Genomic DNA, 115,343 nt, shown 5'->3' on the forward strand with positions numbered 1-115,343 from the left:
TTGCTCATGTTGCTCTTGCCACTCACTACCTGAACTGCTTCCTCCGGGACCGTCCGTCCCAGTATCAGGCTGTCCAGTTCAGCGGGGGAACTTCAGCCAGCGTGGCAGCAACAACCGAAAGAAAGCCAAGGCCAAGGTCGCCCGCGCCCACCGCAAGGTCCGCAACGCCCGCAACGACTTCCTCCACCGCGCCAGCACCAACCTGGTCCGCAACGCGGACCTGATCGCCATCGAGGACCTCAACGTGTCCGGCATGGTGAAGAACCCCACGCTGGCCCGGTCGATAAGCGACGCGGGCTGGGGCGAGTTCCGCCGCCAACTTGAGTACAAGTGCGAACGCTACGGCCGCCAGCTCGTCGTAATCGACCGCTGGCACCCATCGTCCAAGACCTGCTCCTCGTGCGGACACGTCCTCGCCGAGCTGTCCTTGAACACCCGGCACTGGACGTGCCCCACCTGTCGCACCCGGCACGACCGGGACATCAACGCGGCGAAGAACATCCTTGCGGCTGGTCGAGCCGTAGCCGGGGGCGACTCCGGCGATGCCTGCGGAGCTGGTGTAAGTCGGCAAGGGGCCTCCCTTCCGCCGTCGGCCGGGAAACAGGAACGATCCCAACCGGTGTGCTCACGCGCAGCGGCTCAGCCGCAAGACTGAGGGGAATCCCCCTTCCGAAGGAGGGGGAGAGAGTCAAGGACACCTCGTACGCGTCAGGCTTGGAAGCCTCGCTGCGACTGCTGATCGAGGCCGGCTTCAGCCCGGCGGCCGCCGCCCGGGCCTGGTACACGGCCTACAGCTACACCGTCGGCTTCGTCATCGAGGAGCAGTCCATGGGCCCCAACCCCTTCGACGGCGAGGAGGGTTACGACCTGGAGGCGCGCGCCGAGCGGCTGGCCGCCCACCCGCTGGCCGCCGAAGCGGGCCGGGAGATGTTCCAGGACTTCGACCGAGGCTTCGAGCAGGGCCTGGCCGCGGTGCTGGCGGGAGTGGAGGCGACGCTACTGGCCTGAAACCGTCGGGCGGGTATCCCGCAATCGCCCCATTCGACAGGCATTCGACGTACTTGTCTGCCGAATAGCAGTCCTGACGCATCGTTCCGGACCACTGCGGTTAACCTCGGGTTTACATGCACCTGTTGACCGCGTTCACCTCCTGTGTCTAGTTTCGAGCCGCTGATGTCGCGCTACGCGCGTCACGGCCCCAACTTCTGACACAGATGACGATGACGTCGAGGAACCAACCATGCACGCAGTTCCCACCCGCAAGCGGTGGCTCCGGTACGGTGCCGGCCTGATCGGTGCGGCCTCGCTGACCGCGTTCGGCGGCACCCCCGCCGCCTTCGCGGCCGACGGCCCGCAGACCGCCACGCCGATCAAGCACCTGGTGGTCATATTCCAGGAGAACGTCTCCTTCGACCACTACTTCGGCACCTACCCGAACGCGGCCAACACCGCCGACGACAAGGTGAAGTTCACCGCCAAGCCCGGCACCCCCAAGGTCGACGGCCTCAGCGACGACCTGCTCCACAAGAACCCGAACCGGAACAACCCGCAGCGGCTGAGCCCGGCCCAGGCCGTCACCTGCGACCAGGACCACACCTACAAGGACGAGCAGCTCGCCTTCGACGGCGGCAAGATGGACAAGTTCGTCGAGCACACCGACATCGAGAGCTGCAAGGCCCCGATGTACACCGCGCCCGGCCTGGTGATGGACTACTACGACGGCAACACCGTCACCGGCTACTGGAACTACGCCCAGCGCTTCGCGATGAGCGACAACTCCTTCGGCACCAACTACGGCCCCTCCACCCCGGGCGCGATCAACCTGGTCACCGGCCAGACGCACGGCGGCTACCCGGTGGACCCGAAGACCGGTCAGCAGACCACCGACGCCTACGTGGTCGCCTCCCCGGACGCCAAGGGCATCGGCACCGTCATCAACGACCCCGACCCGGGCTTCGACGAGTGCTCCAACCCCGCGCACAATCAGCTGGTGATGACCGGCAAGAACGTCGGTGACCTGCTCAACGACAAGGGTGTCAGCTGGGGTTGGTTCCAGGGCGGCTTCAAGCCGACCGACACCAAGGACGGCAAGGCCGTCTGCGCCGCCGCGCACAACAACATCGTCGGCGCCTCGCAGACCGACTACAACCCGCACCACGAGCCGTTCCAGTACTACAAGTCCACGGCGAACCCGAAGCACCTGGCGCCGAAGGACGTGGACGAGATCGGCCACGACGGCCAGGCGAACCACCAGTACGACCTGACCGACTTCGACGCCGCCCTCCAGCACGGCAACCTGCCGGCCGTCAGCTACCTGAAGGCCGCCAACTACCAGGACGGCCACGCGGGTTACTCCGACCCGCTGGACGAGCAGCACTTCGTCGTCGACACCCTGAACAAGCTGCAGAAGTCCAAGGACTGGGCCTCCACCGCCGTCGTCATCGCCTACGACGACTCGGACGGCTGGTACGACCACAAGTTCGCCGAGCCGGCCAACGGCTCGCGCGACGCCGCCAACGACAGCCTGAGCGGCGCCGGCCAGTGCGGCAAGGACGCCGGCTGGGGCGGCTACGCCGACCGCTGCGGCTTCGGCCCGCGCCTGCCGCTGCTGGTCGCGTCCCCGTACGCCAAGTCCAACTTCGTCGACCACACCCAGACCGACCAGACCTCGATCCTGCGCTTCGTCGAGGACAACTGGAAGACCGGCCGGATCGGCGACTCCTCCTTCGACGAGCACGCCGGCTCCATCGAGGGCATGTTCGACTTCAAGAACGCGCAGTCGTCCACCCTGATCCTGGACCCGACCACCGGCCAGCCGGCCGGCGGCGACTCGACCCCGTCCGGCCAGCCCACCGGCGGCTCCTCGGCCACCACCCCGGCGGGCACCCCGGCCGGTACGGCGACCTCGACCGACGGCACCGGCAACACCGCCGTCGCCGGCGCCACCAGCACCGTCTCCGGCCCGCCGCTGGCCGAGACCGGCGCCGACTCCAACACCGGGCCGATCGCGGCCGCGGCCGTCGCCCTGCTCGCGGTCGGTGGCGGCGCGATCTTCCTCGCCCGCCGCAAGCGCGGTCGCCGCGCCTGACGCACGGCCGTACCCGCAACACCCCGGCACCGCCGGGTCCTCTTCGCCGAGGGCCCGGCGGTGTCGCCGTCTCCGGGGTCGGGCGTTCACGGACTCACCGGCCCCAGCGCCCTGACCGGAGTCGGGCCACCCTTCCCGCCATGACCGCGACGACCCCGCGCCGCCGCACCGTCCTCGGCGCGGCGCCGGCGGCGGCGGCCGGCCTACTACCGCTCGGCGTACGGGTAGTTCAGAGCCTCGGCGACACAGGACCCGGCCCGACGCCCGCCGGTCAGTTCGCGGTGCGGGCCGGATCGTCGACGATCGGCATCCGGCCCTCGCGGTTCGCGGCGCGCAGGTCGTCCAGGTACTCGCGGGAGAGCATCGCGGAGACGATCGCGACGCCGCCGCGGTGGATCCGGATCTCGCCGTCGGAGACGGTGCCGGTCAGCCGCACCCGGCGGGCGCCGGCCCCGGCCGGGGCCTGGTGGTCCTTGACCTTGCCGCGGGCGCTCCAGCGCAGGTCCCAGTGGTCCAGCCCGGCGTCCTCGGGGAGCAGCAACTTGACCATGGCGCGCTGCAGTTCGAGGTGGATCTCGACCTCGTCGGGGATGTTCGGCGAGCGCAGGTCGAGGACCACGGCGCCGCGGCGGGCCCGTACCTCGATCCGCCGGGCCTCGGTCCAGTGGCCCATCCGCTTGACGGCGGCGTGGTCGGCCTGGATGCGCTCGACGGCCGCAACGTCGGTCAGGGCGGTGGTGATGCTCATCTCGGTTTCCTCCCAGGCGGGTTGAGGTGCCGGTCGGTCGCCCGGCGTGGTTCCATCATGCACCCGGACTAGTTTCAGTGCAACTAGTTCTTCTGGGGATAGAATCGAGGCATGGCCACCACCCCGCTGCGCAGCTCCCCGCTCGCCCTCACCGTCCTCGCCCTGCTGCACTACAAGCCGCTGCACCCGTACGGCGTGCAGCGGCTGATCAAGCAGTGGGGCAAGGACCAGGTCGTCAACGTCGGTCAACGCGCGAGCCTGTACCGCACCATCGAGCGCCTGCTCGCGGCCGGGCTGATCACGGTCCGCGAGACCGAGCGCGACCAGCTCTACCCGGAGCGGACCGTCTACGAGATCACCGGTACCGGCCGGGAGACCGCCCGCGCCTGGCTGCTGGAGATGCTCTCCGCGCCCAAGCAGGAGTTCCCGGAGTTCCCGGCGGCGCTCTCCCACGTGCTGCTGCTGACGCCGGAGGAGATCGTCCGGGCGCTGGAGGACCGGCTGGCGCGGGTGCGGGCGACGCTGGCCCAGCTGGAGGCCGACCTCGCCCAGGGCGCCCGGATCGGCCTGCCCCGGATCACCCTGCTGGAGACGGAGTACCTGCGCGCCACCACCCGGGCGGAGGCCGACTGGCTGGACGCGGTGCTGGACGACCTGCGCGCCGGCCGGCTGGCCTGGTCGACCGAGCAGCTGATCGCCTTCGCCCAGGGGCAGGAGCCGACCACCGAGGGGTGAGAAAGCCCGGGGGCGCCGGTCAGCGGCTCAGCACGGTCTCCCGGGTCATCCGGGACAGCTTCTGGGGGTTGCGCACCGCGTACAGGCCGGTGACCAGACCCTCGTCCAGCCGCAGCGCCAGCACGGTGTCGACCTCACCGTCCAGCCGGACCACCAGCGCCGGGCGGCCGTTGACCTGCTCCGCCCGCAGCGAGACCGCCCGCCGGGTGATCCCGCACAGCAGCCCGGCCACCAGCTCGGCGCCCACCACGGGGGCCGGAGTCGCCTGGACCACTCCCCCGCCGTCGCCCACCAGGACCACGTCGGGGGCGAGCAGGTCGAGCAGGGCCCGCAGATCGCCCGTCTCGACGGCCCGTTGGAAGGCCTCGACCGCCCGCCGGGCCTCGACGGCCGACACCGCCCCGCGCGGGCGGCGCGCGGCGACATGGGCGCGGGCCCGGTGGGCGATCTGCCGGACGGCGGCCTGGGACTTGTCCACGGCCTCGGCGATCTCCCCGTACTCCAGCCCGAACACCTCGCGCAGCACGAACACCGCGCGCTCGGTCGGCGCGAGGGTCTCCAGCACCAGCAGCATCGCCATCGAGACGCTCTCCGCCAGTTCGACGTCCTCCGCCACGTCGGGCGCGGTCAGCAGCGGCTCGGGCAGCCACGGGCCGACGTACGACTCGCGGCGGCGGGCCAGCGTCCGCAGCCGGCCGAGCGCCTGGCGGGTGCCGATCCGCACCAGGTAGGCGCGGTGGTCCCGGACGGTGGAGAGGTCGACGCCCACCCACCGCAGCCAGGTCTCCTGCAGCACGTCCTCGGCGTCGGCGGCCGAGCCGAGGATCTCGTAGGCGACGGTGAACAGCAGGTTGCGGTGGGCGAGGAAGGCCTCGGTCGCCGCGTCCGTGGGGTGCCCGGCCGCCGTGGGGTGCTCGCTCATGCCCGGCTCCTGCCTCTCGGTGTCGGTTGCGCTTGGTCGCGCTCGGTTCCGCCTTGTCACGCTGCACACGGGACACCGCCGGCCGCCGCCCTGTGACACCCCCGGGCGGTGGCGTGCGTCACAACCGCCCGCCGTCACAGACGCGGTGCCGTCCGCATCTTGTGGTCGTCCGGCGCGGATGCGCACGACGAGAACGAGTGAGGACGACACCGTGGAAAACCGCTTCAACCTGCTCGCCGGCCCGACCGCCGCCAAGGTCGCCAAGCGTTTCTTCAGCACCTCGCAGGCGATCCAGGAGTCGACGCTCCCCGAGGCCGTGCAGGACCTGGTCATGCTGCGCGCCAGTCAGATCAACGGCTGCGGCTTCTGCATCGACATCCACAGCAAGGAGGCCGCGGGCCACGGGGAGACCCCGCTGCGGCTCAACCTGGTCGCCGGCTGGCGGCACAGCACCGTGTTCACCGAGGCCGAGCGCGCGGCGCTGGCACTCACCGAGGAGGGCACCCGGCTCGCGGACGCCTCCCCGGGCGTCTCCGACGCGACCTGGGCCGAGGTGCGCAAGCACTACGACGACGACCAGGTCGGCACGCTGGTCTGCCTGGTCGCGATGATCAACGCGGCCAACCGGATGAGCGTGATCGTGCACAACCTGGGCGGCTCCTTCGAGCCCGGCGCCTTCGCCGCGCTCGACTGAACACCGCCCTGCCGGTTCGCCCCGCCCGAAGCCGGCACACCGGCCCGGGCGGGGCGTCGGGCTGTCGGTTTCTCCTTCGAGGCGGGGTACGAGGAGCCGGTCAGCTACGACTGGAACGGCTGGACGGTGTGCAAGCCCGGCCTGTGGAGCCAGGGCCCGGTCTTCCTGCAGCAACTCGCGCTGCTACCCGAGACCTTGACGCACAGTACGCCGGAGTACGGCGACGCGGACTTCCTCCATCGGCTGATCGAGGGCACCAAGCTGGCGATGGCCGACCGCGAGGCCTGGTACGGCGACGGTACCGCGGTCGCACCGGCCGAGCTGCTCGCGCCCGGCTACACCGAGCAGCGCCGCGCGCTGATCACCGGGCGGGCCTCGGCCGAGCTGCGCCCGGGCCGGCCGGGCGGTCGGGTGCCGAAGCTGGGAGCGCACGTACGGCGGCGAACTCCCGTGGACCCGGCGACGGATGCGGGCTCGGGCGAACCGACGATCGCCGAGAACGGCGCGCCGCGCGGTGACACCTGCCATCTGGACGTGGTCGACCGCTGGGGCAATCTGGTCTCGGCCACGCCCAGCGGCGGTTGGCTGCAGTCCAACCCGGTGGTGCCGGGCCTCGGTTTCCCGCTCGGGACCCGGCTCCAGATGGCCCTGTTGACGCCTGGACTGCCCAACTCCCTCGCCCCCGGCCGTCGTCCGCGCACCACCCTCTCCCCGTCCCTGGCCCTGCGGGACGGGCAGCCGGTGCTGGCGTTCGGCACTCCGGGCGGGGACAACCAGGACCAGTGGAGCCTGCACTTCTTCCTCGCCGTGGTCCTGCGGGACCGGCAGCGCGGCGGACTCGACCTCCAGGGTGCGATCGACGCTCCGAACTGGCGGACCGAAAGCTTCCCCTCCTCCTTCTACCCGCGCGCGATGAACCCGGCGAGCGTCGTGGTGGAGTCCCGCGTCGGGGAGTCGACGACCGCCGAACTGCGCCGCCGTGGGCACCTGGTGAAGGTCAGCGGCCCCTGGTCGCAGGGGCAGCTCTGCGCGGTGGCTCGCGACCCGGAGACCGGTGTCCTGTCCGCGGGGGCCGACCCGCGCTACCGGCAGGCGTACGCGGTCGGCCGGTAGACCAGGACGTACGGGACGGGAAAGCACTGCGTGCCCGGCCGGCTGTCGGCGGGAGGGGCCGGTCGGCTGTCACGGTCCGGTGGTGGGCAGCCCGAGCCGGGCGCCGGTGTCCTCGTCGACATCGTTCAGGAACTCGTGGAGGGCATCGGCCAGGTGGTCGAGCGAGCGGACACCGAACAGCACGGGCTGGTATCCGAACGTCCGGTACGACGTCCGAGCGATGTCGGCGATGTCCCAGCCCCGGATCCCGGCCAGCCGCAGGCGACGGAGTTCGCCGTAGGAGGTGAGCAGCGCGGCGCCGTACGCCCGCACCCCACTCCGGTCGGCCACGACGCCGTACTCCAGGCTGAACCAGTACACCCGGCTGATGAGGTCCAGCGTGTCCTCGCTCACGGCCCGTGCAGCGGCCGCGCCGACCAGGCGGTACAGGTCGGCGAACCACGGCGATGCGAGATGTGCCCCGTGGCCGAACACGTCGTGGATGATGTCCGGCTCGGGGGTGTAGAGCGGCATCGCCGGGTGCCGGACGTACTGCGCCGCGTGGAAGTAGCCCTCCGCCAGCGCCCCCAGGAACCGCCTGTTCCGCACCGGCCCCCCGGCGGGCGTGAAGTCGAAGCCGGTCAGCGACCTCAGCCGGGCACCAACCTCGGAGAGCTGCGGGACGTGGTCCGGCGGGAGCCGGGCCTCCTCACGGGCTGCCAGCACCTCGGGACACACCCGGCCCTCGTACGCGGCGACGAGGGCGGCATGCACGGCGCGCCAGGTCGCGTGCTCCGACTCCGTGTAACTGACCAACGGTGCCGGATCTCCCAGCTGGTGGCCGCGCGCCGGCGCTGTCACGGCGTGGCGCCGTCGCCGGTATTCCCGGTCCCGAATGCCCGGGTGCTGGTCCGCCGGTCCGAGGTGCCCGTCCGGCGTGATCGGGGTCAGGTCCGCCAAGTCCTCGCCCATACAGGCCATCATGGCCCAAGCGCGCGTCGCGGCAACAGGATGCCCTGGGGGGCGCCGTCCGCCCCGAACGTCGCCGGGCGGTGGTCGAGTTCCGGGCTACCGGCCGGGCAGGTCCCGGCAGTCAGTGCTCCTCCAGCCGTCGGCGGCAGGCGGCGACGATGGCCGGGGTGACCTCGCGCATCGGTTCGCGCCATCCGACGTTGACGTTGACCTCGCAGAGCACGAATCCGCCGTCCGCCCCGAACAGCAGGTCCACCCCGCACACGCCCAGACCCAGCGTCTTCGCGGCCTGCACCGCCAGCGCCTCGCCCGCCCGGTACCGGCCCAGGCACAGCTCGGCGGTGCCGCCCTGGGCCAGGTTCGACTGCAGCCCGCCGTCGCGGGCGGTCCTCACCTGTGCCGCCACGGCCTGACCGTCGATCACGACCACCCGCAGGTCACGCCCGTGTGAGCTGGCCACGTAGTGCTGGAACAGGTACGGGACGTCCTGGCGCAGGCTGCCGTGCACCGCGGACAGCATGGCCGCGTCCGGCGCGAGGAACACCTGCTGACCGCGCTGGCCCCGGACCGCCTTGACCACGCACGGCTCCGGCACTCCGGCCCGGATCACGGCGCCCATGGGCGCGTCCGTGTAGCTGAGGGTGTCGGGCACAGGCAGCCCCGCCAGGGCGAACTGTTGCAGCTGCCAGAACTTGTTGACGCAGGCCAGCACCGTCTCGGGCGGGTTGAGCAGGGTGGCACCCATCTCCTGCAACTGCCGCAGCAGGGTGATCTCCCGGTCGGTGCTCACTCGGGGGCTGGACAGCCGCGCATACACGACCTTCGGCGTCCGCACCGCTCGCCCGGTCAGGTCGTGCAGGGTCAGCCGGCCGCCCTTCACTCCCAGCAGCAGGTCCTCGGTGCTCACCACCGCGTACCGCTGCCCGAACTCCCTTTCCAGGGCGGTGTTCAGCTCCCCGAAGATCCGCGGCATGCACAGCCCGGTCCCGATGAGCAGCCACACCTCGGCCTCGTTGTTCCAGCCGTCCGTCACACCAGCAGCCGTCACCATGCGACTCCCTTTTCATCACTCAAAGTGACAGTGTGGCGGTCACTCTACAGCGCGGCGATAACGGACCCTGCCGGCCAAGGCGGTGGGTACGAGATGAAGCGCCTGGCGCGCAACGCCACCGAGCAGCCCGCGTTGGCCTGCAGGATCGCGCGAATCATCGAGTGCCCTGCTGCGGTGCACGGGGCGGGCGATGCCCGACCAGGCGGACAGATTATCGACCCACGCCTTCCGGACCCGGTGGTGGCTCCTGGGATCCCGCGCACCCGATCGCGAACGGACCAGCGCGAACAGACCAGGGCACAGTCGGACCGATTCGGGCGGGATGGGACGATACCTGCCATGTCTAGCAAGTCTCCATCGGTCCGGGACCCCGAGGCCCCACCGGACCCGCTCCGCCGCCTGCTGCTCGAACTGGGCGACGCCCTCCTGGGCGGCGGCATTCCCGTCCACGACGTCGAGGAGGAGCTCCACGCGTTGGGAGCGGCGATGGGGGCTCCGAACGTACGGGTCGCCGCCCTGACCAACGGCCTGTTCGTGGCCCTGGACGCGGACGGGGCCACCCGGTTCCAGCCGGTCGGCGCCGCGCTCCGGTTCGAGCAGACGGCGGACGTCCTCGACCTGGTGCACCGGCTGCGCGCGGGCGAGGTCGACGGGCACCAGGCGCTCGCCGAGTTGGAGCGGATCCACCGGGCGCCGGCCCGCTGGCCCGCCTGGGTGGCGGACCTCGGGGCGCTGCCGGTCGGGGTGGGCGTCTGCATCTTCCTCCAGCCGGTGACGGCGAACGTGCTGGCGGCCGGGGCCGGCTCGCTGATCGTGGCCGGGCTGACCATGCTGGCCCGCCGCCTGCCCCGGCTGCGGCCGCTGCTGCCCGTCACGGCCGGGTTCCTGGTCGCGCTGCTGGTCCTCTCGCTCGCCCGGGCCTCGCTGCTGGACGGTCCGCTGCGCACCATCGTGGCCACCCTGGCGATCCTGCTGCCGGGCGGACTGCTGGTCACCGGGCTGTCGGAGATCGCGGCGGGCGCCGCCAGTGCCGGGACGGCCCGGCTGGTGTCCGGCGCGGTGCAGCTGGCGCTCTTCCTCGCCGGGGTGGCCGCCGCCACGACGGCGATCGGCATGCCCGCCTCCGCCCTCGCCAACATCCAGGTGGCCAAGCCGAGTTGGTGGGTGATCGGGCTGGGGCTGGCGCTCGCGGTGGCCGGCGTGGTGGTCAATGTGAACACCCCGCCGTCGGCCATCCCGTGGATCGTCGCGGTGATCGCGGTCAGCGTCACCGTCCAGGTGGCGGTGAGCTCGGTCCACGGCGCGGCGATCGGAGGTCTGGCCGGCGCGGTCAGCGCCGCCGTCGCCGCGACCGTCGTGCACTGGCTGCCCGGCGGCCCGCTGTGGCAGGTGCTCTACCTGCCCGCGTTCTGGATCGTGGTGCCGGGCTCCTTCGGTCTGCTGAACACCGCGCAGATCGAGGTCGGCAACGGGGCGCAGTCGGTGCTGGCCGCCGTGTCGGCGGTGTTCGGGGTGTCGATCGGCACCCTGATCGGCTCGGTGATCAGCCGGATCCCGCGACCCTCCCTCGCCGCGGCGCAGCTGCGGGCCTGAGGATCACCGGGCGGGTCCCGCCTCGGCGGGCCCCGCCTTCGGCTGGGGGTGGCGCTGGAACCAGCGGGCGATCGGTTCCGGGGTGATGCCGTGCAGGATGACGCTGAGCAGCACGGTCGTGCACATCACGTTCAGGACGAAGGTTCCGTCGTGCTCCGGGATCTGGGCGTACGCGAGCAGCGCGAAGACGATCGACGTGACGCCGCGCGGACCGAGCCAGCCGATCGCGTGGCGTTCGGGCGGACTGAACGGCCAGGGCGACGGAGGCGGGCAGTGCCAGGCTCAGCAGTCGGCCCTGCCCGATCGACCTGCCCATCGGCTCGTAGCCCCGGGCCTCGGTCGCGTCCGTGAACAGGACGACGGCCAGGACGAGTTCGACGGCCCGCTCGAAGGCGTGGGTCTCCAGGTCGAGCGGGACGACGGGGTCGGCGCCCCGGGTCAGGATGACGCCCGCCAGCGCGAAGGCGATCGGGCCGGTGATGCTCCATCGGGCCATCCGGTCCGACACCAGGGTCCACGCGAACAGCAAGGACACCAGGACGAGCAGAGCGACCACGGGGACTCTCAGGGGTGGCGGGGGGAAGGGCGTCCGACCATTCTCCGGAGTTCCCCGGGCCGGGGCGGAAGCCGCGCCGATGGTCGTCCGGCCGCGCTACCGCAGTCGGTCCATCGGCGCCCCGGTGGACCGCCGGACGGCGATCAGCGCGGTGTCGTCGGTCCGGCGGCCGCCGGTGTGCCGTACGACGGCGGAGGCGACGTCGTCCACCAGGCGTTCGGGCTCGGCGGCCCCGGGCAGGCCGGCCAGGCGTTCCAGGTGCGCGCGGAGGCCGAAGAACGCGCCCTGTCGGTCGCGGGCCTCGGTGACCCCGTCGGAGACGATCAGTACGGTCTCGTCCGCCCCCAGGCGCAGGCGCCGGACCTCCGGGAGCCCGCCGGCCAGTTGGGCGAGGCCGATCGGCGCGCCGCCTCCCGACGGCAGCTGCCGTACGCCGGCCGGGCCCAGGACGTGGGGGCCGTCGTGACCGAAGTTGACCATCCGGATGTCGCCCGGCTCGTCATCGGGGAACCAGACGATGACCGCCGTGACGAACCGTTCCTCCTTCTCGCCCAGTCGGGCCGACAGCCGGTTCTGCCGCAGCAGCCGCTCTTCGAGCCGGACGGCGACGGTCGCCAGGTCCTCCTCCTGGAAGGCGGCCTCCCGGAAGCAGCCGACCAGGGCCGCCGCCGTGGAGACGGCCGGCAGTCCCTTGCCCTGGACATCGCCGAGGATGACCCTGGCGCCGTAGGGGGTGGCCACGACGTCGTAGAAGTCTCCGCCCACCCGGGCCTCGATGTCCGCCGCCAGGTAGCGGGCCGCCGAGTCCACTCCGCCCCAGCCCGGCGGCACCGGGCGCAGCACCACCTGCCGGGTGGTCTCGGCGGCGCCCTGCAGATGCCGGACGTATGCGGCCCCCTGGGCACGGAAGACGCTGACCGGCACCGCGAGGACGGCCCCGGCGATCACCAGCAGGAAGTCCTCCATGCCCTGGGACTTGGCCCAGATGCTGTCCAGCGCCGGGTAGGCGGCGATCGAGAGGCAGGAGAAGACCGCGGTGAGCAGCGGGCCGCAGAGCCCGGCGGCGACCACGGGGACCAGCACCAGCCAGCTGACGGAGGCGAAGGTGTGCGGCGTGAGCCCGTCCACGACAACGACCATCACCAGCAGCGCCGCGGGCACCAGCCAGGAATGGTGGCCGTACTGGACCACCAGCGGCAGCTGCTGCGTCTCCGCGGACCGCTCCCGCAACCGGCCCCTCCACTCATCCGCTGATCCGACGTTCCGTTTGTTGCGACGGACCGTTGTCGTGACGGTCCGTGCGGCCTCCCGCGATCCGCCCCGGTCCGGGCCGGGCGCGCGGCTCCGGGGCGGGGAGGTCGCGCCCAACGTTAGGGGGCGAAGCCCGTCGGAGGGTGCGCAACGGCCTCGCGCCCTCGGCCGTCGCACGTTCGGCCCAGTCACGGGGCCCGGTCGTGGGGCCCGGACCGCCGAGCCGGACAACCGGAGCACCGAGCGCCGATCACCGGGCGGACGTCAGTGGTCGACCAGCGAGGTGGCCAGCTCCCGTAGCCCGTCGGCGAGCCGCTGCCCCTCGCCCTGTTCCATCAGCCGCAGGACCGGGTCGCTCTGCAGGGAGCCGAGCAGGAGGTGGGCGAGCAGCTCGGCGTCCAGGTCCGGGCGCTGTTCGGCGATCAGCGCGCTCAGGTGGCCGTGCCAGGAGCGGTAGACCGGGTGGTCGCCGGGCGGGCCCTGGTCGGGCGCCTTCGGCGTGGTGGCGGCGGCGTGGCCGAGCGCGGCGAGCAGGCTCTTGTTGCGGGTGACCACCGCGACCACGGCGTCCAGGAAGGCGAGCATGCGCTCGCGGGGCGGGGCACCGGGGCCCAGCGGCGGCGGCCCGTCGCGCAGGGCCTCGTCCAGGTCGAGCGCCCGCTCCTTCATCAGCGCGAGCATCAGGCCCATCCGGCTGCCGAAGCGGTGGAAGACCGTCCCCTTGCCGACCCCGGCGGCGGCCGCGACCTGCTCCATCGAGATCTGCTCGGGCCGGTGGCCGGCGAGGAGTTCCTCGGTGGCGCGCAGGATCGCGCGCCGGTTCCGGATCGCGTCGGCGCGTTCGCGTCGGCCCTCGGCCATGGGCTGCCCGTCCCTGTTCGTCTCGTACCCGTGGACAACTGGACCGGCGGTCCAGTACGGTCACGAGTGAAAGCTGACCGCTGGTCCAGTTTATCCCGGGCCGGCCCCATCGAGGGAGGGCACCATGCAACGAGTCCGGTACCACCAGTACGGCGGCCCCGAGGTCCTGACGGCCGAGGAGGCCGACGTCCCGACCCCGGGGCAGGGCCAGGTCCTGCTGCGCACGGAGGCGATCGGGGCGAACTTCGTGGACACCAGGTTCCGGCGCGGGGCGCCCGCCGGATCGATCTTCCACCGGCCGCTGCCGGGCATCCTGACCGGCGATGTCGTCGGGACCGTCGAGGCGGTCGGCCCAGGCGTGGTCGAGGACCTGCTCGGGCGACGGGTCGGGGCGCTCGCCGAGGACGCCTTCGCCGAGTTCGTGCTCGCCGACGCCGCCTGGCTGGCCCCGGTGCCGGACGGGCTCGACCTCGGCGCGGCCAGCATGCTGCCGATGGGCGCGCCGGTGGCGCTCGGGGCGCTGCGTACCGGTCGGCTCGCCGCCGGCGAGACCGTGCTGGTGCACGCCGGCGCAGGCGGGATCGGTCACCTGGCCGTCCAGTCGGCCAAGCTGCTCGGCGCCGCAACGGTGATCGCCACCGCCGGTTCGAAGGCCAAGCTCGACTTCGTCCGGGAGCTCGGCGCGGACGTCGCCGTCGACTACACCGACGCCGACTGGCCGGAGCAGGTGCGCGCGGCCGCGCCGCAGGGCGTGGACCTCGTCCTCGACTCGGTCGGCGGCGCGGTCCTGCACCGCAGCCTGGAGGTGCTCGCCCCGCTCGGCCGGGTGGTCGTGTACGGCGCCGCCGACGGCGAACCGGGCAGCGTGCCGGTCATGCCGCTGTTCGGCCTCCGCGCGGTGGTGGGCTTCTCCCTGATCGCCTGGCGCACGGCCCGACCGGACCTCGCCCGCCGGGACATCGAGGAGTCCGCCGAGCACTTCGCGTCCGGACGGCTGCGCACCGCCGTGCACGCCCGCCTCCCGCTCGCCGAGGCGGCCACCGCCCACCGGCTGCTGGAGGAGCGCTCCCACCTCGGGCGCATCCTCCTGCTGCCCTGAACCGGGCGACGCCGGGCCTGCCGTGAACCGGGCGACGCCCGCACCGCCCTGACCCGGGCGGGGCGAGGGCTACCCTGGCCCCGCACCGAAAGCCCGTACGGGCCCCGCGAGCGAAAGGCCTTCACCGTGAGCACTCCCAGCACTCCCGTCGTCCAACGGGCGGACGACCGGCACCGCTACGAGATCCTGGTCGACGGCGAGCTCGCCGGGTTCACCGAGTACCTGGACCGCGACGCGCAGCGGGTCTTCCACCACACCGTGGTCGACGAGGCCTTCGCCGGACGGGGCCTGGCCGGGCAGCTCGTCCAGGAGGCGCTGACCGACGTCCGCGCCGCCGGGAAGCGGATCGTGCCGGTCTGCCCGTACGTGGCCAAGTTCCTCACCAAGCACGACGAGTTCGCCGACCTCACCGACCCGGTCACCCCGGAGGTCACGGACTGGCTGCGCACCCGGCTGCACTGACGGACGGCACCGCGGTCGGCGGCCACCAGGGCCCGGCGGTCACCGGCCGACGGGTTCCGCCGTGAGCGCGCCGAGGAGGCTGAGCGCCTCCTCGGCGCGGCTCCCGGGCGCAGCCGTGTAGACCACCAGCAGGTGGTGGGCGGCGCCGGGGGCGCGGAAGCTCTCGTAGTCGAGGGCGATCTCCCCGACGGCCGGGTGGTGGAAGCGCTTGGCGCCGTGGCTCTTCTCGTGCACCTCGCGGCCGGCCCACAGGGAGCGGAACTCCGCGCTGCCGAGCGAGAGTTCGCCGATCAGGCGGACGAGTTCGGGGTCGTGCGGCCGCCGACCGGCGGCCATCCGCAGGATGCCGACGGTGGTGCGGGCGGCCTCCGCCCAGTCGAGGTGGACCTCGGGAGCGTTCGGGTCGAGGAAGATCCTGCGGGCCATGTTCCGCTCGCGCGGCGGGAGTCGGGGGAAGTCCGCGATCAGCGCGGCCGCCAGCCGGTTCCAGGCCAACACGTCGTTACGGTCGTTCATGACCAGGGCGGGGGTGGCCGCCATCGCCTCGACCACCCGCCGCAGCGCCGGGCGCAGCTCCTGCGGCCGCCCCGGCGCCGGTCGCCCCGCGGCCGAGCGGCGCGGCGGGCGGGCCAGGTCGTACAGGTGGGCGCGCTCGGCGGGGCCGAGCCGCAGCGCCCGGCCGATCGCGTCCAGCACCTCGTCAGAGGGCCGGTCGGCGCGGCCCTGCTCCAGGCGCACGTAGTAGTCGGTGCTGAGGCCGACCAGTTCCGCGACCTCCTCGCGCCGCAGCCCCGGCACCCGGCGGCGCCCGGTCGGCGGCAGCCCGGCCTCCTCGGGGGTGAGCAGGGCCCGGCGGGTGCGCAGGTACTCGCCGAGGCTGCCGGCGAGCGGGTTCGGGTCGGCCATGCGCTCCAGTATGGCGGCGCGGAACGGGGCTGCGGGGGCCTGAAGGTGGCCCTGTCGGACCCAGGGAACGGGACTCCCTTCATCCGCCGTCACCGTCCGCGAACCATCGGCGCATGACCACTTCCCCACCCCTCCCGACCACCGCGGACCTCGGCCGGGGCCACTACTGGGCCACTGTCGGCGCGGTCGGCTGCGCCAGCGCGATGCTGCCGTTCTCGGTGACCGGCGCCGCCGTCGCACTGCCCGGCATGGCCGCGCGGCTCGGCGCCTCGACCGACGCCGCCCAGTGGATGCTGAACGCCTTCAACATCACCTTCGCCGCCCTGCCGCTGGCCGCCGGCGGCCTCGCCGACCGCCTCGGCCGACGCCGGGTGCTGCTGGCCGGGATCGCGCTGGTCGGGGCGCTGTCCCTGCTGGTCGCGCTCGCGCCGTCGATGGCGGTGGTCGACGTGGCCCGCGCGGTGCAGGGCTGCGGGGCCGCGGCCGTCCTGGCGGCGGGCGCGGCGGTGCTGGCCGACTCGACGTCAGGGCGGCGCCGGCAGCTGGCCTTCGGGGTGCTGGGCACCTCCTTCGGCACCGGCCTGGCGGTGGGGCCCCCGGTGGCCGGCGCGCTGGTGCAGGCGGGCGGCTGGCGGGCGGTGTTCCTGCTGGTCGCGGCGCTGGCCCTGCCCGCGTACCTGTGCGCCACCCGGGCGCCGGAGTCCCGCCGCCCGGACCGCCCGCCGCTCGACCTGGCCGGGCTGGGCTGCTTCACCGCCGGGCTCGTCGCGCTGTCCCTCGCGCTGGTGCGGGCCACCGGCTCCGGTTGGACGGCGCCGGGCACACTGCTGCCGCTGGTCGGCGCGGCACTGCTGATGGCCGCCTTCGCGGTGGTGGAGCTGCGCCGACCGGAGCGGGCGATGTTCGACCTCCGGCTCTTCCGGCGGCCCGAGTTCCTCGCCGTGGTGTGCCAGCCGTTCACCGTGACCCTCGGCTTCGTGGTGCTGCTGGTCTACCTGCCCGCCTACCTCCAGGGGGTGGGCGGCCGCAGCGTGCTGACCAGCGGTCTGCTCCTGCTGCCACTGACCGCACCCGTCCTGCTGCTACCGCTGCCGGCGGGCCGGCTGGCCTCGGCGCTGTCCGTCCGTACGGTGCTGACCGCCGCCTCGGCGCTGATCGCGCTGGGCGCCCTGCTGCTGGTCACGGTGCGCGACGACGCGTCCTGGGCGGCACTGGCGGTGCCGCTGCTGCCCTTCGGCGCCGGGGTGGGGCTGGCGTTCGGGGTGATGGACGACGCGGCGGTGAGCACCGTCCCGGTCGAGCGCGCCGGGGCCGCGGCGGGCGTCTTCAACACGATGCGGATCACCGGCGAGTCGGTCGCGGTCTCCGGCGCGGCCGCGCTGCTCACCGCGCTGACCGCCGCCCACCTGCCGGGCCTCCCCGGCGCCGAGGCGGCCCGGCTCGCCGCCCACGCCGTCCAGGGCCAGGTGGACCCGGCCCGGCGGGAGGCGCTCGCGGCGGGCTTCACGGGGGCCCTGCACGCCCTCGGGGTGGTCCTCGCCGTGCTGTCCACGGTGGGGGCGGTGCTCACCCACCGGGCGCTGCGGGAGCCGGCCGGTGGGTGAGACACGCCCGTGCCCCGCCGGGGTCCCGGCGGGGCACGGTGTCGGATCTGGGGTCCGTCACATGTTGATCATGTGGCCGGCCAGGCCGTGGATGGCCTCCTTGACCGCCTCGCCCAGGGTCGGGTGGGCGTGCACGTTGCGGGCGACCTCGTGGACGGTGAGGTCCCACTGCTGGGCCAGGGTCAGCTCGGGCAGCAGTTCGGTGACCTCGGGGCCGATCAGGTGGGCGCCGAGCAGCTCACCGTGCTTGTTGTCGCTGATGACCTTGACGAAGCCGATCGGGTGGCCGAGGCCGTGCGCCTTGCCGTTCGCGGTGAACGGGAACTTGGCGACCTTGACGTCGTGGCCCAGCTCGCGGGCCTGCGCCTCGGTGTAGCCGAAGGAGGCGATCTGCGGCTGGCAGTAGGTGGCGCGCGGGATCATGACGAAGTCGACCTCCATCGTCTCCGCCCCGCCGATGGTCTCGGCGGCGATCACGGCCATCGTCTCGGCGGCGTGCGCGAGCATCAGCTTGGCGGTGACGTCGCCGATCGCGAAGATGTGGTCGACGCTGGTGCGGCCGCGGCCGTCCACCGCGATGGCGTTGCGGTCGGTGAGCTTGACCCCGGTGTTCTCCAGGCCGTAGCCGTTGACCCGCGGCGCGAAGCCGATCGCCTGGAGCACCTTGTCGGCCTCCAGCACCTGCTGCTGGCCGTCCTTGGTGACGGTGACGCGGACCTTGGCGTTCGGGTCGCTGTCGTCGATCGACTCGACCCGGGTGGAGGTGAGCACCTCGATGCCCAGCTTGCGGTACTGCTTGGCGAGTTCGGTGGAGACCTCGACGTCCTCCAGCGGGACCACGCGGTCCAGGAACTCGACGATGGTGACCTTCACGCCGTAGTTGTGCAGCACGTAGGCGAACTCGACGCCGATCGCGCCGGCGCCCGCGATGATGATGCTCTCCGGCAGCTGCTCGGTGAGGATCTGCTCCTCGTAGGTGACCACGCGGTCGCTCAGACTGGTGCCGGGCAGCAGACGGGTGGTGGCGCCGGCCGCGATGATGCAGTGGTCGAAGGTGACGACGTCGAAGCCGCCGCCGCTGAGCGCGACCTGGAGGGTGTGGTCGTCGACGAAGGTGCCCCAGCCGTCGTACTCGGTGATGCCGTTCTTCTTCATCAGGTAGTGGACGCCCTTGACCCGGCCGTCGGCCACCGAGCGGCTGCGGCGGAAGGCCTCGCCGAAGTCGAAGGTCACCTGGCCCTCGACCTTGATGCCGAAGGTCTTGGCCTCCTTGGTGAAGATGTGGGCGAGCTCGGCGTTGCGCAGCAGGGCCTTGGAGGGAATGCAGCCGACGTTGAGGCAGACGCCGCCCCAGTACTTGGCCTCGATGACCGCGACCTTCAGACCCAGCTGGGCCGAGCGGACGGCGGCGGTGTAGCCGCCGGGGCCCGCGCCGAGGACGACGACGTCGTAGTGCGTGCTCATGTTGCTGACTCCTCCGAGGGTGTCACGGTGTCGTGATCTCGGTCCCATGGTGTCAGGACCGGGTTCGGCGCACCCACCGGGTCTCGGCGGATGCGCTCCGCGCGGCACCGTACAGGGCCCGGGCCGGATTATCAGTGGTGCCCGCTACGGTGACTCGCGCCCGGCCCCATCAGGGGCGATGTCGGAGGGGAGGCTCCGGATGGACGGTATGCGCACGGCGGGCGGGTGGGCCCGCCGCCCGAGGACGGCAGCGGGCCCACCCGGGCGTCAGGCGGTCACCTCGTGGGCGTCGGTCGCTCCGCCGGAGGCACTGCCCGGATCGCTCATACCCGCGCCGGCGGTGGTCTGAGCGGCCGGACGCCGGACCGGTCCGGGCTGCTGTGCCGGTACCGGCCGCTGGAGCGAGGAGAGGTCCCAGGCGTAGGTGCCGACGGCGTGCGCGATCACGTCGATGTTGACGTCGAAGGCGTCCATGTCGATGTTGTCCAGGTCGTCGCAGGCCTTGTGGTAGCAGGAGTCGAAGGCGGTGCCCGCTTTGCCGCCGTAACGGGCCTGCTGCTCGGGGGACTTGATCACCTCGGCGCCGGTGTCGGTGCCGCCGGCCGGGATGCCCGCGTCGATGAACGGTCCGTAGTCGGAGCGGCCGTTGAAGGCGGAGGGGTCGTGCGGGAGGTCGCGGCCGTCCAGGTACTCGGTCAGGTCCCGCTCGATCTGCGCCGAGCCCTCGGGGCCCGCGCCGCCGCCCGCGCTGCCGGAGCCGTTGTAGACGTACTGCGCGTAGTTGGGGGAGGCGATCATGTCGAAGTTGAGGTAGAGCCGGATCTTCTTCCGGTCCGCCTCGGAGAGTGACTTCACGTAGGCCTCGGAGCCCTTGAGGCCGAACTCCTCGGCGGACCACCAGGCGAACCTGACCTTGTTCTTCACCGGGCGGACACTGAGGTTCCTGGCGACCTCCAGGATGCCGGCCGAGCCGGAGCCGTTGTCGTTGACGCCGGGCCCGGCGGGGACGGAGTCCAGGTGGGCACCGATCATCACGGTGTTCTCCGGGTCGCCGCCGCGGGTCTCGGCGATGACGTTCCAGGTCTTGCGCGGCTCCATGGAGGTCCGGATGTCGAGCCTGAGCCGTACCGGCCCGGCGGCGGCCTTCGCGGCCAGCGCCTCCCCGGCGGCCTTGGTGATCCCGCCGGTCGGCACCTTCCCGGCGGTCGGCTCGCCCAGGGTCCCGTTCAGGTCGCCGTCGGCGTTGTTGTAGACGACCGCCCCGACGGCACCGGCCGCCGCCGCGGCGGCCTGCTTCGCGCCGAAGCCGCACCCGCCGCGCCTGATCAGCGCGATCCGGCCGGTGAAGGCGCCCGCCGGGTAGTCCGCCGGCGCGCAGCCGGTGGTGGCGCTGACCGGCGCCACGGCCAGGTCGGCGGTCAGGCCTGCCTCCGGGCCGCTCACCGAGTAGGTCATGGCGATCACCGGCACCGACTCGGCCTGCGGGGACACCACGTCCAGGTGCTCCGAACGCGCCTGGAAGAAGGTGTACTCGAACTCCCGCTCGGACACCTTGAGCCCGGCCCGGCGCGCCTGCTCGTAGATGTATCGAGCGGACTCCTCGTGCCCCTTCGAACCGGCGGCTCTGGTACCGCCGTTGCGGTCCGCGAAGCGTTGCAGCGCGGCCAGCGTCTCGTGCGCGCCCTCGGCGCTGCTGGCCTCGACCAGCCGCTCGGCGAGCTTCGCGCCCCGGCGGGCCGGGTCCGGGTCGGCGTTCGCGGTGCCGGCACCGACCAGCAGCAGCGGGGTGACCAGCGCGGCGGCGGTCAGCGCGGCGCCCGCGCGGCTCCGGTGACGGACGGTGCGCGGGCGCAGTATCCGGGCGGTGCGGTCCAACGGGGTGGAACGGTCGAACGGCGAGGTCTGACGACGACTGCGCAGCTTCAAGGCGACTCCTTCCGACGGTCCGTGAACTCCCGATTTGACATGACCGGAATCACCTTGCCAAGCCCGCCGCGCGGCCGCGAAGTGCGCAGGACGGTCTGCGCTGTGATCCTGGAGGGGTGGGGGCGTCTCATCCAGGAGGGTGACCACATGTCCATGCTGGATAAGCTCAAGAGCCTGCTGAAGGGCCACGAGGACCAGGCGGAGAAGGGCATCGACAAGGCGGGTGACGCCTTCGACGAACGCACCGAGGGCAAGTACAGCAGCCAGACCGACGCAGCTCAGGACAAACTGAAGCAACAGTTCCGCGACGAGCCGCCGCAGTAACACGCGAGGCCAGGAGCGCTCGCCGGGCCGGGGGCGGCGGCACTCAGCCGTCGCCCCGGTCCAACGGCTCCAACGGCTCGCTCTCATCGCCCGCGCCGCAGTTCTCGCACGACCCGGGGCCGAGCCGATCGCGCAGCCGCCCGCACTCCGGGCACACCCGGTCCAGCCAACAGGCCGACTCGCCGCCTTCGTCCATGCCCCCGATTCTTTCCCGGGCATCCGCAGGAGCGCGAGTAGACACTGTCTACTACCGGCTGGTAGACAGTGTCCATGAATGATCAGGACAGGGACCTGCGCGGCCGGCTGGTGGCCGCCGGCGTCGAGCTGGTGGCGCGGGAGGGCGTGCACGCGCTCGGCCTGCGCGAGATCGCCCGCCACGCCGGGGTCTCGCACGGAGCGCCGCGCCGCTACTTCGCCACCCACCGCGAACTGCTCGCCGCCATCGCCCGGCACGGCTTCGGGAAGCTCACGGACTCCCTCGCGGGCGCCGACGCCCTCGTCGCCACCAGCGGAGCCGACGCGCGCACCCGCATCGACACCCTCGCCCGCGCCTACCTCGGCTTCGCGGCGGCGAACCCCGGCATGTTCGAGCTGATGTTCCGTCACGACCTGCTGGAGGGCAGCGGCACCGAACTCCGCCGTACCACCCTGCCGCTGTTCCTGACCTTCGCCGGCCTGGTCGCCGAGGTCCACCCGCAGCGCGACGACCCGACCGCCGCCACCGCCGCCCTCTGGGCCAACCTGCACGGCCTCGCCCAACTGCGCGCCTGGGGCAGCCTGCGGCTCGTCACCGGCGGTACGGACATCGACCCGCTGCTGCGCGCCACCCTGGACGCCCACCTCGGCCCGGCCACCCGGTGACGCGGTCGCCGTCCGCCCGCAGCGGGTCGTCCAGCCCGGCGGCCCTCCGACCCGGCCACGGCAGTCGGGCCCGTGGCGCCGCAACCCCGCTTCCGGCGCCGGTGCAACCATCTGATCGGTGCGCGAGGTCATGTCAGGTGTGAACTCCGACGCGACGCAGCACGAGCCCCGGCAGAACGACCCCCGCCAGTACCGGATCAACCGCAGGAGACTGCTGTTGAGCGCCGCAGGCGGCCTGGGCGCCCTCACGGTCTCGGCGGGAGCCGGGTGGTGGGCGCGCCGGGACCCCGCGCACGGCCCCCGGATCTGGAGCACGACGGCCCCCGGCCGCCAAATAGTCCTGCCCGCGGAGCCGCAGGCAAGCCTCTACGTCTCCGGGTACGACGGCCGGGTGAGCGCTCTCGACCCGCGCACCGGTGCCGTCCGCTGGAGCAAGGCGGTCAGCACGCCCGAGATCGCCGACACACCCTCCGGACTGCCGCTGGCAGTGGGGGACGGAGTGGTCTGCGTGACCACCCCGACCCGGGTGCACGTCCTCGCCGCGGAATCGGGCGAGGCGCGTTGGGAGGTGCCCGTTCCCGATTGGCGCGACGTCCCGTGGGAGCAGGGTCCCGCCGTCGGCAGTGGCGGGGTGCTCGCGCCCTACGGGACCACGCTCCGCTCCTACGACGTGGCCGACGGCAGCCTGCGCTGGAGCGGCCCACCGAACAGCTCCGGCGTACCGGTCGTCGCCGGAGACACCGTGTACACCCCCGGCCGGCCCACGGGACTCCGCGCGTTCGACATCCACAGCGGCGAGCAGCGCTGGGAGCAGAACGCCGTCCGCGCGGTCCAGGTCAAGGGCGGTCCCGCCGTCCGGCAGGGCGTCGCCTATCTCGCGGACTGTGACGGCCCGGAGATGAGGAACCCGGCTGTCCTCGCGCTGGACGCGACGACCGGCCGGGTGCGCTGGCGGCGCGCGCAGCCGAGGATGCTGACAAGCTGCCCGCCGGTGGTCACCGACGGGACGGTCTGTCTGCTCAGCGGGAACGCGCTCACGGTGCTCGACGCGGACACCGGCGACACCCGTTGGACGGCCACCACGCCCGTCGGCCTCGGCCGCGGGGAGAGCTCCATGACCGCCGCCGACGGCACCGCGTACGTCGGGACGAACGACGACCGCCTGTACGCGTACGACCTCGCGACGGGCCGGCTCCGCTGGCAGGACGAGCCGGAGCACCTCCGCTCCGACACCGAGTTCACCCGGATCTCCCTCGCCGCCACCGGAACAGCGGTCTACCGCGCCAGCCGCACCGGTGTCCACGCCCTCGGCGCCGTGCCCTCGGCCTGAACGGTCGCCGTCCGGCCCCCGGCGCGGTCGAACGCGCCGGGGGCCGGACCACGCCTCGGGCCGACCGGATCACCTCACGTCGGCCGTGGAGATGACCACCACCTTCGCCACCGAGCCGTCCTCGTCGACCGAGTCGCGCAGGTGCCGGAAGCCCAGCCGCTCGCACATCGTCAGGCTCGGGGTGTTCTCCGCGCCCACCAGGCCGTAGACCTCCTTGAGGCCGAGCTCGTCGGCGGCGTAGCGGATCAGGCCGCGGACCACCTCGGAGCCCAGGCCCCGGCCCCAGAACTCCGGGGCGAGGGCGGCGATCAGCTCATGGCCGTCGACGTTGCCGGTCCGCTTCACCTCCGCGTGGCCCGCGTAAGCGCCGTCCAGCCACAGGCCCCACACGTCGAACATCTCCTTGGGGTACACCTCGGTCAGGATCGCCTTGAACAGCGCGCGGATCTGCGGCTCGGGCACGAGGTCCTGGCCCATCCAGCGGCACACCTCCGCGTTGCGCAGGAGCGAGACGAAGGCGTCCTCGTGCTCGGGCCGGTAGGGGATGAACTCCAGGTGTTCGGTGCGCAGCACGGGGGTCACGATGAGCTCCTCGGGGGGTGTCGTGGGACCGTCACGTCAGGCTTCGGCGTTCTCCATGCGCTCGCGCAGGCTCCGCGGCCGCATGTCGGTCCACACCTCGTCGACGTAGGCGGAGCACTCCGCCTCTGTGCCCTCCTTGCCGACGGGCTGCCAGCCGGCGGGCACCTCGATGTCGACGGGCCAGAGGGAGTACTGCTCCTCGTCGTTGCGCAGCACCTGGTAGCGGGTGTTCTCGTCCATGTCTTGCTCCTTCGTCATCGTCGGTTCTTCATCGGCGGTGTGTTTCAGGCGGTCCGACCGGGGTGGGCGGTGGTCACCGTCCTCCCCGGGCGTGCCGGGCAATGTGGCGCAGCGCGGCGGCGAACTCCTCGGCCGCCCGCCGCACGGTCGCGGTGTCGTGGACGGCGGGGCGGTGGTGCCAGGTGAAGGCGAGACGGCCGTGCTGCGCCGCGCCCACCACCTCGACCGGGTGCGAGCCGCCGTCGCGGGGGTCGTGGTCCTGGCCGAAGGAGCCGAGTTCGGCCCGGACCAGGCCGTCCCCGGCGGCCTCGGGGCGTGCGTCCCACTGGCCGAGGTAGTTGAAGACGACCTGGCCGTGCGCGCCGGCGGCCAGGCGCTCGCGGACCTCGGGCGGGCCGAAGGTGCGCAGGGCGCCGAAGCCCAGTCCGTTCCCCGGCACCTCGCGCAGCTGGCGGCGGACCGACTTCACCAGGGCGCGCCAGTCCCGGTCCGGGTCGAGGTCCTCGGGGGCGGGGACCTGGAAGGTGACCGGGTAGACGGTGGTGAACCAGCCGACCGTGCGGGACAGGTCCACGCCGTCCACCACGTCCTCGCGGCCGTGGCCCTCCAGGTCCAGCCGGATCCGCTGGTGCCCGGTCCAACGGGCCAGCGCCAGGGCGAGGGCGGCGAGCAGCACGTCGTTGACGCGGGTGCGGTAGGCCGCCGGGGCGGCGCGCAGCAGCGCCTCGGTGTCCGCCTCGTCCAGTTCCACGGTGACCGCCGCGGTCTCGACGGCCTCGGGCTCGACGGCTGCGAGCTCGACGGCTACGGGCTCGGCGACGGTCCCGGCCGGTGAACTCGGAGCCGGGTGGGCGGTCACCGCTTGCTCCCAGTACGGCAGTTCGTGGTCCAGACCGCCCTCGGCGACATGAGCGGCGAGCCGCTGCGCCCACTCCCGGAAGGAGGTGCCGCGCTCCCCCAGGGTGATCGTGGCACCCTGGACGGCCTGCCGGTAGGCGCTCTCCAGGTCGTCCCGCAGCACCCGCCAGGAGACGGCGTCGATCACCAGGTGGTGGGCGACCAGGAGCAGCAGGGCCGGGCGGCCCGGGGCGCCGGTGAACAGGGCCGCCCGCAGCAACGGGCCCCGGGCCAGGTCGAATCCGCCGTGCAGCTCGTCGGCGGCCTTGGCCATGGCCGCCTCGGCGTCCTCGGCGGACCGGCCGGTCAGGTCGTGGCGGACGAGGAGGTCGTCGATGCGGGCCGGCGGCGGGTTGAACTGGTGCCAGCCCGTCTCCTCGCGGGTGAAGCGCATCCGCAGGGCGTCGTGGTGCTCCAGCAGGGCGTCCAGCGCGGCCCGCAGCGCCCGCGGGTCCGGATCGGCGCCGAGTTCGAGCAGCGTCGACTGGTTGAAGTGGTGGTGGGCGGCGCGCGGGGTGGTGAGGAACCACTCCTGGATGGAGGTGAGCGGTACGTCGCCGGTCACCGGGCCGTCGTCGCCGGGTTCGGGGGCGTCGCGCACGACGGTGGCCAGTTCGGCCACGGTCTGGTGGGTGAACAGGTCCCGGGTGGCCAGGTGCAGGCCGTCCCGGCGCAGCCGCGACACCACCTGCATGCTGAGGATGGAGTCGCCGCCGAGCAGGAAGAAGTTGTCGTCGGCGCCGACCTCCTCGATGCCCAGGACGTCGGCCCAGATCCGGGCGATCCGGCGTTCGGTGTCGGTCTCCGGCGCGCGGTACGGACCGGCCGCGCCCTGGGCCGGCCCAGGGTCGGGCAGGGCCCGCCGGTCGGTCTTGCCGTTCGGGGTGAGCGGCAGCCGTGCCAGCGGCACGAACACCGACGGGACCAGGTGTGGTGGCAGCGACTCGGCCAGGTGGGCGCGCAGTTCCAGGGCGGAGGGGGGTTCCTGCGCCGGGTCGGCGGGGACGACGTAGGCGACCAGCCGGCCGCCGCCGGGGGCGTCGGCGCGGACGGTGACGACCGCGTCGCGCACCAGGGGGCTGCGGCGCAGCGCGCTCTCGATCTCCCCCGGCTCGATCCGGAAGCCGCGCAGCTTGATCTGGTCGTCGGCGCGGCCGGCGAACCGCAGCTGGCCGTCGGCGCCGCGGCGGGCGAGGTCGCCGGTGCGGTACATGCGTTCGCCCGGCGCGCCGTACGGGTCGGCGAGGAAGCGCCCGGCGGTCAGCCCCGGGCGGCCGAGGTAGCCGCGGGCGAGGCCTGGTCCGGCCAGATAGAGCTCCCCGGTCACGCCGGGCGGTACGGGCCGCAGGGCGGTGTCCAGGACGTAGGCGCGGGTGGCGCCGCTGGGGCGGCCGATCGCGGGGGTACCGGTGTCCGGTGTCAGCGGGCCGGTCCAGGTGGCGACCACCGTCGCCTCGGTCGGGCCGTAGGAGTTGACCATCCGGCGGCCGGGGGCCCAGGTGTCGACCAGGTCGGCCGGACAGGCCTCGGCGCCGACGATCAGGGTGCGCAGGGCGGGTAGCGCGTCGGCCGTCTCCGGGTCCACGGTGGCCAGAGCCGCCGGTGGGATCAGGGTGTGGCTGATCCGCCGCCCGGCCAGGACCTCGGCCAGTCGCTCGCCGACCAGCGGCCCCTCCTCCCCGGTGACCAGCGCGGCCCCGCTGAGCAAGGAGACGCACAGTTCCAGCACGGAGGCGTCGAAGCTGGGTGAGGCGAACTGGAGCACCCGGTCGCCCGGGCCGACGGCGTACTGCTCGGCGGCGGCCGCGGCGAAGGCGGTGAGTCCGCGGTGGGTCACCAGCACGCCCTTGGGCGTCCCGGTCGACCCGGAGGTGTAGATGACGTACGCCGGGTGTCCGGGGCTGAGCGGGCGGGTGCGGTCGGCGTCGGTGGGCGGGGTCCGCGGCCCGTCCGCGGTCCACACCCCGGCCGGGTCGTCGAGCAGCACGGTGGCACCGGCGTCGCGCGTCATGAACTCCCGCCGCGGCGCCGGGTAGTCCGGGTCCACCGGGAGGAAGGCGCCGCCGGCCTTGGCGACGGCGAGCTGCGCGACCACCGCGGCCGCGCCGCGGGGCAGGGCGAGGGCGACCAGCCTCTCCGGTCCGACGCCGCGCCGGATGAGCTGGTGGGCGAGCCGGTTGGCCGCCCGGTCCACCTCGGCGTAGCTCAGTTCCCGTTCGCCGTCGAGCAGCGCCGGGGCGTCGGGGGTGCGGGCGGCCTGACGCTCGAACAGCTCGGCGAGGGTCGCCTCGGGCACCGGACGGAAGGTGCCGCGCGCCCGGTCGAGCTCGGCGGCGAGTTCGTCCGCACCGGCCAGCGGCAGCGCGCCGACGGGAAGCGCCGGGTCCTGGGCGAGGGCGGTCAGCAGGGTGCCGAGTTGGCCGACCATCCGCTCGGCCGTGGCGGGGTCGAACAGGTCGGTGTTGTAGGTGAGCAGGCCGTGCAGCGCGCCGGAGTCCGTCTCGGCGAACTCGAGCACGAGGTCGAAGGCCGCCTGGGTGGACTCGCTCTCCACGTCCGTCACGGCGAGGCCCGGCAGGTCGAGGTCGACCGAGGGGGTGTTCTGCAGGACGACCAGGACCTGGAAGAGCGGGCTGCGGCTGGTGTCGCGCACCGGCTGCAGCTCGTCCACCACGCGCTCGAACGGCACGTCCTGGTGGGCGAAGGCGTCCAGGACGGTCCGCCGCACCTCGCCGAGGAGGTCGGTGAAGGGCTGCCGGGGTTCGACCCGGGAGCGCAGCACCAGGGTGTTGACGAAGAAGCCGACGAGGTCCTGGGTCTCGGGCCGGTCGCGCCCGGAGGTGACGGTGCCGACGGCGATGTCCTGGTCGCCGCTGAGCCGGGCGAGGTAGGCCTGGGCGGCGGCGACCAGCGTGGTGAACAGGGTGGCACCCCGGTCCCGGCCGACCCGGGCCAGCCGGCGGGCCGTGTCGGCGGGCAGGTCCATCCGGGCGGTGGCCCCGTTGCTGGTGCGCACCGCGGGCCGGGGCCGGTCGACGGGCAGGCGCAGCGGCTCGACGCCGGCCAGCTGCCCGGCCCAATAGGCGAGTTGGCCGTCGTCGGGGTCGACGACGACGCGCTGCCAGTGTGCGTAGTCGGCGTACTGCACCGGCAGCGGCGCCGGCCCGGGCTCCCCCGGGTCGAGTTCGGCTCGGTAGAGGTGGGCCAGGTCGGTGAGCAGGACGGCGGTCGACCAGCCGTCGGTGACGATGTGGTGCAGGGTCAGGGCCAGCACATGGTCGTCGTCGGCCAGCCTGACCAGGCCGGTGCGCAGCAGCGGTCCGCGGCGCAGGTCGAAGGGGCGGGCGCGTTCGGCGGCGAGCAGCCCGCGCAGCGCCGAATCCCGCTCCTGTTCCGGAAGTTCGGACAGGTCGTGCGGGTCCAGCGGCACCTCGCGCGGCGGGTGGACCAGTTGGACGCCATGGCCGTCGACGCTGTCGAAGGTGGTGCGCAGCGACTCGTGGCGGGCCGTCAGGGCGGTCAGGGCCGCGCCGAGGGCGCCGGTGTCCAGTGCGCCGCGCAGGCGCAGCGCCAGTGCGGTCACGTACTCGGCGCCGCCGGGGGCGAACTCCTCCAGGAACCAGAGGCGTTGCTGGGCGTAAGACATCGGCGCCGCGCCGTCCCGGGCGACCGGGACGACGGCCGGACGGCCCTCGCGGCTCTGGGCCTCGGTGAGCAGCCGGGCCAGGCCGGCCGGGGTGGGGTGGTCGAACACCGCCCGGGGGGTGAGGTCGGTGTCGAAGGCCTCGGCCAGTCGGGCGGCGAGCCGGATGCTGAGGATGGAGTCGCCGCCCAGTTCGAAGAAGCCGTCCTGCACGCCGGGCGGCGGGGTGTCCAGGACCTCCGCGAAGACCTCGGCGACGCGGCGCTCGGCCTCGGTGCGCGGCTCGACGTGCTCGCGGTGTCCGGTGCCGTGCTCCCGGTCCGGTGCCGGGAGGGCGCGCCGGTCGACCTTGCCGTTGCGGCTCAGCGGAAGGGCGGGGAGCGGGACGAAGGCGGCGGGGACGAGGTAGTCGGGCAGTGTGCGGGCGGCGAAGGCGCGCAGATCCTCCGGGTCGGCTCCGGCCGGGCCGACCACGTGGGCGACCAGCCGCTTGGCGCCGGAGTGGTCCTCGTGGACGGCCACGGCGACGTCGGTGACCCGCGGGTGGGCGGCGAGCGCGGCCTCCACCTCGCCGGGTTCGACCCGGAAGCCGCGGATCTTCACCTGGTCGTCGGCGCGGCCGAGGAACTCGACGGCGCCGTCCGGGCGCCGCCTGGCCAGGTCGCCGGTGCGGTACATCCGGGCACCGGGCGGGCCGGCCGGGTCGGCGAGGAAGCGGGCCGCGGTCTCGCCGGGCCGGCCCAGGTAGCCGCGGGCCACGCCCTCGCCGGCTACGTACAGTTCGCCCGCGCAGCCCGGCGGGACGGGCCGCAGGCGCCGGTCGAGGACGTGGACGCGCCGGTCGTCCAGGGGGCGGCCGATGGGCACGGTGTCGGGCACCGCCGCCGCCTCGGTGAGGGCGAAGGAGGTGGCGAAGGTGGTGGTCTCGGTGGGTCCGTAGCCGTCGACCACGGTCAGCCCGGGGCAGGCCGCCAGGACCCGGCGGACCGCGGCGGCGGGCACCGTGTCCCCGCCGGTCCAGAGCGTGCGCAGGCCCGCGAAGCAGTCCGGCGCGTCCTGCGCGAGCAGCCGGAAGAGTCCGGCGGTGAGCCACAGCGCGGTCGGCCCGTCGGCCCCGGCGAGCCTGCGCAGCAGCACGGCGTCCACCGGCCCGTCGGGGGCGACGAGCACGCAGCCGCCGTTCAGCAGCGGTGCCCAGACCTCGAAGGTGGCGGCGTCGAAGGCCACCGGTGAGTGCAGCAGGACCCGCTCGCACCGGCCGTCGGCGAAGCGGCTGTCGGTGGCGAGCGAGGCCACGTCGCGGTGCCGTACCGCGACGGCCTTGGGCTCCCCGGTCGATCCGGAGGTGAACATCACGTAGGCCAGCCGGTCGGGGTCGGCCGACGGCAGGGCCGGCGCCGGCTCCGCCGCCTCCGCGCGGGCGGCGGCGACCTGCTCGGCGGTGAGCCGGCGGGCGGCGCCCGCCCGGGCGAGCAGGGCGCGGCGGCGCTCCTCGGGGGCCCGCAGGTCGACCGGCAGGTAGGCGCCGCCCGCCTTGAGGACGGCCAGTTGGGCGACGACGAGTTCGGCCGAGCGGTCCATCGGCAGCGCCACCCGGGCCTCGGGCGCCAGGCCCTCGGCCAGCAGCCGGGCGGCCACCCGGTCCGACCAGTGGTCGAGCTCGCGGTAGGTCAGTTCGCGGGCGCCGTCGCGCACCGCGGGCGCGTCGGGGCTGCGCCGGGCCTGCTCGGCGAAGCACGTCAGCGGGCTGCCGGGCGCCGCCGGACGGGCGGTGGGGTGCCAGGCGGCCAGTAGCTGCCGGTCGGCCGGGGTGAGCGGGTCCAGGTCGTCGATGGCGCCCGCGAGGCCCTCGGCGAGGGCGCCGAGCAGGCGGGCCAGGCGGTCCGCCGCGTCCTGGGCCGTCCGGTGGTCGAACAGCCCGGGGTCGTAGGCCAGGTCGAAACCGAGCCGCTCGGTCAGGTGGGCGCGCAGGCACCAGGGGAAGGTGGTGGCGTCGTCGGCGCGCACCTCGACCACCCGGACCCCGGTCCTGGCCGCGGCCGACTCGTCGACGGGGTAGTTCTCGAAGACCAGCATGCTGTCGAACAGCGCCTCCCCGGCAGGCAGTTCGCTCAGCGTCTGGACCCGGGACAGCGCCAGGTGGTCGTGGCGACGGCCGTCGCTCTGCCGTTCCTGCAGGTCCCGCAGCCAGGGCAGCACAGCGCCGGAGGGTGTCCGCGCCCTGGTCGGCACGGTGTTGATGAACAGGCCGACCATCGACTCCACGCCGGGCAGTTCGGCCGGGCGCCCGGACACGGTGGTGCCGAAGACCACGTCGTCGCCACCGCCGTAGCGCGCCAGCAGCAGGGCCCAGGCGCCCTCCACCACGGTGTTGACGGTCAGTCCGGCCGCGGCGGCGTTCTCCCGCAGCCGGCGGGACAGCGCCTCGTCCAGTTCGCGGTGGACGGCGGAGGTGGCTCGGGCGCGGTGGGCCTGGAGCGGCGGGCGGTCGTACGGCAGCGGGGTCCGTTCGGTGAATCCGGCCAGGGCGTCGGCCCAGTGGTCCTCGGCCGCGTCCTGGTCCTGCTCGCGCAGCCAGTCCAGGAAGTCCGCGAACGGCCGCCGGACCGGCCGGGGCGCCTGGGGGCCGCCGGTCAGCGCGGCGTACTCCTCGCAGACCTCGGTGAGCAGCTGCCCGGTGCTCCAGCCGTCCAGCACGATGTGGTGGGTGGACCACAGCAGCAGCACCTCGTCGCCGGGCAGCGCGGCCAGGGTGAGCCGGGTGAGCGGAGCGGTGGAGAGCTCCAGCCCGGCGGCGCGGTCCTCGGCGAGCAGCCGCTCGGTCGCCGACTCCCGTTGCTCCGGCGCCAGTTCGCTCCAGTCCCGGTGGCTGACGGGCAGCGCGGCGCGGCGGGCGACCAGCTGGACGGGGTGCGGCAGGCCTCGCCAGTGCACACTGGAGCGCAGCGCTGGGGTGCGGTCGGCGACCCGCTGCCAGGCGTCGGCGAAGGCCCGCGGGTCGGCGACGCCGGCCAGCCGCACCGCGACCCGGTCGACGTAGGCGCCGTCGGTGTCCACCAGCCCGTGGAAGAGCATGCCGGACTGCAGCGGGGTCAGCGGCAGCACGTCCTCGACCTCGCGCCCGTCGCCGACCAGCCGGTCCAGCCGGTCCTGGTCGAGGCCGGCGAGCGGGAAGTCCGACGGGGTGCGGCCGCCGGCCCCGGGGCGGGCGCAGTGCTCCGCCACCTCCCGCAGCGCGGCGCGCATCTGCTCGGCGAGGCCGCGCACGAGGGCCTCGTCGTAGACGGCGGCGGGGTAGGTCCAGCCCAGTTCGAGGCGGCCGTCCTGGACGACGCCGGTGACCTCCAGCAGGTAGGGGCGGGGCTCGTCCGGGTCGCTGTCGCGGCCGGCCGGAGGCAGCTGGCCGCGGACCAGGCCGTCGGCGCCGCCGCGGCCGTCCCACTGGCCGTGGTAGTTGAAGCCGACCTGCGGCGCGGCGTGGCCGGTCAGCGGGCTGTCCGGCCGCAGGTGGCGCAGCGCGCCGTAGCTGAGTCCGCGCAGCGGGACGGCGCGCAGCTGCTCCTTGACCGAGCGCAGGGTGTGGTGCCAGCCGGCCTGGGGATCGACGTGCAGGGCGAGCGGGAACTCGGCGGTGAACCAGCCGACCGTCCGGGACAGGTCCAGGTCCTCGAAGAGGTCCTCGCGGCCGTGCCCCTCCACCCCGATCAGCACGGTGTCCCGCTCGCACCAGCGGGCCAGGGTGCGGCCGAGGGCGCTGAGCAGGACGTCGTTGACCTGGGTGCGGTAGACCTCGGGGACGTGGCGCAGCAGGGCCTCGGTGGTCCGCTCGTCCAGCGTGACGGTGACGGTGGCGGCGGTGGCGTGGGTGTTGGGGGCGGGCCGGCCGGCGGGCAGGCCCGCGGGGGCCGTGCCGGTGGCGGTCCAGTGGGCGGTGTCGCCGTCGAGGGCGCCGGCGCGGGTGTGCCGCTCCAGCCGGGTGGCCCAGTGGCCGTAGGCGGTGCCGGCCGACGGCAGTTCCACCGGTGCTCCGGTGCGGGCCGCGCGGTAGGCCGTTTCGAGGTCGGCCAGCAGGATGCGCCAGGAGACCCCGTCCACGGCCAGGTGGTGGACGGTGAGGACGAGTTGGCCGGGCAGCTGCCCGCCGCGGTCGAAGTGCAGGGCGCGCACGGTGCGGCCCTCGACGGGGTCGAGCGAGCGCTGGGCCTCCTCGGTGGCCCGCTGCACCCGCTCCTCCAGGGCGGTGGCGTCGAGGCCGCTGGCGTCGTGGCGGCTGAGGACGCCCTCCGGCCGCCGGTCCGCCACCTCCTGGCGCCAGCCGGCCCCGGTGCGGCGGAAGCGGGTGCGCAGCGCGGCGTGGTGGTCCACGAGGGCCAGGACGGCTTGGCGCAGGGCCTCCGGGTCGGTGCCGGGGGCGAGTTCCAGGCGCTGGGTCATGGTGAAGCGCAGGGCGTCGCCGGGGCGGCGGCCGTCCAGGTACCAGTGCTGGATCGGGGTGAGCGGCGCCTCGCCGGGTGCGCTCTCGCCCGGGTCCGGGCGCTCGACCGACTCCGTGACGTTGAGCGCCAGTTCGGCGATGTTCTGGTGCCGGAAGACGTCCTTGGCGGTGAGGGCGAGCCCGGCGGCCCGGGCCCGGGAGACGATCTGGATGCTGAGGATGGAGTCGCCGCCGAGCGCGAAGAAGTTGTCCCGGGCGCCGACCCGCTCCACGCCCAGCACCTCGGCCCAGATCGCGGCGAGTCGCTGCTCGGTGCCGGGGCGCGGTGCGACGTACGGGGTGGCGCTGTCGGGCCGGCTCGGCGGGGCGGGCAGCGCGCGTCGGTCCGTCTTGCCACTGGTGGTGCGGGGGATCCGGGCCAGCGGGACGAACGCGGCGGGCACCAGGTGGTCGGGCAGGGTCCGCCGCAGCCAGGCCCGCAGTTCGTCGGCGGGCGGCACCCGGGCGCCGGCCGGCACCGGGTAGCCGACGAGCATCGTGCGGCCCGCGTGCTCGCGGGCGGCGACCGCGCAGTCGGCGAGGTCCGGGTGGGTCAGCAGGGCGGCCTCCACCTCGCCGGGCTCGATCCGGAAGCCGCGGATCTTGAGCTGCTCGTCGACCCGGCCGAGGAACTCCAGCTGCCCGTTCGCGTCCCAGCGGGCCGAGTCGCCGGTGCGGTACATCCGGGTGCCCGGGGCGCCGAACGGGTCGGCGAGGAAGCGGGCGGCGGTCAGCCCGGGCCGGTTCAGGTAGCCGCGGGCCACCTGGGCACCCGCCAGGTACAGCTCCCCCGGCATGCCGGGCGGGACCGGCCGCAGGGTGCCGTCGAGCAGGTAGGCCCGCAGGTTGCGGCCGGGGCGGCCGATGACCGGGCGGCCGGGGTGGTCGGCGCACCGGGCGTAGGCGGCGTCGACGGTGCACTCGGTCGGCCCGTACAGGTTGTAGGCGGTGACGCCGAAGTCGGCGTGTGCCGCGCACAGCTCCCGCCAGGTGGCGGCGGGCAGGGCCTCGCCGCCGATCAGCAGCAGGCGGGGGTGGTGCGGGCCGGGTGCGAGCAGGCCGGCGGCGATGAGTTCGCGCAGGAAGGAGGGGGTGACGTTGACCACGTCCAGCCGGCGTTCGACGACCAGGGCGCGGAACGCCTGCGGGTCCAGCCGGACGTCCTCGTCGATCAGGTGGAGTTCCTGGCCCAGCACAAGCAGCAGCGGGCTCTCCCAGCTGGTGTCGAAGGAGAGGGAGGCGCTGAGCGCGACCCGCAGCCGGCTGCCGTCGGCGGTGCGCGGCGTGACCAGTTCCTCGCGGTGGTCCCGGCAGAAGTTGAGCAGTTGCCGGTGCTCGACGGCAACGCCCTTGGGTCGGCCGGTCGAGCCGGAGGTGAAGACGACGTAGGCGGTGTGCTGCGGCAGCAGCGGGCAGGTCCGGTCGGCGTCGGTGAGGTCGTGGTCGGGCAGCGTGTCCCAGGGCACCTCGCGCAGCATCCGCTCGGTCACCACGGCCTGCGGCCGGGCGTCGTCGAGCAGGAGGGCGGCCCGTTCCTCCGGCAGATCCTGGTCGACGAAGAGCACGGCGGCGCCCGCCTTGAGCACCGCGAACAGCGCCACCACCAGGTCCGAGGTGCGCGGCAGCCGGACCGCGACCAGCTGCTCCGGGCCGGCGCCGAGGGCGACCAGGTGGCGGGCGAGCCGGTTGGCCCGGGCGTTGAGGGCGGCGTAGTCGAGGACGGTGTCCCGGGCGACCAGGGCGGTGGCGTGCGGGGTGCGGGCGACCTGCGACTCGAACAGGGCCGGAAAGGTGGTGTCCGGCTCCGCGGGCAACTCCTCGCCCCGCCCAAGTGTCAGTACCCGATGCCGCTGGTCGGCCGTCATCAGGGGCAGGTCGCCGACGGCCGTGGCCGGGTCCTCGGCCGCGGCCTCCAGCAGGGCCCGCAGCCAGGCCGCCAGGTTCTCGGCGGTCCGCGGGTCGAACAGCCCGGTGTTGTACTCCAGGTGGCCGGTCAGTCCGCCGTCGCCCTCGACGAAGTCGAAGGAGAGGTCGAAGGTGGCGCCCAGGACCGGCGGGGTGACCGGCTCGACCACCAGGCCCGGCAGCCGCGGCACCTCGGCGCCGAGGTTGTGCAGGGCCACCATGACCTGGAACAGCGGTGTGCGGCTGGTGTCGCGCTCCGGCTGGAGCTCGTCCACCAGCCGTTCGAAGGGCGCCTCCTGGTGGCCGAGGGCCTCCAGGACGGTGGCCCGGGCGGCGGCCAGCAGCTCGCGGAAGGACGACTCCGGCCGGACCTCGCCGCGCAGCACCAGGGTGTTGACGAACATGCCGACCACGTCGTGGAGTTCGCCGTGCTCGCGGCCCGAGGTGACGGTGCCGACGGCGATGTCCCGCTGCCCGGCCCAGCGGGCGAGCAGCACCTGACAGGCCGCCAGCAGCACGGTGTAGAGGGTGCCGTCGACCTCCCGGCCCCGCTCGCGCAGCCGTGCGGTCAGCTCGGCGGGCAGCGTGAAGGTGACCAGGGCGCCGTCCCGGCCGCGCACCGCCGGGCGCGGCCGGTCGGTGGGCAGCTCCAGCGGGGCCAGCCCGGCCAGGGTCCGCCGCCAGTACGCGAGGTCGGCCTCGGTCCGGTCGGTGCGGGCGCGCTGCCAGGCCGCGAAGTCGGTGTAGCGCACGGGCAGTGCGGGCAGGTCCGGGCGGCGGCCGCCCAGGGCCGCCGCGTACAGCTCGGCCAGGTCACGGCCCAGGACGTCCATCGACCAGCCGTCGGTGGCGATGTGGTGCACCGCCAGCGCGAGCACGTGCTCGTCCTCGGCCGTCCGGGCCAGCCGGGCCCGCAGCAGGGGCCCGGCGGCGAGGTCGAAGGGGGTGGCGGCGATCCGCTCCAGCAGCGCGTCGAGGCCCGCCGGGTCGAGGTCCTCGCAGGGCAGCTCGACCGGGTGCGGCGGGCGCACCACCTGTCGGGCCCGGCCGTCCCGCTCGGCGAAGGTGGTCCGCAGCGCCTCGTGCCGCTCGACCAGGGCGTCCAGCGCGGCGCCCAGTGCGGCGCGGTCGAGCACTCCGCGCAGGCGCAGCACGGCCAGCGTGGTGTACTCGGTGCTGCCCGGCTCGAAGCGGTCGAGGAACCAGAGCCGCTGCTGGGCGTAGGACAGCGGCGGTTCGGCGTCCGCGCCTTCGACAGGAGGTGTCGCGAGGACGGGGATGGCGGCGGGGGCGGTGCCGGCCGGCTCGCTGAGGGCTTCGGCCAGGTCCGCCAGCACGGGGTGGGTGAACAGCAGTCGGGGCGAGAGGTCCGCGCAGCCGAAGGCCGCGCGCAGCCGGGCGGTGACCCGGACGGCGAGGATGGAGTCGCCGCCGAGGGCGAAGAAGTCGTCCTCGACGCCGGCCTCGGCGGTGTCCAGCACCTCCGTCCAGGCGGCGGCGACCAGCCGCTCGGCGCGGGTGCGGGGTGCGGTGCGCGTACGGCCGGCGGCGAAGCCGTCCGGACCGGGCACGGGCAGCGCGCGCCGGTCGAGCTTGCCGTTGGGGGTCAGCGGCAGGGCCGTCATCGGGACGTAGGCGGCGGGTACCAGGTAGGCGGGCAGCAGCCGTTCCAGGTGGGTGCGGAGTTCGGCGGCGGTCGGGGGCCGGTCCGCGCCCCGGCCGGCGACGACGTGGGCGACCAGTCGGCGGGTGCCGGCGGCGTCCTGGTAGACGCCGACGGTGGCGAGGCCCACGCCCGGGTGGGTGTGCAGGGCGGCCTCGATCTCGCCGGGTTCGATCCGGTAGCCGCGGATCTTGACCTGCTGGTCGGCGCGGCCCAGGTAGCGCAGGGTGCCGTCGGCCTGGCGGCGGACCCGGTCGCCGGTGCGGTACATCCGGGTGCCCGGGGCGCCGAACGGGTCGGCGAGGAAGCGGGTGGCGGTCAGCCCGGGCCGGTTGAGGTAGCCGCGGGCCAGGCCCTCGCCCGCGACGTACAGTTCGCCCACCGCGCCGGGGGGCACCGGGGCGAGGTCGGCGTCGAGCACGTACAGCCGCAGGTCCGGGATGCCGGTGCCGATCGGGCCCGGGCCGCCGGCGGCGGCGGTCGCCCGGTCCAGCGGGGCGTGGGTGACGTGCACGGTCGTCTCGGTGATGCCGTACATGTTGACCAGTCGCGGCGCGTCCTGCGGGTGGCGGGCGTACCAGTCGGCGAGCCGGGTGACGTCCAGCGCCTCACCGCCGAAGACCACCGTGCGCAGGGCGAGTTCGCGCGGGTTCTCGGCGTCCGCGCGGATCAGCGGGTAGAACGCGGACGGGGTCTGGTTGAGCACGGTGACCCGCTCGTCGGCGAGCAGCCGCAGGAAGTCCTCCGGCGAGCGGGCGGTGGACTCGGGCACGACGACGAGCCGGCCGCCGTGCAGCAGCGGGCCCCACAGCTCCCACACCGAGAAGTCGAAGGTGTAGGAGTGGAAGAGCGTCCAGACGTCCTGGGCACCGAAGCCGAACAGCTCCCGGGTCTGCTCGAACAGCCGCACCACGTTGGCGTGGGGCACCACGACGCCCTTGGGGCGGCCGGTGGAGCCGGAGGTGAAGATGGCGTAGGCGGGGTTGTCGGGAAGTGGCCGGTGACCGGGGGCGGGCGGTCCGGCCGGGCGACGGGCCAGGTCGGCGCGCACCCGCGGGTCGTCCAGCGCGAGGACGGGCACCTCGGCGGTTTCGGCCGAGGACGTCACCAGGGCCACCGGGGCGGCATCGCACAGCAGTTGGGCGCGGCGCTCGGCCGGCAGGCCCGGGTCGAGCGGCAGATAGGCCGCGCCGGTCTTGAGGACGGCGAGGACGGCCACCACCAGCTCGGCCGTCCGGGGCAGGGCGAGGGCGACGAACCGCTCGGGCCCGGCGCCGAGTTCGGCCAGCCGGTGGGCGAGCCGGCCGGCCCTGGCGTCCAGGGTGGCGTAGTCGAGGTGCTCGGCTCCGCAGGTGACCGCCTCGGCGTGCGGGATGCGGGCGGCCTGCGCCTCGAAGAGGTCCACCAGGGTGTGGGCGGGCCGGCCGTGCGCGGTGCCGTTCCGGTCGACCAGCAGGCGGTGCCGCTCCTCGACGGTGGTCCAGGCCAGGGCGCGCAGCGGGCGGTCCAGTCCCCCGGCCAGTTCGGTGAGCAGCAGGCACAGCCGCTCGGCGAGGCCGCGGACGGTCCCGGCGTCGAACAGCTCCGGGTCGTAGGCCAGGTCGAAGCCGAGGTGCACCCCCTGGTGGGCGCGCAGGACCAGCGGGTAGTTGGTGGCGTCCCGGGAGGAGACCTCCGCGAGGCGCACCCCGGTGCCGGCCGTGCGGGCGTCGTCGAAGGGGTAGTTCTCGAAGGCGACGATGCTGTCGAACAGCGCGCTGCCGCGCGGTACGTCGCTGAACCCGGTGAGCTCGGCGAGGGACACCGCAGCGTGGCGCCGGCCCTCGGCCTGGGCCTCCTGCAGTTCCCGCAGCCAGGCGGCGGCGGGGCGGCGGCCGTCCACCCGGACCCTGGTGGGCAGGGTGTTGATGAACATGCCGATCATCGACTCGACGCCGGGCAGTTCCTCGGGGCGGCCGGAGACGGTCGTGCCGAACAGGACGTCCGGCTCGCCGCTGTAGCGGGACAGCAGGAGTGCCCAGGCTCCCTGGACCACGGTGCCGAGGGTCAGCCCGGCCTGCCGGGCGGTGCGGGCCAGGCGCTCGGAGGCCTCCTCGGACAGGCGCGCGGTGTGGGTGTCCGCCGACCGGGCCCGGTGGGCCCCCCGGCGCACCCGGTCGGCGGGCAGCGGGGTCGCGGTGGCGAAGCCCGCCAGGACGCCCCGCCAGTGCGCGCGGGCGGCCTCGTCGTCCTGGTCGGCCAGCCAGCGGACGTAGTCGGCGAACGGGCGGCGCACGGCCGGGGTCGGCGCACCCCCGGTGGCCAGGGCCTGTCCGGCGGATCTTGCCGGATCCGACGACATCCGCCGGACAGGCCCCAGCGCCGCGTACTCCTCGAACACGTCGGTGAGCACCTGGGCCAGGCTCCAGCCGTCCAGGATCAGGTGGTGGGAGGTCCACAGCAGCTGCAGGCGGGCCTCGGGCAGCCGGACCAGGGTGAGCCGGGTCAGCGGCGCCGTGGCGATGTCCAGCCCCTGGGCGAGGTCGTCGGCGCGCAGCCGGGCCAGCCGGTCGGCGCGCTCGCGCGGGTCGAGCGCCCGCAGGTCCAGGTGGGTCACCGGCAGCCGGACGCCGCGGCGCACCACCTGCAGCGGGCGGGGGACGCCCTCCCACCGCACGGAGGTGCGCAGCGCGGGCGTGCGGTCGGCGACCCGCTGCCAGGCGAGGGCGAACGCGTGCGGGTCGCCCACGCCCTCCAGCAGCAGGGCGGCCTGGTCCACGTAGACGTCGTCCGGGCCGCCGACCAGGCGGTGGAAGAGCATGCCCTCCTGGAGCGGGGTGAGCGGCAGCAGGTCCTCGACGTCCCGCCCGTCGCCGACGATCCGGTCCACGGCGGCCTGGTCGAGGCCGGCCAGCGGGAAGTCGGAAGGGGTGCGGCCGCCCGCGTCGGGGCGGGCGCAGTGCTCGACGACGGCGGTCAGCGCGTCGGCGGTGGCCCGGGCCAGGGCCTGGACGGTGGCCGTCTCGTGTGCCTGGTCGCTGTAGTGCCAGGTGAGTTCCAGCTCGCCGTCGGCGACCACGGCGGAGACGTCGAGCAGGTGGTCCAGCGGCTCGTGCGGGGCGAGGTCCCGGCCGGGGGTGTCGCCGGCGGGGGCGAAGTCGCCGGCCGCGGGGGCGGTCCACTGCCCGTGGTAGTTGAAGCAGACCTGTGGCAGCGGGACGTCCCGCAGGGGGCGGGCGGCCGGGTCGGGTGAGCCCAGGCGGGCGAGGGCCTCGTAGCCCAGGCCGCGGCGGGGTACGGCCCGCAGCCGCTCCTTGACCTGCTTGAGCGTGGCGGCCCAGTCCGGCGCGTCGGCCGGGCCGACCGGGGTGAGGGTGACGGGGTACTGGGTGGTGAACCAGCCGACGGTCCGGGAGAGGTCCAGCCCGTCGAACAGGTCCTCCCGGCCGTGGCCCTCCAGTGCGACGGTGACTTCCCCGGTGCCGGTCCAGTCGGCGAGGGCCCGGCCCAGTGCGCTCAGCAGGACGTCGTTGACCTGGGTCCGGTAGACCTCGGGGACCTTCCGCAGCAGCGCCTCGGTGGTGGCGCGGTCCAGCCGGGTGCGCAGGGTGCGCACGGAGCCGGCCGACGGGGTGCCTCCGGGGTGGTCGACGGGCAGCGGCTCGGCCGGTGCCCCCGCTTCGGCCGTCCAGTACGGCAGGTCCTCGTCGAGCCCGCCGGACCGGACCAGTTCGCTGAGGTCGCGGGCCCAGTCGGTGAACGGGGTGGGCTCGGGTGCCAGGAGCGGTTCGGCGCCCGCCGCCGCCTGCCGGTAGGCCTGTTCCAGGTCGGCGAGCAGTACCCGCCAGGAGAAGCTGTCCACGGCCAGGTGGTGGGCCGTCAGGAAGAGCTGGGGACGGGCCTCGCCTGCCGGGCCCGGACGGACGTCGCGCAGCAGGACGGCGCGCAGCAGTTCGCCGGTGGCCGGGTCGAGGGCGGCGCGGGCGGCGTCGGCGGCCTCGGCCCGGTCCGCCGCCGGATCGAGCCGGGTCAGCGGGGCGGTGTCCGGGGCCTCGACCGGCTGCTGGCGCCAGCCGTCCGCGCCCAGGGTGAACCGGGTGCGCAGCGCCGGGTGGGCGGACACGACGGCCCGCAGCGCCCGTTCCAGGGCCGGTTCGTCGAGCTGCTGCGGCAGGTCGAGCAGCATCGACATGCTGAAGCGGCTCTGTGGGCCGTGGGCGGCGAAGAACCATTCCTGGACCGGGGTCAGCGGGGCCGGTCCGTCCCCGTGCCGCGGCCGGGGGGCGGCCGCGGCGGTGGCCGGGCGGACCGCGGCGACCAGGTCGGCGACGGTCTGGTGGCGGAAGACGTCCTGGGAGCCGATCCGCAGGCCGGCCGCGCGGGCGCGGGAGACCGCCTGGATGCTCAGGATGGAGTCGCCGCCGAGCTCGAAGAAGTTGTCCGTGACACCGACCCTGGGCACGCCCAGCACCTCGGCCCAGATCCGGGCGAGGGTCTCCTCCTCGGGGGTGCGCGGCGCGGTGAACTCCCCTTCCCGAACGCCGGTTTCGGGTTCGGGGGCGGGCAGCGCGCGACGGTCCAGCTTGCCGCTGACGGTGAGCGGCAGGGCGTCCAGCTCGGTGAAGGAGGACGGCACCAGGTGGTCGGGCAGCACCCGCCGCAGGGCCGCCCTCAGGTCTGCGGCCGGGCGGGCCGCTCCCTCGGCGAGGACCAGGTAGGCGGCCAGCCGGATGTGGCCGCGCGCGTCGGGCACGGCGGCGACGGCGGCGGCGGTGACCTCGGGCAGGTCGAGCAGCGCGGCCTCGACCTCGCCGGGTTCGATCCGGTGGCCGCGCACCTTGACCTGGTCGTCGGCGCGCCCGAGGTACTCCAGGCGCCCGTCGGCGGTCCAGCGGGCAAGGTCGCCGGTGCGGTACATCCGGCTGCCGGGCGGGCCGAAGGGGTCGGCGAGGAAGCGGGCGGCGGTCAGCCCCGGCCGCCCGAGGTAGCCGCGGGCGATCTGCCGGCCCGCCAGGTGGAGTTCGCCGCTCACCCCGGGCGGCACCGGTTGCAGCCGGCCGTCCAGGACGTACGCCCGGACGTTGGGCAGCGGACGGCCCACCAGCGGCCGGTCCGCTCCGGCGATCCGGCAGGCCAGCGCGTCGACCGTGCACTCGGTGGGGCCGTAGTAGTTGTAGGCGGCGGTGTCCGGGCGCCCGGCGAGTTCGCGCCAGAGCCGGGGCCCGACCGCCTCGCCACCGAGCATCAGCACCCGCGGGCGGTGCCGCGGGTCGTCGAGCAGCCCGGCGGGCAGCAGTTGGCGCAGGTAGGAGGGGGTCACGTCGAGGAAGTCGACGCGGTGCCGCACGACGTACTCGACCAGGGCCGCCGGGTCCATCCGGGTCGCCTCGTCGACCAGGTGCAGCGGGTGGCCGTCGGCCATCAGCAGCACGCCCTCCAGGGAGGTGTCGAAGGAGAACGAGGCGGTCAGCGCCACGCGCAGCGGTCCGCCGCCGGTGTCGGCGACGAAGCCCGCCCGGTGGGCGGCCAGCAGGTTCACCAGCGCCCGGTGCGGGACGGCGACGCCCTTGGGGCGGCCGGTGGAGCCGGAGGTGTGGAGCACGTACGCGGTGTTCGCCGGGTGCAGCGGGGCGCTCCGGTCGGCGTCGGTGGGGTCGGTGTCCGGCCCGGTGGCGGGCAGCGCGCGCAGCGCCGCCTCGTCCAGGACCAGGGCCGGGCGGGCGTCGTCCAGGAGTTGGCGGACCCGCTCGGCCGGCAGCGCCGGGTCCAGCGGCAGGTAGCCGGCGCCGGCCTTCCAGACGGCGACCATCGCGATGACCATGTCGGCGGTGCGCGGCAGGCGCAGTGCGACGAGTCGTTCGGGGCCGGCGCCGAGCGCGATGAGGTGGTGGGCGAGCCGGTTGGCGCGGGCGTTGAGCGTCGCGTAGTCGAGGCACGCCGTCCCGGCGACCAGCGCCGGGGCGTCCGGGGTCAGCGCCGCCCGGCGTTGCAGCAGTTCGGGGTAGGTGGTGTCCGCCACGGGCAGTTCGGTGGCGTTCCACTCCCGGGTCAGCTGCCCGGTCTCCCGCGCGGAGAGCAGCGGCAGGGTGCCGATCGGGCGGTCCGGTTCGGCGGCGGCGCCCTCCAGCAGCCGCAGCAGCTGGTCGGTCATCCGTCGTGCGGTGCCGGCGTCGAAGAGGTCGGCGCGGTACTCCAGCGCACCGGTGAGCGCCTCGCCGTCCGGGACGAACTCCACACTGAGGTCGAAGGTGGCGGCCTGTCGGGGCACGGCGACCGGGGAGAGCGCCAGCCCGTGCGGGGCGTCGGCCGCGGACGGCGCCGGGTGCAGCAGGACGAGTACGTCGAACAGCGGGTTGCGGCCGGCCTCGCGGGGCGCGCCGACCGCCTCGACCAGCCGCTCGAAGGGCGTGTCACCGTGCGCGAGCGCGTCGTTGCCGGTCTCGGTGGCGGCCGCCAGCAGCGCGCGGAAGGAGCCGGCGGACTCCACCCGGGTGCGCAGCACCACGGTGTTGACGAAGCAGCCGACGGCCCGCTCCAGCTCGGTGCGGGAGCGCCCGGGTGTCAGGGAGCCGACGGTGACGTCCTCCTGGCCGGACCAGCGGGCCAGCAGGGCCTGGGTGGCGGCGACCAGGACGGTGTGGAGCGTGCCGTGCCGCTCGGCCGCGAGTTCGCGCAGCCGGGTGGTGAGCCGGGCGGGCACGGTGAAGGTGTGGACGGCTCCGGGGCCCGCCTCCTCGCCGCGGCGCGGCCGGTCCAGCGGCAGCTCGGGCGGCACCGCTCCGGCCAGCTTCCCCTTCCAGTACGTCAGCTGTCTGTCCAGTCGGTCGCCGGAGAGCTGCTCGCGCTGCCAGACCGCGAAGTCCGGGTACTGGGTGGCCACCGGGGGCAGCTGCGGTCGCACGCCCCGGGCCAGGGCGTCGTAGGCGGTGCACAGCTCGTCCAGGACGACGCCCATCGACCAGCCGTCGGTGACGATGTGGTGCGCGGTCAGTTGCAGGACGTGCGAGGTGTCGGACTCGCGCACCAGCAGGGCGCGCAGCAGCGGCCCCTGCCGCAGGTCGAAGGGGCGGGAGTACTCCTCGCGCAGGAGCGTGTCGAGGTCCTGCGGCCCGCTGCTCTCCCGGACCGGCAGCGGCGGCGGCTCGGCCGGCCGTACGGTCTGGACCGGCCGGCCGTCGGTCTCGTCGAAGGTGGTCCGCAGCCCCTCGTGGCGCGCCGTGACGGCGGCCAGCGCCCCGGCGAGCGCGGTGCGCTCCAGCGGGCCGGTGAACCGGACGGCGACGGCGCTGTTGTAGCGGGGGTCGCCGGGCCGCAGCCGGTCCAGGAACCACAGGCGCTGCTGGACGAAGGAGGGCGGCAGCGGGAGGCCGCGGTCGGCGCGCGGGATGCCCCCCTCGGCGGCGCCGGACCGTCCGGCCAGCCGGAGCCGCAGGGCTTCCCGCAGGTCGGCGGGCAGGGCCGCGGCGCGGTCTCGCTTCGAAGGCGTCATGGTCGTCGGATCCTCACCGTTCGTCATCGTCGGGGCCGCCGAACGCGGCGTCTTCGAGTTCGCTCAGCACCTGTTCCTCCACCAGGTCCGCCAGGGCGGCCACGGTGCGGGAGACCAGGACGTCGCGGGGGGTGAGCGTGACGCCGAAGGCATCGTTGGCGCGGGAGGCGATCAGCAGGGCGCGCATGGAGTCGCCGCCCAGCAGGAAGAAGTCGTCCGTCACGCCCACGGCCGTCCGGAGGGTCTCGGCCCAGATCCGTGCCACGGCCTCCTCGGTGGGTGTGCGGGGCGCCAGCCGCTCGGCCGGCTCCTCCTCGACCGGTCGGGGCGCGGGCAGCGCGGCGCGGTCGGTCTTGCCGCTCGCGGTGAGCGGGAAGCGGTCGAGGACGGCGAAGGCCGAGGGGACCATGTGGCCGGGCAGCGAGCGGGCGGCCAGCGCGCGCAGTTCGGCGGCGGTCGGTGGCTCGGCGCCGGGGGCGACCAGCAGGTGGGCGACCAGCCGGGGCAACCCCGGCTCGTCCTCCCGGACGCTCACCACGGCGTCCAGTACGCCCGGGTGGCGGGTCAGCACGGCCTCGACCTCGCCGGCCTCGATCCGGTGGCCGCGCAGTTTGAGCTGGTGGTCGGTGCGGCCCAGGTAGTGCAGCTCGCCGGAGCGGTCCCGGCGCACCAGGTCCCCGGTGCGGTACATCCGGCTGCCGGGCGGCCCGAACGGGTCGGCGGTGAAGCGGGCGGCGGTCAGGCCGGGCCGGCCCAGGTAGCCGCGGGCCAGGGACGGTCCGCTCAGCCACAGTTCGCCCGGCACGCCGTCGGCGACCGGCCGCAGCCGGGTGTCCAGGACGTACGCGCCGGTGGCGGGCAGCGGGCGGCCGATCGGTGGCGCGGCACCGTCCGGCGCCAGTGGGGCGGACCAGGTGGCGACCACGGTGGCCTCGGTGGGGCCGTAGGAGTTGACCATGCGGTGGTGCGGGGCCCAGCGGGCGACGAGTTCGGCGCCGCACGCGTCGGCGCCGACCACCAGGGTCCTCAGCGCGGGCAGAGTGCCGGGGGTGTCGGAGGGCAGGGTGGCGAGGGCGGCCGGGGGCAGCAGGGTGTGGGTGATCCGCTCCGCCCGCAGTACCTCGGCCAGTCGGGCGCCGAGCAGCGGTCCGGGTTCGGGCACCACCAGCCGGGCGCCGTGCGGCAGGGCCATGCACAGTTCGAGGACGGAGGCGTCGAAGCTGGGGGTGGCGAAGGCCAGCACCCGGTCCCCCGGGGCTACCCGGTAGTGCTCGGCCTCGGCGGCGGCGAACGCCGCGAGCCCGCGGTGGGTGACGACCACGCCCTTCGGGGTGCCGGTGGAGCCGGAGGTGTAGATGACGTAGGCCGGGTCGTCCAGGTCGAGCGGGCGGGTCCGGTCGGTGTCGGTGGGGCGGTGGTCGGGGACGCCGTCCGGCGGGGCGGCCAGCAGCGCCGCGACCTCCTTGGTGTCCAGGGTCAGCGCCGGTGCCGCGTCGCGCAGCATCAACTCGACGCGTTCGTCCGGATAGTTGGGGTCGACGGGCAGGAAGGCGGCGCCCGTCTTGGCCACCGCCAGCTGGGCGAGCACGGTGTCCGCCGAGCGCGGCAGCAGCAGGGCGACGACCTCGCCGGGGCCGGCGCCGCGGGCGATCAGCCGGTGGGCCAGCCGGTTGGCGTGCGCCTCCAGCCGGGCGAAGGACAGCTCCTGGCCGTGGGCGCTCAGCGCCGTGGCGGCCGGCCACCGGTCCACGGCGGCCTCGACCAGGGCGGGCAGGGTGGCCGGGGCGGGGGCGTCCAGCGCCGGGCGGGCCGGTCCGCGCAGCAGCCGCTCCCGCTGCCCGGGCGCCAGCACGTCGAGGTCGTCCAGCCGTGTGCTGCCGTCCGTGCCCGCCAACGCGGCGATGGTGTGCAGCAGTTGGGCGGCCAGCTGCTCGGCGGTCGCGCGGTCGAGGTAGCGCGGGTCGTGGCCGAGTTCCACGGTGAGCCGCTCGCCGGGCGAAACCACCACGGTGAGCGGGTAGTTGGTGGCCTCCCGGGCGTCCAGCCCGCGGATCAGCAGGCCGTGCGCACCGGCCGTGGCATCGCCGACCGGGTAGTTCTCCAGCACCACCAGGCTCTCGAACAGCGGTGTCCCGGGCGCGACCTGGCTCAACCCGTGCATCCCGGCCAGCGACAGGTGGTCGTACCGGCGGTCCTCCGCCCGGTCCTCCTGCAGGGCGCGCAGCCAGGCGGCGCACGGCTGCGCCCCGTCGACGGCGACCCGGGCGGGCAGGGTGGTGATGAACAGGCCGATGATGCCGTCCGAGCCGGTCAGCTCGGCCGGGCGCCCGGAGACGGTGGTACCGAAGCAGACCCGCGACTGCCCGCTCCAGCGCGAGAGCAGCAGCGCCCAGGCGCCCTGCACCAGGGTGTTGAGGGTGAGCCGGTGGTGGCGGGCGAAGTCCTGGAGCCGTTCCGTCTCGGCCGCGCTCAGCCGGTGCGACAGCCACTCGCCGGAGCGGGCCGTCTCACCCAGGGCGGGCCTGCGGTCGTAGGGCAGCGCGGTGGGCGCGACGAGGTCCGCGAGCACGCCACGCCAGTGCTCGGCGGCGGCCGCGGTGTCGCGGGCGGCGAGCCAGGCGACGTAGTCCGCGAAGGGCCGGCGCTCGGGCAGGCCGGGCCGTTCGCCGCGGGTGAGCGCGGCATGGGCGGCCAGCACGTCCGACAGGACGTGGAAGACGCTCCAGCCGTCCAGCAGGACGTGGTGGAAGGTCCACACCACCCGCACCGCGTCCGGCCCGAGCCGGATCAGGTCGAGCCGCAGCAGCGGGGCCCGGTCCAGGGCCAGCGGGCGGGACCGCTGCTCGGCGAGCAGCCGCTCCAGCCGTGCCTCGCGCTCCGCCTCCGTCAGCCCGCTCCAGTCGTGCTCGGTGGACGGGAGCGTCACCTCCCGGTGGACCACCTGGAGCGGCACGGGCACGCCGTTCAGGGCGACGGCGGTGCGCAGCACGGGGGTGCGGTCGACGACGTGCTGCCAGGCGGCGGCCAGCAGCCGCGGGTCGCGGGCGCCGTCCAGGACGAAGGTGATCTGCTCGACGTACAGGCCGTGTTCGGCCTCGTCGAGGCCGTGCACCACCATGCCGGTCTGGGTGGGGGTGAGCGGCTGGATGTCCGTGACGTCCCGTCCGGTGCCGGCCAGCCGGTCGACCGCCGCCTGGTCCAGGCGGGCCAGCGGGAAGTCGGCGGGGGTGCGGCCGCCCGCGCCGGGTTCGGCGCAGTGGCGGACGATCTCCCGCAGCTCGTCGAGGAGTTCGGCGGCGAGCCGGGCGACGGTCGCGCGGTGGTGCACCTCGCGGGAGTACGACCAGGTGAAGGTCAGCCGCCCCGCGCTGACCCGCCCGAGCACGTCCAGCAGGTGGGGCCGGCGCGCGGCGCGGTCCATGCCGCCGGTGAGCGGGCCGTCCGGGGAGTGCAGCAGGCCGCCGGGGGCGGGGTGCCAGTCCTGTCGGCCCAGGTAGTTGAAGCCGATCTGCGGCAGGTCGGGCAGGTCGGGCTCCGGCCGCAGGTGGCGCAGCGCGCCGTAGCCCAGGCCGCCGTGCGGCACGGCGCGCAGGTTCTCCTTGACGGTCTTCAGCGCGGTGCCGGTGTCGGCGCCCCGGGGCACGTCCAGGACCACGGGGTACATCGCGGTGAACCAGCCGACGGTGCGGGCCAGGTCGATCCCGTCGAACAGTTCCTCGCGGCCGTGGCTCTCCAGGGCGACGGTCACCCGGTCCCGTCCGCTCCAGCGGGCCAGCACCCGGCCCAGGGCGCAGAGCAGGGCGTCGTCGACCCGGGTGCGGTACGCCTCCGGGACGTCCCGCAGCAGCCGGTGGGTGTCCTCGGTGTCCAGCGCGACGGTCAGCGACTCCTCGACGGCGGCGGTGTTGGCGCCGTCGAGGTCTCTCGGCAGGGCGGTCGCGGCGTCGCGGTCCGTGTCGTACCAGTGGGTGCGTTCCCCGTCGAAGCCGCCGGCCGCGGTGTGCGCGGCCAGCCGCTCGGCCCAGGCCCGGAACGAGGTGCTCTTGGGTCCGAGGTCGGGCCGCTGCCCGGCGCGCAGCGCGCGGTGGGCGGTGTCCAGGTCCTCCAGGATCAGCCGCCAGGACACCGCGTCCACCACCAGGTGGTGCGCGGCCAGCAGCAGGACCGGGTGCCGCTCGCCCTCGAAGCGGCACAGCGCGGCCCGCAGCAGCGGTCCGGCGGCCAGGTCGAAGCCGTCGGCGAGGCGCTCGGCCAGCCCGCCCAGCACGGCTTCGCGCCGCTGCGGCGAGCCGGCGGCGGGCAGCCGGTGGGTGCGCAGGTCCGGTGCGTCGCCGGGCGGGGTGCCGTGCTGGCGCCACCGGCCGTCGCCGAGCGGTTCGAACCGCAGGCGCAGGGCGTCGTGCTGTTCCAGGACGGCCGCCAGCGCGGCCCGCAGCAGGGTCTCGTCGGTGTCCGGGTCGAGGCGGAAGGAGACCGACTGGGTGAGGCGGGCCGGGTCGCCGCCGAGGGTGTCGAACAGCCAGTGCTGGACAGGGGTGAGCGGGGCCTCGCCGACCACCGGGCCCTGTTCGGCGGCCACCGCCGGGGTCGGTGACTCCTCGGCGGCGAGGGCGAGTTCGGCCAGGGTCTGGTGGGCGAAGAGGTGCCGGGGGGTCAGGGCGAGGCCGGCCCGGCGGGCCGCGGAGACGATCTGGATGCCCAGGATCGAGTCGCCGCCGAGCGCGAAGTAGTTGTCGTCGGCGCTCACCTCGGGCAGGCCGAGCGTCTCGCACCAGATCGCGGCGAGGGCGCGCTCGGCGTCGGTGCGGGGCGGCCGGGCGCCGGCGGCGGCCGGGGCGGCCCACACCGGCTCGGGCAGGGCCCGGCGGTCGAGCTTGCCGGTGGCGCCGAGCGGCAGCCGCTCCAGCGGCACCACCAGTGCGGGTACCAGGTGGTCGGGGAGGGTGTGCCCGAGGAAGGTACGCCACTCGGCGGCGTCCGGCAGCGCGCCGTCGCGGGGCACCGCGTAGCCCACCAGGCGCCGGTGGCCGTCGTGTTCGACCACCCGGGCGGCCGCCGCCGACACCCGTGGGTGGCGGGCGAGCGCGGCCTCGACCTCGCCGAGTTCGATCCGGAACCCGCGCACCTTGACCTGGTCGTCCGCGCGGCCGAGGTAGACGAGGTCACCGTCGGCCGTCCAGCGCACCAGGTCGCCGGTGCGGTACATCCGGCGGCCGGCGGGGCCGAACGGGTCGGGCAGGAACCGGGCGGCGGTCAGCCCGGGGCGGCCCAGGTAGCCGCGCGCCACGCCGGTGCCGCCCAGGTACAGCTCCCCCGGCGCGCCGACGGGCACCGGGCGCAGCCGGTGGTCCAGGACGTAGGCCCGGGCACCGCCGACGGGTCGGCCGATCGGCGGGTCGCGGTCGGGGTCGGCGGGGTCGCAGGCGAAGGCGGTGGCGTAGACGGTGGCCTCGGTGGGGCCGTAGATGTTCAGCACCCGGCAGCCGGGGACGGCTTCGCGCAGCCGGCGCACCGTCCGGGCGGGCAGTGCCTCGCCGGCCAGGACGACCGTGTCCGCGCCGAGGTGCACGGCGTCCTGCGCGAGCAGGCCGCCGAGTGCCGAGGGCACGGCGCTGAGCAGGCCGGCCCGGACCGGCCCGGGGCGCTCGGCCAGCGCCAGGAGGTCCGGGACGAGTTCCACGCAGCCGCCGGACAGCAGCGGCGAGAAGATCTCGAACACCGACACGTCGAAGTTCAGCGAGGTGGCGGCGACCACGTGGTGCAGGCCTCGGCCGCCGAACTCGGCCGCCGCCCAGTCGGTCAGGGCGAGCACCGAGGCGTGGGCGACCACCACGCCCTTGGGGCGGCCGGTGGAGCCGGAGGTGTGGATGACGTAGGCGGGGTGCTCCGGCAGCAGAGCGCCGAGCCGCTCCCGCTCGCCCACGGCGTCGCCGGGGAGGGCGGCCAGCCGGGTGGCGCACCCGGGGTCGTCCAGCAGGATCCGGGTGAACGGGCCCTGCGGGATCCGTCCTCGGGTCGCGGTGTCGGTGACCACGGCGTCGGGCCGGACGTCCGCGAACAGGAACGCGATCCGCTCGGCCGGGTAGCCCGGGTCCACCGGCAGGTAGGCGGCGCCGCTCTTGAGCACCGCCAGCAGGGCCACGGCCACGTCGGCGGTGCGGGGCAGCGCGAGGGCGACGAACCGCTCGGGGCCCGCGCCGGCCGCGATCAGCAGCCGGGCCAGCCGGTTGGACCGTTCGTCGAGTTCCCGGTAGGTCAGTCGCGCCCCGGCGGAGCGGACGGCCGGGGCGTCGGGCGTCCGGGCGGCCTGCCGGGCGAAGGCCTCGGGCAGGGTGAGCCGCGGTGCCTCGACGACCGCTCCGCCGAAACGTTCCACCAGCTCACGGCCCCGGCCCGGCTCCAGCAGCGGCAGGTCCTCCGCCGACCGGTCGAGGCCGGTCGCCAGCGCCGCCAGCAGGGTCCGCAGGCTCGCCCCGAGCCGCTCGACCGTCCCGGCGTCGAAGAGGGCCGGGTCGTGGTCGAGGTCGACCTCGATGGCCTCGCCGGGGGCCACCACCACGCTGAGCGGGTAGTTGGTCGGTTCCAGGACGCGCTCGGTCGCCACACCCAGGCCGTGCCGGGTCAGCGCCCCCTCGTCGAAGGGGTAGTTCTCGAAGACCACGATGCTGTCGAACAGGCCGGTGCCACCCGGCAGTTCGCTCCAGGTCTGGAGCTGCGCCAGGGAGACGAAGTCGTACCGGCGGGCCTCCGACTGGGCGTCCTGCAGCTCCCGCAGCCAGTCCAGCAGCGGGCGCCGGGCGTCGATCCGCACCCGGGTGGGCAGGGCGTTGATGAACAGGCCCACCATCGCGGTCACGCCCGGGAGTTCGGCCGGCCGGCCGGAGACGATCGTGCCGAACACCACGTCGTCCCCGCCGCCGTAGCGGGAGAGCAGCAGCGCCCAGGCGCCCTGCAGCACGGTGTTGACGGTCAGGCCCGCCTGCCGGGCGGTCGTCCGCAGCCGCTCCGACAGCTCGGCGCCGAGGCTCACCCGCACCGACGCGGTGGAGGAGGCACGGTGGGCCTCGGCCGGGCGGCGGTCCCGGGGCAGTTCGGTGGGAGCGGGGAAGCCCGCCAGGGTGTCGCGCCAGTACTGCTCGGCCCGGGCCGGATCCTGTTCGGACAGCCAGCGCAGGTAGTCGCCGAAGGGGGCGCGTTCGGTGAGCCTCGGCTGCTGCCCGGTGGTCAGCGCGGCGTACCGCTCGCACACCTCGTCGAAGATCTGGGCGGCGCTCCACCCGTCGAGCAGGACGTGGTGGAAGGTCCACAGCACCCGCACCCGGGTCGGGGTCAGCCGGACCAGGGACAGCCGCATCAGCGGGGCGGTACCCAGGTCGATACCGGCCTGCCGGTCCTCGGCGAGCAGCCGGGCCGTCTCCCGCTCGACGAGGTCGGCCGGCCGGTCCGTCCAGTCGTGGTGGGTCACCGGGACCGTCACCCGCGGCTGGACGACCTGGAGTGGCTCGGCGGTGTCCTGCCAGGTGAGCCGGGTGCGCAGCACCGGGTTGGCGTCCGCGGTCCGCTGCCAGGCCTCGGCCAGCGCCTGCGGGTCGGTGACCCCGGACAGGACCAGCTGGACCTGGTTGAGGTAGGTGCGGCCGTCCGGGTCGAGCAGGCTGTGGAAGAGCATGCCCGCCTGCATGGGCGTCAGCGGGTACAGGTCCGCGACGGCGCGGCCGTCCCCGGCGACCCGGTCCACCGCCGCCTGGTCCAGACGGGCCAGCGGGAAGTCCGCGGGGGTGCGGCCGCCGGCGTCCGGGCGGGCGCAGTGGGCGACGATCCCCTCCAGCGCGCGCAGCACGGCGTCCGCGAGTTCGGTGACGGTCTGTTCGCGGTGCCGGCCGGCGCTGTAGTACCAGCTGATCTCCAGCTCGTCGCCGTCGACCCGGGCGACCACGTCCAGCAGGTGCGGGCGCTCCGTGCCGGGCGCCTCCGCGCCGCCGAGGCCACCGGGGACGGCGCGCACCAGCGCGGCGCCGTCCACGGACCAGTCGAAGCGGCCCAGGTAGTTGAAGGTGATGCCGGGGGCCGGCGCGTTCGCCAGCCCCTCGTCCCGGGCGAGGTGGCGCAGCGCGCCGTACCCGACGCCGCGGTCCGGCACCGCCCGCAGCTGCTCCTTGACGGCCTTCAGCGCGGTGCCCCAGTCGCCGTCCGGGACGGCCAGGGCGACCGGGTGGAGGGAGGTGAACCAGCCGACCGTACGGGACAGGTCGAGGTCCTCGAACAGCCGGTCCTCGCGGCCGTGCCCCTCCAGTCCGATCGCGACGGTGCGCCGCCCGGTCCAGTCGGCCAGCACCCGGCCCAGGGCGGTGAGCAGGACGTCGTCGATCCGGGTGCGGTAGACCCCGGGGACCTCGCGCAGCAGGCCGTCGGTGCGCTCGCGGTCCAGCCGGACCGTCACGCTGCGCAGGTCGGCGGCGGTGTTGCCGCCGTCGCCGTCCACCGGAAGCGGGGTCGCGCAGGCCCGGGCGGCGGCCGCCCAGTGGGCGCGCTGGTCGGCGAAGCCGCCGCCCGCAGTGTGCTCGGCCAGGCGGCGGGTCCACTCCCGGACGGAGGTGGTGCGGGCGGACAGCCGCAGCGGCCGGCCCTCCACGGCCTGCCGGTAGGCGGTCTCCAGGTCCTCCAGCAGCACCCGCCAGGAGACGCCGTCGACCACCAGGTGATGGACGGCGAGCAGCAGCCGGGCGGGCCGGGTGCCGTCGGTGGCCTCGGGGGTGGGGACCAGCAGGCGGGCGGTGAGCAGCGGTCCCGCGGCCAGGTCGAACCCGGCATGGGCGGCCTCGGTGACGGCGGCCTCGTCGCCGAGGTCGTGGACCTCCAGCAGGTCGGGGGCGGCGCCGTCCGCCGGGGCGCAGTGCTGCTGCCAGATCCCGTCCGCCCCGGCCGTGAACCGGCAGCGCAGGGCGTCGTGGTGGGCCCACAGGGCCGTGAGCGCGCGGCGCAGCGCCTTCGGGTCGACCGGGCCGGGCGTCTCCACGACCACGGACTGGTTGAAGTACCCGGTGTACGGCGGGTGCGGGTCGAGGAACCAGTGCTGGATGGGAGTCAGGCCGACCTCGCCGCTGACCGGCTCGGTGCCGGCCACGGCGACCACGGTGCCGGCGGCCGCGGCCAGCGCGGCCACGGTGGGGTGGCGGAACAGGTCGCGGGGGGAGAGCGCGAGGCCGGCGGCCCGGGCGCGGGAGACGACCTGGATGCTGAGGATCGAGTCGCCGCCGAGCAGGAAGAAGTCGTCGTCGACCCCGACCCTTTCCACGCCGAGCAGTTCGGCCCAGATCGCCGCGAGGAGGCGTTCGGTGTCGGTGCCCGGGTCGCGGTGGGCGCGCTCCCCGGCCGCCGACCAGTCGGGGGCGGGCAGCCGTCGGCGGTCCACCTTGCCGTTGGCCGTCAGCGGGAGTTCGGGCACCGTGACGAAGGCCGCGGGCAGCATGTAGTCGGGCAGGTCGGCCGCCAGGTGGGCGCGCAGCGCGGCGGCGGAGGGCGGCTCGGCGCCGTCGGCCGGCACCAGGTGGGCGACCAGCCGCTTGCGGCCCGCGTCCTCGTGCAGCGAGACGACGGCCTCGGCGACGGCCGGGTGGGCGGTGAGCCGGGCCTCGATCTCGGCGGGTTCCACGCGGAAGCCGCGGATCTTGATCTGGTCGTCCGCGCGGCCCACGAAGTGCAGTTCGCCGTCCTCGCTCCACCGGGCGGTGTCGCCGGTGCGGTACATCCGGCTGCCGGGCGGCCCGAAGGGGTCGGCGAGGTAGCGGGCGGCGGTCTCACCGGGCCGGCCCGCGTAGCCCCGGGCCAGTCCGGCGCCGGCGATGTACAACTCCCCGGTGATGCCGGGTGGTTGCGGCTGGAGCACACCGTCCAGCAGGTACACCCGGGTGTTGTCCAGCGGGCGTCCGATCGGCAGCACGGCGGGCAGCGGGTCGCCGGCGCGGAAGGCCCGCCGGGTGGCGAAGGTGGTGGTCTCGGTCGGGCCGTAGCCGTCCACCACGGTGAGGTCGGGGCAGGCCTCCAGGACCTTGCGCACGACCGCGCCCGGCACCGCCTCGCCGCCGGTCCACACCTCGCGGGCGCCGCGCAGGCAGCCCGGGTCCTCCTGGGCGAGGAGGCGGAACAGCCCGGCGGTCAGCCACAGGCAGCGCACGCCCCGTTCGGTGACGGCGTGGCGGACGGCGGCGGCGTCCAGGTCCCCCGGCGGGGCCAGGACGGCGGTGCCGCCGCGCAGCAGCGGCACCCAGAGCTCGTAGGTGGCGGCGTCGAAGGCGTGCGGGGAGTGCACCAGCACCCGGTCGTGGTCGGCGAAGGCGCGGTCCCGGGCGAGCGCGGCGACATCGCGCTGGCGCACCGCGACACCCTTGGGGGTGCCGGTGGAGCCCGAGGTGAACATCAGGTACTGGAGCTGGTCGGGGTGGACCGCCGCGAGGGCGGGCTGCGGCCGCTCGCCGGGGTCGGGCCGGTCGACCCGCAACACCCCTTCTGCCGGAAGCAGTTCGACGGCCGTCGGGGCCCAGTCCTCGTCGGTGAGCAGCAGGTCCGCGCCCGCCTCGGCCAGCATGCGGTGCAGCCGCTCGCGCGGCGCCCGGCCGTCCAGCGGCACGTAGACGCCGCCGGTGCGGACCAGTGCCAGCTGGACGGTGACCAGGGCGACGGACCGGTTCATCAGCACGCCGACCGGGCGCTCGGCGGCGACTCCGAGCGCGGCCAGCCGTCCGGCCAACACAGCTGCGCGGGCGTCGAGTTCACGGTAGCTGAGGTGCTCGTCCGCGGCCTCCAGGGCGATCGCGTCGGGGGTGCGGCGCACCTGCTCGGCGAAGAGCTCGGCGACGCTGCGCCCGGGTCGGTCGACGGCCGTGTCGTTCCAGTCCGCGAGGATCCGCCGGCGCTCCCCGGCGGTCAGCAGCGGCAGTCGCGCGGGCGGGCGCCCGGCCCCTTCGGGCATGCCGGTCAGCAGGGCCGTGAGCTGCCCGGCCATCCGCCGGACCGTGTCGGCGTCGAACGACCGCGGGTCGTAGCACAGGCGCAGGTCCAGTTCGGGCCCCGGGTGGGCCAGCAGGGTGAGCGGGTAGTTGGTGGTCTCGATGCCGTCCAGCTCGCGCAGGCGCAGGCCGTGCCCGGCGGCCGCGTCGGCGTCGACCGGGTAGTTCTCGACGACCACGATGCTGTCGAACAGGGCTGTCTGCTCGGGGAGTTCGGTGGCGGCGCGCAGGCGGGTGAGCGGGACGAAGCCGTGCCGCCGGTCCTCGCTCTGCACCTCCTGCAGCTCCCGGAGCCAGTCCAGCAGGCTCCGGTCGGCGGGCACCGCGGTCCGGGTGGGCAGGGTGGTGATGAACAGGCCGGTCATCGCCTCGACCCCGGGCAGCTCGGGCGGGCGCCCGGACACGGTGGTGCCGAACACCACCTCGTCCCGGTTCGCCTGACGGCCCAGCAGGATCGCCCACGCGCCCTGGACCAGGGTGCCGAGGGTGAGGCCCGAGGTCCGCGCGAGCCCCTCCAGCGCCCGGGTCGCGTCGGTGGTCAGCGTGAACGGCACGGCCTGGGTGGACTCCGCGCGGTGGCTCCGCAGCGGCTCGCGGTCGTAGGGCAGCGGCGTCGCCTCGGTCAGCCCGGCGAGACGACGGCGCCAGTACTCCTCCGCCCCCGCCGGGTCGCGTTCGCGCAGCCAGGCCACGTAGTCGCGGTAGGGCCGGCGGTCCGGCACGGTGCCGTACGGGACCTCCGCCGTGCCGGGCCCGGACCGGGCCAGGGCCGCGTGGACGGCGAAGACGTCGGACAGCACCTGGAAGAGGCTCCAGCCGTCCAGGATCAGGTGGTGGAAGGACCAGAGCACCCGCACGCGGGTGTCGGAGAGGCGGATGAGCACCAGGCGCTGGAGCGGGGCACTCGCCAGGTCGAGGCCCCGGGCCCGGTCGCGGTCCAGGAGGTCGGCCAGTCGGCCGCGGTGCTCCCGCTCGGGGATCTCGCGCCAGTCCAGCCGGGTCACCGGCACGGTCGCCCGGCGCCGCACCACCAGCAGCGGCTCGGGGACGTCCTGCCAGCGGACGTGGGCGCGCAGCACCGAGGCGCGGTCGCTCACCCACTGCCAGGCGGCGGCCAGCGTCCCGGGGTCGGGCACGCCGTCCAGGACGAAGTCCAGCTGCTGGAAGTAGGCGCCGCTGTCCTCCTCGGCGAGGCCGTGGAAGAGCATGCCGGACTGGGTGGGCGTCAGCGGGAGGACGTCCTCCACCGCGCCCGGGTCGTCCCCGGTGATCCGGTCCACGGCGGCCTGGTCGAGCCGGGCCAGCGGGAAGTCGGACGGGGTGCGTCCGGCGGCGCCCGGGCGGGCCGCGTGGCGGGCGAGGTCGGCCAGTTCCGCGGCGAATCGTTCCGCCAAGGCCTCGACGGTGGCGCGCCGGTGCCGCCCCTCGGCGTAGAACCAGGTGAACTCCAGCGCGTCGCCGTCGAGTTGACCGACCACCTCCAGGGCGTGCGGGCGCCCGGCGCTCGGGTCGGCGTCCAGTTCCAGGGCCCGGAAGGTGCCACGGTACAGCCCGGCGGTGTCGTCCGGGTCGTCCTGGACGTCCATCCGGCCGAGGTAGTTGAAGCTGATCCGCGCGGCCGGGGTTTCCGGGGCCGTCCCGGGGCGCCCCAGGTGGCGCAGCGCGTCGAAGCCGAGGCCGCGGCGGGGGACGGCGCGCAGCTGTTCCTTGACCTGCTTGAGGACGGTGTCCCAGTCGGCCTCGGCGGGCACGGCCAGCGCGACGGGGTGCCGGGTGGTGAACCAGCCGACGGTGCGGCTGACGTCGAGGTCGGCGAAGAGCTCCTCGCGCCCGTGCCCCTCGACGTCCACCACGACCCGGTCCGGCCCACCGGCCGCGCACAGGGCCCGGCCGAGGGCGCTGAGCAGCACGTCGTTGGCCTGGGTGCGGTAGGTGTCGGGCAGGGTGCGCAGCAGGGCGGCGGTGTCGGCGGGGCCGAGGCGTACGGTCACCGAGCGGGCCGAGGCGTAGCCGTCGGGGCCGGTCAGCTCGTCCGGGAACGGGCCGGCCTCGTGCGCCTCGTACGCCTCGTACGCCTCGGCTCCGCCGTCCCCGTCGCCCCTGTCGCCCCTGTCGCCCAAGTCGGACGGCGCCGGGACGGCCCTCGACCAGTACTCCGTCTCGTCCTCGAAGCCGCCCGCGGCGGCGAACGCGCCGAGCCGCTCGGCCCACTGGCGCAGCGACGAGGACTTCGCCGGCAGCGCCGCCGCCGCGTCGCGCCCGTCGCGGCGGGCCCGGTAGGCGGCGTCGAGGTCCGCCAGCAGCACCCGCCAGGAGACCCCGTCGACCACCAGGTGGTGGACGGCCAGGTGCAGGACCGGCGCCAGCCCGGCCCCGCGCTCGTGCAGCACGGCGCGCAGCAGCGGCCCGCCGCTCAGCTCGAAGGGGCCGAAGTGCGGGCTGTCGCCGTCCGGTCCGGTGTGGCGGCCCAGCCGGATCCGGGGTGCCCGGTCGTCGATGTGCCAGTGCACGTCGGCGGCGGCGCCGGCCGCGCCGTCAGGGGCCGTGAAGACCGAGCGCAGGGCGTCGTGGTGGGCGACCAGGTCGTTCAGGGCGGCCTCCAGCGCCGCCGGGTCCGGGTCGTCCCGCAGGAGGAGGGAGAGCGCCTGGTTGAAGTGGCCGGCGCGGCCGGCGGCCCGGTCGAACCACCAGCGCTGGATCGGGGTCAGCACGCCGGCCCCGGTCGCGGCCACCGGGGCGGGGGCGGCCGGCCGTTCGGCGGCGTCCGCGCAGCGGGCCAGCGCGGCGACCGTCTGGTGCCGGTAGAGGTCCCGGGAGGTCACCGGCAGCCCGCTCTGCCGGGCCCGGGCCACCACCTGGATGCCGAGGATCGAGTCGCCGCCGAGGTCGAAGAAGTTGTCGTCCGCGCCGACGCGTTCCAGCCGCAGCACCTCCGCCCAGATGACGGCGAGCGCGCTCTCGGTGGGGGTGCGGGGGGCGACGTGACGGACGGCGGACACGGCGGGGCCCGGGTCGGGAAGCCGGCCGCGGTCGAGCTTGCCGTTGGGGTTGAGCGGCAGGGCCGGCAGCGGCACGACGGTCGAGGGGACCAGGTAGTCGGGCAGTGCCAGGCCGAGCGCCCGGCGCACCGCCTCGGGTTCCACCCGGCCGCCCGGGACGGGCACCACATAGCCGACCAGGCGCCTGGTGCCGTCGCCCTCGTAGACGGTGGCGGCGGCCTCCGCGACGCCCTCGCAACGCCGCAACGCCTCCTCCACCTCGCCCAGTTCGATCCGGAAGCCGCGGACCTTGACCTGCTGGTCGCTCCGGCCGAGGTACTCCAGGTCGCCGTCGGCGTTCCAGCGCACCAGGTCCCCGGTGCGGTACATCCGCTCCCCCGGCAGGCCGTACGGGTCGGCGACGAACCGGGCGGAGGTCAGCCCGGCGCGGCCCAGGTAGCCGCGTGCCAGGCCGCCGCCACCGAGATACAACTCGCCCACCACACCTGGGGGTTGCGGCCGCAGCGCGTAGTCGAGGACATAGGCCCGGGTCCGGGCGATCGGTCGGCCGATCGGCGGCGCCTGCTCCGGCAGCCGGTCGCCGGCGAACCAGGCCGTGGCATGCACGGTGGCCTCGGTGGGGCCGTAGACGTTGGCGATCGCGCTGCCGGGCAGGGCGTCGCGCAGGTCGCGCAGCGCCTGGGCGGAGAGGGCCTCGCCGGCCAGCACGGCGGTGTCGGCGTCGACCGCGGCGGCGCCGCCGGTGATCAGCCGGGAGATCACCGAGGGCACCCCGCTGACCAGGCCGACCTGCCGCGGGACGGACTCGTCGGCGAGGGCGGACAGGTCGGCGACCAGTTCGACGGTCCCGCCCGCCAGCAGCGGGCAGAGCAGTTCGAAGACCGACACGTCGAAGTTGAGCGAGGTGGCGGCGACCACGTGGTCCAGCCCGCCGGGCCCGAACCGCTCCAGCGCCCAGCGGGCGAGCTCGACGACGCTGCGGTGGGTGACCACGACGCCCTTGGGCCGGCCGGTCGACCCCGAGGTGTAGATGACGTACGCGGGGTGGTCCGGCAGCAGCGGGCCCAGCCGGTCGGCGTCCGTCGGATCGGCGTCCGTCGGATCGGTGTCCGTCGGATCGGTGTCCGTCGAGTCGGCGAGGCCGGCGAGGCCGTCGGAGTCGGCGAAGTCGGCGGCGGCGCAGTCCTCCAGCAGCAGGACGGGGCAGTCCTCGGGCAGCGCGGCCGCCGTCTCCCGGGTGGCGAGGACCAGGGCGGGCCCGGCGTCCCCCAGCATGAAGCGGACCCGCTCGGCCGGGTAGCCGGGATCCACCGGCAGGTACGCCGCGCCCGACTTCAGCACCCCCCACAGCACCGACGGCAGTTCGGCGGAGCGGGGCAGGCAGACCGCGACCAGCCGCTCCGGCCCCGCACCGCGGGAGACCAGCAGCCGCGCGAGGCGGTTGGCGCGCCGGTTCACCTCCGCGTAGTCCAGCCGCACCGGGCCGCAGACCACGGCGGTCCGCTCGGGGGTGCGGGCCGCGCTCGCCTCGAACAGCCCGGGCAGCACGGTGTCCGGGAGGTCGCACCGGGTGCGCGCGGGCGGGTTCCAGACGTCGATCAGGGTGCGCTGCTCCTCCTCGGAGAGCATGGGGAGTTCGGCGAGGGTGCGCTGCGGTCCGTCGGCCATCTCCGCCAACAGGCGGTGCAGGTGGCGGGTCATCCGGGCCACGGTGCGCCGGTCGAACAGGTCCGTGTTGTACTCCACGGTGAGCGCGCAGCCGCCGGCGTCCTCCGGGGTGAACTCCAGCACCAGGTCGAACCGGGCGGCCGGGCGGGGCAGCGGGTGGTCCTCGAAACGCAGGCCCCCGGCGGGCGGCGGCGTGATGCCGGTCTGCTGGACGACCAGGACCTGGACCAGCGGGGTCCGGCTGGGGTCCCGGGGTGGGGCCAGTTCCTCGACCACCCGGTCGAACGGCACCGCGGCGTGGGCGAAGGCGTCCAGCAGGGTCGTGCGCACGCTCTCGACGAACCGGTCGACGGTGGCCTTCCCGTCCACGTCGGCGCGCAGCACCACGGTGTTGACGAAGAAGCCGGTCACCTCCTCCAGCTCCCGGCGGTCGCGCCCGTTGGTCACGGTGCCGAACACCACGTCCCGCTGGCCGGAGTAGCGCGAGAACAGCAGCGCGGACGCCCCGGCGAACAGGGTGAACACCGTCGTGCCGCGCCCCGCGGCCAGGTGCCGCAGCCGGGCCGTCAGGTCGGCCGGGAGGTGGTGGCGGTGCGCCGCGCCGGCGGTGGTGCGCAGCGCGGGCCGGGGCCGGTCGGTGGGCAGTTGCAGGGGCTGCAGGTCCGCCAGGCAGCGCTTCCAGTAGGCGAGGTCCGCCGCGTCCGCGGGTCCGCCCCCGGCGGCCCGGCGGCGCTGTTCCCAGGCCGCGAAGTCGGGGTACTGGAGGGCGGGCACGGGCAGCCCGTCCGCCTCGCCGGAGACCTCCGCCCGGTAGAGCGCGGCCAGTTCGCGGGTGAGGACGCCCACCGACCAGCCGTCGGTGATGATGTGGTGCTGCCCCAGCAGCAGCAGGTGTTCCTCGGCGGTGAGCCGGATCAGCACCGTCCGGGCGAGCGGGCCGTCCGTCAGGTCGTAGGGGCGGCTCAGCTCCTCGGCCAGCAGGCGGTCGGCCGCCTCGGCGCGTTGCGGTGCGGGCAGAGCGCCGAGGTCGGCGGTGCGCAGGTGCAGGGCGCCGGCCTCGGCGACGCGCTGGACGAGCTGCCCGTCGACGGTGGCGAAGGTGGTGCGCAGCGAGTCGTGGCGGGCCGCGAGCCGGCCCAGCGCCCGGCCCAGGGCCTCGGGGTCGGGTGTTCCGTGCAGCCGCAGGGCGACGCCGGTGTTGTACTCGCTTCCGCCCGCGGTGAGGTCGTCGAGGAACCAGAGCCGTCGCTGGGCGCTGGACAGCGGCAGCGGCGAGTCGCGCGGGGCGCGCGGGGCGCGCGGGATCGGCTCCGGCGGCGCGGCGGCGTGCTGGTCGTCCAGCAGCTGGGCGAGGGCGGCGACGGTGCGCGCGGTGAAGACGTCCCGGAGGGTGAGCCGGGCGCCCAGTCGCTCCGCGATCCGGGTCAGGGTGCGGGCGGCGAGGATCGAGTCGCCGCCGAGGTCGAAGAAGTCGTCCGTCACCCCGACGGCGTCGACGCCCAGGACCTGGGCCCAGACGGCCGCCAGGGTGCGTTCGCGCTCGGTGCGGGGTTCGGCGGACGCGGCCGTGGTCGGACGGGCGGGCGCCGGCAGTGCCCGCTGGTCGATCTTGTGCTGCGGGGTGAGCGGCAGCGCGGCCAGCACGAGGACGGCGGACGGCACCAGGTGGGCCGGCAGGGCGGCGGCCAGGGCCGCGCGCAGCGCCACCGGGTCGGGGGTGTGCTCCGGGTCGGCGGGCGTGACGTAGCCGACCAGCCACTCCCGGCCCGGCTCGTCCTCCCGGACCACGACGACGGCCTGGTCGACGTCGGGGTGCGCCCGCAGGGCGGCCTCGACCTCCCCCGGTTCGATGCGGAAGCCGCGGATCTTCACCTGCCGGTCGAGTCGGCCGAGGAACTCCAGTTCCCCGTCGGCTCTCCGGCGGGCCCGGTCGCCGGTGCGGTAGAGCCGGGCCCCGGGCGGTCCGAAGGGGTCGGCGACGAAGCGGGCGGCGGTCAGCCCGGGACGGCCCAGGTAGCCGCGGGCGACACCTTCCCCGCCGATGTACAACTCACCATCGACGCCCGTAGGTTGGGGCCGCATGGCGTCGTCCAGCAGGTACGCCCGGGCGTGCGGCAGTGCGTCGCCGATGGTCGGGGTGCCACTGCCGGCGGTCAGCGGCCCGGTCCAGGTGGCGACGATGGTGGCCTCGGTCGGGCCGTAGGAGTTGACCATGCGTCGGCCGGGCGCCCAGCGGTCGACCAGGTCGGCGGGGCAGGCCTCGGCTCCGACGATCAGGGTGCGCAGGTGGCGGCCCGCTCCGGCGGGCACGGTGGCCAGCGCCGCCGGCGGGATGAGGGCGTGGGTGATGCGGTGGTCGTCCAGCACGGCGGCGAGTTCGTCGCCCAGCCAGGGGCCGTCCGGTGGGATCACCAGGGTGGCACCGGCCAGGACGGAGATGAACAGTTCCAGGACGGAGGCGTCGAAGCTGGGCGAGGAGAACTGCAGCACCCGTGCGCCCGGGCGCACGGCGTACCGCTCGACGGCCGCCTCGGTGAACCCGCCGATCCCACGGTGGGTGACGACCACGCCCTTGGGTGTCCCGGTGGAGCCCGAGGTGTAGATCACGTAGGCCGCGTGGTCGACGCCGGTCGCGGCGCCGAGCACCTCCGCGGTGTCCGGGGCGCCGGTCCCGGCCTCCAGTACCGAGCGGACCAGGGCCGGATCGTCCAGGACCACGGCGGGCGCGGCGTCGGCGAGCATCAGCGCCCGCCGCTCGGCGGGGTAGCCGGGGTCCACGGGCAGGAAGGCGGCGCCCGTCCGCACCACGGCGAGCTCGGCGGCGACGAGTTCCATCGAGCGCGGCAGGACCAGCGCCACCGTCCGTTCCGTCCCGGCGCCGCGCCGTCCCAGGTCGCGGGCCAGCCGGTCGACCCGGTCCGCCAGGTCCCGGTAGGTCCAGGTGCGCCGCCCGTCGGTCACCGCGGGGGCGTGCGGGGTGCGGGTCACCCGGGCGGCGAACAGCCCGTCGAGCGTCCGGTGCGCCGGCGACGGGGCCGCGTCGCCGCACGGCGCTGCGGTGGCGTCGCCGGCCCGCGACGGGTCGGTCGTGCGCACGGGCTGGGCAGGCCGGTCGGCCATGGCGGAAGATCCTTCCGGACGGGGAGAGGATGCGACGCGGGCACCCGGGCGGGCGGGAACGGCCCTGGGGTCCGCGGGAACGCTGTGACGGCGGTGCGGGCGTGCCGGGGGTGAGCCCGGTACGGGGAGCGGCCCGGACTGCTCAGGCGGGGTCGACCCGCCGTGCGGTGCGCCCGGAGACCTGCACCCGGTCGATCACCCCGGTGCCGGGGTCCCGGTGGAAGCGCCCGCCGGGTTCGGGGCGGCCGGTGTCGGGGGCGAGCAGGTCGTAGGAGAGGTCGGCGAAGCAGCGCATCGGAATCGGCAGGTCGCCGTCCACGGAAAGGGTCGACGATCCGTCGCGGGTCGGCTCGACGCGGTAGCGGATCCCGCCGTTGACGTAGCTGCCCGCGCACTCGGGCAGGACGACCGGGTCGCCCGAGGCGGCGGGTGCGACCGCGGCGGGCACCCGGAGGTCGATCAACTCGGCCAGGTCGTCGGCGAGTTCGCGCCAGAGCGCGGTGGCGGCCCCGGCGTTGCCCGTGAAGGCGACCACCACACCGCTGTCCGGTTCGACCCGCAGATGGCAGGAGGTACCCAGGGCGTTGCCGTCGTGCCCCCACCACAGCCGCTCGTCCTGGTGGTAGAGGGCCAGGCCCGGCCCCCAGCCGTCGGCGAGCGCACCGGGCCGGGCGGCGGGCTGCGGGCGGCACATCCCGTCGGCGACGGCCTCCGGCAGGGCGACGCCGCGGCCGGCCAGGGCGGCACCGAGCGCGGCCAGGTCCACGGCGCTCAGCAGCAGGGCTCCGGCCGGCGCCTCCAGTGGGGCGAGGTTCTGCGTGACCGGGCGGACCCGGCCGGTCGCGGTGTTGAGCGCGTGGCCGGCCGCGACCGGGCGCGCGGCGGCGGTCGCGCCGATGAAGGCGGGCGCGGTACCGAGCGGGTCGAGCAGCAGGGTGCGGACCGCCTCGTGCCAGGGCATTCCGGTCACCGTCTCCACCAGGCGCCCGGCGGCGACGTAGCCGGCGTTGGAGTAGGAGAAGTCGGTCCCGGGCGGGAACAGCTCGTCGTCGGCGGTGCACACGGACGCCAGGTAGTGCGCCGCGGTGGTCCGGGCGGCCGCGTCGGAGTCCGGTCCGGTGGGCAGCCCCCCGGTGTGGCTGAGCAGCTGGCGAATCGTTACTTCAGGCATCCGTCGGAGTTCGGGGAGGAGGTCGGCGACCCGGTCGTCGAGGTCGAGGTCGCCGTCGTCGGCGAGGAGCATCACCAGGGCGGCCGTGTAGGGCTTGGTGAGCGAGCCCACCGGGACGGCGGTGTCCGCGGTGAAGGGCGCGCCGGTGGCGGCGTCGGCCACACCGGTGTGCAGGACGACGGTCTCCGGACCGGTGTCCACCACCAGCTGCGCGCCGGGCACCCGGTGCGTGCACGCGAGCATGTCGAGCCGGTCCTGCAGTTCACGTCTTAAAGGGACCGGCGCGCGCTCACGGACCGGCACGGAGACGGAGTACGGCATTGGCGGAAGCTCCCGTTGACTGGCTCTCGGACGCGGACGCGACAGACGTCCGCGGATGAATTCCGGATTACTGAAGTGCGCCCGGCGCATTTTCCGGCCGCCCGTGCTCCCCGGCTCACGACTCGCGGGAAAAACGGGAATACCGGCCCACACCTCGGCAGGACAACACGGATGCACCGCGATCCGCGACACCGCGGAAACGGTGAACGACCGAATGCGCTTACCCCGTCAGCGGACTCCGACAGGAACCCCGAACCCGCCCGGTCGCGCTACCCGGCATGGCAATCCCCCCTGCTCCGCTCCACCGCGCCCCTCGTGCGGACCCTGCCGCGACGGCAGCGGTGGACGGCGCAAATCCTTGACAAACCGAACGCCCGGACGGCGAACGCGGAACAGTCTTCACGGCGCGTCACCCTCTCGCAACCCCCGGCGATTGACGGAAAGCAACCCTCCTGGAAAACGGAAGCACAAAATCGCAGGTGCGCCTCCATTACTGCGCCGTAGCACCTGATGGCGGATGCGGCTTGTTTGGCCGAAACCGTAACGGTCGAATCCGCACGGTCCGTTCCCTTCACGCACACGGTCCTCAATAGCCAGCCGAGTCACTCGGGCATTCCCGAGAAACCCGGTTCTCCCACGACTCACGCCCGCCCGTCCGCCGATGTCACGTTCCGCCGCGCCGCCCGGTCCACCTGTCGGGTGCGGCCGTTCCGCACCACGACGAACGCGGAATGAAGGGAGCATCGCCATGAAGGCCGTCATCGTGTGCGTCTCGGTGTCCCACGGCAACACCAGGAGGATCGCGGAGGTCATGGGCCGGGCCCTGGCCGCCCCGGTGGTCGAACCCGAACAGCTGGATCCGGCCGAACTCGCCGCCTACGACCTGGTGGGCTTCGGCTCCGGGATCTTCACCGGTTCGTTCCACCCGCGACTGCGCGGCTTCGTCCGCTCGATCCCGCCGGCGACACCCCGCCGGGCCTTCGTCTTCGCCACCAGCGGGCTGCCCGAACCCCGGTTCCGGTCCTTCACCCGCTCCCTGGTGCGGCTCCTGGAACCGAAGGGCTTCGAGGTGGTCGACACCTTCACGGCGCGCGGGTACGACACCTGGCTCCCGTTCAGGCTCGTCGGCGGCATCAACCGGCACCGGCCGGACGCCGACGATCTGGCGGCGGCCCGGGTGTTCGCCGAGGGACTGCGCCCCCGGCCCGGCGCGGCGTCCTGACCCCGGCCGGGGCCGGTCACTCGACGGGGCGGAGCGTCCGCGTCCGACGCACCGTCGCCGGCACGGGCCGGCGGCGGGTGAGGACCAGCAGCAGAGCGAGCTGGGTCACCGCCCCGACCGCCTGGCCCAGCCACACGCCGTTCACCCCCAGCGGTCCCGCCAGCCCGGCTGACGAGCCGAGTTGGGCGCCGAGGCCGAGCAGTACCGCGAGCACCAGCGGCCGCCCGGCGCCGGTCGCCTGGTGGACGCCGCCGAGGGCGACCACCAGGGCGTACGGCAGCAGGTAGAGCGCCGCCATGCGCAGGAAGCCGACGGACTGGGCGGCCACCGCCGGGTCGTCGGTGAAGAGCGAGGTCAGCGGAGCAGCCAGGGCGGCGGACAGCGCCGCCGTCCCCGCGCCGAGCAGCGCGGCAAAGCGGACGGTGGCACGCCGGAGCGCGCCCAGGGCGGAGCGGGCGCCGGCGCCCGCGAGGTGCGCGGCGCGGAGCGCGGCGGCCTGGCGCACGGCGTAGAAGGCCATGGTGGCGACCAGCAGCAGCCGGTAGCCGATCCCGTACCCGGCCACCGCCGCCACGCCGAAGCCCGCCACCAGGCCGAGTTGGGCCGTACCGACCGCCATCCGGGCGGAGAAGTCCAGGCCGAAGGGCGCACCCGCACGGAGGATCCGGAGCGCCGCCGAGCCGACGCCCCCAGCCGCCCCGCCGGTGCGCGGCCGCAGGCGCAGCGTGACGGCGAGGGCGACCGCCCGGGAGGCCGCCAGGGCCAGGGCCGCGCCGGTGACTCCGAGGGCGGGCAGCGGCCCGGGGCCGAGGATCAGCAGGGGGTCGAGCACCAGCAGCAGGGCGTTGGAGAGCAGGGCGATCCGCATCGGGGTGCGGGTGTCGCCGGTGCCCTTGAAGAGCTCGTCGGCGACGCGCTGGGCGAAGAAGAGGGCGAAGGCCGGGAAGGCGACCGCGAGGTACTCGGCCGCCCGGGCGGCGGCCTCGCCGTCGAGGAAGGCGGCCGCGAGCCGGTCGCGCAGCAGGAAGCCGGGCACCGCGAGGGCGAGGCTGCCGACGAGGCAGAGGCGCCAGGCGGCCCGGGTGGTGCGGGCGGCTTCCTCGTGGTCGCCCGCGCCGAGGGCGCGGGAGAGCCGGACGCTGGTGCCGGAGGAGACCACCAGGACGAGTCCGAGCAGCAGGTTCTCGACGGTGCCGGCGAGGGTGACGGCGGCGACGGCGGTCCCGCCCAGGCCGGCCACCCAGAGGGTGCCGATCACCGAGGCGATCACACCGGACAGCAGTTCGACGTAGACCGGTCCCGCCAGTGCGGCCAGTCGGGACAGTTGTCCGCGCATGCCTCTTCCCCCGTTCCGTTCCGCCGCCCGGTCCACGCCCGCGCCCACTCTCAGAGCCAGGCTCAGACCCAGACCGACGGCCACCTCGATTCGAGCTATCCCGAACAGAGATACATCGAATCGATACATCTCGACAAGAGGTAGCATGGCACCGCCACGGGGGCGCACTGCGACGAAAGGGCCTCAACCGTGCTGACCCTCGCGATCCTCGGTTTCCTGTACGACCAGCCGCTGCACGGCTACCAGCTCAAGTCTCGGATCACCGGCCTGACCGGCCACGTCCGACCGGTCAGCGACGGCGCGCTCTACCCCGCGATCACCCGGCTGGAGAAGGCCGGACTGCTGCACCGCCGCACCGAACCGGGCAGCGGCGCCGCGCCGCGCCAGACCCTGGAGCTCACCGAGGAGGGCCGGGCCGAACTGCTACGCCGACTGGCCGACCCCGAGCAGGCCGAGATCACCGACCAGATGCGCTTCTTCGCACTCGCCGCCTTCCTCCACCACCTCGCCGACCCGGCCCGGCAGGCCGCCGTCCTGCGCCGTCGGCTGGCCTTCCTGGAGGCCCCGAGCAGCTTCTTCTACGACGGGGACGGCGAGCCGGTCGCCGCCGAGCGCGAGCCGAACCCGTTCCGACGAGGCATGCTGCTGGTAGCCCGGGCCTCCGGCGCCGCCGAGCGGGCCTGGCTGACCGACACCGTCGCCGAGCTGGAACGCTAGAGCAGTCCGTACGCGCCCGGCCGAACAGCAGCGCGACGGAGTGGAATTACGCCTTTCCACACCTGGCCCCACCCGGCCCGCGCGTCGCTATGATGACCCGTCTCACGTCCACGGCGCCCCTCCGCGGCGTGACCCACCACCGCGCTCCGCCCGTCTCCTGGAGGCAGCCGTGCCCAGTGAAGTGACCGCAGCCGCCCGTCCCGTGCCGCTGAAGCTGGACGACATCCCCGGCTGGTTCTTCGGTCTGGACCGGGCCGCCTTCGCCCACCTGCTCTCCCAGCAGAGCGAGGCCGGGGTCAAGGGCGACATCCTGGAGCTCGGCAGCTACCTCGGCCGCAGCGCGGTGCTGCTCGGCGACCACCTGCGGCCGGGCGAGCGGCTGACCGTCTGCGACCTGTTCGACTCCGAGGCGGGCGACGACGACAACGCAGCCGAGATGACGATGTCCTACCGCAAGACGCTCACCCGCAGCGCCTTCGAGTCCAACTACCTCGCCTTCCACAGCGAGCTGCCCGAGATCGTCCAGGCGCCCACCTCGGTGCTGGCCGACGGCCGGATCCCGGCGGGCAGCTGCCGGTTCGTCCATGTGGACGCCTCCCACCTGTACGAGCACGTCGCCGGGGACATCACGGTGGCGAAGGCCGCCCTCGCCGAGGACGGCCTGATCGCCCTGGACGACTACCGCTCCGAACACACCCCGGGCGTCTCGGCGGCGGTCTGGGAGGCGGTCTTCACCGGCGGCCTGCACCCGGTGCTGCTCACCCCGATGAAGTTCTACGGCACCTGGGGCGACGCCGCGGCCGCCCGGCAGGTCCTGCTGGAGCGCGACTGGCGGGCCGAGGGCTACACCACGGACGAGGACACCATCGCCGGACAGCGCGTCCTGCGGCTCAACTACCAGGTCAAGACACCCGCGACGGTCCAGCGCTCCACCTCGCGCCAGCTCGCGCTGGACCTGCTGCCCCCGGTCGCCACCCGCGCGACCCGCCGGGTGCTGCGGACGCTGCGCGAGCGCCGCGCCGTCCGGCCGACACCGAACGCCTGAGGCTCAGCGGGCGGCCACCACCGCCGTCCGGGGCACCAGAGCGTAGGCCGGCACCGCGCCGAGCACCCCGACGGCGGCGGCCGCGAGCAGCACCCGGTTCAGCCCATCGACCGGCACGGCGCCGCCCCACTGGAACAACACGCCGAAGGCCGCGACCCCGAGGGTCTGCCCCAGCTGGCGGAAGGTGGTCATGGCCCCGGCGGCCATGCCCGCCCGCTCCGGGGGCAGCGCCGCGAACACGGCGGCGCCCATCGCCGGGCCCGTCAGCCCCACGCCGATGCCCGTCAGCGCCAGTCCGCACGCCGGCGACCAGGCCGAGGAGTGCCCGTCCAGACCCGCCTGCGCCGCGCACCCCAGCCCGCTCAGCAGCAGCCCGGTGCCGAGCACCGCCCGCGGCGACCTCCCGTGCAGCCGGCGCCCGCTGACCAGCGAGGCGGCGAAGGAGGCCAGCGCGAGCGGCATCAGCGCGAGCCCGGCCCGCACCGGCCCGAGGCCGAGGCCCTCCTGCAGCCACACCGAGGTATAGACCAAGGCCGAGAAGGCGGCCGTCGCGGCGAGCACGCACGCCATCGCGGCCGAGAAGAACGGCCTCGCGAACAGCCTCAGGTCCAACAGGGGTGCGGCGCTGCGCAGTTCGATCCGGCCGAAGGCGGCCAGCGCGAGCCCGGAGAGGGCCAGCAGGCCGAGCACGGTCGGCGAGGTCCAGCGCCGCTCCCCCGCCAGGGACAGCGCGTAGGTCAGCGCGCCGGCGGCCAGCGCGAACGCGGCCGTCCCGGGGACATCGACGCGGGCCGTGCCCGCGCCCCGCAGCCCGGCGGGCAGGCCCCGCAGCGCCAGCACCACGGTGAGCGCGACGAGCGGCAGGTTGAGGAGGAACACCGCCCGCCAGCCGAGGTACTGGGTGAGGACGCCGCCGACCACCGGGCCGAGCGCCGCCGCCAGCCCGGTCACCGCGCCGAAGACGCCCATCGCCCGCCCCAGGTCCGGCCCCCGGTAGACCGAACCGATCAGCGCGAAGGCGGTCACGGCCATCGCCGCGCCGCCGACGCCCTGCAGCGCGCGAGCGGCGACCAGCGCCCCCACACCCGGCGCCAGCCCGCAGACCAGCGAGGCGCATCCGAACACCGCGAGACCCGCGGCGTAGACCGCGCGCGCCCCGAGGCGGTCCGCCAGGGCGCCCATGGGGAGCATCAGGACGGCCAGCACCAGCGTGTAACCGTCGACCACCCACTGCAGTTCGGACAGCGGGGCCGACAGCGCCGCCCCGATCCCGGGCAGGGCGACGGACAGGACCGTGGTGTCGAGCAGGAACAGGAACGTGCCGAGACAGACGGCCGTCAGGGGCCACCAGGTGCGCATGAGGCTTCCTCCGTGGAGCTTCGTCGTGGACGCCCACACCGTCCCGAGCGCGGCCCCGCGCCCACCAGCCAGGCCCGCTACGGCGGCGGATACTGGCACACTGACAGCCCATGAAGACGGATACCGTCACCCTTGACGCGATCGACCACGGCCTGGTGCACGCCCTGCAGATCGACGGCCGAGCCCCGCTGCGCCTGATCGGTGAGGCCCTCGGCGTCTCCGAGAGCACCGTCGCCCGCCGCTACCGGCGGCTGCGCGGCGCCGGGATCCTCCGGGTCGTGGGCACCCTGAACGGCGCCCTGCTCGGCTACCAGGCCTGGACGATCCGCCTGCGGTGCACCCCGGACTCGGCGGGCGCCATCGCGAGGGCCCTCGCCGCCCGCCCCGACACCTCGTTCGTCCACCTGCTCTCCGGCGGCACCGAGATCTCCTGCAGCGTCCAGACCCGCACCGCCGACGACAGCGGGGAACTGCTGCTGCACAGGCTCCCCCGCACCGGCCGGGTCACCTCCGTCTCGGCGCACCTCCTGCTCGGCAGCCACGTCCTGCCCAACAGCTGGGCCGGCCCGGCCCGCCTCACGCCCGATCAGGCCGCACTGCTCGCCCCGCCGCCGGTGGAGCCCGCCGAGGTCCCCCTGGAGTCCGGTGACCGCGTGCTCCTCGACCTGCTCTCCCGGGACGGACGGGCCGGTCACACCGAACTCGCCGCGGCGACCGGCTGGTCGGAGTCGACCGTGCGGCGGCGGCTCGCCCTGCTGCGCCGGTCCGGCGTGCTGGTTCTCCTCGTCGACATCCCGCCGGCCGCCCTCGGTTTCCGCGCCGAGGCCCGGCTGTGGATGTCCGTACGACCCTCCCGGCTCGGCGCGGTGGCCGCCGCGATGGCCGGGCACCCGGAGGTGTCGCTGGTGGCCCACACCACGGGGCCGACCAACCTGCTCGCGGCCGTCAACTGCCGGGACTCGCTGGACCTCGCACGCTACCTGACCGGCCCGGTCGCGGCGCTGGACGCGATCCAGAGCATCGAGACGGCCCCGGTCATCCGCACGGTGAAGCGGGCCGGGGCACTGCTTCCGATCTCATGAACACATCTTCAATGACGCTTTCACCCTCACGAGGGAATTTTCTTTAAAGAGCGCCCACCCTGACAGCACGGCAACCGTCGGCCACGCTCACCGGTCCGGGCGCGCCGCCAGCGCCCGGATGATCCTCCGGCGGAGGTTGGTCGAGGCACCGGGCAGATGCCCGAGCCAGTTCAGCCGCTCGATCGACAGCTCGGGCCGCCGGGCCAGCTCCACCACCGCCCCGTACGGGCGGTCGCCTTCCCGCAGGCGCACGGCCACCAGGTCGACCAGCCCGTCCAGCGCCTCGCCGGTGAGCGCGGGGTGGGCGGCGATCAGCTGGAGCAGGTAGTTGTCGTTCCAGGTGGTGTTGCGCCGACGGGACAGCGAGGACAGCAGGTCGGTGGGCGCGGCGGCGTTCCGGGCGATCACCTGCCAGACGAACGGGTACTCGCCCCGGGCCAGTTGGCGCAGGACGTACGGGTTCGTGGTCCGCTCGGCCAGTTCCCGGTAGTCCCCGCCGTGGTGCAGGTGCTCGAGTGCCTCGACGTCATCCATCCCGCTGATCTCCCCTGAGCCGTCCATGTCGGCGCGCCACGCTAACAGGCGGGCGCTCCACCGTCAGGCCCGGGCGGCGGGGGTGCTGAGCGCGGTGTCCGGCAGGACGGGCAGCGGTCCCGCCGGCGGCAGGGTCCAGGCGTCCGGGTCGGGGGCGAACGGTCCGGTACGGTCCCGGAGTTGGGTGAGGGCGCGGTCGCGGGCCCGGTCCACGTGTCGGTGGGTGGCCTCGTCGACCACGCCGAGGCGCCGGGCCTCGGCGTACTCGTCCTCGTCCTTCCAGGTGTGCGAGGAGAGGTCGGGGGTGACCACCAGGTCCAGGAAGAGGTCAAAGGTGTCGATGCCGATGGCCGTCCGTCGGTACGGCAGCTCGAAGTTGACGTACCAGCGCAGCGGGCGGCCCTCGGGGCTGAGGAAGCGGTGCACGCTGAACGGCTCCCCGGCGGTGAAGCGGCTGATCACCACCGTGTCCCGCCAGGTCCAGTGGTCGAGCTCCCAGCAGCCGGCGGCGAGGTCGTCGATGCCGCGTTTGCGCGCGGCGACGCCTCCCCCGCGCCGCGAGGAGGTCCAGCTCGTGGGGGCCAGGCTCTCGACGCCGGGGCGGGCGGTCAGGGTCAGGGTGGCGCCGTCGTCCGCGAGGACGGTGTACGGCATGGCCGTCCAGATCCGGCCGCCCACCACGTCCCGGCGGACGGCGGTACTGCCCGGCACGAACGAGGGGCGGGGGCCGGTCGTCATCGGACGTAGTACGCGCGGTTGTGGGCGGCGACCGGCGGGGACTGGTACGTCCAGACCCCGGCGGCCGGGGCGTCGGAGATCAGCAGGGCGAGGTCACGGGCGGATTCCTCGGCGGGGTTGCCGAGGTCGAGCCGGACGCGGTCGGCGGTGCGGTCGTCCAGGGCGTAGTAGCGGTACGGCCGGTAGACGTTGAGCGGTCCGGCGAGCAGCTTGCCCTCGTCGTCGGTCCCGTATCCGGTGATCGGGGTGTTGTTGACCGACTCAGCGGTGAGGCCGATCAAGTCGACGTCCAGGGAGAGGAGTTCCTCGTCGCGGCGGTCCAGCCCGTCCGGTCCGAGGGTGGCACGGCGGCAGGAGACGCTCCACCGTTCGCGCACGGCGGGCGCGTTGAGCGAGGGCATGGTGGTCTCGAACCAGCCGGGATGCTTGGGTTCGGCGTACAGGCGGCGCCCGGCGTCGATGGCGAGCGGATTGTCGCAGAGCACGTGCAGCCGGGCGATGCCGAGCAGCTTGGTCTGGTCGTAACCCCGGGCGTACTGGCCGTAGTTGACCACCGGGATGCGCTCCTCGGCGAACACCGGGTGGGCGATCAGGTTGATCTCCAGCTCCTGGGTGATGCCGCCGCCGTTCGGGTACTGGGCGAAGTAGAGCTGGTAGTTGAGCGACACGCAGGCCCCGCCGTCGAAGGCGGCGACGGCCAGCCCGGGGTGGCGCTTGCCGAGCACCTGGCGGGCCCGCTCGGGCTCGACCAGGTAGTCGACCCCGACGTTGTGCAGCGCGCCGTAGTGGAAGGGCAGATGGTACGGCTCGGGTACGGGCGGCAGCGGCAGGCCGGTCATGAGGGCTCCGAGGGCGAGGACGGTGCGGGCGAGGAGGGCGCGGGTGCGGAAGGGGAGGACACGGTCACCGGCCGGCTCAGCTCCACCAGGTCCCGGTGCATCCGCTCGGCGCTGTGCAGCGCGAGGGCGGCCATGGTGAGCGAGGGGTTGGAGGTGCCCAGTGAGGGCATCGAACCGCAGCCGACGGCGTACAGGTTGGGGTGGTCCCAGCAGCGCTGCCAGTGGTCGACCACGGAGCTGCCGGGCGAGTCGCCCATGAGGTGGGTGCCCCCGGCGTGGCCCGCGCCGCGGTAGCCGTGGACGACACCGCGGTGTTCGAGCCGGCCCGGCCAGTGGGCGCCCGGGTAGGCGGTGTGGTCCTCGGCGCCCAGCAGGGCGAAGAGCTGGTCGGAGACGGCCCGGGCGGAGGCCATGCCCTCGCGGACGTAGTCGGAGAGGTCGTAGCGGATCGCCGGGACGGGCAGGCCGAGCGGGTCGCGCCGGTCCGGGTCGAGGGTGACCCGGTTGGCCGGGTCGGCGGGCTGTTCCAGCTCGAACTGGAGCGAGAACTGCCGTCCCAGCCGGTCGCCGAGGCGCTCGCGCAGTTCCTTGCCGCGCAGCCCGGCTGCCAGCAGCGCGGCGGCCTCGGTCTCGGGGGCGCCGCCGGCCCAGGACCAGCCCCAGTTGCCGATCTCGATCCGGAACGGCGCCCGGTTCCGACGGGCCGGGCCGAAGCGGAAGGCCTCCAGCCCGCTGGTGGAGCCGGGCCCCCGGTAGGGGCCGACCGGGCGGGGCATCAACCCCCAGGTGAGCAGCGCGGGGTGGTCCATCAGGTTCCGGCCGACCTGGTCGCTACGGTTGGCCAGGTCGGACAGGAGCAGCAGCCGGGCGTTCTCGATCGCGTGCGCGGCGAGCACCACGAGGTCCGCCTCCGCCCGGTGGACCGCACCGCCGGCCAGGTACTCGACTCCGGTGGCGCGCCCGGTCGCCGGGTCCGCGAGCACCCGGCTGACCACGGCCTCGGTGCGCAGCTCGACGCCGGGCGCCCAACGGGCCTGGGTGCGCAGCGGGGTGTACTTGGCGCCGGTCGGGCAGACCGGGACGCAGCTGGCACTGCCCGCGCAGAGCGGGCCGGACCCGGACTCCGGCCGGGTCGGCAGGCCGTTGCGGGCGTGCGGGGTGCCGGTGACGGCGAGTCGGGCGGGGTCGGCCATGGCGGGGTCGCGGGCGGTCCGGCCGTCGAGGGCGTCGGCGAGCTGCCGGTCGAGGTGGCTGGCCGGGATGGCCCGCATCGGGAAGGCGTAGCCGTCCGGGAGGGGCAGTCCGACGGCGCTGCGCTGCTCCTCGGCATCGGCCGCGACGCCGAGTTCCCGCACGGCCTCGCGGTAGTACGGCTCCAGGTCGTGGTAGCCGATCGGCCAGTTGCGGCCGTGGCCGAGGTCGCCGGTGCGGAAGTCCTCGGGGTGCATCCGCGGGGTGAGGCCGGTCCAGAGCAGTCCGGTGCCGCCGTTGGCGCGCAGGTAGCCGCTGGCGTAGGGCAGCGGCCCGTGCTGCCGCAGGTAGCCGGTGGCGGTGAAGCCGCCCTCGGGGTGCCCGGTGAGGTCGGTGACGTCGGGTGAGGGCGCGTCGGGGTTGTGCGGGTACGGCGCGGTGGGCGGGCCGCCGCCGGCCGCGCGGTGGGCGGTCGCGGTCTCGGCTGCGGTGGGCGCGGTCCGTCCGGCCTCCAGGACGAGCACCCGCCAGCCCTGTGCGCCGAGGCGGTGGGCGACCAGGCTTCCGGCGAAGCCCGCGCCGACGACAACGGCGTCCCAGTGTGCGGTCACCGCTCCTCGCCACCTCGGGGCGCCTCGGCCCAGCTGCCGTGGCCGGGGGCGGCGGCACCGGGCGCGCCGGCGTGGAAGGTCCGCCAGAGCAGGCCCTGGTCGTGGGCCCGGGCGGAGCTGGGGGCCTCGCCCGGCCAGGCGCCGACGTACCAGAGGTGGACGAGGGCGTGCTCGTCGCGGACCCGGTGGGCCAGGACGGTGCGGTGGTGCTCGTGCGCCATGCCGGTGGCGCGCAGCTCGGGCACGTCGAAGCCGGTCAGCTCGGCGCAAACGCGCAGGAACTCCTCGAAGTCGGCCAGTTCGTCGACCTCGGCGTACTCCCCGATCCCGTACGGGTCGGTCTCGGACCGGCCGGTCGCGTACGCGCGGGCCTGGCAGGAGTCGGTGGCGTACGACTCAGCGGCGTACGGCTCGGCCTCGTACGGGTCGTCATCAACGGTGCGATCGTCGGACACGGACACGCGGGCACCCCCACGATCGTCAGCGGATGGCCAAGACATGACAGACGCGCGTCGATGCCGACACGATCCGTCCCGTTCAGCGAGATCCTGCCGCCCGGGCGGACGACCGGGAACCGCTTGATCGAAGGTGCCCGATCTTGGCCTCACCCTGATCGATCAGCACGCCTCCATGGCCGAAGTCAGAACACTTCCGCTCAGTCCAGCGCCCGCACCGCCTCCAGCACGTCCAGCCCGAGCCCCGGGTCCGCATCCTCCGGCAGGTTGACGGACAGCCGGGTGACCAGCCCCGTGTAGCGGCGGTGGATCTCCCGCGCGGTCTCCTCCACCGAGCCGGACACCGCGAAGGTGTCGAACACCTCGTCGTCGATCAGCGCGGCCATCTCCGCCCAGCGCCCGCGCACCGAGTGGGTGTGCAACTCCTCCTGCAGCCCCTCCCAGCCGTGCTGCGCCAGCACCGGACGGTAGGCAGGGGTGGAGGCGTAGAAGGCGAGCCGCTCGCGCACCCCGGCCCGGTTCGCGGCGAGCTCCTCCTCGGTGCGGCCGGTGGCGGTGAGCACGTTGCCGACGATCTCGAAGGGCCGCCCCGTCCACGCGGCGCCCTCCGCCTCGGCCCGCTCGCGCTCCTCGGTCAGGCCGGGCAGCACCTGCTCGGCCAGGTAGGCGGTCGAGGAGAACGGGTGGCTGAGGAAGCCGTCGGCCACCGCCCCCGCGGTGCGGGTCATCAGCGGCCCGACGCCCGCCAGCAGGATCCGGGGCACCCCGGCCGGGATCGGGTCCGGCGAGAACACCGGCGTCATCACCGTGTGGGTGTAGAACTCGCCGCGGAAGCGCAGCCGTTCACCGGTCTGCCAGCTGTGCCAGATCGCCCGCACCGCCTGCACGTACTCGCGCAGCCGGGCGGCCGGACGGTCCCAGGGCATCCCGAAGCGCTTCTCGATGTGCGGCTTGACCTGCGAGCCGAGCCCGATCACGGCCCGCCCGCCGGAGGCCGCGTGCAACCCCCAAGCCTGGTACGCCAGCGTCATCGGGGTACGGGCGAAGGCCACCGCGATGCCGGTGGCCAGTTCGATCGACTCGGTGCGGTCGGCGGCCCGGGCGAGCTGGAGGAACGGGTCGTACGCCGTCTCGGCGACCACCAGCCGGTCCATGCCCCGGCGTTCGGCCTGCTCGGCGGCGTCGAGGATGCCCGCCGGATGCCCGGAGGCGGTGGCGTCGAGGCGGAGGGCGGCGGGTCGGTCCATGCTGGTGCTCCTGGTCGCGGGCTACGGTGCTTCCCGGCTAGCCTGCCACGCCGTCAGCGCCGCTCCGACCCGCCTCGACCGCGGCCTCGACCGCCGCCCCGACCGTGAACAGCCGGTCCAGGTGCCGGTCGACGGCGGCGAGCACGGCGGGCGGCTCGATCACGTCCAGCTCCAGCAGCGTGGTGAACCCGGTCAGCGCGAGCAACAGGTCGGTCTCCACCACCGGGTCGCGGTCCCCCGCGATCAGCCCGTCGGCGATCGCCTGCCGGACCACCTGCTCCACCATGCCCCGCCCCTGCAGCAGGCCGGCGCGAGCCCGCGCGTGGACGCCCTCGTCGTGCAGCGCCTCCAGCACGTAGGCGGCGCTCATCCGGCTGGTCACCCGGGAGTCCGCGCGCAGTGGCAGCAGCTCGACCAGCATCGCCCTCAGCACCGCGCGCGGATGCGGCCGCTCGCCGAGCTCCGCCAGCGCCCGGCCGACCCGCAGCGCGCTCTGCTCGCCGGCCAGGTCCCCCGCGAAGGCGAGCAGATCGGCCCGGGAGCCGAAGTAGTGCTGCAGCTGCCCGAGCGAGATGCCCGCCTCCTGGGCGACCTCGCGCAGCGTCAGATGCGTGGCGCCGCGCTGCTCCACCACCCGCCACAGTGCACGGGCGATGGTCTCGCGGCGCTCCTGGTGGTCGACCTGCTTGGGCATGGCCTTCGCCCTCCGAGCTCTTTCCGATCTTTCCAATACGCTTGACATAATACATCTGACCGATAACGCTGAGGGCATTCCGAGGGAGGAGTGTCCAGATGCTCACACAGCCCGTCGCCCACACCGCCGAGGGAACCCTCCGCGGCTTCCTGGACCGGGGGCTCCCGGTCTTCCGCGGCATCCCCTACGCCCGGCCGCCGGTCGGACCGCTCCGCTTCGCCGCCCCTGCCCCGCCCGAGCGCTGGGACGGCGTCCGCGAGGCCTTCGAGTTCGGCCCCGTCGTCCCCCAGTCCGGACCCCTGCCGGCCGCGCCGACCCAGGGCACCGACTGGCTGACGCTCAACGTCTGCACCCCGGACCCGGGCGCGGCCGCACTGCCGGTGCTGGTCTGGATCCACGGTGGCGCCTTCATCTCGGGGACCTCGGGCGACCCGCTGTACGACCCGACCGAGCTGGCCCGGGCCGGGCTGGTCGTGGTGAGCGTCAACTACCGGGTGGGCGCGGAGGGTTTCGCGCTCTTCGAGGGAGCCCCGGCCAACCGCGCCTTCCTCGACCAGATCGCGGCCCTGGAGTGGGTCCAGCGCAACATCGCCGGCTTCGGCGGCGACCCCGGCCGGGTGACCATCGCCGGCCAGTCGGCCGGCGCCTCGTCGGTCGCCGCGCTGCTCACGATGAGCCGGGCGCGCGGCCTGTTCCGCCGGGCCGTCGCCCACACCGTCGGGGGCAACCTCTGCACCCCCGTACTGGCCGCCGAGGTCACCGCCGCCCTGGCGGACCAACTCGGCACGGCCCCCACTGCCGCCGCCCTCGCCGAGGTCGATCCCTGGCGCCTGGCCGCCGCGGTCACCGACCTCGGTACCGCACTGCCGGAACACCTCGCGCGCTGGGGGCGGCTCGCACAGACCGGCGTCGCGACCGTCCCGGTGGTCGACGGCGAGATCCTGGCCGAGGAGCCCTGGGCCGCCCTGGCCGCCGGACGCGCCGCCGGAACCGAGCTGCTGGTCGGTCACACCCGCGACGAGTTCCGCCTGTTCAGCGTCCTGGCCGGCCGGCACGGCACCTTCACCGAGGAGGAGGCCCGCACCGCCCTGGCCCAGCTCGCCCCGCCCCCGGACGGTCCGGACGACTACCGCACCGCCCTCCCGAACGCCACGCCCGAGGACCTGCTCGAAGCCGTCAGCTCCGACGCCCTGTTCCGGATGCCCTCGCTCCACCTCGCCGAGGGCAACGCCGCAGCCGGCGGCAGCTCCTACCTCTTCGAACTGGCCTTCCCCGCCCCCGCCCTGGGCGGAGTACTCGGCGCCTGCCACGGACTGGACGTCCCGCTGGCCTTCGGCACCCTGGACAGCCCGATCGGCCGGCACTTCCTCGGCGACCCGCCCGGCCCGGCGACGGTCGAGCTCTCCTGCGAGCTCCAGCAGGCCTGGATCCGGTTCGTCTCCACCGGCGACCCCGGGTGGGCCCGCTACGAGCCGGAGCGGCAGCTCACCCGGGTGTTCGACACCCGCTCGGAGACCGTCCGCTACCCCGAGCAGGCCTCCCGCGACATCTGGTCGGGGCACACCCCCACCGCCTTCGACCTCGTCTGACGAGAACGGCGAGGACGGCCGGAGCGGCGGGAGCGGCGGACTCAGCGGAGTCAGATCGCCAGGTCCCGTCGCTCCAGCAGCCGGAAGGCCGCCAGCAAGCCGAGCAGCCCCACCCCGAGCAGCACCCCCAGCGCCGCCCACGGCACCCCGCCGTGCGCGAGCACGTCCCCCGGCGCGTAGTAGTGGAACGGGCTGAGGTAGCGCAGCGGTTCCGCCGGGGACCAGGCCAGGGCGACGAAGTTGAGCGCGAAGCCGGCCGCGCCGAAGGCAACGGCCGCACCGATCACGTGCGCCCGCCGCCGGCTGAGCGCGGACACCGCCAGCACCGGCCCGGTCAGGCAGAACGCCAAGGCGCAGCCCAGCAGTCCGGCGGTGAACACCCCGCCCTCCGGGACCGCGTCGCGCAGCTTCGGCGAGACGGCCACCCCGAGCGCGACGGTCAGCGTGGCGGCCGCGTTGAGCAGCACCGAGGCGGCGATCAGCGCGCCGGCCCGTTCGGCGAGCAGCCGGCGCCGGGAGAGCGGACGGGTCATCAGCAACTCGATGGTGCCGGACTCGACGTCGGCCGCGACGGCGGCGGCGCCGAGCGAGCCGATCACGGTGAGCTGGAGCGCGATCCAGAACGGGTGGGTGAGCCCGGCGCCGAGCAGCCCGGGGTAACTGGCGATGGAGACATCGCTGTTGGAGCCGCTGAAGGCCTTGAACGCGCCGGGCGGGGTGCGGCGGGCGCCGAACAGCTCGGTGGGCGGGACGGTGCCGGCGATCACCACGATCAGCGTCTCGAAGACGACCATGCCGAGCACCAGGGTGGTCAGCATCCGGCGCCGCCGGTGCAGGGCGAGCCAGACCAGGGGGAGGCGGCGGCTGACGGTGCCGGGGGTCATCGCGCCTCCTCCCCTTCGACGGCCTCCTGGTCGGTCGAGCGGTAGAGGTCGAGGAAGGCCTCGTCCAGGCCCGCCTCCTCCACGGTCAGGTCGGCGACCGGCAGTTCGGCCAGCAGGCCCCGTACGGCCGGGACCACCTCGTCGGGCGGCACCAGCAGCTCCACCCGCCGGCCGTCCCAGCGCGGGGACCACCGTTCGGCGGCGCCGAGCGGCCGGGCACCCTGTCCGTCGGCGAAGACCAGGCGCACCCGCCGCGCCCGCGCCCGGCGCAGCTCGGCCACCGAGCGGACGGTCACCAGCCGGCCCCGGCGGACGATGGCGACCCGGCCGCAGGTCCGCTGCACCTCGGGCAGCACGTGGCTGGAGAGCAGTACGGTGCGCCCGGCCGCGGTCTCCTCGGCGAGCAGTTCGAAGAAGGTCTCCTGAAGCAGCGGGTCCAGCCCCTCGCTGGGTTCGTCCAGCACCACCACGGCGGGCGTGTGCTGGAGCGACTGGACCAGCCCGAGCTTCTGCTTCATGCCGCGCGAGTACTCCCCCACCGGCCGGGCGAGGTCGGCCGGGGAGAGCTTCAGCCGTTCGCACAGCTCGCGCTGCCGGGGCACCGGGGCGCCCTGGAGGGCGGCGAGCAGGTCGAGCGTCTGCTGCCCGGTGAGCTCGGGGTAGAGCCGCAGTTCGCCGGGCAGGTAGCCGAGCGCGGGGGCGAGCCGCCGGTGGTCGGTCACCGGGTCCAGACCGAGCACCCGCACCCGGCCGTCGCTGGGGCCGAGCAGGCCGACCAGGCAGCGCAGGGTGGTGGTCTTGCCGGCGCCGTTGGGGCCGAGCAGTCCGAACACCTCACCGGCCTCGACCGTGACGTCCAGGTCCTCGATGCCGACCGTGGCACCGTACCGCTTGGTGAGCGCGGTCAGTTCGATCACCGGTGCGGTCGCGTTCCCGGGCATGCCCGCCTCCTGTGGCTACCCCCTCGGATGTGTGTCGGACATCCAAGCGTGGGTGCCCCGGCCGGTCCAGAGACACGGCCGGGCCGCTTCCGCGCGCTCACCCCTTGCACACGCCCAGCGGCACCAGGCGGGCCACCTGCCGGGCGAGCCCCGCGGCCTCGGTGACGGCGGCCACCGCGTCCACGTCCTTGTACGCCTCGGGCGTCTCCTCGGCCAGCGCCCGCATCGAGGCGGGACGCACCGCGATGCCGCGCGCCTCCAGGTCGCCCTTGAGCCGCTCGCCGCGCACCATCCGCAGCGCCTGGTGGCGGCTCCACACCCGCCCGGCGCCGTGGCAGGCGGAACGGAAGGCCTCGTTGCCGGGCAGGCCGACCATGACGTACGAGGCGGTGCCCATCGTCCCCGGCACCAGCACCGGCTGCCCGGCCTCGGCCAGGTCGGCGGGCAGTTCGGGGTCGCCGGGCGGCAGAGCCCTGGTGGCGCCCTTGCGGTGCACGCAGAGCTTCCGCGGCGCGCCGTCCACCTCGTGGGTCTCCAGCTTGGCGAGGTTGTGCGACACGTCGTAGACCAGCTCCAGCCCGACCCCGAGCGCGGTGGCGAAGGCGCGGCGGGCGGCCTCGGAGAGCAGCTGCCGGTTGGCCCGGCCGTAGTTGGCGGCGGCGGTCATGGCGCCCAGGTAGGCGCGCCCGCGCGGGGAGTCGACCGGGGTGCAGGCGAGCTGGCGGTCCGGGAGCTCGATCCGGTAGCGGTGCAGCTCGCGGTCCATGGCGCGGACGTGGTCGGTGCAGATCTGGTGACCCAGGCCGCGCGAACCGCAGTGGATCATGACGCAGACCTGGCCCGGCCGCAGCCCGAAGGCAGCCGCCGTCTCCGGGTCGTGCACCTTGTCGACGGCCTGCACCTCCAGGAAGTGGTTGGCCGAGCCGAGGCTGCCGACCTGCTGCAGCCCGCGCTCGACGGCCCGGGTGCTCACCTCGCCGGGGGCCGCGCCCGCCAGCACGCCGCGGTCCTCGCAGCGCTCCAGGTCGCGCGGCACGCCGTGGCCGTGCTCGACGGCGTAGCGGGCGCCGCCGAGCAGCAGGTCGTCGAGTTCCTCCGGCCCGGCGAGGTGCCAGAGGCCACCGCGGCCGAGTCCGCGCGGGACGCTGTGGTCCAGCAGGTCCATCAGACGGCGGATCCGCTCGACGTCGAGCTCCTCCCGGGTGACCCCGGCGGCGAGCAACCGGACCCCGCAGGAGATGTCGAAGCCGACCCCGCCGGGCGAGACCACCCCGCCCTGGTCGACGTCGGTGGCGGCGACCCCGCCGATCGGGAAGCCGTAGCCCCAGTGCACATCGGGCATCGCGTAGGAGGCGCGGACGATCCCGGGCAGCGTCGCCACGTTGGCGACCTGCTCCAGCGCCTTGTCCCCGGCGGCCTGCGGCAGCAGCGCGTCGGTCGCGAACACCACGCCCGGCACGCGCATCGGCGGTCGCGGATCGATCCGCCAGCGGCAGCGGCCCGCCTCGGCCAGTGCGATCTCCACCTCGCTCACCCCGCTCCCGCAGCATGTGCCATCCGTCCACCGCGGCTAGACGTCCACCGTGGCGGCGCAGGTCCAGCCGCCCGGCCCGGCGCTCAGCTCCAGGCCGTGCAACGAGACGGCCTTCGGTACCGCGCCGACCAGCACGGCGGTGGCGACGTCGGCCATCCGGAACCGGACCTCGACGCTCCGGGCGCCGTCCAGGCCCTTGACCGGCCCGAAGGCGAGCGCGACCGGCAGTTCGCCGTCGGCGTCCATCCGGTAGATGACCTCCTCCAGGACGCCCGCGAGCAGGTCCGGGTCGCTCGCCGCGAGCACGGTGCAGCCGCGCTCGCCGACGATCCGCGCACCGGACAGGTCGGCGAAGGTGCCGACGACGGCGTGCACCAGCTCGCCGATGCAGCCCTCGGCCGTCGGCGCCCATGCCTCCACCCGCAGGTCCGCCGTGTGCGGCACGCTCCGGTGGCCGCTGCCGGACCGGCCCGCGGGCTCGTGACCGTCCACGAGCGACGCCTCCCGCACCCGTTGTGCCGTCTTCCCTCCAGCGTCGTCCCGGGGGCGGTCCGGGGGCAAGTGCGGCCGGTCCCCGACCGCCGGGTGCGGCCGCCTTCCGACCGCCGGCCGCGGCTATTCCCCGACGGACGGGTGCGGCTGGTCTCCGACCGAGGAGAGGTACGCGGCGGTCAGCCCCGGCGTGGCCAGCCAGGCGGCGTGGTCGCTCGGCTCGGCGTAGGTGTTGGCGAGCCGGCGGGCGACCTGCTCGTGCTCGGCGGCGGCCGCGAAAACGCCCTGCAGATGGTCCGGCACAGTGAGCATCAACGCCGTGAACTCCACGGTGTGGCGGGCGTGTTGCTGCCAGAACCGCTCGGCGGTGCGGCACATCCAGTCCACCGTGAACGGGGCCGCCCCGTGCTCGACGATGGCCCGCCGGTACGCCTCCGCCGCGCGGGCGGCGCTGTTGGCGCCCTGCCCGGTGATCGGGTCGTTGACCACCACGGCGTCGCCGAGGCCGAGGACGTGAACGGCGTCGACGCCCGAACCCAGCTCCGCCACCGGGCGGCGCACCGTCGGGGTCACCGCGCCCCACAGCCCGGCCCCGGCGTCGGTCGGCTCGGCCGCGCGCCAGAGCTCCGCCTCCCAGGGCAGGTACTCGGCCAACAGCTCGCGGATCCGGGCCAGTTGGACGTCGGGCGCCGGGCCGTCGCCGAACGCGTCCAGCGGCCCGCCGGGCAGCGCCTCCCACAGCAGGATGTCGCAGGGGCCGGAGAGCGTCAGCGCCGGCTGCAGGTACAGCTCGCCGAGGCCGGGCAGGGCGTGCATCCGCGCTCTGGGCCCGGCGGCCGGGCCGGGCGCGCCGACGCCGTGCGCGTACAGGCAGGACAGCGCGCGCTGCGGCCGGTCGAAGGGCGAGCGGGCGGCGTGGCGCTCGAAGATCCCGGCCAGTTCGCCGCGACCGGCCGCGACCACGGTCAGCTCGTGTCCCCGGGCCAGTTCGTGCAGCCCGGCCCGGTCCAGCGAGCGGTACTCGACCCGGCCGCCGCGCTCCGCGAGCAGTTCCAGCCAGCGGGCCAGCTTGATCCGCTGGTCCACCGACTGGCCCGGCTCGTCCAGCGTCATGGTGAACTCCAGCGCCCGGGTGGCCGGCGGCGCCGCGAGCACCGCGTCCACCGACGAGACCGCCGGCGCCTCGTCCGCCCACAGGTCCAGCCCGGCCGCCGCTTCGATCCGCAGCGCCGGGCCGAACATCGCCTGGGTGGACAGCACCCGACCGCCACGCACCTGCTCCGGGGTGCGCTCGGCCACCAGCGTCACCCCGTACCCGTCGGCAACCAGCCCGAGCGCGAGCTGCAGGCCGGCCTGGCCCGCTCCGACGACGGCGATCCGGCGCATGGCGGCCTCCCGGTGGTCTGCTGACGTGGCGTCAGCAGGAACCCTAGCCCAGCGGTCAGGCCGCCGACAGGGTTCTGACGGCGGTTCCGACCTCGGCGCTAAGGGCGGTTCCGACCGTCCAGCTGTGCAGTGATCAGCCGCACCACGGCGTCGACCTGGTCCGCCACGTAGAAGTGCCCGCCCGGAAGGACTCGCAGGTCGAAGCCGCCGGTGGTGTGCCGCTCCCACTGGGCGACCTGCTCGACCGTCGCATTGCCGTCAATCTCCCCCACCAGGCCGACGATCGGCTGGGTGACGACGGCGTCCAGGGGCGCGCAGTAGGTCTCGATGGCGGTGTAGTCGGCCCGCAGCGCCGGGAGGATCAGCTCGCGCAGCGCCGGGATGGTGAGGATCTGTTCATCCGTCCCGCCGAGCCCGACGATCTCCTTGAGCATGCCGTCGTCCGACAGCTGGTGGATCCTGCTGTCCCGGGGCAGCGAGGGCGCGCGGCCCGCCGACACGAACAGCCGCTCGGGCCCCGCCAGACCGTCCCGGGCGAAGCGCCGGGTCACCTCGAAGGCGACGGCCGCGCCCATGCTGTGCCCGAAGAAGACGAGCGGCCGGTCCGCCCACTCCCGCAGCTCCCGGTAGGCCTGCTCGGCGAGCTCCGGCACCGAGTCGATCGGCGGTTCCGTGAAGCGGTTCTGCCGCCCCGGGTACTGGACCGCGAGCACGTCCACGTACGGCGCGAGCGCGTTGGCGTGGTCCAGGTAGTAGCTGGCCGAGCCACCGGCGTGCGGGAAGATCACGACCCGGGCCGGTGCGGAGTCGGACGGGTTGAACCGGCGGAACCACGGGTTGTCGACGGCGGCGCTGCTGGGCATGCGGGGTGTGGCCTCTCTCTCCGTGACGTACTCTGCTCGCCCCAGTCTCGCAGTGCGCTCGCGACGGCGGGGGCGATTACGGTGTGTTACCCGGATCACTTCCCCAGGTCACACCCGCCCGTCACCCGCCCTCGGCCCTCGCCCTCGGCCCTTCTCCTCAGTCCTCCTCGGACTCCGCGGCGAACGGTTTTCCCGCTCACCCCTGACGGCGGGACAGGTATTCCGCCCGGGTCAGTTCGTGGACCCGCACGACGCGGCCGTTACCCGGGGCGGTCGTCTCACGTCCGGGCGGCAGGCCGAGTTTGGCCATGACGCGCTCGGAGGCGGAGTTGCCGACCTGGGCGATGCTGATGATCCGCTCCAGGCCGCGCCCTTCGAACCCGAACCGCAGCGCCGCCGTCGCCGCCTCGGTGGCGATGCCCCGACCCCAGAACGGTCGGCCGAGCCGCCAGCCGATCTCGACGGCGGGCAGCACCTCGGGCAGGAAGGTCGGAACGGCCAGGCCCGTGAACCCGACGAGTTCACCGCTCGCCCGCCACTCCACCGCGAACAGGCCGAAGCCCTCGGCCTCCCAGTTCCTCTCGATCCGCTCGACCCACAGGCGGGTCTCCTCCGGGCTGAGGACCCGCCCGTCACGGATCCACCGCATCACCTCGGGGTCCGCGTTCACCGCGGCCATCGCCGGCACATCGCTCTCTCGCCAGCGACGCAGGACGAGACGGGAGGTATCGATCGTCACCATCCGTCCATCCTCCCCATCCGCCACCGCGATTCAAGCCCGCTGCTCAAACCCGTCACTCAAGCCCGCTACGAACCGAACCGCCTCCGCCCGCGAACGGGAGACCCCATCGAGCAGCAGCACCGACACCGCCTCCGGCGTCGGCATCGGCCCGCCCACCGCGAACGCCGCCAACAGCCGCCCCAAACCCCGACGGTGCCGGGCGAACACCCGGGCCGAGGCATGCCGCCCACGCGCCCGCTGCCCGTCGAGCGCGGTGTCCGCGCCGACGTCCAACAACACCAGGTGCAGCTCACGTCCCTGCCGCCCGGCCTCCCGCGCGAGCCACCGCCGCATCCACGCCCGGCGCCGGGAGCAACCCCGCACGAGTTCGAATCCCGCGTCCTCCGCCTTCGCCCGTCAGGTCGAACGATGGCCTGGACCGCTCAGCGGTCCAGGCCGTCGTCGTCTCCTGGTCTCGGTTCCGATCTTTGGGCCTCGCTCGCCGCACATCACCGGAGTCCGCGGTCTTCCCTGGCCGAATTCCCGACCCGGGACAGCAACGCATGCCGCAACACCGGGACGCCCAGCAGCCAGGCCGATCCACCGAAGGCCAGGGCCGTCACCGCACCGCCGATCAGAACGGCGACCAGAGGGTCGGAACCCGCAGTGGCCACCGCCAAGGCGGCCGCACCGGCAGCACAGACGGCGGCGGCGGTGAGGCGCCCGAGCACCGAGAGGAGAGCGGGTAGCCTTACCGGAATGCCCCGGCTGCGGAGACGGCCAAGAAGTAGAGCTGCCGTCAGGGTGATTCCAGCGGCATTGCCCGCGGCCAGGCCCGATGCGCCGAATTCGGGTGCGGTGAGGATCCCGATGGCCACGGTGACGGCGAGTCCCGTGCCCATGGCCAGCGCGGGGAACCACCCGGCTCGGTCCGCACCGGCGAGCCTCGACCGGCCGCCGGATGGACAGCGGGCCACGGGCCGAGCTGCGAAGAACGGCCGGGCCACGGCCCCCACCAGGGCCTGGCCGAGCAGTCCGAGACTGTAGATCCGCATCACGGCTGCGCAGGCAGCGGAGTCGGTGGCCGTGAAGGCACCGCGCTGAAACAGCAGCGTGACGAGCTGCGGGGCACAGACCGCCAGGAAGGCGGTCGCGGTGAGTGCGATCCCCGCGACCATCTGGAGGTCCTTCTCGGTACGGTCCCGCGCGTGCTCGACGTCGCCCTTCGCCATGGCCAGCGCCACCACGGGAAGGCTGACCGTGCTGATCATCACCGCCATCGCCATCGGCATCTGGGCGACCTTCTCCGCATAGTTCAGATGCGAGATGGTGCCCGGGTTCAACGGTGACGCCAGGGCTCGCTCGATGTAGACCTGGCACTGGCGGGACAGCGCGAACACCACCACCGGCAGCATCACCTGAAGACCCGGGGCCGCCGCCGGACCGGGTCGGCGGACGGCGCTCCGCAGCCGCCCGAGGCTCAGCGTGAGCCGGCAGCAGTGTCTGCTGAAGGCGGGAAGGACGGCGGCGACCATCAGGAGCCCGCCGACGGCGGTGCCCAGGGCTGTCGCCCGGACTCCCAGGCCGTCGTGTCCCAGCGCCGTCAGGCCCACGATGCCGAGGTTGTAGGCGAGGTAGACGGTGGCGGGCGCGGTGAAATGCTGGTGAGCGCGCAGCCCTGACGCGAGGTAGCCGCTGATGCCGAAGGCCAGGACGGTCAGTGAGGTCAGCCGGGTGCAGGTAACGGCGAGGGGCGGGTCGGGCAGGCCGGGCGCGAGCAGGGCGACAAGAGAGGGCGCACCGAACACGGTGGCGGCGGACACGGCGGCGAGCAGCAGGCACAGCTTCGGCAGGGTGGCGGCGACGAGTACCCGGACCGGGTCGGCGGCCTCTGCGGCCCCGTCCCGGACCGGGTCCGCGGTGGTCGCGGAGGACCGCGAGGCGATCGCCGTGCTGAAGGCCGGCATCATCAGCAGTGGCATCGCGCTGTCGATCAACAGCGGCGCGGCGGTCTCCGGCACGGTCCAGGCCACGAGAAACGCGTCGGTGTCCTCGCTCGCGCCGAAGTAGCGGGCCAGGAGCAGGTCACGACCGAGTCCGAGCAGCGAGGCGACCAGGCTGAGAACCGCGGTCACTCCGAAGGCCCGGACCAGGGGCCGACCCTGCCACGCGGGTTCGTCCTGCGCCGGAGTCCGCTCGGGCGGCGGCGCGGCAGTCCTGGGCACCTCGCGTGATCCCCCGGACATCAGCGCGGTGCGAGGAGCGCGCGCAGCCGCATTCTGACCCGCACCAGCCGGGGCAGGCGGGAACGCGCATGACGCACCGCGGCGGCACGCAGGCGGACCGCGCTGCCGTACACGACGACGGAGACCCTGCCGCCGATGAGCAGGCGGTCGTTGTGAGCCTGTTCAGGCCGCCATCGCTGCTTGTACGGCTCCCTTCCGCGCAGCAGGTTGACCTCACCCCGGCCGGTGCGCACGGCATGCGCGAGGCACTCGGACAGCAACATGCCTGAGATGTCCAGCCGCTCACGTGCCTTCGGGTGCACGCCGTGCAGGTAGAGACCGGTGAAGTCCGACCCGAGGACGGTGAGGTGACAGGCGATCAGCTCACCGTCCAGCCAGTACCGGTGCAGCGCGGCGCGGCCTGTCGCGGTCATGGCCGTGGCCGCGCGGGTCAGGTGAGCGGCGAACCGCTCGCGCAGATGCTCAGGGGTCACCCCGCGGCCGAGCCACTGAAGTTCGTGCAGGCGCAGCAGGTCGGCGACGGCGCCCGGCACCTCGTCCGGCGGGGTCGGACGTACCGTGACTCCCGCGGCGGTGAGCCGACGAAGTTTGGTCCGGGCCCGCTTCGCCGAAGGAGCGGGCAGCCGGGCCAGGATCTCCTCCACCGGGACGCCTGGCAGGTGCTGACAGAGTGAGTCGGGCACTCTGCGTAAGGCACCGGGCCAATGGGCCAATAGTCGGTGGACGGCCCCCGAGGGGCGGACCTCGCGAAGATCGAGCAGGGACCACGGCCGGTGGAGCGGCAGAGCACGGACGAGGAGCGCGGCGACCTCCTCCGCATGGCTGTCGTCCAGGAGGACGTCACCGAAGTCGCTGAGCCCGGCGCCCACCGGCACGAGCCTGGGCAGCGGGAACAGCCGGAGCATCAGCGGAGCGGCACCGACCAGCTGACCGTTCCTGCGCACCAGCACCAGACGCAGCCGGCCGGGCCGGCCGTAGGACTGCCACCAGGAATCCAGCCAGGCATGGCACTGGAACGGGGTCGCCGTGGAGCAGCGGTCCACCAGGTCGTCCCACTCTGCGGCCAGGGCGGACAGGTCGCCGTCGTGCCGATGCTCCGACACCGACCATTCCGACCCGGCGGCCGGAGTCGGCAGTGTCAGGGCCGTGCGCACTCGGCAGGGCTGAGCAGGCGGCGAGGTCGGCCGTGTCACGCGGATGTCCCATCGGTCGGAGCATCCAGGGACCCGGCCGCCCCTGCGCTCGGGCTACGTGTGCCCTGCGGGCCGAGCACACCGGTGGCACCGGACCTATCGGCCTCGCTGAAGCGGGCGGCCACCGCCGTGCGAAGCCCACGCACCAGGTGACGGCCGTGCTTCGCCCGTAGCCGCCAGGAACCGTCGTGATCCCCGACGTAGCAGCGAGGCACGGCCCAGCGTCCGGTCAGCTCGGAATGGTCGATGCCGACCGCGTACCGGTAGCCCGCGCGCCGTACGGCCGAGACCGTTGCTCGGTCGAGGGCACCGTACGGGTAGCAGAAACCGTCCACGGGCCGACCGGTGATCCCTTCGAGGATCTCGCGGCTGGAGACGGTCTCCGCAAGCAGGGCGGCGGCGCCCAGCCCCGGCATCCGCACGTGCGTGAGCCCGTGCGAGCCGATCTCCACTCCCGCATCGGCGAGTTCTCCGACCTGCTCGACAGTGAGCAGTTCCTTGCGCGGCGCACCGGCGTCCCACTCGTTGTGTCCGCCGATCCGTCCGGCCACCACGTAGACCGTGGCGCTGAAGCCATGTCGGGCGAGGACAGGCATGACGTTCCGGGCGAAGTCGGCGTAGCCGTCGTCGAAGGTGAGCCCCACCAAGGAGGCGGCCTCCCCCCGGGCGTGGGCGTGCAGGAGCTCCGCGATGCCGACACCGCGCAGCCCGCGCCCGGCCAGCCAGCTCATCTGCCGGGCGAACCGCTCGGGCATGACCGTCAGCAGGTTCGGATCCTGCTCGTATGCATCCACCGAGTGGTACATCAGGACCCAGGGCGCCTGCCGTGGAGTCACCTGCGGATCACGCACTTCTCCACTGGGCGGAGCAGAGACCATCGAGGTCATCTCCTTTCGGGCGGCGGCGATGCCGGACGACGGCCACCAGTCGCTGATGGCCGGTCAGGCGAAGGACGGGAAAGCCATTTGCCGCACCTGCGCTGAGACGAGGCCGCACGGCGATCGGCACCGCCGCACAACGTAGCGCGGAGCCGATCGACCACCGCACCCACGAATGCCGGGCTCACTCGTACGCCGGAGACTTTCGCCCATCCGGAGGACCGCGCGGGCTCGGGCCGCGGTGCCACACGGGGGTCGCCTTGCTCCCGAAGGGGTAGCCGTGCTCAAGACACCCGTGCTCGTTCCCCGGCCGCTGCGGCTCGCCTCCGGCGACCCGGGCCTCGATCGACTCAGTCGACGGTGAGCACCAACTTCCCCGTGACCCGCCCGGATTCGCCGAGTTCGTGGGCCTTGGCGGCGTCCGCCAGCGGGAAGACGGCGTCGACGTGGACCTTCAGCCTGCCGGTCTCGACCAGCTCCGTGACGGCCAGCAGCGCACGCCGGTCGGGCTCGACCAGCATGAAGCCCGAGCGGATCGAGCGCGCGGCCGCGGCCGAGGCGAGCTCGCCGGTCTCGCGGGCCGGGAGGGTGATCAACGTGCCGCCGTCCCGCAGCACCGACAGCGAGCGCTCCTGGTAGTCCCCGGCGATCGGGTCGATCACCACATCCACGTCGGAGACCACCGAGGCGAAGTCGACCGCCGTGTAGTCGATCACCTCGTCCGCACCCAGCCCCCGCACGAACTCGTGCTTGCCCGCGCTGGCCGTGCCGATGACGTACGCGCCGTACGCCTTGGCGATCTGCACCGCCAGGTGCCCCACGCCACCCGCCGCGGCGTGCACCAGGACCCGCTGCCCCTCGCGCAGGGCCGCCGTGTCCACCAGGGCCTGCCAGGCCGTCAGCGCGGCCAGTGGCAGGGCGGCCGCCCGCACATGGTCGAGCCCGGCCGGCTTGGGGGCGAAGTGGCGTGCCGGGGCGGCCACGTACTGCGCGTAGCCGCCGACCATCCGCGGGAAGCCCGGCATGCCGTACACCTCGTCACCCGGCCGGAAGATCGTCACGCCGAGGCCGACGGCCTCCACCACACCCGAGACGTCCCACCCCACGACGCCGTCACCGGGGACGAACAGGGCACCGACCGACCGGGTCTTCCAGTCCACCGGGTTGACGCCGGCCGCGTGCACCCGGACCAGGATCTCCGTCGGACCGGGTACCGGCCGCTCCCGCTCCACGACCTTCAGGACCTCCGGCCCGCCCGGCTCCTCGAAGGCCACGGCCGTCATCTTCTGCGCCGTGTTCTGCGTCGTGTTCTGTGCCATTCGGAATCACTCCCCGTCTCGTTCGCGGCTGATCCACAGCCTGCCGCCGCCGATCAATCGAAACGAGTGGCCAGATCGCCAATGAGTGAGAGAATCCGGCCATGCAGCAGGCCGTGCACCGCGTCGTCGTCCTCGCCCTCCCCGGCGTCATCCCCTTCGAACTCGGCATCCCCGCGAAGGCCTTCGGCCTCGCCCGCGACCGGGACCGCAATCGGCTCTACGAAGTGGTCACCTGCACCCCGGACGGCCGGCCGGTGCACACCAGCGAGGACTTCTCGATCACCGTCGAGCACGACGCGAGCGTGATCGCCACCGCGGACACCCTGATCGTGCCGGCCATCGACGACCCGGTCGGCGGCAGCGACCCGCTCCCCGAGCCGGTCGCCGCCGCTCTGGCCCGGCTCCGGCCCGGCACCCGCGTGGTGTCGATCTGCACGGCCTCCTTCGTCCTCGCCGCCGCCGGACTGCTCGACGGCCGGCCCGCCACCACGCACTGGTTCCACGCCGAGCGCTTCCGCGAGCTGTACCCGCGGACCCCGCTCGACCCCGACGTGCTGTACGTGGACGACGACGACGTCCTCACCTCGGCCGGCGCCGCCGCCGGAATGGACCTGTGCCTGCACCTGATCCGCCGCGACCACGGCAGCGAGATCGCCAACCGGGTCGCCCGCCTGTGCGTCGTCCCGCCGTGGCGTGACGGCGGCCAGGCGCAGTACATCGCCCGGCCCGTCCCCGCTGCCACCGGCAGCGACACCGCCGGCGCGCGCGAGTGGGCCCTTGGGCAGCTCCACCGGCCCATCCAGCTCGCCGAGTTGGCCACCCAGGCGGGCATGAGCGTGCGCACCTTCAGCCGCCGTTTCCTCGCCGAGACCGGCCAGACCCCAGGCCAGTGGCTCACCACCCAGCGGCTCGAACTCGCCCGCGGGCTGCTGGAGTCCAGCGACCTGCCGGTGGACCGGGTCGCCGAGCACGCAGGGTTCGGCAGCGCCTCCTCGCTGCGCCAGCACCTGGCCGCCACGATCGGCGTCTCACCAGCCGCGTACCGCCGCACCTTCCAGGGCCGGCAGCGCGAACCGGCCGGCCGCCACCGCGATCCGGCACGGGGCCCCGCACCGGTAGCCACGGGGTGACGCCCTCGCGACCGAGGGCGGGGACGCACCGTCCCACGAGACCGAGGCCCGCTCTTCGCGAACGTCCGCGCAAGTGTCCTGCGCCATCGAACCTTGATCATTGCCACCGAACCTCGATGATCGTTAGGTTTGCGCCATCGAAGTTTGAGTCGCATGGGGTGCCCATGCGTCGGGGGTGACGGTGGGGAACTTGCGGGTGGGTACGCGGATTCGGCTGTTGGGGCGTTTGATCGTGGCTCCTTCGAAGGCAGCGTCCGGGTTCGACGACGCCCGCTCCGGTCCTGCTGGGACGTCCGGTCCGAGCAGGTGACTGCGGGCCGGGACCAGCGACGCGCGTGCCGCCGATGCCGCAGGACGCCAGAAAGTGAGTAGACAGATGCAACCGACGTTCGTACTGGTTCACGGAGCCTTTTCGAACTCCTTCTCATTCGCACCACTCCAGGCCGAACTCGGCCTCCTCGGACACCGTTCGGTCGCCGTCGACCTGCCCGGCCATGGTTTCGAGGCGACCTACACGCGTGCCTACCAGGCGCCACAGGATCTCGAAGGGCTCGCCACGGCACCCGGCTCGATCAAGGGCGTCACGCTCGCCGACAATGCCGCGCACCTGATCGGGATCCTCGAAAGGGCCAAGCAGAACGGGCCGGTGATCCTCGTCTCCCACAGCCGCGGCGGCGTCACGGCCACCGCGGCAGCCAACGCACGGCCCGACCTGATCGACCGCATCGTTTACGTCTCGGCTTGGTGCCCTGTCGATCTCGACGTCAACGACTACTACGCCGAGCCGGAGATGGCCACGGTTGACGCCGCTTCCCTGGGCCTGGCGCTGGCCGGCAACCCGGCCGAACTCGGTCTGCTCCGCGTCAACTTCCGCACCGCGAATCCGGACGCCCTCGCGGCCTTCAAGGCGGCCTTCCTCGCTGATGGCACCGACGAGGAGTTCCTGACCTTCCTGAACACCTTCCAGCCCGACGAGAACCTGGACTTCGGCACCTCCGCCGACCGGGCACAGGCCGAGACCTGGGGCCGCATCCCGAAGACCTACGTCCGCTTGGCCGGCGACACGAGCCTGCCGCTCGCCATACAGGACCGGCTGATCCGCGAGGGCAACGCGCTGACGCCGGACAACCCGTACGACGTCCGCACCCTTGAGGGCAGTCACCTGAAGTGGCTGGTCGACCCGGCAGCAGCGGCCCGAGTCCTGGGTGAACTCGCAGCGCTGGCGGGATAGCCGGGAGGCAGGAAGAGCACGGCCCGGTGGCGACACCAAGGCCACGGCGGCCCCTGCCGCCGTGGCCGGCTCAGAGTTCGATGACACGTCGACCGGCATCGGCCTGAACGACGGACTCGACGTCGTGGTCGCAGCCGCGTCTCACGGAGCCGGCGACCGCGAGGGCGCCGCTGACGCGAGTCTCGACACCTGCCGTCACCGAGCCCGACGAGCCCGGCACGTCGGCTCATGGCTCCTGGACGACTGACGCGCGGCCGGCGCTGAAGTCTGCGACACGGGTGGACCTCAGGGCAGTTGCGCGCGGATCTCGTTCCAGGCGAGCAGGCGGGTCTTGGTCGGGCCGGCCGGGAGGAGGGGCAGCAAGGTGGCGAGGTGGGTGGTCAAGTTCTTGTGGCGGCGCAGTTCGCCGATGCGCTCGACCGGGAGATCGCGCCGGCCCTCGGCGAGGGCGGCCGCCTCGGAGGGGTGGAGGGCGAGGGCCGCGAGGGTGTCGGCGGCGAGCGCTTCCGGGTGCCACTCGGGTTCGTCGCCGGGGCCGAGACGGGTGATCACCCAGGTGCGCAGCATGAACTCCTGTTGGCGCCGGCCGGCCTCGCCCCAGGGGCCGTCGCCGCGCGTCCGGCGGTTGGCGGCCAGTGACAGGTGGGCCCAGCGCAGGCGGGCGGGGTCGGGTTCGTCGTCCTGGTAGACGTGGAGTTGGGCGATCTGCCGGATCCGTTCCAGCTCGTGGCTGCCGGTCTCCGCCCGGGCGGCGCGCTGTTCGAGTTCCGCTATCGACCCTTCGCCCACGGGCCCTCGCCTCCGCTGCCGCTCCGTTACCGATGTGACCACGAAGGACCGTAGCGCACTCGCGGTGCCGGTACCCACTAGGCTGACGCACCGTCAGACGGGAGAGTGGGCATGACAGAGGCAGGTCCGACGTACACCGGACTGGTACTGGACGGGCTGGCGCGGGAGCCGGGGCAGGTGGCGCTGCGGTGCGGGGGCGAGACGCTGACCGGGCAGGACTGCCTGGAGGCGGTGTTCCGGACGGCCCGCACGCTGGAGCGCGCGGGGCTGGGGCGCGGGGACGGGGTGACGGTACTGGCCGGGAACCGGCCGGAGGCGCTGTTGGTGCGGCTGGCCGCGAACCTGATCGGGTGCCGGGTGGCGATGCCGTACCCGGACAGCCCGGTCTCCGAGCTCGTGGCCCTGGCGGAGTTCGTCGAGACGACGGCCCTGGTGTTCGACCCGTCGACCTGCTCCACCGCGGCCGGCGCGATCGCGCGGGCGCTTCCGTCCGCCGGGGTGTTCGCCCTCGGCCCGACGGCGCTCGGCGTGGACCTGCCGGAACTCGCCGCGGCCTGCTCGCCCGCGCCGCTGGAGCCCCGCTACCGGCCCGAGGACGTGATGGCCGTGCGGTTCACCAGCGGCACCACGGGGCGGCCGAAGGGCGTGCTGCAGCGCTTCGCGCGCCCACCACGGCCCGCGCTGCCGTCCGGGGCGTCCTTCCTGCTCTGCACTCCGCTCTGCCACGACGGCGGTACGACGGCGGACTTCGCGCTGGCGGCGGGCGGCACGGTGGTGCTGCAGGAGGGCTTCGACGCCGCCGAGGTGTTGGCGGCGATCGAGCGGTACCGGGTGTCCCGGGTACACGTGTCGCCGCACCTGCTCCACGCGCTGCTGGACCACCCGCTGCTGGCCGCGACCGACACCGGCAGTCTGCGCCGGGTCGGCTACACCGGCTGCCCGCCCTCGCCGCGGCGGCTGGCGGAGGCGACCCGGCGGCTGGGCCGGGTGCTGCACCAGACCTACAGCCTGACAGAGTGCGGTCCGGTCTCCCGGCTGAGCCCGGACGAACACCTCGCGCCGCGGCTGCTGACCACCGCCGGGCGTCCGTACCAGGACACCGAGGTGCGGGTCCTGGACGAGGAGGGCGCGCCGTTGCCGCCGGGCCGCACCGGAGAGATCTGCGTGCGCACCCCGACCGCGATGGCCGGCTACTGGCGCGACCCGGAGCTGACCGAGCGGGTGCTGCGGGACGGCTGGCTGCACACCGGTGACCTGGGCAGTCTGGACGCAGCCGGCTATCTGACGGTGGCCGGGCGGCGGGACCCGGTGGCGATCATCGAGGGGCACAATGTGTTCCCCCTGGAGGTCGAGGAAACCCTGCGGATGCATCCGGACGTCCGCGAGGCGGTGATGTTCACGACCGCCGACCCGGACCGCCTGGGGCGGGTGCACGCCGCGGTGGCCCTCGCCCCGGGCGCGCGGGTGACGGCGGAGCAACTGCGCCGCTGGGTGGCCGAGCGCGGGGACCCCCGGTGCGCTCCGGACGCCGTCCTGCTCCTTCCGGCGATCCCGCTGAACGGCCTGGGCAAGCCGGACCTGCCCACGCTCCGCGCCCTGGCGGCCGAACGGATCGGACGGCCCGAAGGGCCCGGACGGCCCGGACGGCCCGGACCGCCCGGACAGTCCGGACAGTCCGGACGGCCGGTCAGCGCCACAGGGGCGCGCGAGGGGGTGTGACGCGCCCGGCCAACGCTTCGAGCGCCCGCGCGGGCGACCTCTCGCGCGGTGGTCGGCGGGAAGAACCGACCATGGGCACTCGACCGTGCGGGCCGAACTGCCGATACGTCCCCGGCGGCGTTCCCTCGCACCGTCTCCAGGAGGCACATCCTTGACCTGGCTACGCGTCCTCACCGCACTGGGCATCCTCGCTGTGGCGGCCAGTGCCGTGCTCGTCTTCGCCCGCTGCACCGCCACCTCCCGAGGGGGTCGTGGCGCCGGGGCCGCGCCGCCCGACCTCCGGAGGGACGCCGAGAGCAGCGGCCTCTTCCATCGGACGGGCGGAGACTGCTGAGGCCGGGTCAGTGACCGGCGAGGTCGTCCGGCCGGACCTCGATGTGATCGGCCGCGAGGTCGACCGCCACCCGGTGCTCCATCCCGAGCGCCTCCAGGAACTTGACCGGCAGCTGGACCCGCCCGGTACGGTCCAGCATCACGTACTCGCGTTCGTTGATCGACTCCTCGCCGTGCTCGTCCGTCACGGTGCGACGCAGCACCTCGCTGCTGGTCCGCCCGTCCCGGATGGCGACCGTGCGGCGCACCTCGCCCGCGACCATCGGGTCGTGGGTGACGATGACGACGGTGGCGCCGAGTTCCCGGTTGACGGTGCGGAAGGCCTCGAAGATCACCGAGCCGGACTCGGAGTCCAGCTCACCGGTCGGCTCGTCGGCGAGCAGCACCGGCGGGTTGTTGGCCATCGCCACCGCGATCGCGACCCGTTGCTGCTGGCCGCCGGACAGCTCGTTGGGGCGCCGGTGGGCGAGGTCCCCGATCTCCAGCGCCTCCATCAACTCGGCCACCCGGCCGGCCCGTTGCTTCGATCCCCCGGCCCCGGAGCGGCGGCCGCGCAGCTGCATCGGCAGGGCGATGTTCTCGGCGGCGGTCAGGAAGGGCAGCAGGTTGCGGGCGGTCTGCTGCCAGATGAAGCCGACCACCTCGCGCCGGTAGCGCAGCCGCTCCTTGGTGGACATCTCCAGCAGGTCGCAGCCGGCCACGGTGGCGGTGCCGGCCGTCGGCACGTCCAGCCCGGCGAGGATGGTGAGCAGGGTGGACTTGCCGCTGCCGGAAGCGCCGACCAGGGCCACCAGGTCCCCCTGCTGGATGGTCAGTTCCAGTCCCTGCAGCGCCTGGACCTCGATCCCCTCGGCGCTGAAGATCCGCACCAACCGGTCGCAGACGATGGCCGCGCCCGCTCCGTACGCCGTGGGCGAGGCGGCGGCGAGCGCCCGCTGCCGGAGCTCCTGCAGGCTGGGGGCCTCGACGGCCGGCCGCTCCTGGGCGCTGCTGTTCACCGCTGGTCTCCTGTCTCGACGGTCTGGCTGGTCCCGGCTGTCTGCCGACTTCCGGTGGTCTCCACTGTCACGGCCCGTGCCGCTGGTCCCGGCGTCATGACTGCTCCCCCGCCCGCAGTTCGGTGGCGATCTGGCGCCGACCGGCGACCAGCGTCTCCAGCACCACCCCGAAGCCGACCAGCACGCCCAGGCCCACCGTGGGCAGCAGCACCGGCATCAGTGTGGGGCTGATGGCGTCCCCGACCCTGGCCCCGACCAGCGTCGAGATGTCGAAGGCGCCGCCCAGCAGGGCGACTGCCGCGACCGCGACCAGACCACCACCGACGGTCGCCGCCAGGGTCTGCGGCAGCGCCTCGGCGACGATCAGCGCCAGCCCCTGGCGGGGCCGCAGTCCCATGGTGCGCAGCCGGGCGAGCAGCGCCGTACGGTCGGGCGCGGCCCGGAACAGCGTCAGCAGGACGGCGAGCAGGGCGAACCCGGCGCCGGCGGCGGCCGCGTACCAGAACAGCCGTCCGGCGGCGTGCTGCAGCGGGTCGTCGGCGAGTTGGGCGGCCAGTTCCCGGCTGCTGTGCACCGTGTACCCCGCGGGCAGGCCGTGGGTGTCCTTGCCGGCGGCCGCAGCGTCGTCCGCGATCAGCTTGGCCAGACCGACCGGCTGGGCCCCGCCGTTCTCCCGCAGGACCGTCCTGACCCCTTCAGGGTCCACATCGCCGACGGCGAACCACTCGTTCACCCGCTTGGCGTCCGGCAGTCGCTCCCAGGCGGGGCCAGCGGGAACGACGACGAACGGCTTGCCCGGGTCCGGCAGCGCGGGGGTGGCGCCGACCGTCCCGGCGACGGTGAGGCGCAGGTCATTGCCATTGGGCGTGCGCACCTGGGACGACCCTGCGGCGAGACGCTTGGCCAGGTCGCGGCTGACCAGGGCGGGCACCGGGGTGTCCCGGCCGCCGGACGTCCCGGCCAGCTTCGCCGGATCGAACTCGTCGGCTCCGAGGGTCCGGGCGATCTCGGCGTACGCCGCCGGATCGACCACCATCACCAGGTAGGCCTCGGTGTAGTTCCGGTCGGCGTCGACGATGCGGGCCCTGGGCTCGACCCAGACCGCGGTCGAGGCCCGGACGCCCGGCAGCTCGCCGGCGGCCTTGGTGAACGACTCGGTCAGGTTGGCGTAGCCCGGGAGGGAGACGCCGATGTCCCCGCCCGTCGCGATGCGCGCGGCGCGGGTCCGCACGTGATCGACGGTGTCGAGCACGGTGGCGCCGAAGCCGGTCGCGGTGACGGCGATCAGCAGGGCGAGCAGCGGCAGCACGGAGGGCTTGCGGCGTCCCGAGCTGTCGCGGGCGGCCCGGGCCAGGCCGAGGAAGCAGATCAGGCCACGGCCCCGGCCGGCGAGGGCGGCCAGCCAGCCGACCACCACCGGCTCGATCCGGGCCAGCAACAACCCGCCGGTGACGGCGAGCAGGAGCGGGGCGGCGACCAGCAGCGGATCCAGCCCGGCGCCGGTGCCGACGCCCCGGCGCCGGACCTCCGCCACGGCCGCGACGGTGACCGCCAGGACGGCGAGTTCGCCGACCAGTCGGCCACCGGCCGCCGGCCCGCGCGCCCACAGCAGGGCCGCACGGGCCGGGAAGGCCAGCAGGGCGATCAGCGTCGCGACCAGGGCCGCCAGCACCGAACGCTCCCACCGGGGGGCGGGCAGCAGCACCAGGGCGAGGGCCGTTCCGAGTACGGCGGCCGGCAGGACGGTGACCGCACCCTCGCCGATCAACCGTCGCAGCACCCCGGCAAGGGAACCGCCGCGGGCCCGGAGCAGCCGGATCTCGGCGGTGCGCCGGTCGGTGGTGAGGGCCGCGGCCAGGAACAGCACCACGGTGGCCACGCCCGCTACGCCGGCCGGACCGATCGCGCTGAGCGGCAGCGAGGCCCGGTAGCGCTCGTCCGCCCGGGTGAGGATGTCGGGCAGGTTCGAGCTGGTGTGCAGGTCGGCGCGCCCGGTCGAGCCGGCCAGGGCGGTGGCGTCGTGCCCGGTCAGGAAGGAGCTGATGACGCTGCGGGTGCGGTCGAGCTGGTCGGCGCGCAGCGAGGCGGTGTCGACGGGCAGTCGCCAGAAGTTCTCGCCGCCCGAGCCCCAGCGGGCCATCGCGGGCAGGCTGCCGCCGTCGACGAATCCGCTGGTCATCCAGTGCTCGTGCTCGGGGGTGGTGTCCAGGCAGGCGCGGGCCGGGCAGCCGAGGTTGTCCCAGAACGGATCCAGCGGGTCGTTGAGTTGGTAGAAGCCGACCACCACGGTGGTCCGCTTGGCGCCCGAGCCCTCGACGCCGTTGTCGATGACGTCACCGAGCTTGATGTGGATGGTCTCGGCGCCCTTCTTGCTGATCACGATCGGCAGCGGACCGCCGACGCCCCCGCGGGTCGGCCAGGTGCCGTCGGTGAGGGTGGCCCTGGCGGCCAGATCGTGCAGGTAGAGCAGGCCGAGGGCCGGGTCGGTTTGTTTCTCCGCGAAACGGAGGTACTCCGGATTGCCCATGCCGCGGTAGCCCAGGGCGCGGGCGCCGTAGGCCTCACCCGACCGGGCCAGCGTCAGGTCTCGGCCGACCGTCCCGTCCAGGTTCTGCTGCACCCGGTCGAGCTTGACCGCTTCGTCGTCGTCGAGGACCTTGGAGGTGGTCTGCAGGCTGGTCGAGTTGAGACCCTTCTGGCTGACGAAGTCCTGGAGCGCCGCGTCCGCGCCCCGGTCCGCGATGCGGGGGAAGGCCGCCGCCAGGAAGACGGTGACGAACGCGAGGGCCGCCATGAGCAGCGCGGCCAGCGGGTTCGCCCGCAGCCTGGTGCTGACCCAGCGCGCGGGGCGGTGGGCGGCGTCGGGGGTGGGCACACGGGTGCCGGCCTGGGTGGTCACATCTCCTCCACGTGGCGCAGCCGGTTGGCCACGTCTCGACGGCGGCGTCCGATGAGGAAGGCCGACAGCAGCGGGGCGACGGCGATCGCGGCCGCGAACAGCAGGGCCTGGCCGACGGGCAGGTCGATCAGGGCCCCGGGTACCGGTGGGCGGGCGGCGGGCGTCAGGACGACGAACGGGACGATCAGGTGGACGAGCAGGGCGCCGAGGGCGAGCCCGACGGTCCCGCCGAGTCCGACCAGCAGCGCCTGTTCGGCCGCGACGGTGCGGGTCACCTGCTTGCGCGGCGCGCCCAGGGCGAGCAGCAGCGCGGAGTCCCGGGCGCGCTCGTGGGCGGAGCCGGCCACGGCGGCGACGAAGCCGATCGCGGCGAGCACGGCGGTGACGAGCGCGATGGCCATCAGCGCGTTCTGCGGGGCGGCGCCCACCGGGTCACTGAGCAGACCCTCGGAGACCTCGTCGTAGAGCTGGACGTCCTGGGAGCCGGGGGCGGCCCGCATGGCGGCGGCCAGCTCGGCCGGAGCGCGGTCGCCCGGCCCGGTGGCCGGCAGCCACCACTCGGTGTGACTGGGCAGGGTACGACCCTGGGCGGCCAGCAGCCGCGCGGTGGTGGCCAGGTCGACGACCAGTGCGTTGCGACCGGTCGCCGGCACGGCCTGGACCACCCCGGTGATCTTGACCTGGACGACGGCCCCAGCGAACGGCACCCGGAGGACGTCGCCGACCGAGCCGCCGACGAGCTTCAGGTAGTCCTGGGTGGCGACGCCGGTCACGACGCTCGGCGCCTCCACGCCCGCGATGCCGAGGACGGCCCGCAGGGAGACCTTCGCCGAGGCGTAGTCGACGGTGAACAGCCGCCCGGCGTCGGCCGGTTCGGGCCCTACGGTGACCGGCGGCGCGGCCCCGCCCGGGAGTCCCGGCCCGTCGACCACGTCCCCCTTCCAGGAGAGGCCGGCCGGCACCGGAACGTCGGTCGCGGGCCCGTCCGCGCTGTCCGAGACGGCCAGCCGACCGACGGTCACCTCACCCACGACCCGGTCGCTGAACGAGACGGTCGCCCCGACCAGGGTCAGCGGTGCGGCGACGGAGCCCACCGGGGCGTCGACCAGCGTGTTCAGCGGGGCCGAGGCGCGCTGCTCGCCGCTGACCGGGAGGTCGGCGAACGGGGCCTTGTGGACGTAACCGAAGCGGTCCCGCAGCAGCAGCGTCACCTCCGGCGGGGACGGGACCGGCGGGTGCAGGCTGTTGTTGTCGAACACCTGCCGGATGGCCAGGTCGGCGTCGATCCGCAGCGGGTGGCCGGGCAGCGTGACGCCTGCCTTCGCGCCGGTCGGCGCCGGCTGGGCGAGCGTGCCGAACACCTTCGCCCGGTCGACCCCGCCGAGCAGGTCGTCGCGGTACGGGACGCGGTCGGCGAGGGCGGCGGAATCCACCGCGAGCACCTGCCCGTTGCCGTTCGGCAGAGCCTGGTCCTCGCGGTCCACCGGGATCAGCCGGTCGCCGCCGGGCAGTGCGCCGAAGTGACCGCCCTGGCCCATCAGCGCGGTGTGCGAGGCGGAGATGCGCAGGCCGCCTGCCGTGTTGAAGGACGCCTGGTCGTACTGCGAGGCGGTCCAGGTGGCGTGCTGGCCGAGCGCGAGCACTCCGGTGGCAACGGCCATCACCAGCAGCAGCACGGGCCCGGTGGCCCTGGCGGGCTGACGGGCCAGCTGCCAGCCGACCATGGCCGGGCCGAGGCCGCTGCCCCGGGCGGCGACCCGGGCGCCCAGCCGGGCGACCAGGGGCAGCAGCCGCAGCACCACCAGGGTGCCCGCGCACAGCGCCAGGGTGGGGGTGGCGACCAGCAGCGGGTCGACACCGAGCCGGCCGGAGGAGTCGGTGGACAGTCCCCCGCCGTACTGGTCGAGCTGCTGGTAGGCGAGCACGGCCAGGGCCAGCACGGCGAGGTCGCCGCCGTTGCGGGCGATGCCGGAGACCAGGGCCTGGCGGCGGCCGCCGCGCAGGCGCAGGGCGGCACCGGCACCACGCAGCAGGCTCGGGGCGGTGGCCAGCAGGATGCAGGCGAGGGCGCAGAGCACGGCCACCGGCCAGAGCGTCCAGCCGACGGCGGTGTCCAGGACCACCTGGTGGGAGCGCCCGAGACCGGCCAGGACGCGGACCAGGAAGGGGGTGAGCAGGGGCGCGAACGCCGCCGCCGGGATGGCGAGCAGCACCAGCTCCAGGGCGGTGAGGCCGCCGAGCCGGATGCCGGAGGCGCCGCGGGCGGCGAGCAGCTCGTTCTCCCGCTCCTGGCGGGCTGAGATCAGCCGGACGACCAGCAGCAGGGCTGCCGCCGCGAGGACGGCGAGTTGAAGGGCGCCGATCAGCAGGGTGGACCGGGCGACCATCAGGCTGGCCGACAACTCGCTCACGACGTCCGGAAGTTCCGTCACGGCAGCGAGTGACGCGGCCTTCCGCAGATCCTCGCCCAGGCCCTTGGCGCGGTCGCCGATGGCCTGGGCCGTGTCCTGGTCGACGCCCGCGAAGTCCGCGTCGAGCAGCCAGCCGCGGCTGCTCTGCGGCAGGCCGCCCGCGATGAAGACGCTCTGGTCGACCATCATCGGGCCGAAGGTGGTGAAACCGCCGACCTCGACCTCGTGGCCGCCGACCGGGTCGATCCGCCAGTACGGGTCGGCGGGGTCGGTGGCCCGGTAGGCGCCGGTGACCCGGACTGTCAGCGGGTTGCCGCCGAGCCGGTCGGTGAGCTGGACGTCGGCGGGCAGCGCCTGTTCGCCGATGCCCAACCGGGTCAGCATGCTCTGCGGCACGGCGACCTGCGGGGCGGTGGACTGGACCGGCCCGGCGGCGACTCCCGGCCAGGCGCCGGCGACCAGGTGGGCCCGGCCGCGGTCGACGTCGGCGAGGACCGTCAGGTCGACCTTGGCGTTGGCCGCCGACTGGCCGGCTGAAGCGGCATCACCGCTCGTACCTGCCGCACCCGCTGTGGCCCCGGCGCCCGGCAGGCCGTAGGAGCGACTGCGCAGCAGGCTGTCGGTGCGCACGGGCAGGCTGCCGAAGAGCTTCTGCCGGTAGGCGGCGAGCGCCTCCTCGTCCTTGGCCCGCTGGTCCAGCCCGTGTTCGGCGGTCACCACCACCGTGGTCCGGGCATGACCGGGTCCTTGGAGCGCCTGCCGCAGGCCGGCCTGGCCGACACCGCTGTTGAAGGTCACCAAGGCGGTCAGGACCGCCGTGGTGATCAGCACCGTCAACAGGACGGCAGCAGCCAGCGGCAGTCGCCCGCGCAGTCTGCGCACGACGAAGCCGAGCATCGAATTCCTCCCCCGGTCGCGTCCCCAGTCGCACCCTGGCCCCACCCGTCGGTCCGATCCAGACACAAAACGGCCACAGATGGACACCCCGCGGGCACACCGGCGCAGTGATCACCGGCAATCGATCGCCGGATAGCGGACGATGCTGTCAGATTCGATCCAGGAACGGAAGGGACTTGCGCGAATCAAGTAAGTAATGAGCAAATTCCTTGCATTGGTAGCATCCCTGCCGGGGGCAAGGCGCCAAAATGCCATGCACACTTCACAGCTTCGGCCTCACCACACTCCTTTGACCAGGGAACTTCTCTTTCTCGAATTTCCACTCGGGATCGTGAACCCGCGAAACCATCGCATCCGTTGACCCGGGCAGTCCGGGTAGCCACCGCCCACAGGGGGACGCCGTATGACGCAGCACCAGGCCGCCGACACCGCCCTGACGACCACCGGCCCGATGGTGGCCGTGACCGATCTCCGGCGCAGCTTCGGCACCGGCGAGCGGACCGTCCACGCCCTGCGCGGCATCAACTTCTCGATCGAGCGCGGTGAACTCACCGCACTCAAGGGCCGGTCCGGCTCCGGCAAGACCACCCTGCTGAACCTGGTCGGCGGCCTGGACGCACCGACCGGCGGAAGCATCGCGCTGGACGGCATCGAGCTCGGCGGGCTGGACGAGGACGGCCGACTCGCCCTGCGGCGGGAGCGGATCGGATTCGTCTTCCAGTCCTTCGGACTGATCCCGATGCTCACCGCCGCCGAGAACGTCGGCGTGCCGATGCGACTGCGCAAGGTCCCGCCGGCCGAGCGCGAGGAGCGTGCACACACCCTGCTGGCCCTGGTCGGCCTGGCCGGCCACGCCAACCAGCGGCCCGGCGAACTCTCCGGCGGCCAGCAGCAACGCGTCGCCATCGCCCGCGCACTGGCCAACGACCCCGGCCTGATCATCGCCGACGAGCCCACCGGACAGCTGGACTCGGAGACCGGCCGCTCGATCATGGAACTGCTGCGCGCGGTGGTCCGCAGCGAGGGCGTCACGGTCCTGGTCGCCACCCACGACCCGACGCTGATGGGGCTCGCCGACCGGGTGATCGAGCTCCGCGACGGGCGGATCGTCGAGGAAGAGTCGGCGGAGCAGACGGCGTAACGGCGGTGGGCCTGGCGGGGGTGGGCCCCGAGATACCGGACCTGGTGGCCGTCGGACCTCAGGGTACTGGGCCTGACGGCCGTCGGACCTCGGGGCACTGGGCCCGCCGACGCTGTGGGTCTGGGCCGCCGAGCGGGTCACCATCCCCTGCCCGACGGCCGCCGCGAACTCGTCCAACAGCGCCGGGTCCTCACCATCCCACTGACTGAACAGCACGACGTTCCCGTTGCAGCGGTGGGTGAGCTTGAGGATCGCGAACAGCCCGTCGTAGAGCGGTTCCCGCGGGCCGCTGTGGTCGGCCAGGAAGGCGCCGAAGTTGGTCGGCAGCGTCTCGAAGTCGCCCGGCCGCTTGACCAGTTCGTCCCACGGCCAGGCGATGCTGCTGAGCCAGACCCGCGGCGGCGGCTGCGGCACGTCCGCCGCGAAGTGGTAGCGCAGCACCACCCCGAAGTTCCCTCCCCCGCCGTCGCGGATGTGCCCGCCCGCGCCGACCGAGTAGCAGGCCCCGGCGGGCCGGGTGACGGCGTGCTCCCGGAACAGCGTGGTGCAGACGTCCCAGTTGGTGGCGCCGCCCTCGACGCAGTACGTGGGCCGGTCGCACTTGTCGGTCGACGCCGCCACGCCGCGCATCGTGCTGAGATCGAGGATCACGCCCCGGTCGTTGTCGACGAAGCCCTCGTAGCAGTGGCCGCCGCCGCGGACGGTCGGACGCAGCCCGCGGTCCAGCACCCGGTTCAACTCGGCCACCGCGTCGGCCTCGTCGCCCACCAGCCGGATGCAGGCGGGTCGGCTTCGCCAGCGCTGGTTGAAGCCCTGACTCAGCGTCTGGTAGCGCGGATCGCCGGGCAGGATCGACTGGCCGGAGAATTCGTGTCGCATGGCCTTCCCCCACTTTCTCTGGTTCGAGGAAGCCTGGCGAGCCGGACGCTAACACGGGTATTCACTTGTGGGAATTCATTTACGAATTAGTGTGACAGTACGTCATTTTCGGCAATCCTTCGAGGGTCCGCCGATGCTGTCCCCGAGGGGCGTGCGGGACGTCGATTGTCAGTGGCGTCGACTATGGTCCCCGACGACTCCACAGAATCCGTTCCGAAGGAGATTCGATGACGATCCCCTGTCGCATTGTCCGCGCGATCCGGGGCCTCGGCCGGAGAACACGCCTGTGGTGGCCGGCGGAGCCGCCGACCACCACAGCCCCGGCCTCAACGGCCGGGCGTTCGAGGGGAGATCCCTCAGACCGCCGGGAAGATCTCGGCGTCCGGCTTCAGCAGCTGACCGGGCTGCGGCGCGGTGCCGTCCACCAGGTAGCGGGTGACCAGCGCGTTCAGCGCCTTGCTGCGGCCGACGGCGCAGTGCTCGATCGAGTCGACGCTGACCAGCACCGCGTTGCCCAGCTCCTGCTGCATCCGCTGGGCGAACTTGTACTGGGTGGCCGGGTCGTAGAGGTTGCCGATCACCATGACGGTGTTGGAGGTCTTCTTGTTCCACGGGCCGCTGAAGCGCTCGGCGTCCCGGGCCGGGGCCGGCCAGCTCGCGCACGCGGGGGCGTCGAAGGCCTGGTAGCGGCCGAAGGTCGGGGACTCCTGCTCCCAGACCCGGGCGGCGTTGGCGAACACCCGGTCGTTCGACGGGTACGGCTTGTCCTGGCAGTTGACGCCCATGTAGGAGTCGTCGGCGGTGTACTCGGAGTCCGCCGGGGCCTCACGCAGCGCGCGCGGGAGGTTCACCGTGAGCTGGTTGGCCTCGTCGTCCGGGACGTTCGCCTTCGGGGCCAGCAGGGCGGCCGCGGCCGGCTTCTGCATCACCTGGTAGGTGGCCTGCAGCGACTTCGCCAGCGGAGCCAGCTTGGCCTGCGAGTACAGGGCGCCGGCCACCTCGCTGGTGAAGCTGCTCAGGGTCACCTGGGACCCGTTCGACAGCGTGATCGGGCTGGTCCGCAGGTGGTCGCGGAGCTCGTCGAACTTGGCGCGGGTGTCGCCGTCGCCGAACGCGCAGCGCGGGGCGCCGGCGGCCTGGCAGCGCTTCAGGAACTCGTCCAGGGCCAGCTCGAAGCCGCCCGCCCGCTGGCGGTCGTACTCCAGGCCGTTGTGCAGGCGCAGGTTGGGGTCGACGTTGCCGTCGATGATGATCGCGCGCACCTTGTTCGGGTACATGTTCGCGTAGGTCGAACCGATCAGGGTGCCGTACGAGAATCCGGCGAAGGTGAGCTGGGAGTCGCCGACGGCGCGACGCATCCGGTCGAGGTCGCGCACCACGTTGATGGTCGACATGTGCTCGATCAGCGGGCCGGCGTTCTTGCTGCAGGCGTCGGTGTAGTCCTGGTCCGCGTCCAGGGTGTCGGCGATCTCGGCCTTGGTGACCGGCACGCCGACCATGCGGTTGTTGACCGCGTCGGCCTCTTCCTGGGTCTTGAAGCACTTGAGCGGGTTGCTCCGGGCCACACCCCGGGGGTCGAACCCGACCAGGTCGAACTTGGACTGCACCTCGGCGCCGAAGCGGGTGGTGGTCGCCCACATGTAGCCACTGCCGCCCGGGCCGCCCGGGTTGAGGAACAGCGAGCCGATCCGCTTCGACGGGTCGCTCGCCCGCCGCCGCATCATGGCGATGCCGACCTTCTCGCCCGACGGATTGTCGTAGTCCAGCGGCACGGGATAGACGGCGCAGTCGTAGATGCCGGGGTCCGGCTTGCTCGGGTCCGGGTTGCACGGCTTCCAGTCGACAGGGTCGACCTTCGCCTCGGCGGCCGCGGCACCCGGCGCCTGGTCGAACGGCGCGGCCGACGCGGCGACGGCGGTACCGGTGACAAGGGCGAGCGCGCAGGTGACCGCTCCGGCCAACGTGGATATGCGGGACAAGGAACCTCCTCCGTACTGAAAGGGCGGCCCCAGCCTGTCAGCCGGAGATCTCCGTGGGAAGACCTCGAAGCAGCGGAAATATTTCGGACTTCACATCATGGACGGTCAGAACATTCTGTGAATGAACCGACTTGACGGTTGATTGACCTGATGGTGGTTCATCCTCGCTGGTTCTCCCAGGCGGTTCTTCCGCATCCACGGCCGGCAACCGGCGACCGGGCCGCAGGTCTCCCGCGCTACCCGCGGCCCGGGGTCGACCGCCGCTATTCGGCGATCGGCCGCGACAAGTTGTCCTCGGCGACCACCTGGTAGACCGCGTTCAGCGTCGGCGGGCCGACCAGGTCCTTGATCCGCTCGAAGCGGCGCTCCTCGACCGGGCCGAGCCTCTCCATCCACGCCTGCATGGACTCCGGCCCGTGGTCGCCCTCGATGAGCGCGATGGTGATGATCTCCCGCGAGTCCTCCAGCGCGGTGGCGCTGATCACCCGGGTGCGCGGGTCGTCCGGGAACACCTCGTCCGGGATCCAGGCCTTGCGGAACTCCCCGTACTCCACACCCTCGTTGAGCTTGCGCACCATAACGGCGACGAGCTGCACGACGTCCTCCCCCAATGTGTTTCTTGCAGCGCAAGAAGCTGACGTCGACTATTGTTTTCTTGCGCTGTAAGAGTTGTCAAGGCTCCATCGGTGCCACCCCACAGGGCCACCCCTAGACCCAGGAGGAGCAGATGCCGGGCCGACGCACACGCCCGAGGACGGGTCTGACCCGCGAGAAGATCATCGACGCCGCCCTCGCCTACGTCGACGAGCACGGCCTCACCGCGCTCTCCAACCGCAAGCTCGGCGCGGCGCTCGGCGTCGAGGGCATGACGCTCTACTACTACGTCCCCAGCAAGGCCGCCCTGCTGGACGGCATGGTCGAGCGACTGCTGGAGCTGTCCGCCGGGGAGCTCTTCGCCGAACCGAGCGGCCCCTGGACCGACGTGGTCCGGGAGTTCGCCGTCGCCCTGCGCCGGCTGCTGCTCGACCATCCGGCCATGCTCACCGTGCTCGCCACCCGCCCGGCCGCCACCCCGGGCGCGCTCGCCCTGCTCGAACGCGGCATCACGGTGCTGCGCGAGGACGGCGTTCCGCTGGCCGACGCGCTCAATGTGCTGAACTCCGCGGTCCGGTGGACCCTGGGACACACCCTGGGCGAGGTCGGCGAGACGCCCCACCACGAGGGCACCGAGCCGCAACCCGAGCAGTTCGCGGCCCTGGACCGGGACGCCTACCCCCATCTGGCCCAGGCCTTCGCCACCGGCGAGGGCCTCGATTCCGAGCAATGCTTCCACCGCACCCTCCGCATCCTGCTCGCCGGCTACGCCGCCGAGTTGGAGCTCGCGAAGGGAGCGGGCTCGTGACCGGCTAGCCCCCGTTCGCGCCGCGCAGGGCGGCCGCCACCAGGCCCTGGATCTCGTCCGTCCCGGTCTCGCCACCGCCCACCAGACGGTCGAAGACCAGCCCGTCGATGCAGGCCAGGAGCGTGGCGGTCCGCCCGTCGGGGTCGGTGACGCCCTGGGTGGCGAGGAACGCGCGGACGACGGCCCGCCCCGCGTTCTCACGCGGCACGAGGATCTCCCGCAGCTCCGGGTCGCGCACGCTCTCCACCGCGCAGGCGTAGCGCGCGAGCGACCGCCGCCGCCCCTCGCCGGTCAACCGGTGGCGCATCAACTCACGGATCCCCTCGACCAGTTCATCCACCGACCGGACCACCACCCGCTCCTCCCCCATGGCCTGCAGCTCGCCCTGGTCCAGCTCGACCAACCGCCGCACCAGGGCGGTGAGCAGCGCCTGCCTGGTCCGCAGATAGGCGGAGGTGGTGCCGATCGGCAGACCGGCCGCCGCGTCGACCGCCCGGTGGGTCAGCCCCCGCACGCCCGCGTCCGCCAGCACACCGATCGCCGCGTCCGCCAGCACGGTCCGCCGATCCGGACGCCCCGCCCGACCAGCGCCACCCTGCCCCTGCTCCTCATCTCGCTGCATCCCCCCTTTCTACCGGCACCGGCCCCCGAACCGCCCACCCCGGTGACAGAGGGCCACAGAAGGGGCCGCGCCGCAGGACCACGCCGACGACACCCCGCCCCGGGCCGCCGGAACGGCACCGCGCGCGGCCGCCTCCGCTGCGCGCCGGGCTCCCGCGCCGACGGCGGCCTCTCCCGACCCCGAGCCGAGCCGCCAGCCACCGGGCAACCCGCCGGGCATCGACGGACCCTCGCAGCGCCGGAGAAGCCCACCCCGCCCGTCCGGACAAGCCCGTAGTACGCTCCTTCTACAGATGTAGAAGACAGCATGGCAGCACGGGAAGGACCGGGCATGAGCAGCAACAGCGCGGTGGTGGTCGGGGGCGGGATCGGCGGGTTGGCGGCCGCGATCGGGCTCCGGCTGGCGGGGTGGGACGTGACCGTGGTCGAGCGGGCGGCTGTCCTGGACGATGCCGGGGCCGGGATCTCGCTCCACGCCAACGGCATGCGGTCGCTCGGGATCCTCGGGGTGGGTGCGGCCGTCGAGGCGGCCTCGCGGCGGCAGTACACCGGTGGGACGTGGACGCCGGACGGCCGTCGGCTCGCCATGATGGACGGCAAGGCGCTGGAGCGGGAGCTGGGGGCGCCGATCGTCGGCGTCCCCCGGGCGGACCTGCACCGCATCCTGCGCGAGGCGCTGCCCGCCGAGTCCCTGGTGATCGGCGCCGAGGTGACCGAGGTCGACACCTCGCACCCCGCCCGGGTCACGGTGGGCTACGACGGCACCACCCTGGAGGCCGACCTCCTGGTGGCGGCCGACGGCATCAACAGCCGGATCCGGCGCCGCCTCTTCCCCGCTCACCCTGGCCCGGTGTACAGCGGTTCGACGGTGCTGCGGGCGATCACCGAACGCCCGGTCGACGGACTGGCCTCCGATTTCGAGCTGACCTGGGGCCACGGCGCCGAGTTCGGCCACATCGCCTTCCCGGACGGCCGGGCCGAGTGGCACGCCGTGTTGAACGCCCCGGCCGGGGTGCGCTACCGGGACTCGCTGGCCGAAGTGCGCCGCCGCTTCGCCCGCTGGCACGACCCGATCCCCGCGCTGCTGGCCGCGACCCGCCCGGAGGACGTGCTGCACCACGACGTCAACGAGCTGGTCACCCCGCTGCCCTCCTACGCCTCGGGCCGGATCGCCCTGCTCGGCGACGCGGCACACGCCATGACGCCCCACCTCGGCCAGGGCGCCTGCCAGGCCCTGGAGGACGCGGTGACCCTGGCCGCAACGGTCGCCGAGGGGCGGACGGTCGAGGGCGCCCTCACTCGCTACGACGCGGCGCGCCGTCCGCGCAGTCAGACCGTCGCCAGGGACGCCCGCCGGGCCGGCCGGATGGGTCAGCAGCTCACCAACCCGCTGGCGGTGGGCCTGCGCAACGCCGCGATCCGGCTGACCCCACCCGGCGCGATGATCCGGACCGTCCTGAAGCACGCCGACTGGACGCCGCCCCGGATCGCTCCCCGTGCCGCCCAGTGCTGTGACCGGGATGGTTCACCGTGACCGGAAGGCGGCTCGCGGGACGAGCGCACGCGAAACGGCTGGTATTACTAGGGCATGCAGGAAGAGATTGCACGCTCCGCGATCGACACGTTCATCTCCGCGTTCAACGCCTCGGACGACAGCTATGTGACTGCCCTGCTCTCCCAGGCTCTGACCTCAGACGTGGTCTTCTGGGGGCCGTTGGGTCGCAGCGAAGGAATCGCGGCGGTCGAGCGGTTCGTGCTGGACATCCGGCGCCACCCGGCGGGGACCGGCACGATGGCGCGCTGCTCGGCGGTGGACATGCCTGACGAGTGGGCCCGGTACCAGTGGGTCTTCACCACGCCGGACGGAGGTCCCCGCCTGGCGGGAACGGACGTCGTCCATCTGCGGCGGAGCCTCATCGACCAGGTCATCGTCTTTGCGGGGGAGATCGAACCGTCTGCCTCCTGAGTCATCCTTCTGTCGCTGTCCTTCTCCTGAACTTGCCCCCTTCGGCGCTCGGGGGCTGCGGTTCGCGGTTGGTCAGGCTGCGGTGTCGAGGGGGCGTCCGCCCCAGCGGATGCCCTTCTCGCTGCGGACGCGGGCGCGTTCCTTGCGTTGGGCGGTGAGTACGTCGGGGTGGCGGGCGTTGGTATTGCTCCAGCGCAAGTAGCGGTGCAGTGCCTGGGTTTGTGCGGGGTGGCTGCGGTGGTGGGAGTTGGCCGGGGTGAACTGCCGCAGCGGGCCGAAGTGGGCCTCGATCGGAGTGGCCCAGGAAGCGCAGGTCGGAGTGAAGCACAGCTCGACCTTGTTCTTCTTCGCCCAGCGGCGGATGTCCGCGCCGGTGTGGGCGGAGAGGTTGTCCAGGATGATGTAGACGGGGGCGCCCGTCTAGTCGGGCGGCACGGATCGACTTGAGTGCGGCCAGGGTCTTGGCGGTGCCCTTGCGACGTCGGTTGACACCCCACAGGCGGTCGTCGCCCACGGAGTAGCAGCCGTGGAAGTAGGTGACGCCGTGAGTGCGGCGGCAGGTCGCCGGCAGCCCCTTCCAGGTCTTGGTGCGCTGAAAGGTGATGCCGCGGCGCCTGAGCAGGCACCGTAAGGCTTCACGGCCGATGCGGATGACGCGGCCGTGCACTTTCCGCAGGTAGGCGGCGAGTTTGCGGATCGACCAGCGGGTGAAGGGTTGGCCGAGCCTGGTGGGGCGAGTGGTGGCCGTCCGGATGACGAAGTCCTCGTCCTCACGACTGAGTGGGCGGGGACGGCCTCCCGCCCACTGAGGGTCCAGGCAGGCCAGGCCGATCTCGTTGAAGCGGTGGATCACATCGCGCACGGTGTCCTCGTCGGCCTGGACCAGCTGGGCGATCACCGGCACCCGGTTCCCGCCCGCCGAGGCGAGCAGCATCATCGCGCGCCGGTAGCGCACCGAGCTCGTGCTGCCCCTGCGCATGATCTGCTGCAGCTTCTGCCCCTCGTGGTCGGTCAGTCTGCGCACACGGACAGGCTCGGCCACCGGGCCTCCAGCGATCGGATCGGACGTCGCCGCACATCCAACCGCCACGACCGCCAACCCGGTGAACCTATGCGGTCACAGCACTAGGCAGGATCCGCCACACTTACTTGACCGGCAATCTGATTAGGCGCCATATTAGTTCCATGACGCCGCACCACGAGGTCGATCCGGCCTCCCCGACCCTCGACCAGGCCCGCCGCCAGATCGCCCGCTACGGCCTGACGGCCGATCCGCAGGCAGTCCTGGTCGCGGCCCGGCTGATGGCGGCGGGCGCCCGGCTCGGCCAGGCGGGCGAAGTGCACTTCAGCCGCTTCGGCCTCTCCACCGGCCGCTACCGCCTGCTGTCCGACCTGGAGGACCACGGCGGCGAGAAGTCGCCCTCCCAGCTCGCGGCCAGCCTCGGCGTGTCCCGGGCGACCGTGACCGGACTGGTCGACGGCCTGGAGCGGGAGGGCCTGGTGGCCCGCCGCCCGTCCACCGAGGACGGCCGGGGCAATGTGGTGATCCTTACCGCACGCGGCGCCGACAAGCTGCGCGAGCTCGCACCCGAGCACTTCGCCCGGATGCAGTCGCTGGTCGGTGGCCTCTCCGTCGAGGAGCGGGCCGCCTTCCTCGACCTGCTGGCGCGGATCGTCGCGGGCATCGACGCCCTCACCGAGGACTGACCCACCCACCCGAAGGCGGGCCGAGGCGGCCCGCCTTCACCCGGCCCCAATAGTTAGGCACCTAAGCACAAATACTTAGGCGCCTGATCGGAACCCGGGGCAATCAGGACCAGCCCTATCAGAACCAGCCAAGGAGAACCCGTGAGCAAGAAGGCATCCGGCGCACCCCCGCCCTTCGTCCTGTGGCGGGAGGTCCTGACCGCCTACGCCATGCCGGCTGTGATGGCCGGTCTCGGCGGAGCGGTCACCCGGCAGCCGCAGCTGGTCCTCGCCGCGCTGACCACCATCGGCGGCACCTCCGCCGCCGTGGCCGCCGCCCTCGGCGCCGCACTGCGCCGCCGTCCCGCCCGCACCCGGCCCGCCCGGACACCCCGCGTCCTCGCGGCCGCCGGGCTCGGCCTGGCCGCCGCGGCACTCGCCCTGGCCATGGGCCTCGCCGCCGCGCACTGGCTCCCGCAGTTCCCGCCACTCGGCGACAGCCCCTGGCCGCACCGGCTGCCGGTCGACCTGCCGGTCTCCTCCGCGATCGCGGCCACGATCATCACCTGGCGCTGGCGCGGCAGCCGCCCCGCCCGGGAATCGCAGCACCGACTCCACTCCGCAGCCCGACCCGAAAGGCAGACGTCATGATCGTCATCATGGGCGCCGGTGGCGCCACCGGCGGCGCCACCCTACGCAGCCTCGCCGCCCTGGGTGCCCCGAGCCGCGCGCTCAGCCGCGAGCCCGCCCGACTGGCGGCCGAACTCGACGACCGCACGCTCGCCCGCACCGAGGCCGTCGCGGCCGACGCCGCCGACCCGGACTCGCTGCGAGCGGCCTTCCGCGGCGCGCACCAGCTGTTCCTCACCATGGCCAACGGCCCGCACCAGGTCCGGCACGAGCTGAACGCGATCGACGCGGCCGTCGCCGGCGGCGTGGAGCACATCGTCAAGGTCTCCGCACCTGCCGCCGAGGCGGACTCCCCCGTCGCCGTCTCCCGCGGCCACCACCTGATCGAGGAGCGCCTGCGCTCCTGCGGCGTCCGCACCACGATCCTGCGCCCGTACGCCTTCATGCAGAAGCTGCTGCTCCTGGCCCCCGGCATCGCAGCTGCCGGGGTGGTGCACGGCGCGATGGGACGGGCGCGGTGCAACTACGTGGACGTCCGGGACATCGGCGACGTCGCGGCCGAGGTCCTCACCCGCCCGGAGCTCGGCGGCAGCACCTACCCGCTCACCGGCGGTCGGGCGTACAGCCACCCGGAGCTCACCGCCCTGCTGGGCGAACTGCTCGGCCGACCGGTCCGCTACCTCGACCTGGCGCCGGCCGAACTGCATGCCCACCTGACCGGCCGGGCCGGAATGCCGGACTGGCTGGCCACCCACGTGGTCGAGATCCAACAGCTGGCGGTGGTCCGCAAGGAGTCGCCCGACGACACCCTCACCCGCCT

General features: G+C 74.2%; 72 protein-coding genes and 3 pseudogenes (1 of these 75 running past the window's edge). 29 read left to right on the forward strand and 46 right to left on the reverse strand.

Annotated features, from left to right (window positions below; genetic code table 11):
- Nucleotides 1–34 precede the first annotated feature (34 nt).
- The 3 genes from ACGF12_RS10120 to ACGF12_RS10130 all read left to right on the forward strand — a co-directional run bounded on the left by ACGF12_RS10120 (nt 35) and on the right by ACGF12_RS10130 (nt 3,088).
- On the forward strand, nt 35–655 hold the full coding sequence (locus ACGF12_RS10120; RefSeq protein WP_393027914.1) for an RNA-guided endonuclease InsQ/TnpB family protein: 621 nt from the start codon (nt 35–37) through the stop codon (nt 653–655).
- A complete protein-coding gene (locus ACGF12_RS10125) occupies nt 622–1,008 on the forward strand; it encodes a TetR/AcrR family transcriptional regulator C-terminal domain-containing protein (protein WP_393027813.1) in 387 nt (128 codons plus the stop codon). Before ACGF12_RS10120 ends, ACGF12_RS10125 begins: the two co-directional genes overlap by 34 nt.
- A gap of 232 nt (nt 1,009–1,240) precedes the next feature.
- A complete protein-coding gene (locus tag ACGF12_RS10130; protein ID WP_393027815.1) occupies nt 1,241–3,088 on the forward strand; it encodes a phospholipase C in 1,848 nt (615 codons plus the stop codon).
- Between the two features lie 271 nt (nt 3,089–3,359).
- On the opposite strand, the gene ACGF12_RS10135 is transcribed toward ACGF12_RS10130, so the two are convergent.
- Nucleotides 3,360–3,836 (reverse strand): hypothetical protein, encoded by a 477-nt coding sequence (locus ACGF12_RS10135; protein WP_393027817.1) that lies wholly within the window; start codon nt 3,834–3,836, stop codon nt 3,360–3,362.
- 111 nt (nt 3,837–3,947) lie between these two features.
- On the opposite strand from ACGF12_RS10135, the gene ACGF12_RS10140 reads away from it, so the two are divergent.
- Complete coding sequence (locus tag ACGF12_RS10140) at nt 3,948–4,571, forward strand: PadR family transcriptional regulator (RefSeq protein ID WP_393027819.1); 624 nt, start codon at nt 3,948–3,950, stop codon at nt 4,569–4,571.
- A 19-nt stretch (nt 4,572–4,590) separates the two neighbouring features.
- Here ACGF12_RS10140 and ACGF12_RS10145 read toward each other — a convergent pair whose 3' ends face one another.
- A complete protein-coding gene (locus ACGF12_RS10145; RefSeq protein ID WP_393027821.1) occupies nt 4,591–5,493 on the reverse strand; it encodes an RNA polymerase sigma-70 factor in 903 nt (300 codons plus the stop codon).
- Nucleotides 5,494–5,704: 211 nt separating this feature from the next.
- On the opposite strand from ACGF12_RS10145, the gene ACGF12_RS10150 reads away from it, so the two are divergent.
- Both ACGF12_RS10150 and ACGF12_RS10155 read left to right on the forward strand, forming a co-directional pair.
- Nucleotides 5,705–6,187: a carboxymuconolactone decarboxylase family protein gene (locus ACGF12_RS10150; protein ID WP_393027823.1), complete on the forward strand. Its 483-nt coding sequence runs from the start codon at nt 5,705–5,707 to the stop codon at nt 6,185–6,187.
- A gap of 75 nt (nt 6,188–6,262) precedes the next feature.
- Nucleotides 6,263–7,300: pseudogene (locus tag ACGF12_RS10155) on the forward strand (gamma-glutamyltransferase); the annotation flags it as partial.
- A 69-nt stretch (nt 7,301–7,369) separates the two neighbouring features.
- Here the strand turns inward: ACGF12_RS10155 and ACGF12_RS10160 are convergent.
- On the reverse strand, nt 7,370–8,263 hold the full coding sequence (locus ACGF12_RS10160) for a phenylalanine 4-monooxygenase (protein WP_393027825.1): 894 nt from the start codon (nt 8,261–8,263) through the stop codon (nt 7,370–7,372).
- A gap of 109 nt (nt 8,264–8,372) precedes the next feature.
- Nucleotides 8,373–9,302: a RimK family alpha-L-glutamate ligase gene (locus tag ACGF12_RS10165; protein WP_393027827.1), complete on the reverse strand. Its 930-nt coding sequence runs from the start codon at nt 9,300–9,302 to the stop codon at nt 8,373–8,375.
- Nucleotides 9,303–9,641: 339 nt separating this feature from the next.
- On the opposite strand from ACGF12_RS10165, the gene ACGF12_RS10170 reads away from it, so the two are divergent.
- Nucleotides 9,642–10,895 (forward strand): threonine/serine exporter family protein, encoded by a 1,254-nt coding sequence (locus ACGF12_RS10170; RefSeq protein ID WP_393027829.1) that lies wholly within the window; start codon nt 9,642–9,644, stop codon nt 10,893–10,895.
- Between the two features lie 3 nt (nt 10,896–10,898).
- Here ACGF12_RS10170 and ACGF12_RS10175 read toward each other — a convergent pair whose 3' ends face one another.
- The 3 genes from ACGF12_RS10175 to ACGF12_RS10185 all read right to left on the reverse strand — a co-directional run bounded on the left by ACGF12_RS10175 (nt 10,899) and on the right by ACGF12_RS10185 (nt 13,563).
- Nucleotides 10,899–11,120: a hypothetical protein gene (locus ACGF12_RS10175; protein ID WP_393027915.1), complete on the reverse strand. Its 222-nt coding sequence runs from the start codon at nt 11,118–11,120 to the stop codon at nt 10,899–10,901.
- 427 nt (nt 11,121–11,547) lie between these two features.
- Nucleotides 11,548–12,681 carry a PP2C family protein-serine/threonine phosphatase gene (locus tag ACGF12_RS10180; protein ID WP_393027831.1) on the reverse strand — a complete coding sequence of 378 codons (1,134 nt, stop codon included), beginning with the start codon at nt 12,679–12,681 and terminating at the stop codon, nt 11,548–11,550.
- A gap of 285 nt (nt 12,682–12,966) precedes the next feature.
- On the reverse strand, nt 12,967–13,563 hold the full coding sequence (locus tag ACGF12_RS10185) for a TetR/AcrR family transcriptional regulator (protein ID WP_393027832.1): 597 nt from the start codon (nt 13,561–13,563) through the stop codon (nt 12,967–12,969).
- Nucleotides 13,564–13,687: 124 nt separating this feature from the next.
- Here ACGF12_RS10185 and ACGF12_RS10190 point away from each other — a divergent pair, with 124 nt between their 5' ends.
- Nucleotides 13,688–14,662 (forward strand): zinc-binding alcohol dehydrogenase family protein, encoded by a 975-nt coding sequence (locus ACGF12_RS10190; protein WP_393027834.1) that lies wholly within the window; start codon nt 13,688–13,690, stop codon nt 14,660–14,662.
- A 126-nt stretch (nt 14,663–14,788) separates the two neighbouring features.
- Nucleotides 14,789–15,124, forward strand: coding sequence for a GNAT family N-acetyltransferase (locus ACGF12_RS10195; protein WP_393027836.1), 336 nt, complete (start codon nt 14,789–14,791; stop codon nt 15,122–15,124).
- A gap of 39 nt (nt 15,125–15,163) precedes the next feature.
- Here ACGF12_RS10195 and ACGF12_RS10200 read toward each other — a convergent pair whose 3' ends face one another.
- Nucleotides 15,164–16,030: a helix-turn-helix transcriptional regulator gene (locus ACGF12_RS10200; protein ID WP_393027838.1), complete on the reverse strand. Its 867-nt coding sequence runs from the start codon at nt 16,028–16,030 to the stop codon at nt 15,164–15,166.
- Nucleotides 16,031–16,143: 113 nt separating this feature from the next.
- On the opposite strand from ACGF12_RS10200, the gene ACGF12_RS10205 reads away from it, so the two are divergent.
- On the forward strand, nt 16,144–17,634 hold the full coding sequence (locus ACGF12_RS10205; RefSeq protein WP_393027840.1) for an MFS transporter: 1,491 nt from the start codon (nt 16,144–16,146) through the stop codon (nt 17,632–17,634).
- 57 nt (nt 17,635–17,691) lie between these two features.
- Here ACGF12_RS10205 and lpdA read toward each other — a convergent pair whose 3' ends face one another.
- Nucleotides 17,692–19,098, reverse strand: a complete 1,407-nt coding sequence (gene lpdA / locus ACGF12_RS10210; RefSeq protein WP_393027842.1) for a dihydrolipoyl dehydrogenase — start codon at nt 19,096–19,098, stop codon at nt 17,692–17,694.
- 267 nt (nt 19,099–19,365) lie between these two features.
- Nucleotides 19,366–20,907 (reverse strand): M20/M25/M40 family metallo-hydrolase, encoded by a 1,542-nt coding sequence (locus ACGF12_RS10215; RefSeq protein WP_393027916.1) that lies wholly within the window; start codon nt 20,905–20,907, stop codon nt 19,366–19,368.
- Nucleotides 20,908–21,171: 264 nt separating this feature from the next.
- Between ACGF12_RS10215 and ACGF12_RS10220 the strand changes: the two genes are divergently transcribed.
- Complete coding sequence (locus ACGF12_RS10220; protein ID WP_393027843.1) at nt 21,172–21,348, forward strand: antitoxin; 177 nt, start codon at nt 21,172–21,174, stop codon at nt 21,346–21,348.
- A 43-nt stretch (nt 21,349–21,391) separates the two neighbouring features.
- On the opposite strand, the gene ACGF12_RS10225 is transcribed toward ACGF12_RS10220, so the two are convergent.
- The gene (locus ACGF12_RS10225) at nt 21,392–21,544 is read right to left on the reverse strand and encodes a hypothetical protein (protein WP_393027844.1); all 153 of its coding nucleotides are present in this window, start codon (nt 21,542–21,544) and stop codon (nt 21,392–21,394) included.
- A 74-nt stretch (nt 21,545–21,618) separates the two neighbouring features.
- On the opposite strand from ACGF12_RS10225, the gene ACGF12_RS10230 reads away from it, so the two are divergent.
- Both ACGF12_RS10230 and ACGF12_RS10235 read left to right on the forward strand, forming a co-directional pair.
- A complete protein-coding gene (locus ACGF12_RS10230; protein ID WP_393027845.1) occupies nt 21,619–22,209 on the forward strand; it encodes a TetR/AcrR family transcriptional regulator in 591 nt (196 codons plus the stop codon).
- A gap of 118 nt (nt 22,210–22,327) precedes the next feature.
- Complete coding sequence (locus ACGF12_RS10235; RefSeq protein WP_393027846.1) at nt 22,328–23,539, forward strand: PQQ-binding-like beta-propeller repeat protein; 1,212 nt, start codon at nt 22,328–22,330, stop codon at nt 23,537–23,539.
- A 69-nt stretch (nt 23,540–23,608) separates the two neighbouring features.
- Here the strand turns inward: ACGF12_RS10235 and ACGF12_RS10240 are convergent, their stop codons facing one another.
- The 5 genes from ACGF12_RS10240 to ACGF12_RS10260 form a co-directional block, all read right to left on the reverse strand.
- On the reverse strand, nt 23,609–24,121 hold the full coding sequence (locus ACGF12_RS10240; protein WP_393027847.1) for a GNAT family N-acetyltransferase: 513 nt from the start codon (nt 24,119–24,121) through the stop codon (nt 23,609–23,611).
- Between the two features lie 36 nt (nt 24,122–24,157).
- Nucleotides 24,158–24,361, reverse strand: a complete 204-nt coding sequence (locus tag ACGF12_RS10245) for an MbtH family NRPS accessory protein (protein WP_043505857.1) — start codon at nt 24,359–24,361, stop codon at nt 24,158–24,160.
- A 73-nt stretch (nt 24,362–24,434) separates the two neighbouring features.
- The gene (locus ACGF12_RS10250) at nt 24,435–44,411 is read right to left on the reverse strand and encodes a non-ribosomal peptide synthase/polyketide synthase (protein ID WP_393027848.1); all 19,977 of its coding nucleotides are present in this window, start codon (nt 44,409–44,411) and stop codon (nt 24,435–24,437) included.
- 13 nt (nt 44,412–44,424) lie between these two features.
- Nucleotides 44,425–63,204 (reverse strand): non-ribosomal peptide synthase/polyketide synthase, encoded by an 18,780-nt coding sequence (locus tag ACGF12_RS10255; RefSeq protein ID WP_393027849.1) that lies wholly within the window; start codon nt 63,202–63,204, stop codon nt 44,425–44,427.
- A gap of 142 nt (nt 63,205–63,346) precedes the next feature.
- On the reverse strand, nt 63,347–64,696 hold the full coding sequence (locus tag ACGF12_RS10260) for a serine hydrolase domain-containing protein (RefSeq protein ID WP_393027850.1): 1,350 nt from the start codon (nt 64,694–64,696) through the stop codon (nt 63,347–63,349).
- Between the two features lie 748 nt (nt 64,697–65,444).
- Between ACGF12_RS10260 and ACGF12_RS10265 the strand changes: the two genes are divergently transcribed.
- Nucleotides 65,445–65,918 (forward strand): flavodoxin family protein, encoded by a 474-nt coding sequence (locus ACGF12_RS10265; RefSeq protein ID WP_393027851.1) that lies wholly within the window; start codon nt 65,445–65,447, stop codon nt 65,916–65,918.
- 16 nt (nt 65,919–65,934) lie between these two features.
- Here ACGF12_RS10265 and ACGF12_RS10270 read toward each other — a convergent pair whose 3' ends face one another.
- Nucleotides 65,935–67,254 (reverse strand): MATE family efflux transporter, encoded by a 1,320-nt coding sequence (locus tag ACGF12_RS10270; RefSeq protein ID WP_393027852.1) that lies wholly within the window; start codon nt 67,252–67,254, stop codon nt 65,935–65,937.
- 189 nt (nt 67,255–67,443) lie between these two features.
- Here ACGF12_RS10270 and ACGF12_RS10275 point away from each other — a divergent pair, with 189 nt between their 5' ends.
- Nucleotides 67,444–67,971, forward strand: coding sequence for a PadR family transcriptional regulator (locus ACGF12_RS10275; RefSeq protein ID WP_393027853.1), 528 nt, complete (start codon nt 67,444–67,446; stop codon nt 67,969–67,971).
- 169 nt (nt 67,972–68,140) lie between these two features.
- Complete coding sequence (locus ACGF12_RS10280; protein ID WP_393027854.1) at nt 68,141–69,016, forward strand: class I SAM-dependent methyltransferase; 876 nt, start codon at nt 68,141–68,143, stop codon at nt 69,014–69,016.
- Between the two features lie 3 nt (nt 69,017–69,019).
- Here the strand turns inward: ACGF12_RS10280 and ACGF12_RS10285 are convergent, their stop codons facing one another.
- A complete protein-coding gene (locus tag ACGF12_RS10285; RefSeq protein WP_393027855.1) occupies nt 69,020–70,375 on the reverse strand; it encodes an MFS transporter in 1,356 nt (451 codons plus the stop codon).
- A gap of 110 nt (nt 70,376–70,485) precedes the next feature.
- Between ACGF12_RS10285 and ACGF12_RS10290 the strand changes: the two genes are divergently transcribed.
- Nucleotides 70,486–71,457 (forward strand): Lrp/AsnC family transcriptional regulator, encoded by a 972-nt coding sequence (locus ACGF12_RS10290; RefSeq protein WP_393027856.1) that lies wholly within the window; start codon nt 70,486–70,488, stop codon nt 71,455–71,457.
- An 87-nt stretch (nt 71,458–71,544) separates the two neighbouring features.
- On the opposite strand, the gene ACGF12_RS10295 is transcribed toward ACGF12_RS10290, so the two are convergent.
- The 7 genes from ACGF12_RS10295 to ACGF12_RS10325 form a co-directional block, all read right to left on the reverse strand.
- Entirely contained in the window at nt 71,545–71,991 is a 447-nt protein-coding gene (locus ACGF12_RS10295) for a hypothetical protein (RefSeq protein ID WP_393027857.1), read from the reverse strand.
- A gap of 63 nt (nt 71,992–72,054) precedes the next feature.
- Complete coding sequence (locus ACGF12_RS10300; RefSeq protein WP_393027858.1) at nt 72,055–72,729, reverse strand: DUF402 domain-containing protein; 675 nt, start codon at nt 72,727–72,729, stop codon at nt 72,055–72,057.
- Entirely contained in the window at nt 72,726–73,568 is an 843-nt protein-coding gene (locus ACGF12_RS10305) for a hypothetical protein (RefSeq protein WP_393027859.1), read from the reverse strand. Before ACGF12_RS10305 ends, ACGF12_RS10300 begins: the two co-directional genes overlap by 4 nt.
- Nucleotides 73,565–75,370, reverse strand: coding sequence for a GMC family oxidoreductase (locus ACGF12_RS10310; protein ID WP_393027860.1), 1,806 nt, complete (start codon nt 75,368–75,370; stop codon nt 73,565–73,567). Before ACGF12_RS10310 ends, ACGF12_RS10305 begins: the two co-directional genes overlap by 4 nt.
- Nucleotides 75,367–75,825, reverse strand: coding sequence for a hypothetical protein (locus ACGF12_RS10315; RefSeq protein ID WP_393027861.1), 459 nt, complete (start codon nt 75,823–75,825; stop codon nt 75,367–75,369). The genes ACGF12_RS10310 and ACGF12_RS10315 overlap by 4 nt, the downstream gene beginning before the upstream one ends.
- A 200-nt stretch (nt 75,826–76,025) precedes the next feature.
- A complete protein-coding gene (locus ACGF12_RS10320; protein WP_393027862.1) occupies nt 76,026–77,072 on the reverse strand; it encodes a TIGR03617 family F420-dependent LLM class oxidoreductase in 1,047 nt (348 codons plus the stop codon).
- Between the two features lie 37 nt (nt 77,073–77,109).
- The gene (locus ACGF12_RS10325; RefSeq protein WP_393027863.1) at nt 77,110–77,766 is read right to left on the reverse strand and encodes a TetR/AcrR family transcriptional regulator; all 657 of its coding nucleotides are present in this window, start codon (nt 77,764–77,766) and stop codon (nt 77,110–77,112) included.
- A 98-nt stretch (nt 77,767–77,864) separates the two neighbouring features.
- On the opposite strand from ACGF12_RS10325, the gene ACGF12_RS10330 reads away from it, so the two are divergent.
- Entirely contained in the window at nt 77,865–79,355 is a 1,491-nt protein-coding gene (locus tag ACGF12_RS10330) for a carboxylesterase/lipase family protein (protein ID WP_393027864.1), read from the forward strand.
- A gap of 50 nt (nt 79,356–79,405) precedes the next feature.
- Here ACGF12_RS10330 and ACGF12_RS10335 read toward each other — a convergent pair whose 3' ends face one another.
- The 12 genes from ACGF12_RS10335 to ACGF12_RS10390 all read right to left on the reverse strand — a co-directional run bounded on the left by ACGF12_RS10335 (nt 79,406) and on the right by ACGF12_RS10390 (nt 91,812).
- The gene (locus ACGF12_RS10335; RefSeq protein WP_393027865.1) at nt 79,406–80,239 is read right to left on the reverse strand and encodes an ABC transporter permease subunit; all 834 of its coding nucleotides are present in this window, start codon (nt 80,237–80,239) and stop codon (nt 79,406–79,408) included.
- A complete protein-coding gene (locus ACGF12_RS10340; RefSeq protein ID WP_393027866.1) occupies nt 80,236–81,180 on the reverse strand; it encodes an ABC transporter ATP-binding protein in 945 nt (314 codons plus the stop codon). Before ACGF12_RS10340 ends, ACGF12_RS10335 begins: the two co-directional genes overlap by 4 nt.
- Nucleotides 81,181–81,277: 97 nt before the next feature.
- A complete protein-coding gene (locus tag ACGF12_RS10345; protein ID WP_393027867.1) occupies nt 81,278–82,705 on the reverse strand; it encodes an RtcB family protein in 1,428 nt (475 codons plus the stop codon).
- A gap of 45 nt (nt 82,706–82,750) precedes the next feature.
- Nucleotides 82,751–83,206, reverse strand: a complete 456-nt coding sequence (locus tag ACGF12_RS10350; protein ID WP_393027868.1) for an archease — start codon at nt 83,204–83,206, stop codon at nt 82,751–82,753.
- A 123-nt stretch (nt 83,207–83,329) separates the two neighbouring features.
- The gene (locus ACGF12_RS10355) at nt 83,330–84,592 is read right to left on the reverse strand and encodes a styrene monooxygenase/indole monooxygenase family protein (protein WP_393027869.1); all 1,263 of its coding nucleotides are present in this window, start codon (nt 84,590–84,592) and stop codon (nt 83,330–83,332) included.
- A 98-nt stretch (nt 84,593–84,690) separates the two neighbouring features.
- Nucleotides 84,691–85,455: a thioesterase II family protein gene (locus ACGF12_RS10360; protein ID WP_393027870.1), complete on the reverse strand. Its 765-nt coding sequence runs from the start codon at nt 85,453–85,455 to the stop codon at nt 84,691–84,693.
- Nucleotides 85,456–85,651: 196 nt separating this feature from the next.
- Nucleotides 85,652–86,197 (reverse strand): GNAT family N-acetyltransferase, encoded by a 546-nt coding sequence (locus tag ACGF12_RS10365; RefSeq protein WP_393027871.1) that lies wholly within the window; start codon nt 86,195–86,197, stop codon nt 85,652–85,654.
- A gap of 30 nt (nt 86,198–86,227) precedes the next feature.
- On the reverse strand, nt 86,228–86,476 hold the full coding sequence (locus ACGF12_RS10370; RefSeq protein ID WP_393027872.1) for a hypothetical protein: 249 nt from the start codon (nt 86,474–86,476) through the stop codon (nt 86,228–86,230).
- 209 nt (nt 86,477–86,685) lie between these two features.
- Nucleotides 86,686–88,401: a murein biosynthesis integral membrane protein MurJ gene (gene murJ / locus ACGF12_RS10375; RefSeq protein ID WP_393027873.1), complete on the reverse strand. Its 1,716-nt coding sequence runs from the start codon at nt 88,399–88,401 to the stop codon at nt 86,686–86,688.
- A 20-nt stretch (nt 88,402–88,421) separates the two neighbouring features.
- Nucleotides 88,422–89,525 carry a GNAT family N-acetyltransferase gene (locus ACGF12_RS10380; RefSeq protein WP_393027874.1) on the reverse strand — a complete coding sequence of 368 codons (1,104 nt, stop codon included), beginning with the start codon at nt 89,523–89,525 and terminating at the stop codon, nt 88,422–88,424.
- A gap of 86 nt (nt 89,526–89,611) precedes the next feature.
- Nucleotides 89,612–90,451, reverse strand: coding sequence for a polysaccharide deacetylase family protein (locus ACGF12_RS10385; RefSeq protein WP_393027875.1), 840 nt, complete (start codon nt 90,449–90,451; stop codon nt 89,612–89,614).
- A 392-nt stretch (nt 90,452–90,843) separates the two neighbouring features.
- On the reverse strand, nt 90,844–91,812 hold the full coding sequence (locus ACGF12_RS10390) for an NADP-dependent oxidoreductase (protein ID WP_393027876.1): 969 nt from the start codon (nt 91,810–91,812) through the stop codon (nt 90,844–90,846).
- Between the two features lie 101 nt (nt 91,813–91,913).
- Here ACGF12_RS10390 and ACGF12_RS10395 point away from each other — a divergent pair, with 101 nt between their 5' ends.
- Together ACGF12_RS10395 and ACGF12_RS10400 are read left to right on the forward strand one after the other, a co-directional pair.
- Nucleotides 91,914–92,942 carry a GlxA family transcriptional regulator gene (locus tag ACGF12_RS10395; protein WP_393027877.1) on the forward strand — a complete coding sequence of 343 codons (1,029 nt, stop codon included), beginning with the start codon at nt 91,914–91,916 and terminating at the stop codon, nt 92,940–92,942.
- 376 nt (nt 92,943–93,318) lie between these two features.
- A complete protein-coding gene (locus tag ACGF12_RS10400) occupies nt 93,319–94,173 on the forward strand; it encodes an alpha/beta hydrolase (protein WP_393027878.1) in 855 nt (284 codons plus the stop codon).
- Between the two features lie 285 nt (nt 94,174–94,458).
- On the opposite strand, the gene ACGF12_RS10405 is transcribed toward ACGF12_RS10400, so the two are convergent.
- Nucleotides 94,459–94,962, reverse strand: a complete 504-nt coding sequence (locus ACGF12_RS10405; protein ID WP_393027879.1) for a hypothetical protein — start codon at nt 94,960–94,962, stop codon at nt 94,459–94,461.
- A gap of 111 nt (nt 94,963–95,073) precedes the next feature.
- On the opposite strand from ACGF12_RS10405, the gene ACGF12_RS10410 reads away from it, so the two are divergent.
- Both ACGF12_RS10410 and ACGF12_RS10415 read left to right on the forward strand, forming a co-directional pair.
- On the forward strand, nt 95,074–96,681 hold the full coding sequence (locus tag ACGF12_RS10410) for an AMP-binding protein (protein ID WP_393027880.1): 1,608 nt from the start codon (nt 95,074–95,076) through the stop codon (nt 96,679–96,681).
- A 151-nt stretch (nt 96,682–96,832) separates the two neighbouring features.
- Nucleotides 96,833–97,015, forward strand: coding sequence for a hypothetical protein (locus tag ACGF12_RS10415; RefSeq protein ID WP_393027881.1), 183 nt, complete (start codon nt 96,833–96,835; stop codon nt 97,013–97,015).
- A 7-nt stretch (nt 97,016–97,022) separates the two neighbouring features.
- Here ACGF12_RS10415 and ACGF12_RS10420 read toward each other — a convergent pair whose 3' ends face one another.
- From ACGF12_RS10420 to ACGF12_RS10430, 3 genes are all read right to left on the reverse strand, one after another.
- The gene (locus tag ACGF12_RS10420) at nt 97,023–98,012 is read right to left on the reverse strand and encodes an ABC transporter ATP-binding protein (RefSeq protein WP_393027882.1); all 990 of its coding nucleotides are present in this window, start codon (nt 98,010–98,012) and stop codon (nt 97,023–97,025) included.
- 94 nt (nt 98,013–98,106) lie between these two features.
- Nucleotides 98,107–100,911 carry a hypothetical protein gene (locus ACGF12_RS10425; protein ID WP_393027883.1) on the reverse strand — a complete coding sequence of 935 codons (2,805 nt, stop codon included), beginning with the start codon at nt 100,909–100,911 and terminating at the stop codon, nt 98,107–98,109.
- The gene (locus tag ACGF12_RS10430) at nt 100,908–104,219 is read right to left on the reverse strand and encodes an ABC transporter permease (RefSeq protein ID WP_393027884.1); all 3,312 of its coding nucleotides are present in this window, start codon (nt 104,217–104,219) and stop codon (nt 100,908–100,910) included. The genes ACGF12_RS10425 and ACGF12_RS10430 overlap by 4 nt, the downstream gene beginning before the upstream one ends.
- Nucleotides 104,220–104,622: 403 nt before the next feature.
- Between ACGF12_RS10430 and ACGF12_RS10435 the strand changes: the two genes are divergently transcribed.
- A complete protein-coding gene (locus ACGF12_RS10435; RefSeq protein ID WP_393027885.1) occupies nt 104,623–105,360 on the forward strand; it encodes an ABC transporter ATP-binding protein in 738 nt (245 codons plus the stop codon).
- Between the two features lie 456 nt (nt 105,361–105,816).
- Here the strand turns inward: ACGF12_RS10435 and ACGF12_RS10440 are convergent.
- The 3 genes and pseudogenes from ACGF12_RS10440 to ACGF12_RS10450 form a co-directional block, all read right to left on the reverse strand.
- Nucleotides 105,817–106,239 (reverse strand): annotated as a pseudogene (locus ACGF12_RS10440) (FAD-binding protein); the annotation flags it as partial.
- 356 nt (nt 106,240–106,595) lie between these two features.
- Nucleotides 106,596–108,218: an alpha/beta hydrolase gene (locus ACGF12_RS10445; RefSeq protein WP_393027886.1), complete on the reverse strand. Its 1,623-nt coding sequence runs from the start codon at nt 108,216–108,218 to the stop codon at nt 106,596–106,598.
- A 263-nt stretch (nt 108,219–108,481) separates the two neighbouring features.
- A complete protein-coding gene (locus ACGF12_RS10450) occupies nt 108,482–108,814 on the reverse strand; it encodes a hypothetical protein (protein ID WP_393027887.1) in 333 nt (110 codons plus the stop codon).
- Nucleotides 108,815–108,945: 131 nt separating this feature from the next.
- On the opposite strand from ACGF12_RS10450, the gene ACGF12_RS10455 reads away from it, so the two are divergent.
- Nucleotides 108,946–109,620, forward strand: coding sequence for a TetR/AcrR family transcriptional regulator C-terminal domain-containing protein (locus tag ACGF12_RS10455; protein ID WP_393027888.1), 675 nt, complete (start codon nt 108,946–108,948; stop codon nt 109,618–109,620).
- A 4-nt stretch (nt 109,621–109,624) separates the two neighbouring features.
- On the opposite strand, the gene ACGF12_RS10460 is transcribed toward ACGF12_RS10455, so the two are convergent.
- On the reverse strand, nt 109,625–110,242 hold the full coding sequence (locus ACGF12_RS10460) for a TetR/AcrR family transcriptional regulator (RefSeq protein ID WP_393027889.1): 618 nt from the start codon (nt 110,240–110,242) through the stop codon (nt 109,625–109,627).
- A gap of 330 nt (nt 110,243–110,572) precedes the next feature.
- On the opposite strand from ACGF12_RS10460, the gene ACGF12_RS10465 reads away from it, so the two are divergent.
- Nucleotides 110,573–111,775, forward strand: a complete 1,203-nt coding sequence (locus ACGF12_RS10465; protein ID WP_393027890.1) for an FAD-dependent monooxygenase — start codon at nt 110,573–110,575, stop codon at nt 111,773–111,775.
- A 54-nt stretch (nt 111,776–111,829) separates the two neighbouring features.
- The gene (locus tag ACGF12_RS10470; RefSeq protein WP_393027891.1) at nt 111,830–112,207 is read left to right on the forward strand and encodes a nuclear transport factor 2 family protein; all 378 of its coding nucleotides are present in this window, start codon (nt 111,830–111,832) and stop codon (nt 112,205–112,207) included.
- A 72-nt stretch (nt 112,208–112,279) separates the two neighbouring features.
- On the opposite strand, the pseudogene ACGF12_RS10475 reads toward ACGF12_RS10470, so the two are convergent.
- Nucleotides 112,280–113,249, reverse strand: a pseudogene (locus tag ACGF12_RS10475) (helix-turn-helix domain-containing protein).
- Between the two features lie 143 nt (nt 113,250–113,392).
- Here ACGF12_RS10475 and ACGF12_RS10480 point away from each other — a divergent pair.
- The 3 genes from ACGF12_RS10480 to ACGF12_RS10490 all read left to right on the forward strand — a co-directional run.
- Nucleotides 113,393–113,914 carry a MarR family winged helix-turn-helix transcriptional regulator gene (locus ACGF12_RS10480; protein WP_393027892.1) on the forward strand — a complete coding sequence of 174 codons (522 nt, stop codon included), beginning with the start codon at nt 113,393–113,395 and terminating at the stop codon, nt 113,912–113,914.
- Nucleotides 113,915–114,055: 141 nt separating this feature from the next.
- Entirely contained in the window at nt 114,056–114,544 is a 489-nt protein-coding gene (locus ACGF12_RS10485; RefSeq protein WP_393027893.1) for a hypothetical protein, read from the forward strand.
- A protein-coding gene (locus tag ACGF12_RS10490) for an NmrA family NAD(P)-binding protein (protein ID WP_393027894.1) crosses the window boundary here: on the forward strand, nt 114,541–115,343 show its 5' portion. The gene runs 64 nt beyond the window's last position; the window shows 803 of its 867 coding nt (coding positions 1–803); it begins with the start codon at nt 114,541–114,543; its stop codon lies beyond the right edge, outside the window. The genes ACGF12_RS10485 and ACGF12_RS10490 overlap by 4 nt, the downstream gene beginning before the upstream one ends.

The sequence above is a fragment of the Kitasatospora sp. NPDC048296 genome (assembly GCF_043201815.1).
Lineage (GTDB): Bacteria > Actinomycetota > Actinomycetes > Streptomycetales > Streptomycetaceae > Kitasatospora.

Bases quoted from the DNA above. Each gene is read 5' to 3' on its own strand.
- ACGF12_RS10130 (WP_393027815.1), top strand. From the start codon at position 1,241: ATGCACGCAGTTCCCACCCGCAAGCGGTGGCTCCGGTACGGTGCCGGC.
- ACGF12_RS10135 (WP_393027817.1), bottom strand. From the start codon at position 3,836: ATGAGCATCACCACCGCCCTGACCGACGTTGCGGCCGTCGAGCGCATC.
- ACGF12_RS10140 (WP_393027819.1), top strand. From the start codon at position 3,948: ATGGCCACCACCCCGCTGCGCAGCTCCCCGCTCGCCCTCACCGTCCTC.
- ACGF12_RS10145 (WP_393027821.1), bottom strand. From the start codon at position 5,493: ATGAGCGAGCACCCCACGGCGGCCGGGCACCCCACGGACGCGGCGACC.
- ACGF12_RS10160 (WP_393027825.1), bottom strand. From the start codon at position 8,263: ATGATGGCCTGTATGGGCGAGGACTTGGCGGACCTGACCCCGATCACG.
- ACGF12_RS10165 (WP_393027827.1), bottom strand. From the start codon at position 9,302: ATGGTGACGGCTGCTGGTGTGACGGACGGCTGGAACAACGAGGCCGAG.
- ACGF12_RS10170 (WP_393027829.1), top strand. From the start codon at position 9,642: ATGTCTAGCAAGTCTCCATCGGTCCGGGACCCCGAGGCCCCACCGGAC.
- ACGF12_RS10185 (WP_393027832.1), bottom strand. From the start codon at position 13,563: ATGGCCGAGGGCCGACGCGAACGCGCCGACGCGATCCGGAACCGGCGC.
- ACGF12_RS10190 (WP_393027834.1), top strand. From the start codon at position 13,688: ATGCAACGAGTCCGGTACCACCAGTACGGCGGCCCCGAGGTCCTGACG.
- ACGF12_RS10200 (WP_393027838.1), bottom strand. From the start codon at position 16,030: ATGGCCGACCCGAACCCGCTCGCCGGCAGCCTCGGCGAGTACCTGCGC.
- ACGF12_RS10205 (WP_393027840.1), top strand. From the start codon at position 16,144: ATGACCACTTCCCCACCCCTCCCGACCACCGCGGACCTCGGCCGGGGC.
- lpdA (WP_393027842.1), bottom strand. From the start codon at position 19,098: ATGAGCACGCACTACGACGTCGTCGTCCTCGGCGCGGGCCCCGGCGGC.
- ACGF12_RS10220 (WP_393027843.1), top strand. From the start codon at position 21,172: ATGTCCATGCTGGATAAGCTCAAGAGCCTGCTGAAGGGCCACGAGGAC.
- ACGF12_RS10225 (WP_393027844.1), bottom strand. From the start codon at position 21,544: ATGGACGAAGGCGGCGAGTCGGCCTGTTGGCTGGACCGGGTGTGCCCG.
- ACGF12_RS10230 (WP_393027845.1), top strand. From the start codon at position 21,619: ATGAATGATCAGGACAGGGACCTGCGCGGCCGGCTGGTGGCCGCCGGC.
- ACGF12_RS10245 (WP_043505857.1), bottom strand. From the start codon at position 24,361: ATGGACGAGAACACCCGCTACCAGGTGCTGCGCAACGACGAGGAGCAG.
- ACGF12_RS10250 (WP_393027848.1), bottom strand. From the start codon at position 44,411: ATGACGCCTTCGAAGCGAGACCGCGCCGCGGCCCTGCCCGCCGACCTG.
- ACGF12_RS10255 (WP_393027849.1), bottom strand. From the start codon at position 63,204: ATGGCCGACCGGCCTGCCCAGCCCGTGCGCACGACCGACCCGTCGCGG.
- ACGF12_RS10260 (WP_393027850.1), bottom strand. From the start codon at position 64,696: ATGCCGTACTCCGTCTCCGTGCCGGTCCGTGAGCGCGCGCCGGTCCCT.
- ACGF12_RS10265 (WP_393027851.1), top strand. From the start codon at position 65,445: ATGAAGGCCGTCATCGTGTGCGTCTCGGTGTCCCACGGCAACACCAGG.
- ACGF12_RS10270 (WP_393027852.1), bottom strand. From the start codon at position 67,254: ATGCGCGGACAACTGTCCCGACTGGCCGCACTGGCGGGACCGGTCTAC.
- ACGF12_RS10285 (WP_393027855.1), bottom strand. From the start codon at position 70,375: ATGCGCACCTGGTGGCCCCTGACGGCCGTCTGTCTCGGCACGTTCCTG.
- ACGF12_RS10290 (WP_393027856.1), top strand. From the start codon at position 70,486: ATGAAGACGGATACCGTCACCCTTGACGCGATCGACCACGGCCTGGTG.
- ACGF12_RS10295 (WP_393027857.1), bottom strand. From the start codon at position 71,991: ATGGATGACGTCGAGGCACTCGAGCACCTGCACCACGGCGGGGACTAC.
- ACGF12_RS10300 (WP_393027858.1), bottom strand. From the start codon at position 72,729: ATGACGACCGGCCCCCGCCCCTCGTTCGTGCCGGGCAGTACCGCCGTC.
- ACGF12_RS10305 (WP_393027859.1), bottom strand. From the start codon at position 73,568: ATGACCGGCCTGCCGCTGCCGCCCGTACCCGAGCCGTACCATCTGCCC.
- ACGF12_RS10320 (WP_393027862.1), bottom strand. From the start codon at position 77,072: ATGGACCGACCCGCCGCCCTCCGCCTCGACGCCACCGCCTCCGGGCAT.
- ACGF12_RS10325 (WP_393027863.1), bottom strand. From the start codon at position 77,766: ATGCCCAAGCAGGTCGACCACCAGGAGCGCCGCGAGACCATCGCCCGT.
- ACGF12_RS10330 (WP_393027864.1), top strand. From the start codon at position 77,865: ATGCTCACACAGCCCGTCGCCCACACCGCCGAGGGAACCCTCCGCGGC.
- ACGF12_RS10335 (WP_393027865.1), bottom strand. From the start codon at position 80,239: ATGACCCCCGGCACCGTCAGCCGCCGCCTCCCCCTGGTCTGGCTCGCC.
- ACGF12_RS10340 (WP_393027866.1), bottom strand. From the start codon at position 81,180: ATGCCCGGGAACGCGACCGCACCGGTGATCGAACTGACCGCGCTCACC.
- ACGF12_RS10355 (WP_393027869.1), bottom strand. From the start codon at position 84,592: ATGCGCCGGATCGCCGTCGTCGGAGCGGGCCAGGCCGGCCTGCAGCTC.
- ACGF12_RS10360 (WP_393027870.1), bottom strand. From the start codon at position 85,455: ATGCCCAGCAGCGCCGCCGTCGACAACCCGTGGTTCCGCCGGTTCAAC.
- ACGF12_RS10365 (WP_393027871.1), bottom strand. From the start codon at position 86,197: ATGGTGACGATCGATACCTCCCGTCTCGTCCTGCGTCGCTGGCGAGAG.
- ACGF12_RS10390 (WP_393027876.1), bottom strand. From the start codon at position 91,812: ATGGCACAGAACACGACGCAGAACACGGCGCAGAAGATGACGGCCGTG.
- ACGF12_RS10395 (WP_393027877.1), top strand. From the start codon at position 91,914: ATGCAGCAGGCCGTGCACCGCGTCGTCGTCCTCGCCCTCCCCGGCGTC.
- ACGF12_RS10400 (WP_393027878.1), top strand. From the start codon at position 93,319: ATGCAACCGACGTTCGTACTGGTTCACGGAGCCTTTTCGAACTCCTTC.
- ACGF12_RS10410 (WP_393027880.1), top strand. From the start codon at position 95,074: ATGACAGAGGCAGGTCCGACGTACACCGGACTGGTACTGGACGGGCTG.
- ACGF12_RS10430 (WP_393027884.1), bottom strand. From the start codon at position 104,219: ATGCTCGGCTTCGTCGTGCGCAGACTGCGCGGGCGACTGCCGCTGGCT.
- ACGF12_RS10435 (WP_393027885.1), top strand. From the start codon at position 104,623: ATGACGCAGCACCAGGCCGCCGACACCGCCCTGACGACCACCGGCCCG.
- ACGF12_RS10455 (WP_393027888.1), top strand. From the start codon at position 108,946: ATGCCGGGCCGACGCACACGCCCGAGGACGGGTCTGACCCGCGAGAAG.
- ACGF12_RS10460 (WP_393027889.1), bottom strand. From the start codon at position 110,242: ATGCAGCGAGATGAGGAGCAGGGGCAGGGTGGCGCTGGTCGGGCGGGG.
- ACGF12_RS10465 (WP_393027890.1), top strand. From the start codon at position 110,573: ATGAGCAGCAACAGCGCGGTGGTGGTCGGGGGCGGGATCGGCGGGTTG.
- ACGF12_RS10470 (WP_393027891.1), top strand. From the start codon at position 111,830: ATGCAGGAAGAGATTGCACGCTCCGCGATCGACACGTTCATCTCCGCG.
- ACGF12_RS10480 (WP_393027892.1), top strand. From the start codon at position 113,393: ATGACGCCGCACCACGAGGTCGATCCGGCCTCCCCGACCCTCGACCAG.